The organism is Arthrobacter terricola (genome assembly GCF_004354015.1).
Classification (GTDB): Bacteria; Actinomycetota; Actinomycetes; order Actinomycetales; family Micrococcaceae; genus Arthrobacter; species Arthrobacter terricola.
The window spans coordinates 1-115,343 of record NZ_SMRU01000010.1 but is presented as its reverse complement, the minus strand read 5'-3'; the positions used below and the strand labels follow the sequence as shown (position 1 = coordinate 115,343).

92 protein-coding genes, 2 tRNA genes and 2 pseudogenes (1 of these 96 running past the window's edge) are annotated in these 115,343 nt (G+C 64.8%); 65 read left to right on the top strand and 31 right to left on the bottom strand.

The window, feature by feature from the left end; translation table 11 throughout:
* The 14 genes from eno to E1809_RS10210 all read left to right on the top strand — a co-directional run.
* On the top strand, positions 1 to 227 hold the final stretch of the coding sequence (eno, locus tag E1809_RS10275; RefSeq protein ID WP_133204133.1) for a phosphopyruvate hydratase. It extends 1,054 nt beyond the left edge of the window; 227 of the gene's 1,281 nt are visible here — the last part of the coding sequence; its start codon lies beyond the left edge, outside the window; the stop codon is at positions 225 to 227.
* Positions 228 to 382: 155 nt separating this feature from the next.
* On the top strand, positions 383 to 1,099 hold the full coding sequence (locus E1809_RS10270; protein WP_133204132.1) for an FtsB family cell division protein: 717 nt from the start codon (positions 383 to 385) through the stop codon (positions 1,097 to 1,099).
* Between the two features lie 69 nt (positions 1,100 to 1,168).
* The gene (locus E1809_RS10265) at positions 1,169 to 1,861 is read left to right on the top strand and encodes a DUF501 domain-containing protein (RefSeq protein WP_133204131.1); all 693 of its coding nucleotides are present in this window, start codon (positions 1,169 to 1,171) and stop codon (positions 1,859 to 1,861) included.
* Entirely contained in the window at positions 1,858 to 2,805 is a 948-nt protein-coding gene (locus tag E1809_RS10260; RefSeq protein WP_133204130.1) for a Ppx/GppA phosphatase family protein, read from the top strand. Before E1809_RS10265 ends, E1809_RS10260 begins: the two co-directional genes overlap by 4 nt.
* Positions 2,805 to 4,223, top strand: coding sequence for a S8 family serine peptidase (locus E1809_RS10255; RefSeq protein WP_133204129.1), 1,419 nt, complete (start codon positions 2,805 to 2,807; stop codon positions 4,221 to 4,223). The genes E1809_RS10260 and E1809_RS10255 overlap by 1 nt, the downstream gene beginning before the upstream one ends.
* Positions 4,224 to 4,295: 72 nt before the next feature.
* Complete coding sequence (locus E1809_RS10250) at positions 4,296 to 5,735, top strand: NAD(P)/FAD-dependent oxidoreductase (RefSeq protein WP_133204128.1); 1,440 nt, start codon at positions 4,296 to 4,298, stop codon at positions 5,733 to 5,735.
* A 148-nt stretch (positions 5,736 to 5,883) separates the two neighbouring features.
* Positions 5,884 to 6,804, top strand: a complete 921-nt coding sequence (locus tag E1809_RS10245) for an N-acetyltransferase (protein WP_133204127.1) — start codon at positions 5,884 to 5,886, stop codon at positions 6,802 to 6,804.
* Positions 6,805 to 6,848: 44 nt separating this feature from the next.
* Positions 6,849 to 6,922 (top strand) — tRNA-Leu (locus tag E1809_RS10240).
* Between the two features lie 183 nt (positions 6,923 to 7,105).
* Positions 7,106 to 8,335, top strand: coding sequence for a branched-chain amino acid ABC transporter substrate-binding protein (locus E1809_RS10235; RefSeq protein ID WP_133204126.1), 1,230 nt, complete (start codon positions 7,106 to 7,108; stop codon positions 8,333 to 8,335).
* Between the two features lie 79 nt (positions 8,336 to 8,414).
* Complete coding sequence (locus E1809_RS10230; RefSeq protein ID WP_133204125.1) at positions 8,415 to 9,434, top strand: branched-chain amino acid ABC transporter permease; 1,020 nt, start codon at positions 8,415 to 8,417, stop codon at positions 9,432 to 9,434.
* Complete coding sequence (locus E1809_RS10225) at positions 9,431 to 10,657, top strand: branched-chain amino acid ABC transporter permease (protein WP_133204124.1); 1,227 nt, start codon at positions 9,431 to 9,433, stop codon at positions 10,655 to 10,657. The genes E1809_RS10230 and E1809_RS10225 overlap by 4 nt, the downstream gene beginning before the upstream one ends.
* Entirely contained in the window at positions 10,650 to 11,537 is an 888-nt protein-coding gene (locus E1809_RS10220) for an ABC transporter ATP-binding protein (RefSeq protein ID WP_133204123.1), read from the top strand. Before E1809_RS10225 ends, E1809_RS10220 begins: the two co-directional genes overlap by 8 nt.
* A complete protein-coding gene (locus tag E1809_RS10215) occupies positions 11,524 to 12,237 on the top strand; it encodes an ABC transporter ATP-binding protein (RefSeq protein ID WP_133204122.1) in 714 nt (237 codons plus the stop codon). The genes E1809_RS10220 and E1809_RS10215 overlap by 14 nt, the downstream gene beginning before the upstream one ends.
* A gap of 133 nt (positions 12,238 to 12,370) precedes the next feature.
* Positions 12,371 to 13,294 (top strand): Bax inhibitor-1/YccA family protein, encoded by a 924-nt coding sequence (locus E1809_RS10210; RefSeq protein WP_133204121.1) that lies wholly within the window; start codon positions 12,371 to 12,373, stop codon positions 13,292 to 13,294.
* A gap of 14 nt (positions 13,295 to 13,308) precedes the next feature.
* Here the strand turns inward: E1809_RS10210 and E1809_RS10205 are convergent, their stop codons facing one another.
* The 3 genes from E1809_RS10205 to galT all read right to left on the bottom strand — a co-directional run bounded on the left by E1809_RS10205 (position 13,309) and on the right by galT (position 16,927).
* Positions 13,309 to 14,547 (bottom strand): acetyl-CoA C-acetyltransferase, encoded by a 1,239-nt coding sequence (locus E1809_RS10205; protein WP_133204120.1) that lies wholly within the window; start codon positions 14,545 to 14,547, stop codon positions 13,309 to 13,311.
* Positions 14,548 to 14,609: 62 nt separating this feature from the next.
* Positions 14,610 to 15,779 (bottom strand): galactokinase, encoded by a 1,170-nt coding sequence (galK, locus tag E1809_RS10200; protein ID WP_133204119.1) that lies wholly within the window; start codon positions 15,777 to 15,779, stop codon positions 14,610 to 14,612.
* A complete protein-coding gene (gene galT / locus E1809_RS10195) occupies positions 15,776 to 16,927 on the bottom strand; it encodes a galactose-1-phosphate uridylyltransferase (RefSeq protein ID WP_133204118.1) in 1,152 nt (383 codons plus the stop codon). The genes galK and galT overlap by 4 nt, the downstream gene beginning before the upstream one ends.
* 103 nt (positions 16,928 to 17,030) lie before the next feature.
* Between galT and E1809_RS10190 the strand changes: the two genes are divergently transcribed.
* The 4 genes from E1809_RS10190 to E1809_RS10175 are packed head-to-tail and all read left to right on the top strand — an operon-like array spanning position 17,031 to position 21,110.
* Positions 17,031 to 17,978: an aldose 1-epimerase family protein gene (locus E1809_RS10190; protein WP_235835541.1), complete on the top strand. Its 948-nt coding sequence runs from the start codon at positions 17,031 to 17,033 to the stop codon at positions 17,976 to 17,978.
* A gap of 41 nt (positions 17,979 to 18,019) precedes the next feature.
* A complete protein-coding gene (locus E1809_RS10185; RefSeq protein ID WP_133204117.1) occupies positions 18,020 to 19,234 on the top strand; it encodes an AI-2E family transporter in 1,215 nt (404 codons plus the stop codon).
* Positions 19,235 to 19,237: 3 nt separating this feature from the next.
* The gene (gene ilvA / locus E1809_RS10180) at positions 19,238 to 20,476 is read left to right on the top strand and encodes a threonine ammonia-lyase (protein ID WP_133204116.1); all 1,239 of its coding nucleotides are present in this window, start codon (positions 19,238 to 19,240) and stop codon (positions 20,474 to 20,476) included.
* Positions 20,477 to 20,489: 13 nt separating this feature from the next.
* Positions 20,490 to 21,110, top strand: a complete 621-nt coding sequence (locus tag E1809_RS10175; RefSeq protein WP_133204115.1) for a rhomboid family intramembrane serine protease — start codon at positions 20,490 to 20,492, stop codon at positions 21,108 to 21,110.
* Between the two features lie 117 nt (positions 21,111 to 21,227).
* On the opposite strand, the gene greA is transcribed toward E1809_RS10175, so the two are convergent.
* Positions 21,228 to 21,722, bottom strand: a complete 495-nt coding sequence (gene greA, locus E1809_RS10170) for a transcription elongation factor GreA (RefSeq protein ID WP_133204114.1) — start codon at positions 21,720 to 21,722, stop codon at positions 21,228 to 21,230.
* A gap of 152 nt (positions 21,723 to 21,874) precedes the next feature.
* A complete protein-coding gene (locus tag E1809_RS10165; RefSeq protein ID WP_133204113.1) occupies positions 21,875 to 22,327 on the bottom strand; it encodes a DUF4307 domain-containing protein in 453 nt (150 codons plus the stop codon).
* 128 nt (positions 22,328 to 22,455) lie between these two features.
* Here E1809_RS10165 and mca point away from each other — a divergent pair, with 128 nt between their 5' ends.
* The 3 genes and pseudogenes from mca to E1809_RS10150 all read left to right on the top strand — a co-directional run bounded on the left by mca (position 22,456) and on the right by E1809_RS10150 (position 25,925).
* Positions 22,456 to 23,361: a mycothiol conjugate amidase Mca gene (gene mca, locus E1809_RS10160; protein WP_133204112.1), complete on the top strand. Its 906-nt coding sequence runs from the start codon at positions 22,456 to 22,458 to the stop codon at positions 23,359 to 23,361.
* A gap of 80 nt (positions 23,362 to 23,441) precedes the next feature.
* Complete coding sequence (locus tag E1809_RS10155; RefSeq protein ID WP_133204111.1) at positions 23,442 to 23,720, top strand: hypothetical protein; 279 nt, start codon at positions 23,442 to 23,444, stop codon at positions 23,718 to 23,720.
* Positions 23,698 to 25,925 (top strand): annotated as a pseudogene (locus tag E1809_RS10150) (thioredoxin domain-containing protein). The gene E1809_RS10155 and the pseudogene E1809_RS10150 overlap by 23 nt, the downstream one beginning before the upstream one ends.
* Before the next feature lie 5 nt (positions 25,926 to 25,930).
* On the opposite strand, the gene trhA reads toward E1809_RS10150, so the two are convergent.
* Complete coding sequence (gene trhA / locus E1809_RS10145) at positions 25,931 to 26,584, bottom strand: PAQR family membrane homeostasis protein TrhA (protein ID WP_235835540.1); 654 nt, start codon at positions 26,582 to 26,584, stop codon at positions 25,931 to 25,933.
* A 232-nt stretch (positions 26,585 to 26,816) separates the two neighbouring features.
* On the opposite strand from trhA, the gene E1809_RS10140 reads away from it, so the two are divergent.
* A complete protein-coding gene (locus tag E1809_RS10140; RefSeq protein WP_133204181.1) occupies positions 26,817 to 27,578 on the top strand; it encodes an isoprenyl transferase in 762 nt (253 codons plus the stop codon).
* Positions 27,579 to 27,920: 342 nt separating this feature from the next.
* On the top strand, positions 27,921 to 29,234 hold the full coding sequence (locus E1809_RS10135; protein ID WP_374102690.1) for a PhoH family protein: 1,314 nt from the start codon (positions 27,921 to 27,923) through the stop codon (positions 29,232 to 29,234).
* Positions 29,235 to 29,316: 82 nt separating this feature from the next.
* On the opposite strand, the gene E1809_RS10130 is transcribed toward E1809_RS10135, so the two are convergent.
* Positions 29,317 to 30,087, bottom strand: a complete 771-nt coding sequence (locus E1809_RS10130) for a hypothetical protein (protein ID WP_133204108.1) — start codon at positions 30,085 to 30,087, stop codon at positions 29,317 to 29,319.
* Positions 30,088 to 30,146: 59 nt separating this feature from the next.
* Between E1809_RS10130 and E1809_RS10125 the strand changes: the two genes are divergently transcribed.
* Both E1809_RS10125 and E1809_RS10120 read left to right on the top strand, forming a co-directional pair.
* On the top strand, positions 30,147 to 30,680 hold the full coding sequence (locus tag E1809_RS10125; RefSeq protein WP_133204107.1) for a prepilin peptidase: 534 nt from the start codon (positions 30,147 to 30,149) through the stop codon (positions 30,678 to 30,680).
* A 91-nt stretch (positions 30,681 to 30,771) separates the two neighbouring features.
* Positions 30,772 to 31,245 carry an NUDIX hydrolase gene (locus tag E1809_RS10120; protein ID WP_133204106.1) on the top strand — a complete coding sequence of 158 codons (474 nt, stop codon included), beginning with the start codon at positions 30,772 to 30,774 and terminating at the stop codon, positions 31,243 to 31,245.
* Positions 31,246 to 31,398: 153 nt separating this feature from the next.
* Here the strand turns inward: E1809_RS10120 and E1809_RS10115 are convergent, their stop codons facing one another.
* The 3 genes from E1809_RS10115 to E1809_RS10105 all read right to left on the bottom strand — a co-directional run bounded on the left by E1809_RS10115 (position 31,399) and on the right by E1809_RS10105 (position 34,252).
* Positions 31,399 to 32,835, bottom strand: a complete 1,437-nt coding sequence (locus E1809_RS10115; RefSeq protein ID WP_133204105.1) for a class II fumarate hydratase — start codon at positions 32,833 to 32,835, stop codon at positions 31,399 to 31,401.
* Between the two features lie 97 nt (positions 32,836 to 32,932).
* Complete coding sequence (locus tag E1809_RS10110) at positions 32,933 to 33,547, bottom strand: carbonic anhydrase (RefSeq protein WP_133204104.1); 615 nt, start codon at positions 33,545 to 33,547, stop codon at positions 32,933 to 32,935.
* A 9-nt stretch (positions 33,548 to 33,556) separates the two neighbouring features.
* On the bottom strand, positions 33,557 to 34,252 hold the full coding sequence (locus E1809_RS10105; protein WP_133204103.1) for a DUF4245 domain-containing protein: 696 nt from the start codon (positions 34,250 to 34,252) through the stop codon (positions 33,557 to 33,559).
* A gap of 259 nt (positions 34,253 to 34,511) precedes the next feature.
* On the opposite strand from E1809_RS10105, the gene glpX reads away from it, so the two are divergent.
* On the top strand, positions 34,512 to 35,531 hold the full coding sequence (gene glpX, locus E1809_RS10100; RefSeq protein ID WP_374102689.1) for a class II fructose-bisphosphatase: 1,020 nt from the start codon (positions 34,512 to 34,514) through the stop codon (positions 35,529 to 35,531).
* 129 nt (positions 35,532 to 35,660) lie between these two features.
* Here glpX and E1809_RS10095 read toward each other — a convergent pair whose 3' ends face one another.
* From E1809_RS10095 to E1809_RS10080, 4 genes are all read right to left on the bottom strand, one after another.
* Complete coding sequence (locus E1809_RS10095; protein WP_133204101.1) at positions 35,661 to 36,596, bottom strand: lipid II:glycine glycyltransferase FemX; 936 nt, start codon at positions 36,594 to 36,596, stop codon at positions 35,661 to 35,663.
* Positions 36,597 to 36,598: 2 nt separating this feature from the next.
* Positions 36,599 to 37,849, bottom strand: a complete 1,251-nt coding sequence (manA, locus tag E1809_RS10090) for a mannose-6-phosphate isomerase, class I (protein WP_133204100.1) — start codon at positions 37,847 to 37,849, stop codon at positions 36,599 to 36,601.
* A gap of 135 nt (positions 37,850 to 37,984) precedes the next feature.
* On the bottom strand, positions 37,985 to 38,551 hold the full coding sequence (gene purE, locus E1809_RS10085) for a 5-(carboxyamino)imidazole ribonucleotide mutase (protein ID WP_133204099.1): 567 nt from the start codon (positions 38,549 to 38,551) through the stop codon (positions 37,985 to 37,987).
* On the bottom strand, positions 38,548 to 39,735 hold the full coding sequence (locus E1809_RS10080) for a 5-(carboxyamino)imidazole ribonucleotide synthase (RefSeq protein ID WP_133204098.1): 1,188 nt from the start codon (positions 39,733 to 39,735) through the stop codon (positions 38,548 to 38,550). Before E1809_RS10080 ends, purE begins: the two co-directional genes overlap by 4 nt.
* 176 nt (positions 39,736 to 39,911) lie before the next feature.
* Between E1809_RS10080 and E1809_RS10075 the strand changes: the two genes are divergently transcribed.
* The gene (locus E1809_RS10075) at positions 39,912 to 40,466 is read left to right on the top strand and encodes a GtrA family protein (protein ID WP_133204097.1); all 555 of its coding nucleotides are present in this window, start codon (positions 39,912 to 39,914) and stop codon (positions 40,464 to 40,466) included.
* On the opposite strand, the gene E1809_RS10070 is transcribed toward E1809_RS10075, so the two are convergent.
* The gene (locus tag E1809_RS10070; protein ID WP_133204096.1) at positions 40,453 to 41,151 is read right to left on the bottom strand and encodes a TIGR03089 family protein; all 699 of its coding nucleotides are present in this window, start codon (positions 41,149 to 41,151) and stop codon (positions 40,453 to 40,455) included. The two genes, E1809_RS10075 and E1809_RS10070, sit on opposite strands and share 14 nt — an antisense overlap.
* Before the next feature lie 365 nt (positions 41,152 to 41,516).
* On the opposite strand from E1809_RS10070, the gene E1809_RS27390 reads away from it, so the two are divergent.
* Genes E1809_RS27390 through E1809_RS10055 form a run of 3 tightly spaced genes read left to right on the top strand, consistent with a single transcriptional unit; the run spans position 41,517 to position 47,000 of the window.
* Complete coding sequence (locus tag E1809_RS27390) at positions 41,517 to 42,062, top strand: WhiB family transcriptional regulator (RefSeq protein WP_133204095.1); 546 nt, start codon at positions 41,517 to 41,519, stop codon at positions 42,060 to 42,062.
* Positions 42,062 to 45,418: a glycosyltransferase family 2 protein gene (locus E1809_RS10060; protein WP_133204094.1), complete on the top strand. Its 3,357-nt coding sequence runs from the start codon at positions 42,062 to 42,064 to the stop codon at positions 45,416 to 45,418. Before E1809_RS27390 ends, E1809_RS10060 begins: the two co-directional genes overlap by 1 nt.
* Positions 45,411 to 47,000, top strand: a complete 1,590-nt coding sequence (locus tag E1809_RS10055; protein ID WP_133204093.1) for a DUF5719 family protein — start codon at positions 45,411 to 45,413, stop codon at positions 46,998 to 47,000. Before E1809_RS10060 ends, E1809_RS10055 begins: the two co-directional genes overlap by 8 nt.
* A 9-nt stretch (positions 47,001 to 47,009) precedes the next feature.
* On the opposite strand, the gene E1809_RS10050 is transcribed toward E1809_RS10055, so the two are convergent.
* A complete protein-coding gene (locus tag E1809_RS10050) occupies positions 47,010 to 47,528 on the bottom strand; it encodes a metallopeptidase family protein (protein ID WP_133204092.1) in 519 nt (172 codons plus the stop codon).
* 97 nt (positions 47,529 to 47,625) lie between these two features.
* On the opposite strand from E1809_RS10050, the gene E1809_RS10045 reads away from it, so the two are divergent.
* The 5 genes from E1809_RS10045 (at position 47,626) to E1809_RS10025 (ending at position 52,364) form a co-directional block, all read left to right on the top strand.
* On the top strand, positions 47,626 to 48,006 hold the full coding sequence (locus tag E1809_RS10045) for a DUF3499 domain-containing protein (protein ID WP_205754154.1): 381 nt from the start codon (positions 47,626 to 47,628) through the stop codon (positions 48,004 to 48,006).
* Positions 48,007 to 48,122: 116 nt separating this feature from the next.
* Positions 48,123 to 48,326, top strand: coding sequence for a Trm112 family protein (locus tag E1809_RS10040; protein ID WP_133204090.1), 204 nt, complete (start codon positions 48,123 to 48,125; stop codon positions 48,324 to 48,326).
* Positions 48,327 to 48,367: 41 nt separating this feature from the next.
* Positions 48,368 to 49,849 (top strand): adenosylhomocysteinase, encoded by a 1,482-nt coding sequence (gene ahcY, locus E1809_RS10035; RefSeq protein WP_133204089.1) that lies wholly within the window; start codon positions 48,368 to 48,370, stop codon positions 49,847 to 49,849.
* Positions 49,850 to 49,946: 97 nt separating this feature from the next.
* Positions 49,947 to 51,278 carry a L,D-transpeptidase gene (locus tag E1809_RS10030; protein ID WP_133204088.1) on the top strand — a complete coding sequence of 444 codons (1,332 nt, stop codon included), beginning with the start codon at positions 49,947 to 49,949 and terminating at the stop codon, positions 51,276 to 51,278.
* Between the two features lie 123 nt (positions 51,279 to 51,401).
* Positions 51,402 to 52,364, top strand: a complete 963-nt coding sequence (locus E1809_RS10025) for a L,D-transpeptidase (protein WP_133204087.1) — start codon at positions 51,402 to 51,404, stop codon at positions 52,362 to 52,364.
* 7 nt (positions 52,365 to 52,371) lie between these two features.
* On the opposite strand, the gene E1809_RS10020 is transcribed toward E1809_RS10025, so the two are convergent.
* Positions 52,372 to 53,172, bottom strand: a complete 801-nt coding sequence (locus E1809_RS10020) for an RDD family protein (protein ID WP_133204086.1) — start codon at positions 53,170 to 53,172, stop codon at positions 52,372 to 52,374.
* 81 nt (positions 53,173 to 53,253) lie between these two features.
* Between E1809_RS10020 and E1809_RS10015 the strand changes: the two genes are divergently transcribed.
* Positions 53,254 to 54,246, top strand: coding sequence for a stage II sporulation protein M (locus E1809_RS10015; protein WP_205754153.1), 993 nt, complete (start codon positions 53,254 to 53,256; stop codon positions 54,244 to 54,246).
* Between the two features lie 141 nt (positions 54,247 to 54,387).
* On the top strand, positions 54,388 to 55,503 hold the full coding sequence (locus E1809_RS10010; RefSeq protein WP_235835537.1) for a TIGR01906 family membrane protein: 1,116 nt from the start codon (positions 54,388 to 54,390) through the stop codon (positions 55,501 to 55,503).
* Between the two features lie 4 nt (positions 55,504 to 55,507).
* Here E1809_RS10010 and E1809_RS10005 read toward each other — a convergent pair whose 3' ends face one another.
* A complete protein-coding gene (locus E1809_RS10005) occupies positions 55,508 to 57,193 on the bottom strand; it encodes a dolichyl-phosphate-mannose--protein mannosyltransferase (RefSeq protein ID WP_133204085.1) in 1,686 nt (561 codons plus the stop codon).
* Between the two features lie 148 nt (positions 57,194 to 57,341).
* Here E1809_RS10005 and rsmI point away from each other — a divergent pair, with 148 nt between their 5' ends.
* The gene (gene rsmI, locus E1809_RS10000; protein WP_133204178.1) at positions 57,342 to 58,196 is read left to right on the top strand and encodes a 16S rRNA (cytidine(1402)-2'-O)-methyltransferase; all 855 of its coding nucleotides are present in this window, start codon (positions 57,342 to 57,344) and stop codon (positions 58,194 to 58,196) included.
* Between the two features lie 173 nt (positions 58,197 to 58,369).
* The gene (locus E1809_RS09995; RefSeq protein WP_133204084.1) at positions 58,370 to 59,851 is read left to right on the top strand and encodes an NAD-dependent succinate-semialdehyde dehydrogenase; all 1,482 of its coding nucleotides are present in this window, start codon (positions 58,370 to 58,372) and stop codon (positions 59,849 to 59,851) included.
* Positions 59,852 to 59,926: 75 nt separating this feature from the next.
* On the opposite strand, the gene E1809_RS09990 is transcribed toward E1809_RS09995, so the two are convergent.
* The 3 genes from E1809_RS09990 to E1809_RS09980 are packed head-to-tail and all read right to left on the bottom strand — an operon-like array spanning position 59,927 to position 65,002.
* Positions 59,927 to 62,494, bottom strand: a complete 2,568-nt coding sequence (locus E1809_RS09990; RefSeq protein ID WP_133204083.1) for a transglutaminase TgpA family protein — start codon at positions 62,492 to 62,494, stop codon at positions 59,927 to 59,929.
* Positions 62,491 to 63,906 carry a DUF58 domain-containing protein gene (locus E1809_RS09985; protein ID WP_133204082.1) on the bottom strand — a complete coding sequence of 472 codons (1,416 nt, stop codon included), beginning with the start codon at positions 63,904 to 63,906 and terminating at the stop codon, positions 62,491 to 62,493. The genes E1809_RS09990 and E1809_RS09985 overlap by 4 nt, the downstream gene beginning before the upstream one ends.
* A 19-nt stretch (positions 63,907 to 63,925) precedes the next feature.
* Positions 63,926 to 65,002, bottom strand: a complete 1,077-nt coding sequence (locus E1809_RS09980) for an AAA family ATPase (protein WP_133204081.1) — start codon at positions 65,000 to 65,002, stop codon at positions 63,926 to 63,928.
* A 140-nt stretch (positions 65,003 to 65,142) separates the two neighbouring features.
* Here E1809_RS09980 and E1809_RS09975 point away from each other — a divergent pair, with 140 nt between their 5' ends.
* From E1809_RS09975 to E1809_RS09955, 5 genes are all read left to right on the top strand, one after another.
* Positions 65,143 to 66,045 (top strand): TatD family hydrolase, encoded by a 903-nt coding sequence (locus E1809_RS09975; protein WP_133204080.1) that lies wholly within the window; start codon positions 65,143 to 65,145, stop codon positions 66,043 to 66,045.
* Positions 66,046 to 66,322: 277 nt separating this feature from the next.
* Positions 66,323 to 67,468 (top strand): resuscitation-promoting factor, encoded by a 1,146-nt coding sequence (locus E1809_RS09970; RefSeq protein WP_133204079.1) that lies wholly within the window; start codon positions 66,323 to 66,325, stop codon positions 67,466 to 67,468.
* Positions 67,469 to 67,581: 113 nt separating this feature from the next.
* Positions 67,582 to 68,463 carry a 16S rRNA (adenine(1518)-N(6)/adenine(1519)-N(6))-dimethyltransferase RsmA gene (gene rsmA / locus E1809_RS09965; RefSeq protein WP_133204078.1) on the top strand — a complete coding sequence of 294 codons (882 nt, stop codon included), beginning with the start codon at positions 67,582 to 67,584 and terminating at the stop codon, positions 68,461 to 68,463.
* Entirely contained in the window at positions 68,460 to 69,437 is a 978-nt protein-coding gene (locus E1809_RS09960) for a 4-(cytidine 5'-diphospho)-2-C-methyl-D-erythritol kinase (protein WP_133204077.1), read from the top strand. The genes rsmA and E1809_RS09960 overlap by 4 nt, the downstream gene beginning before the upstream one ends.
* Positions 69,438 to 69,497: 60 nt before the next feature.
* Positions 69,498 to 71,318 (top strand): ABC-F family ATP-binding cassette domain-containing protein, encoded by a 1,821-nt coding sequence (locus tag E1809_RS09955; RefSeq protein ID WP_133204076.1) that lies wholly within the window; start codon positions 69,498 to 69,500, stop codon positions 71,316 to 71,318.
* 8 nt (positions 71,319 to 71,326) lie between these two features.
* On the opposite strand, the gene E1809_RS09950 is transcribed toward E1809_RS09955, so the two are convergent.
* Positions 71,327 to 71,926 (bottom strand): TetR/AcrR family transcriptional regulator, encoded by a 600-nt coding sequence (locus tag E1809_RS09950; RefSeq protein ID WP_133204177.1) that lies wholly within the window; start codon positions 71,924 to 71,926, stop codon positions 71,327 to 71,329.
* Positions 71,927 to 72,199: 273 nt separating this feature from the next.
* On the opposite strand from E1809_RS09950, the gene E1809_RS09945 reads away from it, so the two are divergent.
* The 12 genes from E1809_RS09945 (at position 72,200) to E1809_RS09890 (ending at position 91,540) form a co-directional block, all read left to right on the top strand.
* Positions 72,200 to 72,271: transfer RNA gene (locus E1809_RS09945), tRNA-Gln, on the top strand.
* A gap of 51 nt (positions 72,272 to 72,322) precedes the next feature.
* The gene (gene glmU, locus E1809_RS09940) at positions 72,323 to 73,816 is read left to right on the top strand and encodes a bifunctional UDP-N-acetylglucosamine diphosphorylase/glucosamine-1-phosphate N-acetyltransferase GlmU (RefSeq protein WP_133204075.1); all 1,494 of its coding nucleotides are present in this window, start codon (positions 72,323 to 72,325) and stop codon (positions 73,814 to 73,816) included.
* Positions 73,813 to 74,793 carry a ribose-phosphate diphosphokinase gene (locus tag E1809_RS09935; RefSeq protein WP_133204074.1) on the top strand — a complete coding sequence of 327 codons (981 nt, stop codon included), beginning with the start codon at positions 73,813 to 73,815 and terminating at the stop codon, positions 74,791 to 74,793. The genes glmU and E1809_RS09935 overlap by 4 nt, the downstream gene beginning before the upstream one ends.
* Before the next feature lie 228 nt (positions 74,794 to 75,021).
* Positions 75,022 to 75,630, top strand: a complete 609-nt coding sequence (locus tag E1809_RS09930) for a 50S ribosomal protein L25/general stress protein Ctc (protein ID WP_133204073.1) — start codon at positions 75,022 to 75,024, stop codon at positions 75,628 to 75,630.
* Between the two features lie 104 nt (positions 75,631 to 75,734).
* A complete protein-coding gene (pth, locus tag E1809_RS09925) occupies positions 75,735 to 76,319 on the top strand; it encodes an aminoacyl-tRNA hydrolase (protein ID WP_133204072.1) in 585 nt (194 codons plus the stop codon).
* Positions 76,320 to 76,604: 285 nt separating this feature from the next.
* Positions 76,605 to 79,211 carry a LuxR C-terminal-related transcriptional regulator gene (locus E1809_RS09920; protein ID WP_133204071.1) on the top strand — a complete coding sequence of 869 codons (2,607 nt, stop codon included), beginning with the start codon at positions 76,605 to 76,607 and terminating at the stop codon, positions 79,209 to 79,211.
* A complete protein-coding gene (locus E1809_RS09915; RefSeq protein WP_133204070.1) occupies positions 79,189 to 81,948 on the top strand; it encodes a LuxR C-terminal-related transcriptional regulator in 2,760 nt (919 codons plus the stop codon). Before E1809_RS09920 ends, E1809_RS09915 begins: the two co-directional genes overlap by 23 nt.
* A gap of 207 nt (positions 81,949 to 82,155) precedes the next feature.
* On the top strand, positions 82,156 to 84,966 hold the full coding sequence (locus E1809_RS09910; RefSeq protein ID WP_133204069.1) for a LuxR C-terminal-related transcriptional regulator: 2,811 nt from the start codon (positions 82,156 to 82,158) through the stop codon (positions 84,964 to 84,966).
* Positions 84,963 to 87,644 (top strand): helix-turn-helix transcriptional regulator, encoded by a 2,682-nt coding sequence (locus E1809_RS09905; RefSeq protein ID WP_133204068.1) that lies wholly within the window; start codon positions 84,963 to 84,965, stop codon positions 87,642 to 87,644. The genes E1809_RS09910 and E1809_RS09905 overlap by 4 nt, the downstream gene beginning before the upstream one ends.
* A gap of 567 nt (positions 87,645 to 88,211) precedes the next feature.
* Positions 88,212 to 89,582 carry a nucleotide sugar dehydrogenase gene (locus E1809_RS09900; RefSeq protein WP_133204067.1) on the top strand — a complete coding sequence of 457 codons (1,371 nt, stop codon included), beginning with the start codon at positions 88,212 to 88,214 and terminating at the stop codon, positions 89,580 to 89,582.
* 31 nt (positions 89,583 to 89,613) lie between these two features.
* A complete protein-coding gene (locus E1809_RS09895) occupies positions 89,614 to 90,618 on the top strand; it encodes a dTDP-glucose 4,6-dehydratase (RefSeq protein ID WP_133204066.1) in 1,005 nt (334 codons plus the stop codon).
* Positions 90,619 to 90,916: 298 nt separating this feature from the next.
* Positions 90,917 to 91,540 carry a hypothetical protein gene (locus E1809_RS09890; RefSeq protein WP_235835536.1) on the top strand — a complete coding sequence of 208 codons (624 nt, stop codon included), beginning with the start codon at positions 90,917 to 90,919 and terminating at the stop codon, positions 91,538 to 91,540.
* A gap of 142 nt (positions 91,541 to 91,682) precedes the next feature.
* On the opposite strand, the gene E1809_RS09885 is transcribed toward E1809_RS09890, so the two are convergent.
* Positions 91,683 to 92,837, bottom strand: a complete 1,155-nt coding sequence (locus tag E1809_RS09885) for a chitinase (protein ID WP_235835535.1) — start codon at positions 92,835 to 92,837, stop codon at positions 91,683 to 91,685.
* Between the two features lie 389 nt (positions 92,838 to 93,226).
* Between E1809_RS09885 and E1809_RS09880 the strand changes: the two genes are divergently transcribed.
* Entirely contained in the window at positions 93,227 to 94,633 is a 1,407-nt protein-coding gene (locus tag E1809_RS09880; protein ID WP_133204064.1) for a polysaccharide deacetylase family protein, read from the top strand.
* A complete protein-coding gene (locus E1809_RS09875) occupies positions 94,630 to 96,054 on the top strand; it encodes a glycosyltransferase family 2 protein (protein ID WP_133204063.1) in 1,425 nt (474 codons plus the stop codon). The genes E1809_RS09880 and E1809_RS09875 overlap by 4 nt, the downstream gene beginning before the upstream one ends.
* 79 nt (positions 96,055 to 96,133) lie before the next feature.
* On the opposite strand, the gene E1809_RS09870 is transcribed toward E1809_RS09875, so the two are convergent.
* Positions 96,134 to 97,207, bottom strand: a complete 1,074-nt coding sequence (locus E1809_RS09870) for a hypothetical protein (RefSeq protein ID WP_133204062.1) — start codon at positions 97,205 to 97,207, stop codon at positions 96,134 to 96,136.
* A 477-nt stretch (positions 97,208 to 97,684) separates the two neighbouring features.
* Between E1809_RS09870 and E1809_RS09865 the strand changes: the two genes are divergently transcribed.
* From E1809_RS09865 to E1809_RS26640, 4 genes are all read left to right on the top strand, one after another.
* Positions 97,685 to 100,339: a helix-turn-helix transcriptional regulator gene (locus E1809_RS09865; RefSeq protein ID WP_133204061.1), complete on the top strand. Its 2,655-nt coding sequence runs from the start codon at positions 97,685 to 97,687 to the stop codon at positions 100,337 to 100,339.
* Between the two features lie 145 nt (positions 100,340 to 100,484).
* On the top strand, positions 100,485 to 101,819 hold the full coding sequence (locus E1809_RS09860) for an aminotransferase class V-fold PLP-dependent enzyme (protein ID WP_133204060.1): 1,335 nt from the start codon (positions 100,485 to 100,487) through the stop codon (positions 101,817 to 101,819).
* Complete coding sequence (sufU, locus tag E1809_RS09855) at positions 101,816 to 102,298, top strand: Fe-S cluster assembly sulfur transfer protein SufU (protein WP_133204059.1); 483 nt, start codon at positions 101,816 to 101,818, stop codon at positions 102,296 to 102,298. Before E1809_RS09860 ends, sufU begins: the two co-directional genes overlap by 4 nt.
* A gap of 45 nt (positions 102,299 to 102,343) precedes the next feature.
* Positions 102,344 to 102,481 (top strand): hypothetical protein, encoded by a 138-nt coding sequence (locus E1809_RS26640; RefSeq protein WP_165962268.1) that lies wholly within the window; start codon positions 102,344 to 102,346, stop codon positions 102,479 to 102,481.
* Between the two features lie 336 nt (positions 102,482 to 102,817).
* Here the strand turns inward: E1809_RS26640 and nhaA are convergent, their stop codons facing one another.
* The 3 genes and pseudogenes from nhaA to E1809_RS09835 form a co-directional block, all read right to left on the bottom strand.
* Positions 102,818 to 104,098, bottom strand: a complete 1,281-nt coding sequence (nhaA, locus tag E1809_RS09850) for a Na+/H+ antiporter NhaA (protein WP_133204058.1) — start codon at positions 104,096 to 104,098, stop codon at positions 102,818 to 102,820.
* 162 nt (positions 104,099 to 104,260) lie between these two features.
* Positions 104,261 to 104,758, bottom strand: a complete 498-nt coding sequence (locus E1809_RS09845; RefSeq protein WP_133204057.1) for a DUF2505 domain-containing protein — start codon at positions 104,756 to 104,758, stop codon at positions 104,261 to 104,263.
* A gap of 288 nt (positions 104,759 to 105,046) precedes the next feature.
* Positions 105,047 to 105,280 (bottom strand): annotated as a pseudogene (locus tag E1809_RS09835) (NmrA family NAD(P)-binding protein); the annotation flags it as partial.
* 41 nt (positions 105,281 to 105,321) lie between these two features.
* Between E1809_RS09835 and mfd the strand changes: the two are divergent.
* Together mfd and E1809_RS09825 are read left to right on the top strand one after the other, a co-directional pair.
* Entirely contained in the window at positions 105,322 to 108,960 is a 3,639-nt protein-coding gene (gene mfd, locus E1809_RS09830; protein ID WP_133204055.1) for a transcription-repair coupling factor, read from the top strand.
* Between the two features lie 4 nt (positions 108,961 to 108,964).
* Positions 108,965 to 109,771 (top strand): metal-dependent hydrolase, encoded by an 807-nt coding sequence (locus tag E1809_RS09825; protein ID WP_133204054.1) that lies wholly within the window; start codon positions 108,965 to 108,967, stop codon positions 109,769 to 109,771.
* Positions 109,772 to 109,787: 16 nt separating this feature from the next.
* On the opposite strand, the gene E1809_RS09820 is transcribed toward E1809_RS09825, so the two are convergent.
* The 4 genes from E1809_RS09820 to E1809_RS09805 all read right to left on the bottom strand — a co-directional run bounded on the left by E1809_RS09820 (position 109,788) and on the right by E1809_RS09805 (position 113,196).
* Positions 109,788 to 111,311 carry an OmpL47-type beta-barrel domain-containing protein gene (locus tag E1809_RS09820; protein WP_133204053.1) on the bottom strand — a complete coding sequence of 508 codons (1,524 nt, stop codon included), beginning with the start codon at positions 111,309 to 111,311 and terminating at the stop codon, positions 109,788 to 109,790.
* Positions 111,308 to 111,814 (bottom strand): hypothetical protein, encoded by a 507-nt coding sequence (locus E1809_RS09815; RefSeq protein WP_235835534.1) that lies wholly within the window; start codon positions 111,812 to 111,814, stop codon positions 111,308 to 111,310. Before E1809_RS09815 ends, E1809_RS09820 begins: the two co-directional genes overlap by 4 nt.
* A gap of 1 nt (position 111,815) precedes the next feature.
* On the bottom strand, positions 111,816 to 112,652 hold the full coding sequence (locus E1809_RS09810; RefSeq protein WP_133204052.1) for a COG1470 family protein: 837 nt from the start codon (positions 112,650 to 112,652) through the stop codon (positions 111,816 to 111,818).
* 88 nt (positions 112,653 to 112,740) lie between these two features.
* Positions 112,741 to 113,196, bottom strand: a complete 456-nt coding sequence (locus E1809_RS09805) for a hypothetical protein (protein ID WP_133204051.1) — start codon at positions 113,194 to 113,196, stop codon at positions 112,741 to 112,743.
* Between the two features lie 1,314 nt (positions 113,197 to 114,510).
* Between E1809_RS09805 and E1809_RS09800 the strand changes: the two genes are divergently transcribed.
* A partial coding sequence (locus E1809_RS09800; RefSeq protein ID WP_235835533.1) for a DUF222 domain-containing protein occupies positions 114,511 to 115,343 on the top strand: 833 nt, incomplete at its 3' end.

Sequence of the window (115,343 nt, the reverse complement as noted above, 5' to 3'; positions counted from 1 at the left end):
CCCAGCGTTCCGGCTACACCACCATCACCTCGCACCGCTCCGGCGAAACCGAGGACACCACCATCGCTGACATCGCCGTTGCCACCAACGCGGGACAGATCAAGACCGGTGCCCCGGCCCGCTCCGAGCGCGTCGCGAAGTACAACCAGCTGCTGCGCATCGAAGAAGAACTCGACGACGCCGCACGCTACGCCGGCCGCAGCGCTTTCCCGCGTTTCAAGGGCTAGTGTCCGCGTAAACGCCTGACCGGTGGCTATGGTGGAAAGACCATAGCCACCGGTTCCGTTTAAGGAAGCGCGCTTGCACTTCGGCGAACCGCTGGCCCGAAGGCACGCGACGAGCAGCAACCCGCCAGGAAAACACCGGGCATTACAGGAGTGTCATGGCAACCCGCCGTCCCAAGGTCCCCCGGGCAGACGCCCTCGGAGGTGCGCCCCTAAAGAACCCCGACGGCGGCCACGTCATCCGTGCCGAATTCGGCGAGTCCCGCAAGGCGGCTACCGGCCAGCACGAGGCCCCGGCCTCAGCGGGAGCGAAGGGATCAGCCAGCGCCGCTTCCAAGAACGGAGGCGCGTCCAAGAACGGAGCCGCTTCCCACAGCGGAGCCACTGGGACATCCGCCGGGCGCGGCCGCACGGGAGATTCCGCAAGTTCCAAGGCTTCCCATAAACCGGCATCCTCCGGCGGGGACCCAGGCGCTGGCAGGCCGGTTCCCGCGAGGGCTTTTTCCGGCCGGATGCTCGCCCTGGCGGTGGTGATGATCGCGATCACCGTCATGCTCGCGCCCACGGTCAAGATCTGGCTCGAGCAGAAAGCGGAAATCTCGGGCCTCCAGGCCGATATCGCGAGTCAACAGGCGGAGCAGGCCGACCTGCGCAAGCAGATCACGCGCTGGCAGGATCCCAATTACGTGAAACAGCAGGCCCGGGACCGCATTAACATGGTTATGCCGGGTGAAGCCGGTTATTGGGTGTTCGGCGGCGACGATTCCGCCGGCACACCGGGTGGACGCACCGCCTCAGGCGCTTCGGGGACCCCTTCCAATCTGCCGTGGGTGGATGGGCTGTGGGATTCGATCGTACGCTCGGCAACAGACTAGACGCGGCGCCCGCCGCCGTCGCGCTTTGAACAGACGCGACCCAACAGGGCAGGAAGGACGGCAGCGCCAGTGGAAGAAAACCCGGCACTTGCCTCGCAGGAGTCCCGCAAGCCAACAGCCCACGATCTCGATGTCTTGAGCCGCCAGCTCGGCCGGCCCGTGCGTGACGTCGTCGAAATCCCGGCGCGTTGCGTGTGCGGCAATCCCTTGGTGGCGGCTACGGCACCGCGGTTGAGCAACGGCACCCCGTTTCCCACCACGTTCTACTTGACGCACCCCGTCATCACCTCTGCGGTCTCCCGTTTGGAAGCCGGCGGCCTCATGAATTACATGAACGACCGCTTGGCGGCGGACGAATCCTTGGCGGCCGCCTACCGTGACGCCCACGACGCCTACTTGCGGGCGCGCGACGAGATCGCTGCCCGCGTAGGGACCGGGGATGTTCCCGAGATCGCGGGCGTTTCCGCCGGCGGCATGCCCACCCGCGTCAAGTGCCTGCACGTCCTGGTGGGCCACTCACTGGCGGCGGGGCCGGGGGTGAACCCGCTCGGCGACGAAGCCATCGAAGCCATAAAGGAATGGTGGACCGTGGACCGCTGCTATTGCGAAGGCGCCTGGGACAGCGCGGGGGAGGCACCCTCGAAGGACCTCAGCCGCCACGGCCCGCAAGGCCTCCCGGACATCGTGGGCCGGCCGGCACCCGTCCGAAAATCGCAGCATGCCGTTGCCAACGGTACCGACACCCCGGAGCAGTACGCATGAACCGCGTAGCCGCCATCGATTGCGGTACCAACTCGATCCGCCTCCTCATCGCTGACGCAGACGACGCCGGCTCGCACGCGCCGCTTCGGGACATCGTGCGTGAAATGCGCGTCGTGCGCCTCGGCCAAGGTGTGGACGCCACTGGCGAATTGGCGCCCGGAGCCCTCGAACGCACCTTCGCGGCGGCCGGCGACTACGCCGACCTGATCCGCCACCACAGGGCCGGACGCATCCGTTTCGTGGCAACGTCCGCCAGCCGGGATGCCCGTAACAGGGACGTCTTCGTGGACGGGATCCGTTCGTTGCTTGGCGTCGAACCGGAGGTCATCTCCGGCGACGAAGAAGCGTCATTGTCCTTCGCCGGAGCAAGCAGCGTCCTCCCGCCGAGCGGCAACGACGCCGTGCTGGTGGTGGACCTTGGGGGAGGGAGCACCGAGTTCGTCCTCGGAGACGACGACGGCGTCATTGCGGCGAAGTCCGTCGACATCGGCTGCGTCCGGCTCACCGAACGGCACCTCCATAGCGACCCCCCGACGCCGGCGGAACTCGCCGCCGCGGAAGCCGACGTCGATGCCGCCATCGACCTGGCGAACCGCACCGTCCCGCTGAACCAGGCCACCGCCGTCGTGGGCGTTGCCGGGACCATCACTACCATCACAGCTCATGCGCTGGGACTGAGCGAATACGATCCCGCAGCGATCCACGGGGCGAGCCTCGACCTTGACACCATTTGCGACGCCGCTACGAGCCTGATCGAGATGACCCGCGAAGAGCGCGCGCGGTTGCCGTACATGCACCCGGGCCGCGTGGACGTCATCGGCGCCGGAGCGCTTGTGTGGCGCCGCATCCTCCAGCGACTGGCTGAGCTGAGCGATGGCGCGATCAGTGAAGCGACCTCAAGCGAGCACGACATCCTCGATGGCATCGCGCTGAGTATTCGCTGATGGCCCGCGGACTCCAGCGCGGCAACCGTCACCAGCCACGGAGCTGCCCTCGTCGGCGTTTCCGGGCGGCCGCGGCTGCGCTGGCTGCGGTCCTGGCCGGAGGGAGCCTGGCCGGGGGGTTGATCTTCGCGCCGTCCGCATTCGCCGACTCCTGGCGGGACAAGGAATACTGGCTCAACGAATACGGCATCTCCGCTGCCTGGCAAGTGTCCAAGGGCGCGGGCGTGAAAGTCGCCATCATCGACAGCGGCGTGGACGGCCAGCATCCGGACCTCAAAGGCGCAGTAGTCGGCGGAACCGACGCGTCAGGGGCCGGCAGCCCGGACGGGCAGAAGAGTATCGGTTCCAAGCCCGAGCACGGGACACTCGTTGCCACGCTCCTGGCCGGGCGCGGGCACACTCCGCCGAGCCCGTCAGGCGCTCCGGCATCGCCTTCTCCCGCAGCCGGCTCCATCGGGCCCGACGGCATTGTCGGCGTCGCGCCCGAAGCCCAGATTTTGTCGGTGTCGGCCTGGCTCGGTTCGCCGAATCCCGCTGGCAAGACGGACCAGGAACAGATTCCCGAGGCCGTGCGCTGGGCCGTGGACAACGGCGCCAAGGTCATCAATATTTCCTTGGGGAGCACCTCGCCGGAGTGGCCGCAAAGCTGGGATGCCGCCTTCCTCTACGCCGAGCAGAAGGACGTCGTGATTGTCGCTGCGGCCGGTAACCGAATCGCGGGCAACGTCCAGGTGGGCGCACCAGCGACCATTCCCGGCGTCCTGACCGTCGCGGGGCTTGACCGGAACCGTACCGCCAGCGTCGATGCCTCGTCGCAAGGGATAAGCATCGGGGTCTCGGCCCCATCGGAACAACTCGTGGGCGGTCTCCCCGGGGGCAGCTACGAAGACTGGGCGGGAACGTCCGGTTCGGCGCCGATCGTGTCCGGAGTCGCTGCCCTCATCCGTTCCAAATGGCCTACGATGAGCGCCAAGCAGGTCATCAACCGCATCGTGTCTACGGCCCAGGACGCCGGCGCTCCGGGCAGGGATCCCATTTACGGCTTCGGCATCCTGAACGCCGAAGCCGCGCTCAAGGCCGACGTACCGGAGACCCAGACGAATCCCTTGGGCTCGATAGCGGACTGGATCCGGGTCCATCGCCGGGGAGACCTAAGCACTCCCACACCGTTGCCGACCACCGAAGTAAGCAGTTCCATACCTCCTTTGCCCGACCCTACCGTACCTGTGGCGAAGGCGCCGTCCGAGGCGGATACTACGGTTCCGGCCGCCGTCGTCGTTGGTTTTGGAGCCCTGTTCATTGCGATCCTTGCCGGTGCGACGTTCCAATTGCGGCGGGCTTATCGGGCGCCCCCGAAGCCGGTGGAGGCGACGGAATCGGGCGAGGTGGAAGTCGTGGATCCGAGTCCGCCGAAATAGCGTTCGCGGCATTGGCGTGAGACTTGGGAATTAGCTAGTGAAGATTTTCACAAAGTGCTGTACCCTAGTGATATGACCACGCCTGAGCTTATTGACCGTCCCCGTGTCCTTGTTGTCGGCGGCGGGTACGTCGGCCTGTACGTAGCCCTCAAGCTGCAGAAGAAGATCGCCAACGCCGGCGGAATCGTCACCGTCGTTGACCCGCTTCCCTACATGACCTACCAGCCCTTCCTCCCCGAGGTGGCCGGCGGAAACATCGAGGCGCGCCACGCCGTTGTCTCCCACCGCCAGCACCTCAAGCAGACGGAGCTGATCCAGGGCCGCGTCACCAGCATCGACCACCAGAACCGCACCGCGGTTGTGGCTCCGGCTGACGGGGGCGAGCCTTTCGAGGTTCCGTACTTCGACGTCGTGGTTTCCGCGGGCGCCATCACCCGCACGTTCCCCATCAAGGGCCTCGCGGACGAAGGCATCGGCCTGAAGACCATCGAAGAAGCTGTGGCACTGCGCAACAAGGTCCTGGAGCGCATCGAGGTTGCCTCCACCATGACGGATCCTGCCGAACGCACCCGGGCGCTGACCTTCGTGGTTGTGGGCGGCGGTTTTGCCGGCATCGAGTGCATCACCGAAATGGAAGACCTGGCCCGCGCCGCCGTCAAGAACAACGCGCGCATCCGCCAGGAAGAAGTCCGCTTCGTCCTCGTCGAAGCCATGGGCCGCATCATGCCCGAGGTCACCGCACAGCAGGCCGAGTGGGTTGTGGGACACCTGCGCAGCCGTGGCATCGAGGTCCTGCTCAACACCTCGCTCGACAACGCCGAGGGCAGCCTCAAGCTCATCAACCTGCCGGACAAGACTCCTGCCCAGGAATTCGAAGCAGACACCCTCGTGTGGACTGCGGGCGTCCAGGCCAACCCGATGATCCGCTCCACCGACTTCCCGCTCGAACCGCGCGGCCGTGTCCGCGTCCTTCCGGACCTGCGCATCGCCGGTGACGAAGGCATCATCGACAACGCCTGGGCCGCTGGCGACATCGCCGCTGTTCCGGACCTCACGGGCAAGGGCCTGCCGGACGGTACCTGCGTTCCCAACGCCCAGCACGCCCTTCGCCAGGCCAAGCGCCTCGCGAAGAACCTGTGGGCATCCCGCTGGGACAAGCCGATGGCCGACTACAAGCACAAGAACCTCGGTGCTGTTGCCGGCTTCGGCGAGTGGAAGGGCGTTGCCAACATCAACCTCTTCGGCCGTATCGGCCTCAAGGGCGGCCTCGCCTGGCTGGCACACCGTGGTTACCACGGCCTGGCCATCCCCACGGGCGAGCGCAAGGTCCGCGTAATCTTCAACTGGCTTTTGGGCATGACCATGGGTCGCGACACCACCCAGTTGCTGGACCTGGACAACCCGCGCGGCGCCTTCGTCGCCGCTGCAACCCCGGCTCCCAAGCCGGCAGCAGCTCCGGCGCCCGCGCCGGCTGCCGAGTCCAAGGACCCGGTAGCGGCCAGCGCCAAGTAGCACCACCCAAAGCAGTCCCGACGACGGCGACCGTTCCCCTGAAGGGGCGGTCGCCGTCGTCGTCCCCGGAGTTTGTGTACAGATAACGCCCTTAAAACCTCTCCATAAGGGCGTTACGTGTACACAATCTCTGCCTAAACTTGGCACCATGGCAGGCGAAAGCGATCTGACGACCCTCCTCACGTCCATGCACCCGGCGCTTCGCGACGGCGACTACGTGTACGCCTTGTGGCCGCACGGCAAGCCCTTGGAAGGCCAAGTTGAGGCCGCCGTCCGGGAGGCAGAAGGCTTGACCGTGGTGCTGCATCGCGAAGAAGCCGAGAGACTGGGCGTGTCGTACGATTTCGTCGCGGCCTGGATCACCCTCCAAATCCACTCGGCACTGGACGCCGTCGGCCTGACCGCGGCTGTGAGTTCCGCGCTGACCGCCGCCGGTATCAGCTGCAATGTGCTGGCGGGATTCCACCACGACCATTTGCTGGTTCCGGCCGACCAGTCCGGACACGCGATGGCCGTCCTGGAACTCTTGGCGCAAGGCGTCGTGCTGCGGACGGAAAAGCCGTCCGACCGCGAGCACGTCCTGGCATTGACAGCCTCTGCCTTCTCGGTCAGCCCCGTTACTGGCCTGCCGGTGGAAGGGTCGCCCGAGGAGGTGAAGTTGTTGCGGGAGTTGTTCGACTCCGATGACTACCTTCCGGACTTCAGCATCGTGGCCGAGATCGGGGGCGACGTCGTAGGGCACGTCATCAGCACGCGGGGATGGATCGGCGAGCTCGGACTCTTGGGCCTGGGCCCCATCAGCGTGCAGCCACACTTGCAACGGCGCGGCATCGGATCCGCACTCTTGCGCGAGACGGCCCGCCGGGCCGACCGGGCGGGGGAGCCGGGCATCGCCCTGCTTGGCAGCACCGCTTACTACCCGCGCTTCGGCTACGTTCCCGCGGCGACGCTGGGGATCGAGGCTCCCGATCCCGCGTGGGGGGATCACTTTCAGTTGTTGCCGTTGAAAGCATGGCCCGACGGCGTGAAGGGCACCTTCCGCTATGCCCCGCCTTTCCACGCAGGCTGACGAGCAACACTCCCGGGGACAGGCTGGGTTACGATTGTCCGGGCGCCCCAGTAGCCCAATCGGCAGAGGCAGCGGACTTAAAATCCGCTCAGTCCGGGTTCGAGTCCCGGCTGGGGCACAAAATTTACCTGCGGTTCACACGGTGAATTCCCCCTGCCTCCTTTAGCCGACCGTTACACGATCCTGACCTGCAAATATGTGTTGTGGGACACATATTTGGTAGTACGCTCATGGAACATGTTCGAAGTGAAACCCGCTTCGGGCGAATGACCACGAATCACATGCGGCGCGGAGGTTATTTATGTACGGGAAGAAAGTCATTTCGGCGATAGCGACGACGGCCGCCCTCGGGATGTTGGTTGCTGGCTGCGCGAACCAGTCCGGTCCTAGCAATACGGAATCTTCGGGGAGCAGCAGCAGGGTCAACATTCCTTCGATTTCCAAGGTCGACGTTCCCGCCGATGCTGTACTACCCGCGGGCGACGGCAAGGGAACGTGCCCGTCAACCACCACCATTGCTTATGCCGGTGCCGAGACCGGACCCAACGCCCAGTTGGGCATCAACATCTTCAACGGCATCCAGTTGGCCATCAACCAGCACAACGCTGCCAACCCTGGCTGCCAGGTCCAATTCAAGAAGTTCGATACTGAAGGCGACCCGAACAAGGCCACGGGTCCGGTAACGCAGATCGTTTCCGAACCGGACATCATCGGCGTTGTGGGTTTGCCCTTCTCCGGTGAGTCCAAAGCGACCGGCAATATTTTCGAGCAGAAGGGCCTGGTGCACATCACGCCGTCGGCCACCAACCCGAGCCTGACCAAGAACGGCTGGACGACCTTCTTCCGAGCCCTCGGCAATGACGCCGTCCAGGGACCTGCGGCAGCCAAATTCCTCACGGACAAGCTGCAGGCCAAGAAGGTCTACCTGGTCCAGGATGATTCCGACTACGGCATCGGCCTGGGAACCACCACGTCCCAGGCACTCGGTTCCGCCATGGTCGGTTCGGACAAGGTAATCACCGGCCAGAAGGACTTCTCGGCCGTCATCTCCAAGATCATGAACGCGAAGGCAGACACCGTCTACTACGCCGGCTACTACGCAGAAGCCGCACCGTTCGACCAGCAGCTGGTTGGCAAGGGATTCACGGGATCGTTCGTTGGCCCTGACGGCGTGAAGGATGACCAGTTCATCAAGCAGGCAGGCGACGCGTCGTCGAACGCCTACTTCACCTGCCCCTGCATCCCGGGCGAGTTGATCCCGAGCTTCGAGTCCGAATACAAGAAGCTGGCCAACGCCGAGCCCGGAACCTACTCCATTGAAGGTTACGACGCTGTGACTGTCCTGCTCTCCGGCATCGACAAGGGCAAGCAGACTCGTCCCGACCTTCTGTCCTGGGTAAAGTCCTACGACGCGGACGGACTGTCAAAGCACTACAAGTGGGATTCCACCGGTGAACTGGCCACCCCGGATGTCTACGGCTACAAGGTCGAGAACGGCAAGATCGTCCCGATCGGCGTCATCGGCAAGTAGAGACATAGGCCGTCTGAATGCTGGGGGTTGGCATCCGTGCGGACCCCCAGCATTTTTTTGACTACATCAGGAAGTGCCCATGATTAGTGAAGTAATTCCCACCTTGCTCCATTCCGTGCCTATGGACGACACGTGGATCACCTTTGATGTCAACTCGTTCACCCAGAACTTTTGGAGCTCCACTTTTGACGGGTTCACCTTCGGCGCAATTTATGCCCTGGTGGCCCTTGGCTACACGCTTGTCTACGGTGTTTTGAACCTCATCAACTTCGCCCACTCCGAGGTGTTTATCACGGGTTGCTACGGCGTGTTCTTTACGCTGAGCGCCCTCAATTTCGGGCCATCCGCACCGCACCTTGCCTTTTGGGCGATCGTCGGAAACCTTATCCTCGCGCTCGTCGTCGCAATTATTGCTTCCGCATTGATGGCCGTGGTGGTTGAACGCGTTGCATACAAACCATTGAGAACCCGAAAAGCTCCCCGATTGGCCTTCTTGATTACGGCCATCGGGGTTTCCTTTGCCATTCAGTACACCATTTATTGGTGGCGCGGCCCCAGCCCCGAAGCGGCCTTGACAATGTTCCGGCCGATACCGATTTTCGATGTTTTCGGGACAATTGTCGATTCCCAGCAAGTGGTCATCGTCATCGCTGCCATCATTTTGATGATCGCCACCGACCAGTTCATCCGGCGCTCCCGCACGGGCCGCGGAATCCGCGCAGTGGCGCAGGATCCGGACACTGCCACGCTAATGGGGGTCAACAAGGAAAAGATCATTGTCACCACGTTCATTATCGGGGGAATCCTCGCAGGCGCGGCGGCATTGTTCTATGTCATGAAAATCCCGTCGGGCGTGCAGTACAACGGCGGCTTCATCCTCGGCGTCAAAGCCTTCGCGGCCGCGGTCCTTGGCGGCATCGGCAACGTCCGGGGCGCCTTGCTGGGCGGTCTGTTGATCGGACTGATCGGAAACTACGGCCAGGTCCTCCTGGGCAGTTCGCAATGGACGGACGTTGTCGCCTTCGTGGTTTTGGTTCTGGTTTTGATCGTTCGCCCCGAAGGTATCCTTGGCAGCTCGCTAGGAAAGAGCAAGGCATGAGCACAACAGACGGCCCCACACTTATGCCGGACGACGCCGCGGCCCAGGATATCGCGGACCGCGAAGCCAAAGGGCGGCAGCGCAAAGGCTGGTTCCCGGGCCTCGGCGACAAATGGAATGCGCTTCCGCGCCATATCCAATGGCTGATCCTGATCGTCGTGGTTGTCATTGCGTACTTGCTTCCGATCCTCAATCCGCCGTTGATCACCACGGATCCCGGCAACAACTGGCAAATCGCCTTGGCGCAAATGTCCGTGTACGCATTGGTTGCCGTGGGCCTGAATGTCGTGGTCGGTTATGCGGGCCTCCTGGACTTGGGGTATGTGGCATTCTTCGCCCTCGGTTCCTATACGGCGGCGATGTTCACGAGTCCCGACTCGCCCTACGTGCACATTCCCTACCTGTGGACACTGCCTTTGGCGATGGCGATCACGATGTTCTTCGGCGTACTCCTTGGTGTGCCTACCCTTCGCCTCCGCGGTGACTACCTGGCAATCGTCACGCTTGGGTTCGGCGAGATCGTGCGCATCCTCGCGACCATCATCCCGGCGATGAAGGGCCAGGTCGGCTTCCAAAACGTAGGCCACCCACCCGGAACGGACTCCAGCGGCCAGCCGATCTTCCTGAACTCGAACGGAACCCCGTGGTACTGGTTCACGCTGTCAGTGATCATCATTGTGCTCCTTGCCGCCGGAAACTTGGAGCGCAGCCGGGTTGGACGGGCATGGATCGCCATCCGCGAGGACGAGGACGCCGCCGAAATCATGGGCGTTCCCACCTTCAAATACAAGGTGTGGGCATTTGCCATCGGCGCATCCGTCGGTGGTTTGTCCGGCGCTTTGTTTGCCGGCCAGGTCGGGTTCGTGAACAACCAGAAATTCGATATCGCCACCTCCATCCTGTTCGTCGCCGCCGTCGTGATGGGGGGTACTGGAAATAAGGTGGGTGCGCTTCTTGGGGGTTCCCTCGTGGCCTACATTCCTCTCCGGTTCACGGCGATTGCAGAATTCAAGTATTTGATCTTCGGAGCGGCCTTGGTGCTGATCATGATCTTCCGCCCGGGGGGACTCCTGCCGGCTCGCCAGAGCCTCCTGGCGTATGGTCGCTTGGCGTACAACAAGGTCAAGGGTGCTTTGGGTGGTAATACCGTTCCCGGGCCGACCAAGACCCGGCCACCTGGACAAGTAGCCACCGAACCTGCGAAGGGAGCCGGCAATGAGTGAAGCAATCGAGCCGGAAATCGACGTCGACGCCCTCAAGGAGCAGGGTGTGGACCTTGAGGTCGCGGAAAAGGTTGCACCGGAGCGCGATATCGTCACCAAGGTAGGCGAGGCCCTGGTCCAAGTGCAGAACCTCACCATCAAGTTCGGCGGCCTGACAGCCCTGGACAATGTCACGTTCGATATCAACCGCGGTGAAATCCTTGGCCTGATCGGTCCCAACGGCGCCGGTAAGACCACGTGCTTCAACGCCATGACCGGGGTATACAAACCGACGGCAGGGAAAGTCCTGCTTGAGGGGAAGCTGCTCAACGGATTGCCGCAACACAAGATCACCAGGCGCGGCCTCGCCAGGACTTTCCAGAACATCCGGCTCTTCGGCGAGATGACGGCCTTGGAGAACGTCGTGGTTGGCTTGGACGCCCGGCACCGAACGAGTGTTGGAGGTGCCTTGTTTCGCCTGCCCAGCCATGTTCGGGAGGAAAAGACGGCCATTGAGCGGGGAATGGCATTGCTCGAATTCGTCGGGATCGCCGACCACGCGCATTTCCTGTCCCGGCACTTGCCCTATGGATACCAGCGCCGCCTGGAAATCGCCCGGGCGCTCGCAACGGACCCCAAGGTCCTTTGCCTGGACGAACCGGCGGCCGGCTTCAATCCTGCGGAAAAAGAGGAACTTATGTCCCTCATCCGAACAATTCGCGATGACGGATACACGGTTCTGCTCATTGAGCACGACATGAAGTTGGTCATGGGCGTCACGGACCGGATCGTGGTCCTGGAGTTCGGAAAGAAGATCGCCGACGACGTGCCCAAGGTTATTCGCGATGACCCCAAGGTCATTTCCGCCTATCTCGGGGAGCCTGAAGATGACGTTGCTTGAGCTGAAGAACGTTTCCGTCCACTACGGCCGGATCCAAGCCATTTCCAACATGTCCTTCAGTGTCGAAGAGGGCGAAATCGTCTCGCTCATCGGTGCCAACGGAGCGGGAAAGACAACCACCATGCGGACCATCTCGGGTTTGCTCCACCCGTCGTCGGGATCCATCACGTTCGGGGGCAAGGACATCACCCGCATGAAGGCGCATGTCCGCGTCATGCAGGGAATTTCCCAGGCTCCCGAGGGCCGCGGGATTTTCCCCGGCATGACCGTAATGGAGAACCTTGACATGGGCTCCTATGGCCGCAAGGACCGGACCAAGATATCGGAGGACCTCGAGCGGGTTTTCGATCTTTTTCCCCGGTTGAAGGAGCGCGCCCGGCAGTTCGGTGGAACCATGAGCGGTGGCGAGCAGCAAATGCTCGCAATTGGCAGGGCGTTGATGTCCAATCCGAAATTGCTGCTGTTGGATGAACCGTCCATGGGCCTTGCCCCGCAGTTCATCCGGCAGATCTTCAAGATCGTCAGCGAAATCAACAACCAGGGCACCACGGTGCTTTTGGTCGAACAAAATGCCAACCAGGCCCTGGCCCGGGCCAACCGGGCATTTGTCCTTGAGACCGGGTCGATCACGCATAGCGGCACCGGCAAGGAATTGCTTGCGAATCCGGTGATCAAGGAAGCCTACTTGGGCGTCGGATAAGAGACCGTGCCGGCGTCCCGGTCTCAATGTGGGGACGCCGGCACAGAACCGATGGAACTATTCGGGCGGTCCGAGCGTAGGAATTGGTAGCGTGAACTATCACTTCGCACCCAAACCAAGAAGGACATCCATCATGGCACTCGGCGGCAACCCGATCTTCAACGGAAAGAGTTTCCGTGGAGCCACACAGGCACCGCGTGTTCCCAGTTATCCTCAAAGCCAGCCCGGATACGGCCAGCCCCAGTACGGTCAACAGCAGTACGGTCAGCCCCAGTACGGTGAGCCGGCCTGGTCAACGCAGCAGATGAGCAGCGACCAGCTGCAGCAGATGTACAAGATGTACAACCGGCCTTCCGCCGGCCCGGCCGAGACAGGCCGGATGACTTTCGACGACGTCATCGTCAAGACGGCGGCTTGCCTCGCTGTCTTGCTGATCGGCGCGGCCATCAGCCTGTTCGTCGCACCTGGCACGTCCAGCCTTTTGATGGTGGTCGGTGCGTTGGGCGGCTTCGTTTTGGCCATGGTCAACACCTTCAAGAAGCAGCCGTCGCCGGCCTTGATCCTTGGCTACGCCGGGCTGGAGGGGTTGTTCCTCGGTGGCCTCACGCGGTTCCTGGACGCCTTGTACCCGGGCGTCGGCCTGCAGGCCGTGATCGGAACCCTCGCCGTCTTCGGCGTGACCCTTGCGCTTTTCAAGAGCGGTAAGGTGCGCGCCACGCCCAAGGCGATGCGGTTCTTCATGATTGCGATGCTCGGGTACCTCGTTTTCGCGGTGATCAACATGGTCATGGTGTGGACCGGCGTCGTGAATTCACCGTTCGGCCTGGGCACCAGCGTCCACATTTTCGGCATTCCGCTCGGTGTTTTCATCGGTCTCCTGGCCATCGGCCTGGCTGCCTTCTCCCTGGTCATGGACTTCACGAGCATTGAGCAGGGTGTCCTGCAGGGTGCTCCGGAACGGTACTCCTGGACGGCAGCGTTCGGCCTGACCGTCACGCTTGTGTGGCTGTATGTGGAGATCATCCGCCTGCTGGCGATCCTGCGAGGCGACGACTAACTCCGAAGGGCGGGCTAGGAAAGGCGCTCGAAGACCACAGCCATGCCTTGCCCGCCGCCGACGCACAGGGTCGCGAGTCCCAAGGTGCCGTCGCGTTCGCGCAAGCCGTTGAGCAAGGTGGTGGTCATGCGGGCTCCGGTCATCCCGAAGGGGTGGCCGAGGGCGATCGCGCCGCCGTGGACGTTAAGCTTCTCGGGATCGATGCCGAGTTCGCGGGCGCTCGCCACCACCTGCACGGCGAATGCCTCGTTGAGTTCAACGAGGTCGATATCGGCCATCGTCAGTCCGGCGGAGGCGAGCGCGCGGCGGGACGACTCTACCGGACCCATGCCCATGAGTTCGGGGGAGAGTGCGCTGACGCCGGTGGATACAATGCGGGCCAGGGGTTGCAGGCCAAGTTCCCGGGCACGGGAGTCGCTCATGACCACGACGGCGGCAGCCCCGTCGTTGAGCGGGCAGGCGTTCCCCGCGGTGACGGTCCCTTGGGGCCGGAAAACGGGCTGCAAGGCCGAGACCGCCTCAAGGGTGACGCCTGCCCGGGGCGAATCGTCGCGATCCATCACGGTGCCGTCCTTGCGTTCGTACGGCGTGATCTCCCGGGCATAGAAGCCTGAAGCAATGGCAGCTTCGGTGCGGTTCTGGCTGAGCACGGCCCACTCGTCCTGCTCTGCCCGGCTGATCCCCTTGCTTGTGGCAACGTTTTCCGCGGTCTGTCCCATCGCGATGTAGACGTCCGGCATCCTGCCGCCCCAGCGCGGATCGGTCCACGGCGTGTTGGAGGCGGCTCGGGCGGCGGTGCGTGCCCGGGCCGTGGCGAAGAGGGGATTATGGACGCTGGTATCGGTCTCGCCGGCGCCCACCCAGTTCTGGTAGCGCGAGACCGATTCGACCCCCGCTGCCACGAAGGCGTTGCCTTCCCCGGACTTGATCGCATGGAACGCCATCCGCAGGGTCTGGAGGCTCGACGCGCAGAACCGGTTGATGGTGGCCGCGGGGACGGTGTCCAGCCCGGCGAGGACAGTGACCACGCGGGCCATGTTCGATCCCGCCTCGCCGCTGGGTTCGGCGCATCCGAGGTAGAAGTCGTCCAGGCCGCGCCCGTCTGCCGCGCCGGGATCGAACGCCGGGATCCTGGCCAACGCGGCGGTCACCATGGCTACCGCGAGGTCGTCGGGGCGTTCGTCCTTGAGGGAGCCTTTGAACGCCCGGCCAATCGGGCTCCTGGCGGTTGACACGATGACGGCCTCAGTCATAGGCCCAGCTTACGCCCGGGACAGGTGGCCGCATCGCGCTGAATCGGCCGGCGGTGCGGCGCTCAGATCAGGCGTGTGGCGCCCGCTGCGGGGACCACCGTGAAGATGTCCGGCGTCGTGAATCCGGCCGCTTCAAAGGCGCGTACGACGGCGTCACGCACCTCCTGCTCGTGCCGTACCGGGGTGAGCGCGATGGCTGAGCCGCCGAAGCCCCCGCCGGTCATCCGGGCTCCGATGGCGCCGTGCGCGCGGGATGTGTCCACGGCAAGGTCCAGTTCCGGGCAGGAGATCTCGAAATCGTCCCGCATGGAGGCATGGCTCGCGTCGAGCAGCAGGCCGATATGACCGGGGCCGTCCGAGGTAAGGCGCTCAACCGTTTGGAGTACGCGGTCGTTCTCGGTTACTACGTGGCGGACGCGCCGGAACGTCGTCTCGTCAAGCAGTCCGCTGGCTTCCTCGAGGTCGCCGATGCCGACGTCGCGAAGCGATGAAACTCCCAGGACCTCGGCGCCCAATTCGCAGGATTCGCGCCTGGACGCGTAGCCGCCGTCGGCATGGGAATGGGAGACCTTGGTGTCGATGACGAGCAACACGAGCCCGGCGTCTTCAGCGTCGAACGGGACCAATTGGATGCTTTGGTCCCGGCAATCCAGGAAGACGGCATGACCGGCGGAGCCGCGGAGCGACGCGGACTGGTCCATGATTCCGGTGGGAGCGCCGACGAATTCGTTTTCGGCCCGCTGCGTTTCCAGCACCATGTCTTCTGCCCTGAGGCCGGCTTCCTTGAGCTCGTTGAGGGCCAGGATAACGGCGCTTTCAATGGCGTGGGAAGAGGAGAGCCCCGCACCGAGGGGCACGTCGGAGTCCAGGAGCAGGTCGAAGCCGGGGACCTCGATCCCGCGCTGTTGGAGGGCCCAGGCCACGCCGAGGGGGTATTTCGTCCAGCCTTTGGCGGAGCCTGGAACCAGCGCCGCGGCGTCTGCCTCGACGAGGCCTTGCGCGCCGAAGGTGGAAAGGAGCCGGATCTGCGAATCCCCGCGCAAGCGCAAGGCGACCTTCGCCGTCTTGTCGATCGCGAAAGGCAACACGAAACCCTCGTTGTAATCGGTGTGCTCACCGATCAGGTTGACTCGTCCGGGAGCCTGCCACACGCCGTCGGGCGCTGAACCGAAGGCGGCCTCGAACTGTTCGGAGAGCGCACTCACTGCGGGAGCGTCGGGAGTGGAGGTCATGCTGAGGCCCCTTCCGGGATTCCGGTGGTGGTCTTGCCGGCTCGCGTGGAGGCGCCGGCGACGGAGCGCAGGCGGGCGGCCACGGATTCGGGCGTGGTGTCGTTGATGAAGGCTCCCATGGCGGCCTCCGAGCCGGCAAGGTATTTGAGTTTGTCGGCCGCCCGGCGGGGGGAGGTCAACTGCAGGTGCAAGTGGCCGGACTCTCGCAACGCAGGGTCCAGCGGTGCCTGGTGCCAGGCGGAAATGTAGGGGGTCGGGGTTGGATAGAGGGCGTCCAGGCGCTTGAGCAGATCGAGGTAGACGTGGGCGAGTTCGTCGCGTTCGGCGCCGGTCAGAGCTGCCAGGTCCGGTACTTGGCGGTGGGGGACCAGATGCACCTCCAGGGGCCACCGCGCCGCGAACGGCACGTAAGCACTGAAGTGTTCCGCTTCGAGCACCATCCGCCTGCCGTCCTGCAGTTCCGCCTTGAGGATGGAGGACGTGAGCGATTCCCGGCCCCTGGAGTCGTCGAAGTGCTTGCCGGCTTCGGCCCCGAGGCTCGCCGCGCGAGGCGTCACGTACGGGTAGGCATAGATCTGCCCGTGGGGGTGGTGGAGCGTCACTCCGATTTCGGCGCCGCGGTTTTCGAACGGGAATACCTGCCGGACCCCGGGAAGGGCGCTTAGCGCTTCGGTCCGCTGTGCCCAGGCTTCAATGACTGTCCGAGCCCTGGTCTCGCCGAGTTCGGCAAAGGAACCGGTGTGCTTCGGTGTGAAAGAGACAACTTCGCAACGGCCGAAGGCCGGTCCCGAGGTTCCCCAGGCCGGGGCGTCCGGAGTGGATCCCACTGCCGGGCCCAAGGAGGGGAAGCGGTTCTCGAACACCACGACGTCGTAATCCGGCGCCGGGATTTCCGAAGGGTTCGCCGGGGTGGTGGGGCAGATGGGGCACTGGTCCGCGGGAGGGAGGTGCGTCCGGCTTTGGCGGTGGGCGGCGACAGCTACCCATTCGCCGCTGAGGGCGTCGTAACGCAACTCGCCCGGGTCAGCACGGGGTGGAAGGTCCCGGTGGTCCACCAAGGATCCGGGATCACGCTCCGGCGAGCCGGGGTCGTCGAAATAGATCAGTTCCCGACCGTCGGCGAGGCGTGTGCTGGTGAGGCGAGTCATGAAAATATGGTGCCACAGACCGCTCAAAAAGACAAAATATCTAACAAAATTGAACATTGGGCGCTTCTCGTCGCACCCCTCGACGATGCAGTACGGTGGTGCCATGCCTCCTACATCCCCGTCGACCGCCGTCGGCGACGCCGTTTCCCGCCGCTTCGCCACCGGCCGCCAATTCGAAATCCGCCGCGGTGACGCGCTCGCCGTCGTTACCGAACTTGCCGCCGGCCTCCGGTTGTTCAGCCGCAACGGTGTCCAATTCACGGAAAGCTACGGCGACGACCAAATTTCGCCGGGCGCCACCGGCATCACCTTGGCACCGTGGGCCAACCGGGTGGAAGACGGTGTCTGGTACCTCAACGGCAAGAAGCAGCAACTGGACGTCACCGAGGTCTCGCGCAACAACGCCAGCCACGGGCTCCTGCGCAACTCGTCCTATGCCCTCGTCGCGGAAGACGAATTCTCCGTGACCCTCGAGGCCGTGATCTTCCCGCAGCACGGCTACCCGTTCCTGGCCCGGCACCAGGTCCGCTACGAGATCGACGCCGAACTCGCCCTGCGGGTCTCGCAAACCTTCATCAACGATTCGGAGTCGCCCGCTCCATTCGTGTTGGGCGCCCACCCCTACTTCCGCATCGGAGACGTCCCGCCCGAGGAGACGGTCCTGACTGTCCACGCCCGCACGCGCCTCGTCACCGACGAGCGGCTCATCCCGCGTAGCGCGGTTCCCGTCGAGGGAGACTTCGATTTGAGCGGCGGCCGGAACGTCGGCAGCCTCGACCTCGACTCCGCGTACTTGGACCTTGCGTTCGACGACGGCGTTGCCCGCCACACGCTGTCCGCGCCCGACGGCAGGACTGTCACTTTGGAGCAGGACAGCAACTGTACGCACGTCCATGTCTTCGTCACCGACACGTTCCCGGGACGTTCGAAGGCGGTTGCGCTCGAGCCCATGACCGGACCGGCCAATGCCTTCAATTCCGACGAAGGGCCCCGGTGGGTCGAGCCACGGGAGGCCTTCACCATGAACTGGGGAATCGTCGCCGTGCCGTAGCCCGGTTTCCCATCCAGCGATCCCTGCGGAATTATGGGGTCATGACGCCAGCGCATGACGCCACTGCAGCAAGCGACCCCTCTCCGGGAAGGCTTGTGCCCCTCCCGGAGAACCGGATCGCGCAAGACATCCCGTACGGAATCCGGATCGCGGCCGCGTGGGCTTGGCGCGTGGGCCTCATCATGGTGGTTGTCGCCGCCCTCGTATGGTTGTTGGGCAGGATCAGCTTCCTGGTCATTCCCGTCATGGTGGCCGCGCTCCTCGCCGGTTTGCTCAACCCGGTCACAGCCTCGCTCAGGAGGCTCAAACTACCCCAAGGCCTGGCGGTCGCCGTCACCGTGCTCGGCTTCGTCGGCGTCATCGCGGGTGCTTTGGCGCTCGTGGGACGGCAACTGGCCGTGGGCTTCGGCGAGCTGTGGCAGGAAGCCCTCGTCGGAATCCAACAGATCCAGACCTGGCTCGCCGAAGGACCTTTGCGCCTGACCGCGGAACAAATCGACAAGTACGTCCAAGACGCCACGGCTGCCTTGCAGAACAACAGCAGCAGCATCCTGAGCGGCGCGTTGTCCTTCGGGAGCACGGCCGGGCACTTTGCCGCGGGAATGGTCCTGGCCCTCTTCATCCTCATCTTCTTCCTCCTGGAGGGGGCGCGGATCTGGCGGTTCATTGTGGGGCTCCTGCCGCGGACCGCGCGTGCGGCGGCCGACGGCGCAGGACGACGTGGTTGGTCGTCCATGGTCAGCTACGTCCGCATCCAGATGTTCGTGGCTTTCGTCGATGCGGTGGGAATCGGTGTCGGCGCAGCGATCATCCAAGTTCCACTGGCCTTGCCATTGGCGGTGCTGGTGTTCATCGGTTCATTCATCCCCGTCGTCGGAGCCCTGGTCACAGGTGCCGTTGCAGTCCTTCTTGCCTTGGTGGCCAACGGTCCCGTCAATGCGCTCGTCATGCTGGGCATCGTCCTCTTGGTGCAGCAGCTCGAAAGCCACATCCTCCAGCCGCTCGTCATGGGCAAGGCCGTCTCGCTCCACCCGGTCGCCGTAATCCTGACTGTCGCCGCCGGCTCCTACCTCGCCGGCATCCCTGGAGCGCTTTTCGCCGTTCCCCTGCTGGCCGTAGCAAACTCGGCGATTCGCTATATTGCCGCAAGGACGTGGGAACATGATGAAGGACCGGATGACGCCGCCGCTGCCGAAGCGCCCGCCGAACTGATCCCTTCCGGCAATGTCGCAGAAGAAACCAACAAAGGAGAATAACCCGTGAATACCCTCGACACCCTGCCCGTCACGCTGGACGATGTCCTTAAGGCGCGGGAGCTGCTCGAGGGCATTATTACCAAGACTCCCATCGAGTCCTCACGGGCCCTCGGCGCCATGGTTGGCGGCGAAGTCTTCTTCAAGTGCGAAAACCTTCAGCGCGCCGGCTCCTTCAAGGTCCGCGGCGCCTATGTGCGCATGGCCCGGCTGTCCGACGAGGAAAAGAAGCGGGGCGTCGTTGCTGCCTCCGCAGGCAACCACGCGCAAGGCGTTGCGGTTGCGGCGAAATCCCTGGGAATCAACGCACGCATCTACATGCCGCTCGGCGTCGCGCTGCCCAAGCTGTCCGCGACGCGCAGCCACGGTGCCGAAGTGGTCCTCCACGGCCACAACGTGGACGAAGCACTTGCCGAAGCCCAGCGCTACGCCAACGAAACCGGCGCTGTGTTCGTCCACCCCTTCGACAACGTGGACGTCGTAGCGGGCCAAGGCACCGTCGGCCTCGAAGTCCTGGACCAGGTCCCGAACGTCGACACCGTCCTGATGGGCGTGGGTGGCGGCGGCTTGCTCGCCGGAGTCGCCGTCGCAATCAAGTCGCGCGCTCGTGAACTCGGCCGCGAGATCCGGATCATCGGAGTGCAGGCGGAAAACGCCGCCGCCTACCCGCCGTCGCTCGCCGCAGACGCCCTGGTGCCGCTCAAGAAGGTTTCCACGATGGCGGACGGCATCGCGGTCGGACGGCCCGGCCAGTTGCCGTTCAGTATCATCCGCGAGCTCGTGGACGACGTCGTCACAGTGAGCGAGGATTCCCTGGCACGGGCGCTCATCTTCCTGCTCGAGCGGGCAAAGATGGTGGTGGAGCCAGCCGGCGCCGTGGGCGTCGCCGCGCTGATGGACGGCAAGATCGAGAATCCGGGCACCACCGCGGTGATCCTCTCGGGCGGCAATATCGACCCCATGTTGATGCTCAAGGTGATCCAGCGCGGCCTCTCCGCCGCCGGACGGTTCATGACCGTCCGCATGATGCTGGATGACCGGCCCGGTTCCTTGGCCACCATCGCCCGCATCATCGCCGAGAACGATGCCAACGTGACGGGCCTGGACCACACGAGGGTGGGCGGCGCGATCAGCATGGGCGACGTCTCCATCACGATCAACCTGGAAACGAAGGGCCACGAGCACAGTGAGCAAGTCCTCGCCGCTTTGAGGGCCGAGGGCTTCCACCCCATCGTGGTCCACTAAGCGGCAGACGGCCATGGCCCTTTACCCGAACGGTGACGCGCCCTCGCCAGGCAAGGATTCACTGGCGAGGCGCGCCCGCGGAGGACTGCTGTTCATGGTCGGCTTCGTCGCCCTGCTCGCGGTGATCGAAGTCCTCAACACCATGATGTTCGGCAGCCTCAACCGGACGTTCGGCCTGCGCCCGCGCCGCCTGGACGGAATCTTCGACATCCTGACTTTTCCGCTCCTGCACGCCAGCTTCGGCCACCTGCTCTCCAACGCGTTGCCGCTGATCATCTTCGGCTTCCTGGTGTTCCTGTCCGGATTGCGGGTGTTCCTGACGGCGCTGGCCTTCAGTTGGCTCGGTTCGGGCCTCGCAGTGTGGTTCTTCGGTACCGGCGGGGTGACCGTTGGCGCGTCAGGGCTGGTTTTCGGTCTCTTCGCCTTCCTTTTGGTGAGGGGATTCTTCAACCGCAGTTGGTGGCAGATCCTGCTCTCCGTGGTGTTGTTCCTCGCTTATGGCGGGATCTTGTTCGGAATGCTGCCCACAGTCATGGGCATCGTCTCGTGGCAAGCCCACCTAGGCGGCGCAATCGGGGGAGTCGTGGCCGCGGTACTCCTGCGCCCGCGGCGGCCCGAAGCGCCCACGGCGTAGCAAAGCCGCCGGTCACCAGACTCCGGAAAACGAAAGCGCCGGAAAACGAAAACGCCGGCCTTCCCGCGAACGGGAGGGCCGGCGTCGTGCTTTGAGGCTGCTAGGCAGGAAGGCAAGCTAGCCGGAGAACGGCTTGGCGGAAACGATCTCCACCGGGATTTCCTTGCCGTTCGGGGCGACGTAGCTCAGCTTCTCGCCTTCCTTGTGGCCGATGATGGCAACGCCGAGCGGCGACTTCTCGCTGAAGACGTTGAGATCGGAATCGCCGGCGATTTCGCGGGATCCGAGGAGGAACGTTTCTTCGTCGCCGGCGATACGTGCCACGACGAGCATGCCGGGCTCGACAATTCCGTCGTCGGCCGGAGCTTCGCCGACCTGGGCATCGCGCAAGAGCACGGTCAACTGGCGGATGCGGGCTTCGATCTTGCCCTGTTCTTCCTTCGCGGCGTGGTATCCGCCGTTTTCCTTGAGGTCGCCTTCCTGGCGGGCGGCTTCGATCTTCTGCACGATTTCGGCGCGGCCAGGGCCGGAAAGGTGGTCCAGCTCTGCCTTCAGGCGGTCAAATGCGTCCTGGGTAAGCCAAGCTGCAGGTGCGCTGTTGGTGGTCGACACGGACTTCTCCTTATGGATCCGACAAACAAAAACCCGCTGGTGTTGGCCACTCGTGGAACTCAGCAACAAACTCAGCGGGGTCGAGGTATTGATCCAGTGTAGTCAATCAAGTGGGCGAACCCAAGCTGACTGAGTCGCGGGTCACAGGTTTGTTATTTGCCGTCGATCCAGCAATTGTCCACGGAGGCGGAGACGGCCTGCGATTCGGTCCGCAGGACTGTCCTGTGGATAGTTGTCTGGCCCCCGTCGGCGCTGGCCTTGGGGTCGTTCGGGCCGATCACAACAATCTTCCAACCGACCACCCCGAACGTGGAATCCAGGGCCTTCACGGCGCACTTCGCCGTGGCGCCGGGATCCTTGGTGACCTGGAAGTCTGCTTCGGACTGGGTGGCATCCGTTGAGCTGTAACCCACGTCCTTGTAGGAAACGGAGGGCCCGGAGGGGGCCATGGTGATCCAGGCCAGGAGTCCGATGGCCACAAGGATGCCGGCAATCAAAATGTTGCGCCTGGTTTTACCCCCGAAGGCGCGCTTTTGGCCGCCGTAGCGATTGGCTAGGCTGGTAGTTGCCGGCAGCGCCGTGCCCGATGGGTCCTCCGAAGTCACCCACCTAGTTTAGTGGCCTTCCGGAGCCTCGGCGCACACGGCCGGAGATGGCGTTCCGGGGAGCCCGAAAACGTCCAGTGCATGAAGGCAACATGAAGGCAACACCGCAGAAAGAGGAACCGTTCCGGATGAGCACATCCACCAGCACCACCCCGCAGTTGAGGTTGCTCGCAGTCCACGCGCACCCGGACGACGAATCGAGCAAGGGCGCCGCGACCATGGCGATGTATGCCGCTTCCGGAGTCGACGTCATGGTGGCCACGTGCACGGACGGTTCCCGGGGAGACATCCAGAACCCTGCCATGGAGTCCGCGCCGCATCCGAAACGGGACATGGCCGGCGCCCGCCGCCTTGAGATGGATGCGGCGGCCGCGGTGCTGGGAGTCAAGCAGCGTTGGCTCGGTTTCGTGGACTCCGGCCTGCCGGAGGGTGAGCCGATGCCCCCGCTTCCGCCGGGTTGCTTCGCGCTCCAGCCGCTCCAGCGCGCCGCCGCGCCGTTGGTCCGCCTGGTCCGCACCTTCAAGCCGCACGTCATTGTGAGCTACGACGAAAACGGCGGCTACCCGCACCCGGACCACGTAATGGCCCACAAGGTCGCGGTTGAAGCATTCCACGCAGCCGGCGACCCAACGCGTTATCCGGGGACCGGCGAGAGTTGGGCACCGAGCAAGTTGTACTACGACCGTGCTTTTAGCCCTGAGCGGTTCCGCGCGTTGCACTTCGCCCTTGAGGAAGCGGGACTTCAATCGCCGTACGCCGAACGGCTTGCCGCCTGGCTCGAGGCGGACGCCGAAGGCCACACGCCGCCAAGAAACGCCAACCCGACAACCACCCAGGTTGAATGCGGTGACTTTTTCGAGGCCCGGGACGATGCCCTCCGGGCGCACCAAACCCAGATCGATCCGCTCGGCTTCTTTTTCGCGGTGTCGCCCGACATGCAGCGCAAGGCCTGGCCCTGGGAGGATTACACCCTGATCCACTCGAGCATTCCTCCGGAACTGCCGGAAAAGGACCTGTTCGCGGGGCTAAGATAGGAGGGCCGGCGTTTTCTATCCTACGTAGAATTCGCTCCTGGAACCCCCAAAGCCTGGAACTCCCACAGAAGGTTTGAACCGTGCAGCACTTTCTCATTGCCCTGGCCGCGACCCCGTCGCCTTCCCCGACGCCGTCGCTGCGCCCCGGCTTGTCGGAAGACCAGGTGACCCCGGGAACCTGGGGATTCGTCCTGACAGCCTTCATTGTTGTGCTGACCACCTTCCTGATTGTGGACATGGTCCGCCGTATCCGCCGGGTCCGGTACCGCGCCCAGGTTGAGGAAGCGCGCCTGGCCGCCGAAACGGGCGGCGTATCCGACGTGGAAAACGATGGCGATGCCGGCGCCGGAGCCCGCTGAGCAGGGCACAGCCAAGGAATGGCCGGGGGCTTCGAACGCCCTCGGTTCCGAACCGTCCGCCTACCTGCGCCAGCACGCGCACAATCCGGTGCATTGGCGCCCCTTCGGGGACGAAGCCTTCGCTTTTGCCACCGTGACGTCCCCGTCTTCCTCTCCATCGGCTACGCCGCGTGCCACTGGTGCCACGTCATGGCCCACGAGTCGTTCGAAGACCAGGAGACCGCGGACTACCTGAACGCCAACTTCGTGGCCATCAAGGTGGACCGCGAAGAACGGCCGGACGTGGACGCGATCTACATGGCGGCCACCCAGGCGATCAGCGGCGAGGGAGGCTGGCCGATGTCGGTCTTCCTGACTCCCGAAGGTCTCGCGTTCCACGCGGGCACTTACTTTCCGCCGAAGCCCCAGCCCGGCCGGCCGTCTTTCCTGCAAGTCCTCGAAGCGGTCCGGGAAGCGTGGCTGGAACGCCGGGACGCCGTCGAACAGAACGCGCGGGGGCTCGCGGCCGGCATGGCCGAGGCGCAGCTTTCCACCGCGGTTTCCGTGGACGGCCCCCCGCCCGCGGTGGACCGCAAGCTGCTCTCGGAGGCCGTGCGGCTCCTTGCCCGCTCTGAGGATCCCGACGGCGGTGGCTTCGGCAACGCTCCCAAGTTCCCGCCGTCGGCGGTTCTTGAGTTCCTGGTCCGCCACGCGGCGGTCCCTTCCGAGACTTCCGACGCCGCCCGGGACCTGGCGGGGCGGACACTCGCCGCGATGGCGCGCTCAGCTTTGTGCGACCAACTCGACGGCGGGTTCGCGCGGTATTCGGTCACGGCCGATTGGTCCGTACCGCATTTCGAGAAGATGCTGTACGACAATGCGCAGCTGCTCCGCGTCTACACGCACTGGGCTCGGCTGGAGGGCGACTGGGTCCTGCCCGCTGCGGAAGCCGCTGCGGTGGCGTCGCGGGTTGCCGACTGGATGCTCGACTCGCTCGGTGTGGGCGGGTCCGCAGCGCCGGGAGGGCTCGCGTCCTCGCTTGACGCCGACACTGTGGTGGATGGTGTGCACCATGAAGGGGCGTCGTACCTGTGGACCCCTGAAGGCCTCGAAGAGGCACTTGGGCCGGGCGACGGCGCGGCAGTGGCGCAGTTCATGAATGTCGGCCAGCGCGGCACGGTTTCGACCCTCGGTTCGCCGCTGCACCCGGGCAGGCACCTCTCGGGCTCGGAATCGCGGCTATGGAACCGTGTCCGGCCAGCCCTTCAGGCGGCCCGTTCCGTGCGCCCCCAGCCGGACCGCGACGACAAAGTGGTGGCCGGCTGGAACGGCTTGGCCATCGCCGGGCTCGCCGAGGCCGGAGCGGTCCTTGACCGGCCGGAGCTCGTCGCGGCCGCGGGAAACATCGCCGATTACTTGGTGCGAGTGCATTGGCGTCCGCCCGCGGCAGGCGGCGAGCCCGTGTTGATGCGGGTCTCGCACGACGGCGTCGCCCGGGGCATCGGCGGCTTGCTCGAAGACTATGCCTTTTGCGCGGAAGGATTCCTCGCCCTTTACGCCGTCACCGGGGAACGGCGTTGGTACCGCTTCGCGGAGACGTTGATCCGGGAAGCCTGCGCCCGTTTTGTCGTGGACGGCAGGCTGGCCGACTCCGTGGGCGAATCTGCCCAGGTCTTCAACGCCCAAGGGCAGCACACGGGGCTGGATCCTTTCGATAACGCGGCTCCGAGCGGGGCGTCTGCCTTCGCCGGCGTGCTCTTGGCTTACGCCGCATATTCGGGCTCGCACGAGCACCGGACGATGGCAGGCAACATCCTCTCCGTCCTGCCTCCGCTGGCCTCGCGCGCCCCGAGGGTGGCCGGATGGTTGCTCGCGACCGCCCAAGCGGCCGTCGCCGGCCCGGTCGAGGCAGCAGTGTCCGGTCCGTCCGGTCAGCGGCAGCGGGAGCTCCACCGCGCCCTCCTGTCGTCGCCGAGCCCCGGAATGGTCGTGGCCGTCCAGGCCGGTGAACCGGCCCAAGCAGACGACGACGGCGGCCTGCCGGGGACCGGGCGTCGGGAACCTGAGGTGCCGCTGCTGGAGTCGCGCTTGCCTGCCGCCGACGGCTCACCCCAGGTGTACTTGTGCCGCGGGATGGTCTGCGACCTGCCTGTTGGCTCCGTCGAGGAACTGGCGGCCCGCCTACAGGCCATGGCGGAAGATTCGGCGCCGGGCGGGACGGGTTAGGGTAGCTAACTCAGCACGGCCATCATGATCGCCACGAAGTGCGCTGCGAACGCCAGGACCGTGAAGGCGTGGAACAACTCGTGGAAGCCGAAATTCGCTGGACTGAAGTTGGGCCTCTTGATGCCGTAGAACACTGCTCCGGCGATGTAGAGTGCACCGCCGACGCAAATCAGGATCGAGGCGGCGGAGTTAGCTGCGAAGAATTCGGGCAAGAAGATGACGGCGCTGCAACCGAGGGCCACATAGATGGGCACGTAGAGCCAGCGGGGAGCACCCGTCCACAAAACCCGGAACAAGACCCCAAGCAACGCCCCTGACCAGATCATCCACAACACGAGCTCGGCCCTCGGCCGTGCCAGAAGCACCCAGGACAAAGGCGTGTAACTGCCCGCGATGACCAGCATGATGTTGGTGTGGTCCAGGCGCTTGAGGATCGCTTTGGTCCGCGGTTTCCATGTGCCGCGGTGGTACACGGCCGACACGCCGAAGAGGAGGGCGCCTGTGAGGGCGTAGATGGCCGAGACGATTTTCCGGTCCGTCGTCGGCGCGACGGCCACCAGCACAATGCCCGCGGCTATGGCGAAAGGCGTCGCGACGGCATGTATCCAACCGCGCCACGTCGGTTTGAGTGGCTCGAGGGTGGGCTGCTCCAACATCATTCAAGGGTACCCCTCAGCCGACCAAAGTTACCCGCGAGTAACGCCATTGGCCGTTTGACGCAAACCCCCGCATGCGCCGACCGGTCAGCTTGGGAAGGTAGCCTTGGTGGTGCACCTGCGGCACGGGTCCGTAGGTGGCGATAGCAGTTTGGCCGGGGCCACCAGCCCCACCGGCCCGCCGCCGTCGTAGTTTTCCGCTGTTCTGTGCCCAGGAAGTCAGGTGAGTGTCCGGATGGAGTTGCCCGGGTTCCTTTATGGCTTCTACGAGCGCAAATTGCTCCGTTCCCTGGAACAGGACAAGATTCCCCGCCACATCGGAGTCATGGTTGACGGCAATCGCCGGTGGGCCCGGCAATTCAACGCTCCCACCAGCGAAGGCCACCAAGCGGGCGCGGACAAGATCCACGAATTCCTCGGCTGGTGCCAGGAACTTGGCGTCAAAGTAGTCACGCTGTACATGCTCTCGACGGACAACATGAACCGTTCCGGGGAAGAGCTCGAACTCCTCATGGGGATCATCGCCAACACCCTCGACCGGCTCGACGAAGACGCCGATATTTCGGTCCACGCCATGGGTGCGCCGGAGCTCCTGCCCGACTACCTGGCCGAGCGCCTCAATAAACTCACCGCCCGCACGCCCGTGCGCGAGAAGGTCCACGTGAATGTCGCCGTCGGGTACGGGGGCCGCCGCGAGATCGTCGACGCCGTCCGCGAACTGCTGCACGACGCCGTCGCGCACGGCCGGGACATGTCCGCGGTCGCGGATGAACTCTCGGTGGACGACATCTCACGGTTCCTCTACACCCGCGGCCAGCCCGATCCCGACCTCGTGATCCGCACCTCCGGCGAGCAGCGACTGTCCGGGTTCCTCATGTGGCAAAGTGCCTACAGCGAGTTCTACTTTTGCGAGGCGCTCTGGCCCGCGTTCCGGAAGATCGATTTCCTGCGCGCATTGCGCGACTACGCAGGCCGCCAGCGCCGATACGGTACCTGACCACGGTGTCGCGGCGGTGACAACGGCGTGATCCCGCGTTCACGGGAAGTTCACACGCTGTCTACGCGAATCGCCGTTTGCGGTCACCGGAAATGTAATTGCCCCGGAATACGTTATTCCCATCAGCAGGCAAACCGCCCGCTGATCGGGGAGGCCAGTAGATGGAGCGAAGCATCGCACCAGTTACGTGGGGGGCCCGCCCGGCCTTCCGGCCGAGCCGCCTTACGAAGAAAAGCCGGGCTCGCGCCCGGGGCTGGAGTCGATGTGGCCATTTCTGAGCAGCTGCCCGTAGTCGTTTCCAACGGGGAAGGTTCAACTATCGCCCGCGCCAAGCAGGCCAAAATCGAGCGGACCGCGACGTCCGACGTACTGACTGGCCGAAGCTACGTAATTGACACCTCAGTCCTGCTTTCGGACCCGCACGCATTGCTGCGCTTCGCGGAACACGAAGTCATTGTGCCGATTGTGGTCATCACTGAATTGGAAGGAAAACGCCACGACCCCGAATTGGGTTATTTCGCCCGCAAAGCACTCAGGCTCCTTGACGACCTGCGCATCGAGCACGGCGGCCTGAACCAACCCATCCCGATCGGTACCGACGGCGGTACCTTGCGCGTCGAGATGAACCACGTCTCCACCGAAGTCCTTCCCGCCGGATTCCGGGGGGCCGACAACGACAGCCGCATTCTCGCCGTCGCGAAGAACCTCGCCAACGAAGGCCGCAACGTCACGGTGGTTTCCAAGGACCTCCCGATGCGCGTCAAGGCCTCCGCGATGGGGCTGCTCGCCGACGAATACCGGAATGAACTCGTCAAGGACTCCGGGTGGACCGGCGTCGCGGAGATCGAGGCCAGTGAGGACGAGATCAACACGCTGTACGGCCACGAACCGGTATTCATCCCGGCCGCGGCCGAAATGCCGGTCAACACGGGCCTGGTGCTGCTTTCGAACCGGGGATCTGCCTTGGGCCGCGTGGGGGCGGACAAGCAAGTACGCCTCGTCAAAGGTGACCGCGACGTCTTCGGACTGCACGGCCGCTCGGCGGAGCAGCGTTTGGCGATCGACCTGCTCATGGACCCGAGCGTGGGAATCGTCTCGATCGGCGGCCGGGCGGGCACCGGCAAGTCCGCGCTCGCGTTGTGTGCCGGCCTGGAAGCCGTCCTGGAGCGCCGCGAACACCGCAAGGTCATTGTCTTCCGGCCCCTCTTCGCGGTGGGCGGACAGGAACTTGGCTACCTTCCCGGCTCCGAGGCAGAGAAGATGAATCCGTGGGCACAGGCCGTCTTCGACACCCTCGGAGCGCTCGTTAGCCAGGAAGTGGTTGAGGAAGTCATGGACCGGGGCATGCTCGAAGTAATGCCGCTGACCCACATCCGCGGCCGTTCGCTCCACGACGCGTTCGTGATCGTGGACGAGGCCCAGTCCCTCGAAAAGAACGTGCTCCTCACGGTCATGAGCCGGATCGGACAGAACTCGAAGATCGTGCTGACCCACGATGTCGCCCAGCGCGACAACCTCCGGGTCGGCCGGCACGACGGTGTTGCGGCAGTGGTGGAGACCCTCAAGGGCCACCCGCTCTTCGGCCACATCACGTTGACCCGCTCCGAGCGCTCGCCGATCGCGGCACTCGTGACGGAATTGCTCGAGGGGGCTTAGCGCAGTGCGAAGGGCCGTGGCCGGGTTCGCCCGCCACGGCCCTTCGCTTGCCCGGACTCTTGCCTGGACTACCGACGCTCGCTCAAGCGCGCGGGCCGATGTCCCAACTGATGTGCTTCCGGACGTCCGTGAGGTTCATCGATTGGGCGAGGAAGAGGTCATCCAGCATGTATTCGTCCACCCCGAGGATCCGCATCCAATGGCCCTGGCCGGAGGTGTCGCCGTCGAGCGACTGGCTGGCGACGCACACGCCGGTTCCTGAGTCGACGCGCAACAAGGTACGCCCCGGGAAGCAAAGCGGCTGGGTGGCGTCCGAAGGGACATAGGTGCGTCCCGGCGTCGCGATGGTTTCCAAGGCCGGGCGGCCCTCATGTTCCACTTCGCGGATGGGGCCGAGCTCAAGCCGGTTGGATTCGGGAAACTCGATGGGGACCGGTGCGTTGCCGGAGAGCTCCACGGGATCCAGCGCTGCCGCCAAGCGTCCGTTGCCGAAGGACGGCTCCCCGTAGGCGGCCTCCGGGCGTCGGCGGACCAAGCCGACGGCGTCGTACACGGGAGTCACGAGGTGGGCGGGCAAGAGCCAGGACTTGCGCTTGGAACCGAGGTATAGGCCGTCGCGGGAATCGTTGATGCCTGTGGTGCTGTGGAGGAGTTTTCCGTCCTGCGTTTCGAGCCGGAGCGCCCCCGGCCGCCGAAGCCACGCCCGGACGATGTCGCTTTCGTTGCCGGGGCGGTCAAGGTATTCGAACCTCAAGCTGGTCCATTTCCAGGGGGAGGAACGGCAGAGGTTCCGGAAGATCGAGGGCATGTCGCTGGTTTCGTTTCCTTGGATTCCTGCACTGAATCGCCCCATATCCACAGTTTAGACGTGCGTGACCGGCGAACGTTTGCGAAACCCGATAGCATCCGAGGGTGATCCGACGACTCGGCGAATTGTGGGGGACGAGTTTCCCGGCCTTCTGGCTCTTGCTTGCGGCATGCGTGTACTTTGCGATCATGGCTGCGCGGCTGACAGTCATTGACGTGCGCCATCACTTGCTGCCCAACAGGATCGTGTTCCCGTCGTACGCGATCGCTGGGGTGCTCCTGCTGGGCGCCGCGATCGCCGCGGGGACGTCCGACGGCGGTGCTTCCTTCCTTGGCGTGCCGTACTTGGGGATCGTGGCCGGGGGAGCGGTGTTGTGGGTTTTCTACTTCATCCTGCGCCTCGTCTACCCGCCGGGGATGGGTTTCGGCGACGTCAAACTCGCCGGCGTTCTTGGCCTCTACCTTGGCTACCTGGGGTGGGCCCATGTTTTCGTTGGAACATTCGCCGCGTTCCTCTTTGGCGGGCTGTGGGGCCTGGCGGTGCTGGTATCCCGGCGCGGCACGCTGAAATCGTCCATCCCGTTCGGGCCGTTCATGCTGGCGGGGGCCGCCGCGGCCATGCTGGTGCTGCCGGCCTGAACGGTCCTGCCGCGGACAAGGGCTGTCCTTCGGTCGACGCCGTGGGATACTCGCCCTACTGGCGGTTCCCATCCGGAAATGGAGGCTTTGAGTGGCAGTCCCGGAATTCATCTTGAACATCCGCGAGAAGATCGGGCACGATCCCTTGTGGCTGCCGGGCGTCCGTGGAGTGGTCCTGGACGGCGAGAACAGGGTCCTCCTGTGCCAGCGGGCGGACAACGGCCGGTGGACCTTGATTACGGGGATGCTGGAGCCGGGAGAGCACCCGGCGCCCGGACTGATCCGCGAGATCTTCGAAGAGACCGCAGTGGTTGCTGAAACGGAGAGGATCCTGGCTGTTGGCGTGATCGGTCCGGTCACTTACCCCAACGGCGACGTCTGTGACTTCCTGGATATCGCCTTCAAATGCCGTTATGTTTCCGGCGAGGCGAGGGTCAACGACGACGAGTCGATCGCCGTCGGGTGGTTCGATATCGACAACCTGCCGGAGATCAGCGCCGGCCACCGCGAAACCATCCGGCTCGCACTCGCGCCGGGCACCGACGTCGTCTACCAGCGCGATTGAGTTTTGTGTACACCTATTGACCCTTAAACGGCCTTGAACGGCCGTTTAAGGGGTGTGACGTGTACACAAACTCGGGGAGTACGACGGCGGCCGGCGCGTTCCGTGGGGAAGGCGCCGGCCGCCGTCGGGCTGGCTGAGTGAACGGGCCGGAGGCTAGGCCTTGTGGGCCGGGCGTGTCATGGTGGTGACGTCGAGGGCCTTGTCGAGCTGCTCTTCCGTCAATTCGCCACGCTCGAGGTAACCGAGGGAAACCACGGCTTCACGGATGGTCAAGCCTTCGGCGACGGCCTTCTTGGCGATCTTCGCAGCGGCTTCGTAGCCGATGAACTTGTTCAGCGGGGTCACGATGGACGGGGAAGCCTCGGCCAGGAAGCGGGCGCGCTCCACGTTGGCGGTGATGCCGTCGATCATCTTGTCCGCCATGACGCGGCTGGTGTTGGCCAGCAGGCGGATGGATTCGAGCAGGTTGGCGGCCATCACCGGGATGCCGACGTTGAGCTCGAAGGCGCCGTTGGTGCCGGACCACGCAATTGCGGTGTCGTTACCGATGACCTGGGCGCAAACCATGATCGAGGCTTCGCAAATGACCGGGTTGACCTTGCCGGGCATGATCGACGAGCCCGGCTGCAGGTCAGGGATGGCGATTTCGCCGAGGCCCGTGTTGGGGCCGGAACCCATCCAGCGGAGGTCGTTGTTGATCTTCATGAAGGAGATCGCGATATTGCGCAGCTGGCTGGAGCCTTCGATGAGGCCGTCGCGGTTTGCCTGCGCTTCGAAGTGGTCGCGGGCCTCGGTGAGGGGCAGTCCCGTGTCGGCGGCGAGGAGTTCGATGACGCGCTCCGGGAAGCCTTCCGGGGTGTTGATGCCGGTACCCACGGCAGTGCCGCCGAGGGGGACCTCTGCGACCCGCGGGAGGGCGGCGTTGATGCGCTCGATGCCGTAGCGGACCTGTGCCGCGTAGCCGCCGAACTCCTGGCCCAGGGTCACCGGGGTGGCGTCCATGAGGTGGGTACGGCCGGACTTGACGACGTCCTTGAACTCCGCAGCCTTGCGGTCGAGCGAGGCAGCCAGGTATTCCAGGGCCGGGATGAGGTCGTTGATCAGCGCTGAGGTAGCGGCAACGTGGACGGACGTCGGGAAGACGTCGTTGGAGGACTGCGAGGCGTTGACGTGGTCGTTCGGGTGGACAACTTTGTCGCTACCCTTGGCGGCCAGTGCACGGGAGGCGAGCTCGGCGATGACCTCGTTGGTGTTCATGTTGGAGGACGTGCCGGAACCCGTCTGGAAGACGTCGATGGGGAAATCGCCGTCGTACTTTCCGGCAGCGACCTCATCCGCGGCGTTGGCAATTGCCCCGGCGAGCTCGCCGTCGAGCACCCCCAGTTCGGCGTTTGCCAGGGCCGCGGCCTTCTTGACTCGGGCCAGGGCCTCGATGTGTGCGCGCTCAAGCGTCTTGCCTGAGATCGGGAAGTTTTCCACGGCGCGCTGCGTCTGGGCGCGGTACAGGGCGTTCACGGGGACGCGAACTTCGCCCATCGTGTCATGTTCAATACGGAACTCGGCCGTGCTGGATTCTTGAGTGGAAGTCATGGGGCTAGCTTATGGCGAGCGGCCGCTTGACCGAAAACCCGCTCTCCAACGCTACGGTCCGGCTTACGGGCCTCCGGGGAGGCCCGTAAGCAGGCTTTTAAAGTTGGCCGATGCCGGAAACCAGCGCCGCGCGGCCTTCGTCGAGTTTGTAGGAGAGCCCGACGACGGCCACCCGGCCGTCGTCGATGGCGTCGGAAATCACACGCGAGCTGTCAGCGAGCCGGTGCGCGGTCTGCCTGACGTGTTCCACCACCATGTCGTTCACTTCGGTCTCGTCGTTGCGCTTCGCGGTCAGGACGGACGGCGTGATGCGCTCCACGAGGGACCGGATGAAGCCTGTGGGCATCTCACCGGTTTCCACCGCAGCCTTGGTCGCCGTCACCGCACCGCAGCTGTCGTGGCCAAGGATCACGATGAGCGGAACATGGAGTTGGCTGATGCTGTATTCGAGGGAACCGAGGACGGCGTCGTCGATCACTTGTCCGGCCGTGCGGATGACGAAGACATCGCCGAGGCCGAGGTCGAAGATGATCTCGGCGGCGAGCCGGGAATCCGAGCAGCCGAAGATTACCGCGAACGGGTGCTGGTCGTTGACGAGCGAGCTCCGCCGGGATGCATCCTGGTTGGGGTGCTGGGATTCCCCGGCAACGAAGCGTTCGTTTCCTTCGCGCAAACGGCGCCAAGCAAGGGCAGGAGTCAAGTAAGTAGCCACTCGGCTACTTTACGGCTTGGTGGTGGCAGGCTGCGAACCTGTGTCGCTGGCGGGCGAGCTCGCGTCCGGGGAGGCGACAGGCGCCGCGTCCATCGCTTTCACCACGGCCGTGGCCATCGTGTCGAACTCATCGAAACCGGCCGTGCCGCTGAGGATGACAGTGGTGCCGCGGTAGTTGAGGACCAGGCTGCGGCTTCCCTTGCCAGTGTCATGGAGTTCCCAGTCATGCCCGCCGGCGCTCCGGGTGCCGGTGACCGGAGCGTTGCCGGTTTCCTGGTAGACCCACGTCGGGTTGCCCTTGCGGGTCTGGATTATCCCGATGAAAGCCTGCTTGGGAGTGAGGTAGCCGACCTCCCAGGTGGGGACGCCATTGTTGGTCCCGGATTCCCAGCGCGCGTAGTTCGGACTGAATGTTTCGCCGGTATTGGGTGCAACAGGTGTGAATCCCGCCACATCTTTGGCGTTGGCCGAAGTCGCCGCCACATCCACGTCCGGCCGGAAGGTGGCGCTCTTCGGGGCCGGGTTCATCAGCACGATCGGCAGGAACGCCAGGACGCACAGGAGCAGCGCAATGATCATCCCGATCACGGAGGCATTGGCCCGCTTGGCTGCTTTCGCCGCGATAACGGGCTTAACGACGGGTTGACCGGCCGGGACCGGGTGGCTTGCTGCGGCGGTGCCTTCAGTCAGGGAAGTGCTGCCCATTGCTTTGTCCTGCGTTTCACTCACCATCCAATAGTCCCCTATCCGCGCGTCTAATACACATCGAAGGGTGTGCGCAAGGGCTACTCTTAGGGACGGTCATCCCATGACCGAGGCGCTCTTCCGCGACTATGATCGTCCTATAACGAGGAATCATCCAGGCCGCCAGCTTCAAAAAACGCCAGGTTCAAAAAGGCTTGGTGTGGCCATTCCTGGTCCCACGAATCGCATCGAAGAAGAGGTTCACGTGTCTCCAGCGTCAATTTCCCCGAATTATTCCACTCTCTCGCCCGCACTCGCAGTTGGGACCGACGAGCCGGACCGTAACCTGGCCCTCGAACTGGTGCGCGTTACCGAGGCAGCGGCAATTGCCGGTGGTCACTGGGTTGGCTTCGGCGACAAGAACAAGGCGGACGGCGCAGCCGTCGACGCGATGCGTTCATTCCTCCACACCGTCCACTTCAACGGCGTCGTTGTCATCGGTGAGGGTGAGAAGGACGAAGCTCCCATGCTCTTCAACGGTGAGCAGGTTGGAGACGGCACCGGACCGGAGTGCGACGTCGCCGTCGACCCCATCGACGGAACCCGCCTCACCGCCCTCGGCATCAACAACGCACTCGCCGTGCTCGCCGTCGCTGAGCGTGGCTCCATGTTCGACCCCTCCGCCGTGTTCTACATGGAAAAGCTCGTCACGGGTCCGGAAGCTGCCGACATGGTGGACTTGCGCTTGCCGGTGAAGCAGAACCTGCACCTGATCGCCAAGGCAAAGGGCGTCAAGGTCAACCAGCTCAACGTCATGATCCTGGACCGTGACCGCCACCGTCCCCTCGTGCAGGAAATCCGCGACGCCGGTGCCCGCACCAAGTTCATCATGGACGGCGACGTCGCAGGTGCCATCGCCGCTGCCCGGTCCGGTACCGGCGTCGACGCCCTCATGGGTATCGGCGGTACGCCGGAAGGCATCGTGGCTGCATGTGCCATCAAGTCCCTGGGCGGCGTGATCCAGGGCCGTCTCTGGCCCACGAGCGACGACGAGAAGCAGAAGGCCATCGACGCCGGCCACGACCTCGAGCGCGTGCTGTCCACGAACGACCTCGTTACGAGCGACAACTGCTACTTCGCGGCCACCGGCATTACCGACGGCGACCTCCTCAAGGGTGTCCGCTACTCCAAGGACAAGGTTCTGACCCAGTCCATCGTGATGCGCTCCAAGTCCGGCACCATCCGCTTCGTCGATGCAGAGCACCACGCGAACAAGTGGGAAACCTACGCCCGTAAGTAAGCTTCGTGTGCAAAAAGCGCCCCATTGCTCTGCGGCTATCTCCTCGTTCCTCGTCGATTTGATGCCGCTCCCGCAACAGGGCGCTTTTTGCTGTCCCAAGGCTTTCGTCGGGCTAATTGGAAGAAGGGATTAACGCAGCTTGTCCCGAAGCTTCCGTGCCAGTTGGTAAGCGCCATACCGGAGCTTGTTCACCGGGAGGTCCCACGTTCCGGGGTACGAGATCTCGCGGCCCCCGAAGGATTTCTTGAACGCGGTGAAGCCGGCCCACTTGTGGTCGGGTTCGTCTTCCGGAGCAACACCCCAGAGGTCCACATGCTGGAGCCCCTTCTCTTTGGCGTCGGCCATGAGGGTGACGAGCAAGGGGATCCCCGCACTGAGCTTGCGGTGCGTGTCATCGAGCGCCGCGTGGGCGTAAGTCCGGGTGTCGGCGGAGTCGTAGGCCAAGGCCGCAGCGATCGGCTCGCCTTCGAGTTCGGCAACAAAGAGGGTCCCGACGCCGGCGGGCATGAGTGAGCGGGCCACTGAACCCAGGTACTCATCGCTTTGGGGTTTGAAGCCGTTGCGTGCCGCAGTCATGTGCAGGAAGTTCAGCAGGATGGAAATTTCTTCGGGATCCTGCGACGAGCGGAACGTGACGCCCTTTTTGTGGATGTTGCGGTAGAGGTTCCGGTTGGTGGATTTCATGGCCGCGAGGACGTCCTTGAAATCTCCGGCGAGGTCTACCACCCAACTCAATTCCGGCTGCTGGTTGGACGGCGCAGGCTGCAGGCCGCGCGCCCTGAGCACGGCATCGCCGTCGTCCGCTCCGAACCCGGCGGTGACGGGCTCGATCCGGACGAATACAGCCCCCGCACGGCGCGCGATGGCCACCAGGGCGGCGAGGGCGGCGTCGAACGCTTCAAGCGATTCCGCCACCGGACCGTAAGGCGCGTAGAGCACCTTTCCCGCAGGGTTCTTCTCTTCGATGGCGAGGAATCGCCAGCCCGGTCCCGACTGCTCGTGGACGGTGCGGCCGAGCGACCGCTGGAAGGAAGCCCACGCAGGCGTTTGCAGGAAATACTCCACCGCTAGTTCTCCTGCCCGGTGGTGACGGCGAAGGCGATGCTCGGTGCTGTGCTGCCCATTGCCGGGTGAACCATGACGGGTTCTTCCGAAGCCGGGATGAAGGCGCTTCCGCCATGTGCGAGGCCGAGCTCGCTCTTGGGGGAGTCGAGCACGACGTCGCCGGACACGACGAGGACGACGGCGGGACCCGCCTGGGCGAGCGGCACCGGTTCCGCGCCGGGAGCCAGTTCGATGCGCTGGAGCTGGAATTCACGGAACGGCGGCACATACACGTCCTGGCCAAGGCCGGTTGTGCTGGGCCAGATGTGTGGCACGCCGAGGGATTCGAATTCGATGTTCTTCAGGAGTTCGGGCACATCGACGTGCTTCGGGGTGAGTCCGCCGCGAAGCACGTTGTCCGAAGCCGCCATAACCTCGACGCCAAAGCCCTTGAGGTAGGCGTGGACGTTCCCGCCAGGCAAATAGATGGCATCGCCCGGATCCAGGAAGACGAGGTTCAAAAGCAAGGAAATCAAGACGCCGGGGTCGCCGGGGAACTCGTTGTTGATGCTTTGCAGCGCGGTGAGTTCCGCGGTGTGCTGGCCCATCGGAGCGCCGGAACGCAGGACCGAAACCACTTCCTCAGTAGCGGCAGAGACGGCCTCTCCGCCGTCGATGAGCCGTGTGAAGGCAGCCCGGAGGGCGGTGGATTCGTCGGACATCGAGAGGTCGGCGACGACTCCGGAGATGATTTCCGGAACCTCGATGACGGCGAGGTCCAAGAGCTTCGCGAGGTGTTCGAAAACGCGCCGGGAGCGTGCGGCGGGACGGAATCCGCACAGGGCCTGGAACGGCGTGAGGGCGAGGATCATTTCCGGCTTGTGGTTGTCGTCGCGGTAATTGCGTTCCGGCGAGTCGGCGGCCAGGCCGGCCGCGTTCTCCCGGGCGTAGCCTTCCCTGGCCTGCTGCAGGCGCGGGTGGACTTGCAGCGACAGGGGTTTGTCCGCGGCAAGAAGCTTGGTGAGGAAGGGCAATCGGGGGCCGAATTCGGCCACGCTGGATTCGCCAAGGAAATGGGCCGGGTCCGTGCTGATCAGTTCGTCCAGGCCAACGAGGGAACCGTCGGGACGCGTGGCCACCGACGGCGAGTCAGGGTGCGCTCCGATCCACAGCTCAGCTTCCGGGCCGCCCGAGGCGGGCCTTCCCAGCAACGAGGAGATCGCCGTCGTCGATCCCCACGCATACGGGCGCAATACGTTCTCAAGCTGGTACACGGCAGGGAATCCTTGTCGTCACGGAACTGGCAAATAGGTGGAATGGACTCGCCCCTTGCGGAAGGCGCACGGGACCGGTCAGGCCGGTCCCGGAGTGATGGGGGCCGGCCTGGCTGCTGGACAAACCCGGCACTCCTAGCGGCCGCTCCGCGCGGAGACGTTGGCGGTGGAGAATACCTCGGCCACCTTGTCGCGCAACCGGGCTCCCTTTTCGCTGGCCGTGTTGTTGAGTTCCTGGGCAAAGGTGAGGAGCTCGCCGCGCAATCGCACCGCGAAGTCGTCGCTTCCGGACGCGAGCATCCGAACGGCGAGCAGCCCCGCGTTGCGTGCCCCGCCGATCGACACGGTGGCCACGGGAACACCTGCGGGCATCTGCACGATCGACAGAAGGGAGTCCATGCCGTCGAGGGTCTTCAGCGGCACAGGGACGCCGATGACGGGCAGGGGAGTGACTGAGGCAAGCATGCCGGGCAAGTGGGCCGCTCCGCCGGCGCCGGCGATAATGACACGGATGCCGCGTTCATGCGCGGTTTGGCCGTAGCGGATCATCTCGGTGGGCATGCGGTGTGCGGAGACGACGTCGGCTTCGAAAGGGATGCCGAACTCGGCCAGGGCGTCCGCCGCGGCCTCCATGACGGGCCAGTCGGAATCCGAGCCCATGACAAGGCCGACGATCGGGGCTGCGGTTTTCTCTGCGCTCATGCGGTCTCCTCGGTGGTTGTCTCTGCCGGCAGGCGGCCATCACGGATGGTTTCGGCCACTACCGTGGCGCGCTTGCGGATGGAATCGACGTCCGCGGCCGACGTGCCGACCAAGTTGACGTGGCCGATCTTGCGGCCCGCGCGCACGGACTTGCCGTAGCAGTGGACCTTCGCGGCCGGCTCGTAGGCGAGGGCCTTCGGATAGGCGCTGAAAAGGTCCTCGTTGCTGCCGCCGAGGAAGTTCTTCATGACCACTACCGCACCCAAAGCGTCCGTGGCACCCAGCGGGAGGTTGAGGACAGCGCGCAAGTGCTGTTCGAACTGGCTCGTGACCGAACCATCCTGCGTCCAGTGGCCCGTGTTGTGGGGGCGCATCGCGAGCTCGTTGATCAAGAAGCCGACGCCGACGCCGGGAGTTTCAAAAAGCTCAGCGGCCATGACGCCGGTAACGCCGAGTTCATTGGCGATGCGCAAGGCGGCTTCTTCGGCGGCTGCGGCAACTTCCACGGGAATGTCCTGGGCCGGGGCGATGACTTCGTCGCACACACCGTCCACCTGGATGGTGTGGACCACCGGCCAGGCGCGGGATTCGCCGTCGGGAGTCCTCGCCACGAGCGCCGAAAGCTCGCGGCTGAATTCGACCTTAGCTTCTGCGAGCAGCGGGCTCATGGATTCGAACCAGTCGCTGGAGGACCGGGCGTCCTCGGCGGAGTGCAGGATACGCACGCCTTTGCCGTCGTACCCGCCGCGCGGGGTCTTCAGGACGATCGGCCACCCGGTTTCGTCGCCGAAGGCTACGAGGTCTTCCACGCCGTGGACTGCTGCCCACGCCGGGTTGGGGAGGCCGAGCCTGTCGATCGCCGCGCGCATCACGAGCTTGTCCTGTGCGTTGACGAGGGCGTCAGGGCCCGGCTGCACGTTGACGCCGGCCTCGATGAGGGCACGCAGGTGTTCGGTGGGGACGTGCTCGTGGTCGAACGTCATGACGTCCAGGCCTTTGGAGAATTCGAGCAGGGCCGCCAAGTCCTTGTAGTCTCCGACGGGAGCCGTTGCCACTGCCTGGGCCGCCGAAACGTCCTCGCCTTCGGCCAGGACCCGGAGTTCAAAGCCGAGGGCTGTTGCTGCCGGAGCCATCATTCGGGCGAGCTGGCCGCCCCCCACCACACCAATTACTGGAAAAGTCACAAGGTTCAGCCTACCGAACCGGCGGCCGGATCCTTGATTCCTCGTCGGTTTTGAGACTAATCAGGGGTGCTTTGGCGGCCTTGGAGCCCGGATCCATTCGGCGGGCTCCAAGGAAACGGCGCTAAAATGGGGATTTCGGCCCATCGGCCCCCAAATAACCACGGCCATGGAGGGTCATGATCAATTCACTTGCAGATCGCATGCGCGGGCTTGCCTCGCTCTTTTGGCGCGAAGTAGCCAAGTTCGGCGCTGTCGGCGGTGTTGGGTTCGTCATAGACAACGGCCTCACCTACTATCTCATGCACGGTGCGATGTCGGACAGTGAAGCGAAGGCCCGTTTTGTCGGCGCTACCGCAGCCACGATCTTCTCGTGGGTTGCCAACCGGTTCTGGACCTTCCGGCACCGCCGCCAGGCAAACGTGGTCCGCGAATTCGTCATGTTCATCGTGATCAACGGCATCGGCATCGGCATTTCCACAGGCTTCACTGCCATCGCCAAGTACGGCATGCACATCGAGGACAAGAACATCCTGTTCGGCGCCGGCGTCGTGGGCATTTTGGTTGCGACGGTGGTGCGCTTCTTCGCCTACCGGTTCCTCGTGTTCAACCAGGAGCTGGACGAAGAGCCGGCCTTCTCGCACGACCACGAGCTTATTGAAGCCCGCCGGAGGGCGGGGAACCTCGAGGAGTCCGGTTCCGAAGAAGGCGAAGAGTCACTTAAGCGCCGCTGACGCGTTCGTTGTCCAGCAGGTGCTGGGTGACCTCGACGTCCGGATGCACCAGGACGACGGAGCCGTCTTTCGTCCACGCCCCCAGGGCGTGGGAAAGGGCGGCTTCCAGTCCGTCCCCTGCCCGGACCAGCAAGCGGACCCCCGATTCATGGTCGGAGGCGAAACCGTCAAGCAATTCACTGTGCGCGTGCGCGGCGTCCGCGCGGCGCAGCGCAGGCAGCGCGGCGTCCGGTTCGGCATGGGCCATGAACACGTCGCCGTGCGAACGGACTTCGGCCGCATAGTCGACGACGCCGATCGGCAGCTCTCCGGGCCAGCGCATCGCGAGTGCTGCGAGCGGAACGGCGACGACGGCGTCGAAGTCCGCGCCAGCGCCGGCGTCGGGGGTGTCCGTGACCAGGAGGTCCGCTCCGCCGCCGTCGAGCACCAGCTCCATTCCCACTTGCCAACCGGCCAGCGCCCATACGAGGGACTTCCAGTGGGCGGGCAGGTCAAGGCGCAGGCTCATGCCCGGTTCGGCGTCGAGTTCGTCCTGGAGCAGGTTGCTGGTCTTGGCCACCCAGTTATCAAGGACACGGCCTGAAAGCTCCACCCGTTCGGCGTCCGGCCCGTACCAGGTGAGCCGGGGTGACGTGGCATTTCCGGAGCGGAGGGATGCCATCAGGTTTGTCGCGGGGGTGCTCATGGCTACATCTTGCCACGCGGTCCGCCAGCAGTCGCCGGAGAAAGTGAATTGCGCCACATGGTCTAAGGCTGCAATGATGGCTTTGCCCGGTCGTTGATGGATGAAATTCGCGAAAATTCAAGAGAATTTCATCTCAATTGATGCGAGGCTACCGTTTCCCGCGGCGACACGCGGAACGCGCGGAAAAAATCCCGGGCGTGGCGCGGCCGGAATTCCTCCGGAATGTTGATTATTATCCCGGCGCAGCTTGACGGCCCGGTAGTTACACACGTGTAATTAGGTATCGAAAGCCGTTGCGGTTAGATCGGATACACCACCGAGTACCGAATGAGCACGGCAGCAGCTGCAACATCAGGAGGGGCGCCATGGGGCATGCGTTGCGTATCCAGGAAGATGCAGTCGTCGCAGACTACGCGGCGGTTAAATACCGTTCGCGGGAAGTTCCGGGGGACTGGTACGTCGACCCGGCAGATCCGGAAGCGGCGGACCGCTACATCGAGACAACCCGTGAAGCACTCGAAGACCAGGCAACAGCCTTCCTCGCCGCCCATGAGGTACTTGTAGGCGAGGCCGCGGCAGATCCGGAGGACGATCTCGACGATCCGCCCTTGGAACTGCTCAGTCCGCTCGACAACCCGGCGCAGCCGGTGTGGATCGGACTCCCCGGCCAGGGAGAGTTCGACGACGAGGGTGAACTTGGCTGGCAGACGGACGCTTTGTGCGCCCAGACGGATCCCGAGGCCTTCTTCCCCGAAAAGGGAGGCTCGACGCGGGATGCCAAGAAAGTGTGCGGGGCCTGCAACGTCCGTTCGCAGTGCCTTGAATACGCACTCGCCAACGACGAACGTTTTGGTATCTGGGGCGGGCTCTCCGAGCGTGAGCGCCGTAGGTTGAGGAAGCGAGCAGTCTGATTCTCAAAGCAGTACACGTTACCGCCGTCGTCGTCTCCCACGACGGCGGTAACTATCTCCCCAGAACATTGGCGGCTCTTCTGGACCAGACGCGTCCGGTAGATGCCGCCATTGGCATTGATACGGGCTCACGGGATAGCTCCCTGGCACTGTTGCAGAGGGCCTTCGGCGAGGCCAATGCCACCAACATCGGCGAGGCGAAGGGCGGGTTCGGCGCGGCCGTCATGGCCGGGTTACCCGCTGCCGTTGGTGGACCCGGTACCGCTGCTGAACCCGGCGCCCCCGGTGAATCCAGCCCGGTCGAGTGGATCTGGCTCCTTCACGACGACGCTGCCCCGGCGCGTGACGCGCTGGCCGAACTCCTCCAGGCCGTCGAACGTGCCCCCTCAGTCACCGTGGCCGGTTGCAAACAGCTGGCATGGGACGCCGAGCGCCGGCTGATCGACGCCGGTCTGTCCACGAGCCGCTGGGCCGAGCGCCTGACGCTCATCGAGGCAGATGAGCTCGACCAGGGCCAGTACGACGGACGAACCGATACTTTCGCCGTGAACTCGGCGGGCATGCTGATCCGCCGGGACGCCTGGGAGGAACTGCGGGGCTTTGACCCGGCGTTCCCCGGCGTGGGCGACGACGTCGACTTCTGCTGGCGAAACTGGCTCGCAGGCAACAGGGTGGTGCTGGTTCCCGCTGCGCGCATGTTCCATGTGGAGCACCGCCCGAACGGGCTCGCGACGCCCTCCGCGGCCCGCAAGAGCCAAGTCCATTTGAGGCTCACCCATACTGCGCCGTGGAAGGTACCGATCCACTGGATCGGTGCACTCCTCGGCAGCTTGCTGAGGTTCGTGGCGAGCGTCCTGGTCAAGGAACCCGGCTACGGGTTCTCCCAACTCGGCGCAACGCTGGCCGCTTTGTTCCGGCCCCGCGCGCTTTGGCGTTCCAGGCGGAACGCCCGCCGAACGCGCCGCGTTCGCCGTTCTGTCATCAGGGGCCTCCAGACGTCACGCCGCGAGGTGTGGGCCCACCGCCGCTCGCTCGTCGAAGCGATTGGCGGAGACGATTTTCCTGAGGCCCCCGACTCGCAGTCGTTGGAGCCGAGCGGCGATTCCGCCGACGATTTCGCCGACCTCGCCACCAATGAGCGAGGATGGATCGGCGCTGGCGCGGTGGCTGCCGGAATTATTGCCTTTATTGCATCCGCCGTCGGATTGCTGGGCCTCTGGGGTGCGGGCGGCGTCGTTGGTGGCGGGCTCTTGCCATTGGATGCTGCCAGCGACATTTGGCGTTCGGCGTCGAGTTGGTGGATTGGCCTGGGCGCCGGCCTGCCCGGACATGGCGACCCCTTCGGCTACGTACTATGGCTGGTGGCAATCCTGGGCGGGGGCGACTCCAACACGTCCGTTGTGTGGCTGCTGCTGCTCGCCATGCCATTGGCCGGTCTTGGCGCCTGGTTTGCGGCTGGCTCCATGACCACGCTGCGCCGGTACCGCTTCATCGCCGCGCTGGTGTGGGCCGCCGCCCCCGCCCTGCAAGTTGCCGTCAACCAGGGGAGGGCAGGAGCGCTTGTTGCCCACGTCGCCATGCCCTTTCTTTTCCTGGCGCTCATGCGGGCCACGGGATCGGCACCCGGCCGGGACACGTCGTCGGCGTCGCCGAAGGCATCCGCCCCGGTGGCGGTCCGGAAGGCTCCCGGCAAACCGGGGACCAACGGCACGCCGTCCTGGACGGCTGCAGCGGCGGCCGGGCTCGCGCTGGCCGTTGTGACCGCTTCAGCGCCGTCCTTGCTGCTTCCCTCGGCTGTCCTCATTGTCCTGTGCGGTGTCTTCCTCGGACGGCGCGGAAAGACCATGTGGTGGGCCCTGCTTCCGAGCGCCGCACTGTTCGCACCGTATGTGTTGTCCGTCCTCGAGCGGCCCCGCGCGCTGCTGGCGGATCCGGGATTGCCGCTGCAGTTTGATGCCGCTCCGCTGTGGCAGCAGTTCCTCGGCCAGCCGTTGAAGTTTGATATCAATGGCGGCCTGGCCGGGTTGTCGATCTTCGGTCCCTCCGGTGTGCCGTGGGCGCTGCTCCTCGCGGTGTTGGTCGGCGGGCCTGTGCTCCTGCTCGCGGTGGCCGGCCTGTTCGTTCCGGGACGCCGCTCGAACATCGCACGGCTCCTCTGGGCGGCCGCCCTCGTTTTCCTCGCCTGGGCCTGGCTCGCTGGACATGTGGCAAGCAGCGCCAATGGCAACCAGCTTGTTTCGACGTTCACGGGTCCGGCCGTCTCGGCTGCAGGCTTCGCGATCCTCGGAGCCGCGCTGATCGGCGCGGACAACCTTTTCCAAGTGGGTGCGAAGCCGGGGAACGGCCGTTTGGCCGGCCATGCCGCACAGCGGACTACCTCAGCCGTGGCTACGCTCCTCCTGGTCGCCGGTCCGTTGGCAAGCATGGGCGTGTGGGCAACCCAGAACGTGGTCGGAAGTACCGGAACGTCCTCCGCGGGAGCCCTCGGCGCTGCACGCCTGGTCCAGCCGGCGGCCCAGAACACGCTTCCCGCCACCGCCGTCGACCACGGCCTCGGGCCGGAACAGACCCGCACGCTGGTCATCACGGAAGATGACGACGGCGGCTACACCTCCTCGCTCATGCGGGGCTCCGGCACCACTTTGGACTCGCTTTCCACCATTGCCTCCGCCAACTCAATCGTCGGTGCGCCGGGACAGGAAAAACTCGTTGCCGACGACGACGCGACAGCGTCAATCAGGAACGCCGTGGCCACGATCGTCGCGGGAATCGGCGTGGACCCGCGTCCGGGCCTCGAAAAGCTCGGCGCCGGATTCGTGGTCCTCAAGGCTGACGACACCGTTGCTCCGCTGACCGCAAGCAGGATCGACTCGGTTCCCGGACTGGTGGCCGTCGGAAAGACTGACTCCGGATGGTTGTGGCGCGTGACACCGCTCAACCCGGCAGCCAATGCCGACGCGGAAACAGCGCACCGGGCGAGCGTCGTGGACGCCAAAGGCTCAGTTGTTGCGCTCCTGCCGTCGGACGGAAGCTCAGTTGAAGCCACAATTCCCGCGGGCGACGACGGCCGGCAGCTTGTGCTCGCTGAGCGGGCGGACGCCGGCTGGAGCGCGTGGCTGGATGGCCGCCAGCTAAGCCCGACGACGTCGGGATGGGCCCAGGCGTTCAGCTTGCCGACCACCGGCGGCAAGGTCGAAGTCCGCTACATCACCCCGTGGGAGCCGTGGCTCGGCGTCCTGCAGGTGGTCGTTATTGGACTGACTGTGTTGCTGGCTATCCCGATGCCCGCTCGGAGGCCGAAGGCGGGCGTCCTGAAGGAACAAAACTCCCTCCGTAAGGAATACAGCAGTGTCTAAGAAGAACCGCACTAAAAAGAATGCCGTGGTGGTCGGCGTGCTGTCTGCCGCGGTTCTTCTCGCGGCCGGTGCGGGCATGGTCTCGGCTGCGTCCATCGTTCCGGCACCCGCGGGCAGCAAATCGGTCGACCCCTCTTTCGCCAACGTTCCGGCCGGCCAGGCGACCGCCGTGTGCCCCGGGGCGCCCCGCCTCGCCGACGGTAGCGCGGAGGGCACAGACAACCAGTTCAGCCCTGTTTCGCGTTCGGCCAAGACGTTCCTCGACGCCCTGGTCTTGAGCGATGCCTCCGGTTCTGTACCTCGGAGCGGGCTCGCGGCGCTGAACGGTTCGCCGTTGGCCGAGATCGCCAAGGCTCCGGCGTCTGCGCCGGCTCCAGCACCCGGACCTCCCGTCCTCAAAGCCGGGGTTGTCGCCCAGAGGCCGATGGGGGACGTCACTGTGGTTGACGCCGATCCGGTCGGCGGCCAAAAAGCCGCAGTGGCCGGTTTGATGAGCTATTCGGCGAACGACGGCGATCTCCGCGGCCTCGCGGCCGCCCCTTGCCAGCAGCCCGGAAACGACGCGTGGCTTGTCGGCGCGAGCACGGCCCTTGGACGCACAGCGGTGTTGAACATCAGCAATCCTTCGGGAACGCCTGCCACGGTCAACCTCGACCTGTACGGCGCCCGCGGCCAGGTCCAGGCGTCCGACAGCCGTGGCTTGTTGGTCTCGCCTGGGAGCACCCGCTCCATCAACCTGGCCGGCCTGGCCCCCAACGAAGGCCAGCTCGCTGTGCATTTGCGCAGCAGTGGCGGCCCGGTTGCCGCGAGCATCCAGCAGAGCATCCTGCGCGGACTGACTGCCGGCGGCGTGGACATCATTACGCCCGGCGCTACAGCCGCGGATTCACAAGTCATGACGGGCGTCGACATCCAGGACCCCGGTGTCGTGAAGTCCCTCGCGGACAAGCCGGGCTTCGCCGACGTCGTCCCAACCTTGCAGATCGCCGTTCCGGGCTCCGTCGACGCGGTAGTTGACGTGCGCTTGTTCGGGCCGAACGGCCAGCGCGCGCTGCCGGGCGGGGGAGCGGTGACCGCGAAGGCAGGATCCGTTACCCAGGTGCCGCTGACCGGCGTTCCCGCCGGCATGTACACAGTGAGCGCGACGTCGGATGTCCCCTTCGCTGCGTCGACCCGGGTCACGCGCGGGCTCAAGGCGGACTCGCCGGTGGACTTCGCGTTGTCTCCCGCTGCGGTCCGCTTGGGCAGCCAGCATGTCGTTGCAGTTCCGCAGGACGGCACCCGGTTCTTGAGTTTCGGCGTGCCGGAGGGGCGGGCGACCGTCAGCTACACGCCGGTTACTTCCGACGGCAAAGTCCACAAGACCGAAACAGTCGATATTGCCGGGGGAACCACATCGGTGATCGAGGTCCCGGACAAGTCTGACGGCGCGGCTGTCTCGGGATTCATCGTCTCGGCCTCGGGCGATGCGGCCTACGGCGCGCTCGTGCTCGGCCAAAGCGACCAGCCGGGGATTTCCGTACTCGCCATCCAGGACGGCGCCGCAGGGCAGGAAAAGGTCCAGGTCACCCTGGGTTACTGACCGGCGGACTTACTGGTAACGACGGCGGTAGACGGGATCGAGGGTCTCCGGCGGCACGCCGAGCATCTCGGCCGTGTATTCGACCACGACGTCGTGGACCAGTTCTTGGAGTTCTTCGCGCCCGACGGTGGTGTGCTCGACGACCCGCCGATAGACGGTGATGACGGGCCCCGCGCCGTGGGCGGCCGGCGTATACGCGCCAAGCGGAGCAGGGGCACCTTGGGCGACCAATTGTTCGAGGTTCGGGGGGATTTCGTCGACGGCGAAGGAGACGCCGTCGAGCCGCTTGCCCCACATATCCTGCAGGCGTTCCGCCGAATCCAGGACGAGGTCGTCAAATCGCTCCGAGCGCGTCCGGTAACCGGGCAGATTCGGAAGCAGGATTTCGCCGCGCAGTCCGCGGCCGTGGCGGTTCCTCCGGCGTTGCCTGAAGCCGCGCTCGGAAGGGCCAGCCGTGGTGGTTTCCCCGCTGTCCGCGGATTCGGACAGATGGACTGTGAAGCCCGGAATGTCGTGCTCTGACTGCATATATCGACTCTAGACCCGTGTTTCGAGCAACGCGACATAATGCGCATCGGGAGGCAATACACGGCCCCACGGCAAAGTGCCGCTAATCTGGGATGTTGTGGGTGCCATTCGTCAGTGTTCCAGATCAGCCTGCCGCCAGTCCGCGGTAGCTACTTTGACGTACGTCTACGCCGAATCGACCGCCGTGCTGGGCCCGCTGGCCACGTACGCCGAGCCGCATTCCTACGACCTGTGCGCGCAGCACGCAGAGTCCCTTACCGTTCCGCGGGGCTGGGAGGTCATGCGGCTCGCCATGCCGTCCACCCGCCCTGAGCCCGGCCCGGACGACCTCCTCGCCTTGGCGAACGCTGTGCGGGAGGCTGCTTCCGCCCAAGCCGCTCCGGAGCCGCAGCAGCGGACGGTGCGCACCCCCTTCGACGGGCCCGCCGTCGTCGAAGGCGGAAGGCGGCACTTGCGGATCCTGCGGGACCCTTCCTGAGGCCTGGCGCAATACTGCCTTCGTGACAACGTCCGTTATCCTTGCGGGCTGTACTCTGGAAGCTGCAAATCAGTCCAAGCGGCGCCGCGGGTGGCGCCATCCAGGGAGCTTCAACCATGCCCAAGGTCAGTCCTGAATTGTTGTCCATCCTTCGTTGCCCGGTCACCGGTTCCGCGCTGGAGCAGGACGGCGAGGAACTTGTTTCGACGGCGGCAGCCGACTCGGGCGAGAAGGTCCGCTATGCGATCCAGGACGGGATCCCTTTGCTTCTTCCCCCGGAATTGCTAGCGGCCGCTCAGTCCGCCGCGCAGCCCGACTGAGCCCATCTGACGATTTTTAACCGGTACTTCTAAGGACTTCCATGACTTTCGACTACAAGGTTGCCGATATCTCCCTGGCCGAAGCCGGGCGCCACCAGATCCGCCTGGCGGAGCACGAAATGCCGGGCCTCATGTCCCTGCGTGCCGAGTTTGGCCCGAGCCAGCCGCTCAAAGGGGCGCGGATCGCCGGTTCCCTCCACATGACTGTGCAGACGGCGGTGCTCATCGAAACGCTGACCGCCCTTGGCGCCGAGGTCCGCTGGGCGTCGTGCAACATTTTCTCCACTCAGGACGAAGCCGCAGCGGCCGTCGTCGTGGGCAAGGGAACCGTCGAGGACCCCCAGGGCGTCCCGGTATTCGCGTGGAAGGGCGAGACCCTTGAGGAATACTGGTGGACGGCCGAGCAGATCCTGACGTGGCCCGGCGCGGACGCCGACCCCGAACTGGGCCCGAACATGATCCTCGACGACGGCGGCGACGCCACGTTGCTGGTCCACAAGGGCGTCGAATTCGAAGCCGCGGGCGCGGTGCCGCACGCCACGGACCAGGACCCGGAGGAATACGCCCTCATCCTCGACGTCCTTCGCAAGAGCCTTGCGGCCGACCCGAAGAAGTGGACCCGCATCGCAGCCGGGATCCGCGGCGTGAGCGAGGAAACCACCACGGGCGTCCACCGGCTCTACCAGCTCGCGGAACAGGGCACGCTCCTTTTCCCGGCGATCAACGTCAATGACTCCGTGACCAAGAGCAAGTTCGACAACAAGTACGGCATCCGCCACTCCCTGCCGGACGGCATCAACCGGGCCACCGACGTCCTCATGGGCGGCAAGGTCGCCGTCGTTTGCGGTTATGGCGACGTCGGCAAGGGCGCCGCGGAAGCGCTGCGCGGCCAGGGATCCCGCGTGATCGTGACCGAGATCGACCCCATTTGCGCGCTCCAGGCCGCGATGGACGGCTACCAGGTGGCCAAGCTCGAATCCGTACTGGAGCAGGGTGACATCTTCATCACGACCACGGGCAACAAGGACGTCATCATGGCCTCCGACATGGTCCGCATGAAGGACAAGGCCATCGTCGGCAACATTGGCCACTTCGACAACGAAATCGACATGGCGGGGCTCGCAAAGGTCCCGGGAACCCGCAAGGTCGAGATCAAGCCGCAGGTCCACGAATGGGTATTCAGCGCGGCAGATGGCCGGGGCGAACACTCGATCATCGTGCTGTCCGAAGGCCGGCTGCTGAACCTGGGCAACGCGACCGGGCACCCGTCGTTTGTCATGAGCAACTCCTTCGCGAACCAGACGATCGCCCAGATCGAGCTGTGGACGAAGAAGGACCAGCCTGAGGGCGAGCGCGAATACTCGAACCAGGTGTACGTGCTGCCGAAGATCCTCGACGAAAAGGTTGCGCGCCTGCACCTGGACGCCTTGGGCGTGGAGCTGACCGAGCTCAGCAAGGAGCAGGCCGAGTACCTGGACCTTGACGTAGCGGGTCCCTACAAGCCGGAACACTACCGGTACTAGAATGCCGGCTGGGAGCGCGCCGGCGTGCTCCCAGCCAATGCCAAGCCACGCCCCTTAGGATGCGGCTGTGGGGCGTGAGTTTCTGGAGAAAGCAAAAATGGGTCAACATCGTGGCGGTGAGCCGCTGGACGGCGGGGAAAATCTGGACAGCGGCGGTCAGTTGGACGGGGGCTTCGAATCCGTCGACGGCAGCGAAACGGCCGCTCCGGCGCCGAAGCGGAACAAGTTCCGGACGGCAGCCTGGATTGTGGTGGTGTGCGTCGTCGCTGCGCTGAGCGGCACCTTCGCCGCAATGGCCCCGCATGCGGCCAGCGCTGCGATCGAATCCGAAGGTTCCTCCGGGGAACGAAGCGCAGCGGGTGCTGTCATGCCCGTCGTGAAGCCGGTCTCGGTGGTGACGTCGCCCGCGAGCGGGGCAAAGCAGGTAAACCCCGCAGCCCCGGCGACGATCACGGTCACGGACGGCTCGCTGGAAAGGGTCTCACTTACCAGCACGAACGGGAAGGCCATTGACGGTGCATTGAGTCCGGACGGGCTCACGTGGACCGCCTCCACACCCCTTGAGTTCAACACCTCGTACACGTTCAGCTACACGTCCCAGGACGCTGCGGGCCGGGCGACATCCAAGACCCAGTCCTTCAGCACGGTGTCGACCCAGAACGAGGCAGATGCCGCGATGTACCCCTTGGACGGTACCAAGGTGGGCGTCGCCCAACCGCTGCAGATCACCTTCAGCGAACCCGTGGTCAACAAAGCCGCCGTCGAAGCAGCCATCAAGGTGTCCTCCACTTCCGGGCAGGTCGGAGCGTTCCACTGGTTCAGCGACACCATGGTGCGCTACCGGCCCGAGAACTTCTGGGCAGCCAACAGCACAGTCACCGTGCAACTCAACCTGTTCGGCGTGGACTTCGGCCATGGCCAGATCGGAAACTTCAACAAGACGAACTCGTTCAAGATCGGCGACAAGAAGGTGGCCGTGGCCGACGCGGTGGCGCACACCTTCACCGTCAGCATCAATGACCAGCAGGTGGGGACGTGGCCGGACACGATGGGCGACACCCGCTTCCCCTCGGCCCGCGGGTACCTCGTGCTGATGGAAAAGTACCGGGTGGAACACATGGATGCGTCCACCATCGGCCTCAAGCCGGGCGACCCCGCCTACTACGGGCAGCTCGACGTCAACTACGCCACGCGGTTGACTCCGAGCGGTGAGTTCATCCACCAGGCGACCGACTCCGCCTTGCCGTTCATCGGGGTCACCAACCTGTCCCACGGGTGTATCGGCCTGGGGCCGGACGGGGCGAAATGGGTCTACGACAACATGGGCGCGGGAGACGTCGTCCAAGTGGTCAATACCCAGGGCGACTACGCCAACTTCGATGACGGCTTCGGCGACTGGAACATTCCCTGGGCCCAATACGCCAATTAAACCCAGTACGCCAAACCCAGTACGCCAACTGAACCTGAACGCCGCGCCCCTGGGACACGCACCGGCTAGACTTGACCGGTCGGTCTTGGGGGTCGGCAATCTACTGGGGGATGTGGACGCGCTATGCCGTTGCAGGGAAAACGCAGGATCGGGAAGATTCTTGGAATCATCGGAATCTGTGCCGGAGTAGCAGCGGGAGGTATCGGCGTCAGCAGTGCGCCAAGCTGGCTTCGCATCGTCGTCGAATCGGAAGCGGGGACGCCGCAACGGACCGAAGCAGGGCTCGCCTCCGCCGTCGTGAAGGTCGTTGAACCCGGTATTACGCCGGTGGACGGCGCCTACGAGGCAACTGCCGTCATCTTTCCCCGCAATGGTTCATCAATGGGTTCGGGCCAGCCGATCGAGATTACCTTCAGCGAACCGGTGGCGGACAAAGCCGCCATGGAACGGGCCTTTATAATCAGCGTTTCGTCGGGCCAGGACGTGGCGTGGCGGTGGTACTCGGACCAGAAGGTACGCATCCGGCCGGAGAAGTTCTGGGCCTCCGGGACCGCGATCACGGTGGAGAACGGCATGATCGGAAACGCGACCATCAAGGCCTCGTTCACCACCGGCCCGCAGCGGGTTGCAGTGGTGGACGACCACACCAAGACAATGAGCGTGTATATCGACGGCGCCCTCGCCAAGACTGCCCCGGTGACCCTTGGGAGCGCGGACTGGCTTTCGCCCACCGGCTATGCCGTCATCATGGAACAGGAACGCTACTCGCAGTTCAATGCCGGAAGCATCGGCCTCAAACCCGGCGACAAAGGATACTACGAGCCGCTCGTCGTGGAACACGCGAACCGGCTCACCAACTCGGGCGTCTACGTGCACCAGGCGCTTCCGTCCGCTTACGGGGCCGTTGGCTCGTTCAACGTTTCGCATGGCTGTGTCGGCCTTCTCCCTGCGGACGCTGCCTGGTTCTTCAACACGATGGAAACCGGCGACCTCGTTCAGGTGCTCAATACCGGCGCTCCCGTGGTGGAACCGTTGGAAGGCTTCGGCGATTGGAACATCGCTTGGGCCGACTATGCCAAGCGCTGAAACTCGCCTAGCCGGTGAACGGAAGCTTGTTGAGCCGTTCTCCGACGGCGGCGCTCCGCTGTTCAGCGCGTCGCAGCCTGTCGAGGTCGCGGTTGCGCCTTTCGCACAAGACTGCCTGCAAATAGTCTTCCGGCGTTGTTCCGGGCGGCGGTGGCGGGGCGACGTACGACGCCAACTCGCTCGCAAGCGAAGCGGCCATGCGGATGCGTGATTCCGGTGCCATCCGGTACGCCTGCTGGGTGAATTGGGACGCCCGCCGTGCGGTGCCGTCCGGAACCCGGCCGATGTCCGCGAGGGCAACCCAGCCTTGAAGGTGCGGCGGAGTGTAAGGAAGGACCTTGCGCTCTGTGGGAACGCGCTGCCTGAGCGAATAGCAGCCCGCCACAACGTCTCCGAGCCGCTTCGCCTTGCCGTTGAACAAAGCCACGGCGATGGCGAGTCCACCGAACGTCGCGTAAATCTCCACGAATCCGATGAGGCCGCGGATCAGAGCGTGGCGGAAACGGATGGCTCCGCCGTCGTCGCGCACGATCCTGAGCCCCACAGCCAGCTTGCCGAGCGAACGTCCCCGGGTGAGCGTCTCAACCGCCACCGGAACCAGTACCAGGCACAGCACCACGAGGAACAAGCTCCAGGCCCGGACAGCGGCGTCGTCGAGATCGGGCGCCACTGCGCTGAGGAGCAACAACAGGCCGAACAACAGCACAACATGCACCAGGACATCGAGCATGAGCCCCAGGGCCCGCGCCCCGAACGAGGCGGGCCGCAGCTCAAGGACCACGGCCTCACCGGTAATAATCGAACTCAAGCCGCCCCCACGAACACCTTCGACGTGAGCGGGGCCGGACGGATCCCGCTGGATCGAGTGTAGCGGGGCTAGGGTAGTGCCGTGGACATCGATGCCTTCACGGTCGTGAACAGCCCCAAGTGGGCGCGTTTGCACGATCTCGCGCACAAACGACGCCTCGACGGCGGCGAAGCGGATGAACTCTTGCGCCTGTACCAGACGGCGTCGTCCCACTTGTCGCTGATCCGATCGGTGGATCCGGAGAGCGCCTTGTCCTCTTCGCTGTCCGCGGCGCTCGCCCAGGCGCGCACCCGGTTCACGGGAGCGCGCTCGAACTTCATGGAAGACCTCGCCCGCTTCTTCGTGGTGTCCCTACCGGCCGCGTTCTACAGATTGCGTTGGCTGACCGTGTGCTGCGGCGTTTTCTTCCTCCTGGTGGCTACGGCCTATGCCCTCTGGATCGGAACGTCGCCGGATGCGCTGCGTGCCCTCGGAAGCAGCAGCGCCGTGAAACGGTACGTGGACAGCGAGTTCGTTGACTACTACTCGGAGAACCCCGCGGCGTCCTTCGCCGGTGCTGTCTGGACGAACAATGCGTGGATCGGTGCGCAGTCCGTGGCGTTGGGCATCACTGGTTTTTGGGTGCCATACATGCTGTTCTCGAATGCGCAGGGCGTGGGAATTGCGGCCGGCGTGTTTGCCGCCTCCGGCAAGGCAGACGTGTTTTTCAGCTACATCCTCCCGCATGGCCTCATGGAATTGACGGCTGTGTTCATTGCGTCGGCCGCAGGCCTTCGGATTTTCTGGGCGTGGGTTTCACCGGGACCCCGCCGACGGACCCAGGCCGTGGCGGACGAGGGACGCTCTTTGATCACGGTGGCGTTGGGCCTGGTGCTTGTCCTGTTCGTCTCCGGCCTGGTCGAAGCCTTTATTACGCCCAGCCCCCTTCCCGTGTGGGCCAAGATCCTCATCGGCTCGATCGTCCTGGCGGCATATTGGACTTACGCCCTGGTACTGGGCGGGCGGGCGTACCGTGCCGGAGCCACGGGAGACCTGGACAGCAACGACGCCGGATACCGTGAGATCGCTGCCTAAGGGCACGGTCTGGTTGCAATCCGGCTTTCACCGGGCTGGATGCTCGTTCCGCGGAAGGGCTGACTGTAGGCTCGGTGGCAGAGAAGATTGCCGGCATACCGTTCTTGCCTGGCATGTGAATCCTACGGAAGTGAAGCTGAAGTGACCGAGAAGAGCCCGATTCCCAAAGAGCCGGACGCGGATTTCAATGACGACGGCGATGAGCCCGCCTTCGAATGGATGAAACCTTCCCCCAAGTCCGCGGGAGAAACGGCCGTACCGGTAGTTTCAGGCCCCGCTGCCCGGACAGGCGGCGGGCCGACCGTCTCCCGTCCGGTTTCCAGCGCCGCGGAGCCCGGGCAGCCGGAGACCCGCGCCGACCGCAAGGCCGCGGAAGCAGCCGAAGCCGGGGCCGAACCCGCCCTCTTCGCGGAGCCCTTGCCGACGTCGGCCCTCCAGGTCCGCCCGCCGGAATCGGAAGTTGAACGGCGGAACCACGAGCGCGAACAGGCAGCCAACGCCAAGCCGGTGGCCCCCCGTGTCTTTCAAGTCATCCTTGCCATCTTCTACCCGGTAGTCCTCCTGGTGCTTGCCATCCGCGCCGTCACCAGCCCGCTCTTCCTGTGGGTGGAGTACTACCGTCCCGGATTCCCGGGCGACGGTTATGGCTTCAACGCCGACGACCGGATGACTTACGGTTCCTATGCCGTGGACTACCTCAGCAACTGGGCGGGACCGCGCTACCTAGGCGGCCTCGTCAACCAGAACGGCGAGAAGCTGTTCAAGGACGGCGAAGTTGCCCACATGGCCGACGTCAAGACCGTGATGTTGTCCGCGTTTGGTGCGGGCACCCTCCTGGCGATCATCGGAATCATCGCGATGCTTTACCTGCGCAAGCGGAGCAAGGGTGGAATCCGCCGGGGCTTGTTTGCGGGATCGATCATTACGCTGGTGCTGATCCTGGGACTGGGCACGCTCGCGATGCTCGGCTGGCAGCAGTTCTTCACCGACTTCCACGAGATTTTCTTCGCCAACGGCACGTGGACCTTTGCCTTGGACGACACCTTGATCCGCTTGTTCCCCGGTCAGTTCTGGATGGACGCGGGCCTCGCGATCGGCGTCCTGGTCTTCCTCACGTCCTTGCTGACGCTGATCTTCACGTGGCCAACGCGTCGCCGCCGGGGACTGTCACCCAAGAAGAACGCTGCCGCGAAGACGGCCGAAGGCGAATCCACTGACGAGGAAGCCGAACTGGAAGCGGAACCGCTCGAGAAGTAGCCCGTCAGATCCAGGAAGGCATCCACATACGCATGCGCCAGTCCTGGTAGCTGATGGTCTCCGCCGTCCATATCGGATAGAAGAACGCGGACAAGAGCACAGCCACGACTACTACCAGGCCCACCAGGTACAGGCCGGAGCGGCGCCGCCACGGCGGATCGTCGCTCCGGCCGAGCACCAGGCCCAGTCCGTAGGCGAGGCCCAGGACCATGAACGGTTCGAAGGAAATCGCGTAGAAGTAGAACATTGTGCGTTCCGGATACATGAACCATGGGAGGTAGCCCGCGGCCATCCCTGAGAGGATCGCTCCGGCACGCCAGTCCCGCCGTCCCGCCCACCAGAAGAGGACCACGAAGAGCGCGATGGTGGCCCCCCACCAAATCACGGGATTGCCTACCGACAAGATCGCCGAGGTGCAGTTCGGCACCGTGCAGCCAGGAGTTCCTGGTTGGGGGGACTCGTAGTAGAACGACGTCGGCCGGCCCATTACCAGCCAGGTCCACGGACTCGATTGGTACGGGTGCGGCGCGCTGAGGCTCTGGTGGAAGTTGTACGCCTGCAGGTGGTAGTAAGCGAGCGACCGCAGCGGACCGGGAATCCAGCCCCAGGTTGCGGAAGGGTTGCTGTCAGCCCACGTCCGGTAATAGGCGTCCTTGGAGAGGAACCAGCCGGTCCAGGTGGACAAGTACACGGCGGCGGCCACCGGGATCATGGTGAAGAACGCCGGTATTCCGTCCTTGATGATCGCCGAGCTGGGCCAGCTCCGGATGCCCGCGATGCGTCGGGCGCTCATGTCCCAGAAAACGGTCATCAGGCCGAACACGGCGACGAAGAACAACGCCGACCATTTGGTGCCTACGGCCAAGCCGAGGCACACGCCGGCCGCCAAGCGCCACCAGCGGAAGCCGAGCCGCGGGCCTGAGGCGAGTTGGAATGGCGTGGGGCGGCCGTCTTTCGAGGCTCGCGCCAACGCGGCGAGCCGGGCAGCCAGCCGGCGCCGGCCGTCGTCGCGATCCATCAAGAGTGCACCGAACGCGGCGAGCAGCCAGAACATCAGGAAGATGTCCAGCAACGAGGTGCGCGACATCACCAAGTGGTGGCCGTCGATGGCGAGCAGGAGTCCCGAGAGGGCTCCCAGGATGTGGGACCGGAAGAGCTTCAGGGCAATCAGCGCGAGCATGAAGATGGAGAGGGTTCCAGTGAGCGCGGCCGAAAAACGCCAGCCGAACGAATTGTCCGAACCGAAGAGCCACATGCCGAACGCGATCATCCACTTTCCCACCGGAGGGTGGACCACGTATTCGGGGGAGTTGAGCAGGACGTTCGGATTGCCGGCGTTGAAGGCGTCGTTGGCTTTGTCCGGCCAGGCCCTCTCGTAGCCGCTGACCAGGTACGAGTAGGCGTCTTTGACGTAATAGGTTTCATCGAAGACGAGGCTGTGGGGGTCGCCGAGGCGCACAAACCGCAGGATTCCGCCGATGACGGTGGTGATGGTCGGGATCAACCAGAACCAGAGCCGTAAGGTGGGCGGATAGTCACGCCAGCTTTGGATGCTACCGATGAGCCGCGTGCGCAGGGCCTCGGCCGTGAAGGCATCCTGGGGCCGTACTATCCAAGGCCGTTTCAGCGAGGCCCCTGTGGACCTGGTGTGGGGAACGGGGCGCACGGAGGTATCGGTCACTCGGCCCATGCTACCTTTTGCCCCCGGCAGGTCCCTGAACGGGCAGCTCCCTGAACCGGTGGCTCCCTGAAACAGGAAACCCGCCACCGGCGCGGGGGACTAGGCTGGACGGGTGACTGATCAGCTGAGCTCCCGGGACGATTCCACCGAAGCACCCGTGCTTCCGGCGACGGGCGATGGGACTGGACGGATTGTCCTCGCCGCCACGCCCATCGGGAATGTGGGCGATGCGTCCGGCAGGCTCATCGAGTTGCTCCAGACAGCCGACATCGTTGCGGCCGAGGACACCCGGCGCCTGCATCGCTTGGTCCACTCCCTCGGCATCACCGTGGGAGGCCGTGTCATCAGCTACCACGAACACAACGAGGCCGCCAAGACCGAGGAACTCCTCGAGCAGGTCCGGGCGGGCAAGACCATTATCATGGTAAGCGACGCCGGTATGCCGGCAGTCTCGGACCCCGGCTTCCGCCTCGTGGAGGGAGCGGTGGCGGCCGGGCTCTCAGTGACGGCGTTTCCGGGCCCGTCGGCTGTCCTGACCGCGCTCGCGTTGTCCGGGCTGCCCACCGACCGCTTTTGCTTCGAGGGTTTCCTTCCACGCAAAGCCGGTGAACGCAGTTCCCGCCTCGCGGACCTTGCCGGGGAGCGCAGAACGATGGTGTTCTTCGAAGCGCCGCACCGGCTTGAACCGATGCTGCGGGCACTGCACGAGCGGTTCGGTCCGGATCGCCGGATCGCCGTGTGCCGCGAACTGACCAAGACCTACGAAGAAGTCCTGCGGGGAAGCGTCCGTGAACTGCTGGAATGGGCGGAGAACAACGAGGTACGCGGTGAAATTGCCGTAGTTGTGGCTGGTGCACCCGAACAGGCGCCGGGCGCTCCGGAGGACCACGTGGCCGCGGTCAACGCGCTTGTGGCGCAAGGCGTCAGGCTCAAGGAAGCTGTTGCGGCAGTGGCTGATGACGCCCGCGTCAGCAAGCGCGAGTTGTATTCCGCGGTCCTCGCCGCCCGCTGAGGACCGATCCCGGACGCCGTGTGCGCGGCTGTGCAAGTGCACAATCCGGCAAGGCCCCGGCAGTGCGCGAAGGCGTAGACACTGCTTCGCGGCGAGCAGTACCGTGGCAGTAATTCCACCCAACAAGGGTTGGTGCATCCCTCCAAAGAGCACTGACTGACGAAGGAGTCACTGTGACTGTTACCGCCGATCGCGAAAGCGAACTTCTCGCCTCCGTTCCCACGGGTCTGCTCATCAACGGCCAGTGGTTGCCTGCCGCGTCCGGGAAGACGTTCGACGTCGAGGATCCCGCCACGGGCAAGGTGCTCGTGAGCATTTCCGATGCCGGAACGGAAGACGGTGCCGCGGCCCTCGACGCCGCCGCCGCTGCCCAGGCGTCCTGGGCCCGTACCGCTCCCCGCGAACGCGGCGAGATCCTGCGCCGGGCGTTCGAGCTCGTCACGGCCCGCGCCGAAGACTTCGCGCTGCTCATGACCCTGGAAATGGGCAAGCCGTTGGCTGAAGCCCGCGGTGAGGTTGCCTACGGTGCCGAATTCCTTCGCTGGTTCTCCGAGGAAGCCGTGCGCGTCTCCGGCCGTTACTCCGCCGCTCCGGACGGCAAGAACCGCATTCTCGTGCAGAAGAAGCCCGTTGGTCCGTGCTTGCTGATCACTCCGTGGAACTTCCCGCTGGCCATGGCTACCCGCAAGATCGCTCCCGCTGTTGCCGCGGGCTGCACCATGGTGCTTAAGCCGGCCAACCTGACGCCGCTGACCAGCCTGCTGTTCGCCCAGGTCATGCAGGAAGCCGGCCTGCCCGCTGGTGTCCTGAACGTCATCCAGACCTCCACCGCGGGTGCTGTCACCGGGCCGCTCATCAAGGACGACCGCCTGCGGAAGATTTCCTTCACCGGTTCCACCCCTGTGGGCCAGGCCCTCATGCGTGAAGCCGCGGACAAGGTACTGCGCAGCTCCATGGAACTCGGCGGCAACGCCCCGTTCGTGGTCTTCGAAGACGCCGACCTGGACAAGGCCGTCGAAGGCGCTGTCGCGGCCAAGATGCGCAACATGGGCGAGGCCTGCACGGCGGCGAACCGCTTCATCGTGCACGACTCCATCGCGGATTCCTTCGCGGAGAAGTTCGCCGCGAAGATCGCTGCACTGAACCCGGCCCGCGGCACGGAGGCGGACTCTACGGTGGGTCCGCTGATCGACGGCAAGGCCCGCAACGGCGTGCATGCCCTCGTCTCCGACGCCGTTGCCAACGGCGCCGTCGCCGTCACCGGCGGCGCCCCGGTGGACGGCCCGGGCTACTTCTACCAGCCCACGGTCCTGAAGAACGTCTCGGCGGACGCCCGCATCCTCAAAGAAGAGATCTTCGGGCCGGTGGCTCCGATCGTGACCTTCAAGAGCGAAGACGAAGCCATCCAGCTGGCCAACAACACCGAGTACGGCCTGGTTGCCTACGTCTACACGAAGGACCTGAACCGCGGCCTGCGCGTCAGCGAACGGATCGAGACCGGCATGCTGGGCCTCAACGCGGGTGTTATCTCTAATGCGGCAGCCCCGTTCGGTGGCGTGAAGCAGTCCGGCCTGGGACGTGAAGGCGGCTTCGAGGGCATCGAGGAATACCTCACCACCCAGTACGTCGGCATCGCCGACCCCTACGCGGACTAACCGCTAACCGCTAAGCGCTAGCAAAGCAGGGCACCGGATCCATGGCTCCGGTGCCCTGCTTTTTGCGTGTCCCGCTTAGCGCTGCCGGCGAATCCCGGCACGCAGCATGCGCCCAAACCACGCCAGGCGGCGCCCCAGCGAAATCGAAACACCGCGGAGCAACCGGACGGGCGACAACGCCCGCCTTGACCAGGTGGACATCAACGACGGCGGGAACCAGTCCGCGCGGAAGCGTGCGAACCAGCCGGCGTTGTTCCGCAAAGCCACGTGGACAGCAGCGATCCGCTCGGCCGCCGTCGAGCGCTCCAGCAGGTCCCCGCCTTCGGTGCGGGATCCTTCCGGAGGGCCGTAGCGTTGCCGTTCGAAATCGCTCGTGAGCGATCCCACGGCGAGCTGCGCGTCGTCGTCGGTGCCCGACGGCGTCGCGTGGCCCGCCCTTCCCACTCCGAGCGCCGCCGAGGTGCTCAAGCGCGCGGCGAAATGCCGGGGAGTCTCGCTGGGCACCGGCGGCAGGCCGTAGTCGGTGGCGAGGTCTTGAAGTTCATCCCACGCGAGGATGGGCCCGTCGCCCGGCGGGGCGGGCCCGCCTCCGGTAGCCGTGGCGGCATGGACGGCGCGTGTCGACCGCGCCGGACGCAGGCGCCGCGTCCGGATTCCGGTGCGGATGAGCCGTGGGGATGCCAGGAGGACCGCCACCAGCAACGCTCCGGCGACGGCATAGAGGTCCACCACGGTGCGGGCGTTCGTTGCCGTGCCCTTGCCGGGAGCGGCGAGCTGCGGCCCGGCGGAAGTGCTTGGCTGGGAAGTCGCTCCGCCTGGAACCAGGTTCTCGTCGTGCAGGCTGGTGCTGGGGACGTTGGGCGCTGTCGCGTCGGAAGCGTAGGCGGGAACCACGCCGCGCGAAGGGGTCGGCTCAAAGGCGATCCAACCGTAGCCTTCGAAGTAGAGTTCGGGCCACGCGTGTGCGTCGCGGGCATCCACTTCGAATTCGGGCAGCGGTTCCTGCCCCGCAACAGCAACCGTGACGCCCGTGGAGTGGCCAGGAGCGTAACCGACGGCGATGCGGCTGGGAATCCCCTCAAGCCGCGCCATCACCGCCATGGCCGAAGCGAAATGGACGCAATAACCGCTCTTCTTCTGGAGGAAGTCCGCGAGCACTGACATTCCGTTGCCGTCGTAGCCGCCCTGGACCGGAGCCTGCAGCGAGTAGCTGAACTGGGAAGAGCGGAGGTAGTCCTGGATCGCCATCGCTTTGGCGTAGTTGCCGTTGGCACCGGCGGTGACTGTCTTGGCCGTATTGCGGACGATGGCGGGGACGTTGCTGGGCAACTGGGTGAAATCCTGCGAGATCGATGCCGGCTTGTCATTTGCCTGGCTCAATTCCACCGCGGTCACTGCCGGCAATGCCGAATACACGGTGTATTGCTGGTTCCGGCTAGTAGTGTCCTCGCCACGGATGCTCAGGGTTTCCGGATCCCAGGACCACCGCCCGCTCAAGCCGTTCACGGCCGTCGGGGCGTAGGGGACGGGCAGGTAGGGGCTCGTGAACTGGCCGGTGTCCACCACCGTCAATTGCCTCACGAGGTCGTCAGGAAGGGAATAATCCGGGGCGATGCGTCCCGCGCCGATGCGCCTCGCGGCTTCACGATCGTCCGGGGCCCAAGTGTCGCCGTCGAAGTGGTCAATCGTCACTGAACGCAAGTAAACGGGGGCCGTGGAGCTTGTGGCGTAGGTGATCCGCCCGCTGCCCGTGGGATTCCGCAGGCTGTTTCCCAAAGTGATCATGGGGTTCAGGCCGTTGGAGGTGCCCCAGGGGTTCAGTCGCGAGCCGACCGGGAACGTTCCGCGGTCGAAGCCCGGAATCGCGAAGGGGAGCAGCAAGCTCAGGGCGAGGGCCGCGGCGCCGATGGCGGCGGAACGTTTGAGTTGCCCTGCCCCGCGCGCCCTGTCGCTCTGGAGGCGCGGGTCCGGCGCGAACCATTGGCTGCACGCCAGGACCACAAGGTATCCGAGGGCGGCACCCAGATAGCCGAGAAGCCCGGAGCCTTGCGGCTTGATGGTCGCCGGGAAGACCAGGATGGCCAGCAGCCCCAGGCCGCTCGTTGCGGGCATGCCGAGCGGAACGGCCAAGGAATCCATGAGGACAACCACAAGGCCAAGGCTCGCGCAGGCCACGAAGACTATGCCGGCGTTGGGAGCGACGGGAGCCGTCTCGGAGACCACGGTGTCCCCGGCCCGCTTGAGGAACTGCCCCAGTTCATCAAGGGTCGCCTGGGACGGGATGAAGCCCGCGATGCTTTCGGGCCGGAAAAAGATGAAATCGAGGATGAACGCCAAGGACACCAGGCCGCCGAGGGCCACGAGCAGCGAAGGCGTCCGCAGGGCGCGAAGCACGGCAAGCGTCCCGGCCACGGTACACACCGTGGTAAATGCCGGCATGAACCAGATCCAGCCGCGGAACACCCCGTTGAGCGAAAGGGCCGTGCCGAGGACCGCGAAGGAGATGGCTGCGGCCATCGCCCACGGATATGCCCAGGGGCCGGGCTTCAGCCGCCGAAGGGGAAGATCTTGCAGGTCCGCGGGTTCGGCGGCATCTGCCGGCGGGGTCCGTTCCGGAGAATCGTGCCGTGACGTGGTGGTCATCGTGGCACCGCCGCCCCGCGCCTGACGTCCATGGCCGCGGCGGCAGCCGCGAGGATTTCGCCTTGGTCGAAACCGGCCCAGGCTGCGGGAAGATCGGTCCTTGGGCTCACGGCGACGGCACGCCAGCCTCCCAGCTTCAGCGCCTCGATGACGGGCTGGGCATGGCGCGGGTGGTCCGAGACCACGAGGGCGAAGGCGTTGGCGCCGTAGCCCGCCGCGGGGGCAAGTGCCCGGGCTTCGGCCACGGGCATGTTGCCGAGCAACGCGAGGACCGGCCCGCGCAGGCGGTGTGCCGCCAACTTGTCCATCAGGTGGTCATCGAAGGGTGCCTCCGTGGCGTCGACGACGGCGGACGCGTCCTTGTGGCGCTCGCCGTGCGCGTGCCTCGGACCGCTGAGCTGAATCGCGGCGAGGCTTTCGGCGATGGATTGCAATCCGCCCAGGCCGATATATTCCTCGGTTTCGGGGTCCGGCGCCGAGCGTGACCCGCGAAAAGCGGGATTTCCCGTGGCGTCGAGGAAGCGCAATGAATAATTGCGGTCGGCGAGATGGGAACTGATGGACATGGCGGCCGTCACCACCCACTCGAACGCCTCGCTGCTCAGCAATTCGACCGCGTCCTCGTGGGGGCCGAAGACCGCCCCGGATCCGGAGGCAAACGCGGAATACCGTTGGTCCAGGATGATCGTGGCCTCGGGTGTGGTCACGGATTCTTCCTGGCGCACCATGAGTTCCCCGTGCCGGGCGGTCGCGGCCCAATGCACGCGCCGCATGGGGTCGCCGTGCCGGTACTCGCGGGTCATCACGTCGTCGTCGCTTGGGTTGGCCCGGATCCGGGTGGCGGTCACGCCGTCGTTCCCGCGCGCTCCCGCGAGCCCCGTTGCGGGAAGCTCGACGGCGGCGGGCGTCACGGTGAGGATGTCGCCGTCGTCGATCGCGTGCCGGTGCAGCGACAGGCCGAACGGATCGCAGAACTCGGCCGTGACCGGTCCGATCCGGAACTGGCCGCGCTTGCCCGAGCGAAGGTGGTATTCATAGCGGCTGGTCCCGCCGGACGCCGAACGCGTCGGGAACCGGAACGCGGGAGGCTCACCGAAGCGCGGAGGCAACTGCTCCTCCATGATCACGGGACCTGTTGCCGCGCCTGTCCGCGCCACCGCCAGCCGGACCGTCGCCGTCGACGACGTTTCCACCGTGGAGGGATGGAACTCGCGGAACACTTGGAACCGGGGCTTGAGCACCCGGACGCCTGCCAGCGCCACCAAAGGCAACGCCACGAGCAGGATGCCAAGGGCCAGTAGATCGCGCCGGCCCATGACCTGGGCGAGCAGCAAGGACCCGACGCCGCTAGCCAGCAATCCCCAGCCCCGCGTGGTGAAGAGGTGCTTGGGAAGCCGATCCACCAAGGCCATGCCGGACCTCCTTTCGCGCCTAGCTGCCGCGGCGTTCGGCGCCGGATTCCTGGTTGACCGGGAGCGAAGCCAGGATGGAGCGGATGACGCTTTGCGGGGTGTCTCCGGAGCTGGCGGCCTTGCGGTCAAGGATGATCCGGTGTGCCAAAACGGACTCGGCCACCAGCATGACGTCATCCGGAAGAACGAAGTCCCTGCCGTCGAGGGCGGCGGTCGCCTTGGCTGCCCGCAGCAATTGCAGGAGGGAGCGGGGGCTGGCTCCGAGGCGCAGCCGCGCGCTGTCCCTCGTGGCCCGGCCCAGGCCCACCGTGTATTCCTTGACGGACTCGGAGACGAAGACGCGCTGCACCGTGTTGATCATGGCGGCGACGTCGGACGCCGTGACCACCGGGGTGATCTTGGACAGGGGAGAGACCGCTTGATGCGTCCCCAGCATTTCGATCTCCGAGAGCTTGTCCGGATAGCCCATGGAAATCCGTGCCATGAAGCGGTCGCGCTGCGCTTCCGGCAACGGGTACGTTCCCTCCATTTCGATGGGGTTCTGCGTTGCCACCACCATGAAGGGTTCAGCCAATTGGTAGGAGAACCCGTCCACAGTCACCTGGTGTTCCTCCATGCATTCGAGCAAGGCTGACTGGGTCTTCGCCGACGCGCGGTTGATTTCGTCGCCGATCACGATGTTGGCGAACACCGCGCCCATCCGGAACTCGAACTGCCGCGACGATTGGTTGTAGATGGAAACGCCCGTGACGTCCGAGGGCAGGAGGTCCGGGGTGAATTGGATGCGGCTGACCTTGCAGTCGATCGTCCGTGCGAGGGTCTTGGCGAGGAGGGTCTTTCCGACACCGGGCACATCCTCCACCAGGAGGTGCCCTTGGGCGAGCAGAACGGTCAATGCCAGCTTGGCGGCTTCGGCCTTGCCGTCGATCACCTGGTTGATGACGGCCAGGATCTTTTCGCTAGCCGTGTGGAACTGGGCAGGGTCCATGACCGCGGGCTTGTGGCCGTTGGGGGATTGGTGTTCCGGAGGCGCGACCGCAACAGCGTCGTCGCGCAGCCTGTCTTCGTCGAACGTTCCGTGACGCTTTGAATCCATGGACAGCCCCTCAGCCATGACAGCGTTCCCGCAGGGCCGCGGTGCCCTGGCAGGGAATTACCGCCTTCGTTACCAGACTACCCAGCCTAGGCCCACCGCAAACAGAGGGATATCACCTTGCGGAAAGATAGGGTGGAGGCATGTGCACCTCCCTCCCACCGGCTCCCTACCGCGCGCCCGAAACATCCCAGGAGGCCCAGGGCGGGAACTCACGCAAGGAATTCCCGCCGGCGCCTGAGCCGTTGCCCGTTCCGGTGATGGACAACCACACCCACCTCGACTTCCGGCACGGCTTGTTGGAAGTGGCTGTTGTGGATGCCCTGGATGCCGCCGAAAGCGTTGGTGTCCAGGGAGCCGTGCAAGTGGGTTGCGACCTTGAATCTTCGCGGTTCACTGTGCAGGCACTCGAGATGGACCAGCGGCTACTTGGCGCCGTGGCCATCCACCCCAACGACGCTCCCGTCTACGCGGGACGGGGCGAACTCGAATCCGCCCTGGCCGAGATCGAGGAGTTGGCGGCCCACCCCAGGGTCCGTGCCATCGGCGAAACCGGCCTTGACTTTTTCCGCACCCACGGAGAAGGACTGGTTGCCCAACGCCACTCGTTCCGCCGGCACATCGACATCGCGAAGAGGCTGGACCTCACCCTTCAGATCCACGACCGGGACGCCCACGACGACGTCGTCCAGGTCTTGCGCGAGGAAGGTGCTCCGGAACGGGTGGTGTTCCATTGCTTCTCGGGTGACGCTGAACTGGCCCGGATCTGCAACGACAATGGTTGGTACATGTCCTTCGCCGGCACCATGACATTCAAGAATGCGGGGGACCTGCGGGAAGCACTCGCCATCGCGGATCCCGAATTGCTGCTGGTGGAGACCGATTCCCCGTTCCTGACGCCGCATCCATTCAGGGGCAGGCCGAACGCCAGCTACATGGTGCCTTACACCGTTCGTTCGATGGCTCAAGTAACAAATCGAGATCTTTCCGAGATGTGCGGGCAGCTCGCCCGGAACACGCTTGCCACCTACGGTTCGTGGGACTGAAACCTGCATAGGAATGTGATCTGATGCATACCCGGTATGCAATTTTCTTGGCCCCTTTATAACGCTTCGGTTACAGTGGGTAACCAGTAGCCGGGGTCGGGGAAGGCCACCGGAACACTTACTCCGTTCGCAATTGGAATTTTTCAGTTGAATTGAGTGTGGCGGCGCCCAGCCCCGCCGCAGTCCTCCAGCACGGCTTCGGCCGGGTTGGGGCCGCGGCAGGTTACCCCTGTGCGCTTTTCCCCGTGCCCGGATGGTCCAAAAGTTACGGGCAAACATGGTTAAGTTCTTCACCACGGACGGCAAGTTCAGTTTCGTCAAAGTCGGTGCGCAGCTGCTGGTGCTTTCGGCGCTAGTGCTTGGAGTCGTTGCCTTCACAGGCAACAACAAATCGGTCACCCTCAATGTTGATGGCAAAGTGAGTTCCGTCCAGACCTTCGGCAATACCGTTGACCAAGTGGTCAAGGCGGCCAAGGTCGACCTGAAGCCGGAAGACCGGGTCTCCCCGGCTCTGGACAGTTCGGTGCAGAACGGTTCCATCATCAACGTCAACCTGGCCAAGGCCGTCACCGTGAGCCTTGACGGGGCGAAGCGTACGGTCAACACCACGGCGCCCAACGTCGGCGGCCTCGTCTCCGAACTCGGCGTAGCAAGCGCTTCGGCCGTGTCCGAGCCGAAGGACCAGCAACTGGAAGTTGCGGGATCGTACGTTTCGATCCTGACCCCTAAGTCGATCAGCCTGATCGTCGACGGCCAGAGCTCGGCGAAAACCACGACGGCGCCGGATGTCGCCACGGTACTGAGCGACGCAGGTGTTTCGCTCGGCGCCAACGATCGCGTGTCCCAGCCCAACTCGGCTCCGATCGTCCCCAACATGGTCATCAAAGTTTCCCGCGTGGACACCAGCAAAACGGCCACGGAGACAGAGAACGTACCGTTCGACACGGTCACCACCCAGGATCCCAACCAGTACACGGACCAGAAGACCGTGACCCAGGAAGGCGTCCTCGGATTGCTCACGAAGACGTTCAAGCTCGTCCTGGTGGACGGCCGCGAAGCGAACCGCACCCTCGTCTCGTCGGATGTGACCACCAACCCGGTCCCGGCGAAGGTCACGGTGGGAACCAAGGCACGCCCCGCGCCGGCAGCTGCTGCGGCATCCGGACCCACCGGCGCCCCGAACGAAGCCATGTGGGACAAGGTCGCCCAGTGCGAGTCCGGCGGAAACTGGGCCACCAACACCGGTAACGGTTACTACGGCGGCCTGCAGTTCGACGTCCAGACGTGGCTCGGTTCCGGCGGAGGAGCGTACGCTCCCAACGCGAGCCTCGCCAGCAAGGCCCAGCAGATCGACATCGCCAACCGCGTGTACGCGCAGCGCGGCCTGTCGCCGTGGGGCTGCGGCTGGGCGGCTTCGGCCTAAGCCAGTCAGCGTATGGCCAAAAGGGCCGGGTCCGGTTACGGACCCGGCCCTTTTCGCGCGCAAAACAGCCATCCGGAAGCAGTCGTTGCGCGGCCAGACGATACGATACCTAGGTGACTGAACCGAATCCCGAACACGCCGCCGTCGCGCCCCTCCTGGGAGCTGTGGACATCCGACGGCTCGCCGAGGAAATCGGTGTCCGCCCCACGAAAACGCTGGGGCAGAACTTTGTCATCGACGGCAACACGATCCGCAGGATCGTCTCGGCCGCCTCGATCGATCCCGGGGAAACGGTCCTCGAAGTCGGGCCCGGCCTCGGGTCCTTGACGCTTGGCCTCCTCGACGCCGCAAAGTCGGTTGTCGCCGTCGAAATCGATCCCGTGCTGGCCGCCAAGCTGCCGGAAACCGTCCGCGCGTGGCGGCCCGACGCCGTCGACGACTTCTACCTGGTCCTCTCGGACGCCATGAAAGTCACCGAACTTCCCGTGCAGCCCACGGCCCTCGTGGCCAACCTGCCGTACAACGTCGCGGTGCCGGTGGTACTGCACCTGCTCCAGCACTTCCCGAGCCTGCAACACGGCCTGGTCATGGTCCAGGACGAAGTGGCGGACCGGCTCGCCGCGGCGCCCGGCTCGAAGATCTACGGCGTGCCCTCCGTCAAGGCCGCGTGGTACGGGACCATGCGCAAGGCCGGCGTGATCGGCATGAACGTCTTTTGGCCCGCGCCCAAGATCCACTCGGGGCTCGTCGCATTCACCCGGAGCGCCCCGCCGGCCACGCACGCCACCCGTGAGCAGGTCTTCAGGGTGATCGATGCCGCTTTCGCGCAGCGCCGGAAGACGCTGCGCGCGGCTCTGGCCCACTGGGCCGGAAGCCCGGCCGAAGCCGAACGTTGCCTCGTGGCGGCCGGCGTCGACCCGAGCGCGCGGGGGGAGGTCCTCGACATCAACGCCTTTGTCCGCATCGCCGAGGCCCGCCACCCCATGGAAGCATGAGCCCGGGCATCAGCGCCGCGAGCCGCGGGCGCTTCGCGGCCCGGACCGTGCGGGTCCGCGCACCCGGCAAGGTGAACGTCTCCCTCAACGTGGGCCCTTTGCGGCCCGATGGCTACCATTCCGTCGCAAGCGTGTACCTCGCGGTGTCCCTCTACGAGGAAGTGGCCGCTACAAGCACCGAAGAACCCGGGATCACCGTCAGCATCAACGCGGCAAGCACGCTGGACCTTGATGGCGTGGACATTCCCCTCGACGAGCGCAACCTCGCCTACAAGGCCGCGGCCATCATGCGGGACGTCTCGGAGAAGGCCACTGGAGTCCACTTGGACATCACCAAGCGGGTGCCGGTAGCGGGAGGCATGGGTGGCGGCTCCGCCGACGCCGCGGCCACGCTCCTGGCGTGCGACGCGCTGTGGGACAGCGGATTGTCGCGCGAGGAACTTGCCCACCTCGCAGCCGAGTTGGGCGCAGACGTGCCGTTTTCGCTCCTCGGAGGCACCGCCGTCGGGCTTGGAGTCGGCGACGAATTGTCTCCGGCCCTTGCGAAAGCGCAAATGGACTGGGTCCTCGTTTGCGCCGACTACGGGCTCTCGACGCCGGATGTCTTCCGGACGCTGGACATGCTCCGCAATGCCGAGGGGCTCGAGGCGCCCGAACCGCTCGAAGTGGATGCGAAGATCCTCCAGGCCCTGCGCAACGGCGATCCCGATTCCTTGAGCAAGCTCCTCGTCAACGACCTCCAGCGTGCTTCGATCGAACTGGCGCCCGGATTGCGGGACACGATCGGCCTCGGCGAAGCGAACGGCGCGCTCGCCGGGATCGTCTCCGGTTCCGGCCCCACCGTGGCCCTGCTCGCGGACAGTTCCCTGGCCGCGGGCGAGCTCGCCGAGGAGCTGCGGCACCTGGGGCACAACGCGCTGGCCGTGCACGGTCCGGTTCCCGGTGCCCGGATCATCTCCGATACCCTCCTATGACAACCCGAGACAACCTGCCTTCGGCGGCTGTCCTGAATCCCCACCAGAAAGTAGTACCCATTGGCCCACCTCCTCGGCGGTGAAAACCTCACCGTTTCGTTCGCGACCCGTACCGTCCTCGACGGCGTCACCCTCGGTTTGGAGGACGGCGACAGGATTGGCATGGTGGGACGCAACGGTGACGGTAAATCCACCCTGATGCGTTTGCTGGCCTTGCGTTCGACGCCGGACTCCGGCCGCGTGACCAAGCGCGGCGACGTGAACATCGGCTACCTGGACCAGTCGGACGTGCTCGACGGCGACCTCACCGTGGGGGCGGCAATCGTCGGCGACCGTGCCGACCACGAATGGGCCGCCAACCCGAAAATCCGGGAAATCATGGGCGGGCTCGTGGGCGACGTCGACTGGCACGCCAACGTCCACGCCCTTTCCGGCGGGCAGAAGCGCCGTGTGGCCCTGGCCAAGCTGCTCATCGAAGACCACGACGTCATCATGCTCGACGAACCCACCAACCACCTCGACGTTGAAGGCGTCGCCTGGCTGGCCCGGCACTTGAAGACCAGGTGGCGCGCCAACCAGGGTGCGTTCCTGGTGGTTACGCACGACCGCTGGTTCCTGGACGAAGTCTGCAACCGGACCTGGGAAGTGCACGACGCCATGGTGGACCCGTTCGACGGCGGCTACGCGGCGTACGTGCTCGCCCGCGCCGAGCGTGACCGGATGGCGTCCGTCGTCGAGAGCAAGCGCCAGCAACTCGTGAAGAAGGAACTGGCGTGGCTGCGCCGCGGCGCCCCGGCCCGCACCTCGAAGCCCAAGTTCCGCATCGAGGCGGCCAACGAGCTGATCGAGGATGTCCCCGCCCCCCGCGACTCGGTGGCGCTGAGCAAGATGGCGACGGCCCGGCTCGGCAAGGACGTGCTGGACCTGGAGAACGTGTCGCTCGATTTCGACGGCCGGAAGCTCTTCGACAACGTGACGTTGCGTCTGGCACCGGGGGAACGGCTGGGCCTGGTCGGCGTCAACGGGGCCGGCAAATCGACCCTGTTGCGGCTGCTTAATGGCGAAATCGACCCCAGCCAGGGCCGGCTGAAACGGGGCAAGACGGTGGTCACCGCCGTGTTGTCGCAGGACGTGCAGGAACTCGACGAAGTTTCCGACCTGAGGGTCATCGAGGTGATCGAACGGGAGAAGCGTTCCTTCGCCGTCGGCGGCAGGGAAATGACCGCGGGGCAACTCGTCGAGCAATTGGGCTTCACGAAGCAGAAGCAATGGACGCCCGTCCCGGACCTTTCGGGCGGTGAGCGCCGGCGCCTGCAACTGCTCAGGCTCCTGGTGGGCGAACCCAACGTGCTGATGCTCGACGAACCCACCAACGACCTCGACACCGACACCCTTGCCGCCGTCGAAGACGTCCTGGACGGCTGGCCGGGCACGCTGATTGTGGTGAGCCACGACCGGTACCTCCTGGAGCGTGCCACCGACCACCAGATGGCCCTCCTCGGGGACGGTAAGCTGCGCGGCCTTCCGGGCGGCGTGGACCAGTACCTGGAGTTGCGCGAAGCCGCTTTGGCGAGCGGAACCGTCCCGGGCCCGGCCGCCGCCGGTGGGAGTCCGACGTCGGGCGCTGCTGCTGCGACGGCGACTTCGGGGGCGAGCGAGGCGGAGAAGCGCGAGGCGCGCAAGGACCTGAACCGGATCGACCGCCAACTGGGCAAGATCGCCCAGCAGGAGGAAAAACTCCACGCGCAGATGGCGGCAAAGTCCGAGTCGGGCGATTTCGACGCGCTCAGCGACTTGAACGCCAAGCTCCAGGAACTCCTCGACGAGAAGGAAGGCCTCGAACTCGAGTGGCTCGAGGCGGCCGAGGTCCTCGGCGAGTAGCGAGGGGGCTAGGCGTCCGAGGTGAGCTCCGGGTCTTTCTGGAGGCCCGTCAGGCCGTTCCATGCGAGGTTGACCAAGTGGGCCGCCACAGCCCTTTTGTCCGGCTGCCGGTGGTCAAGCCACCACTGGCCTGTCATGGCAACCATGCCCACGAGCATCTGGGCGTACATGGCACCGTCCGCCGCACTGAAACCGCGCCGGGAGAATTCGTCGGCGAGCAAGTCCTCCACTCGCTCGGCCACATGGGAGAGCAGCGTGGCGAACGCGCCTTCAGGTTGCGACGGCGGGGCGTCCCGCATGAGGATCCGGAACCCGTCGGTCCGCTCCTCGATATAGCCCAAGAGGGCGAGTGCGGCTTGCTCGACGAGAATCCGCGGTTTGGCCTCGGCGGCCAAGGCGTCGTTGATCGATTGCAGCAGGGCTTGGAATTCAAGCTCGACAACCTGGGTGTAGAGCCCTTCCTTCGAGCCGAAGTGTTCGTAGATGACCGGTTTCGACACCCCTGCTGCCGCGGCGATTTCGTCGATCGTGGTCGCATCGAGTCCGCGGGCGGCGAAGAGGCTCCGGCCAATCCCAATGAGCTGGGTACGGCGCTGGGAGGCCGTCATGCGGGAACGGGCCACCTGGCGTTCCGGCGCGTTGTTGATGACCGCGGAACCCGTGGAACGCTGGGGGATTCCTGTGCTCTTGCTCACGCATCTATCATGCCTCAGCTCAAGCACGAAGGGACTTCGTGGCCCCGAAACCGGACCCAATCCAGGACTCGGGGCCGCGCCAAGTCGCGAACACGCAGCGCACATGGCAAACTAGTTTCTTGTGTGTGCGACCCGGTCAAACGGGCGCCCCGCGGAAGCCGTTCCGCAGGGCGGGCGTGTGCACGGTCCGCTCTGGTGTAACGGCAGCACCCCGGCCTTTGGAGCCGTGGAGTATAGGTTCGAATCCTATGGGCGGAACTAGTCGGTCATCTGCCGGCTCGTCTCTGAACGATCAAGGAGAGCGACTTCGTGAACCCTGACACCACCGGCCCCGCCGCAGTCATCGTCCTCGCTGCCGGAGCCGGTACGCGCATGAAGTCCCGGACTCCCAAGATCCTGCACGAAATCGGCGGACGCTCCATGGTCGCCCACGCCATCCAGGCTGCGCGTTCCATCGACCCCCAGCGCCTGGCCTTGGTAGTGCGCCACGAGCGCGACCTCGTGGCCGCGCACATCGAAGAGGTCGATCCCGAGGCCGTCATCGTGGACCAGGACGAGGTGCCCGGCACCGGCCGCGCGGTCGAAGTCGCCCTCGATGCCTTGGACGAGAAGGAAGAAGTCCGCGGAACCGTCGTGGTCACTTACGGCGATGTCCCCTTGTTGACAGGTGCCCTTCTCACCGAGCTTGTTGCCACCCACGAATCCGAAGGCAACGCAGTAACCGTCCTGACCGCGATCCTCCACGACGCGCACGGCTACGGCCGGATCCTGCGCGCCGAGGACGGAACCGTCCTGGGCATCCGCGAGCACAAAGACGCCACCGAGGATGAGCGTGCTGTCCGCGAAATCAACTCGGGCATCTACGCCTTCGACGCCAGCGTGCTTCGCACCCAGTTGCGCAAGGTGACTACCGAGAACATCCAGCGCGAAAAATACCTCACCGACGTCCTCGAACTGGCGCGCGACGCCGGAGGCCGGGTTTCCGCCGTCGTCACCGATGACCGGTGGCAGGTGGAGGGCGCAAACGACCGCGTCCAACTCGCCGCCCTTGGCGCCGAACACAACCGCCGGATCGTCAAAGCCTGGATGCGCGCGGGCGTGACCGTGGTGGATCCCGCCACCACGTGGATCGACTCCACTGTTGTCCTCGACGAAGACGTGCGGATCCTTCCCAACACGCAGCTTCACGGCGCCACCACTGTGGCGCGTGACGCCGTCGTCGGGCCTGACACGACCCTCACCGACGTCTCGGTGGGCGAAGGCGCGAAGGTGACCCGCACGCACGGCTCCGGTTCGACGATCGGCGCCCACGCCAGCGTCGGCCCGTTCACCTACCTGCGGCCCGGCACGGTCCTCGGCGAGACCGGCAAGATCGGTGCCTTCTACGAGACTAAGAACGTGACGATCGGGCGCGGATCCAAGTTGTCCCACCTCGGCTATGCCGGTGACGCCGAAATCGGCGAAGACACCAACATCGGCTGCGGCAACATCACGGCAAACTACGACGGCGAGAAGAAGCACCGCACGGTGATCGGTTCCGGTGTGCGGACCGGGTCCAACACGGTCTTCGTGGCCCCCGTGACAGTCGGCGACGGCGCGTACAGCGGCGCCGGAGCCATCATCCGCAAGGACGTTCCCGCCGGAGCCCTGACGTTGAGCATCGCCCGGCAGCGCAATTCCGAAGGCTGGGTCATCGCCAACCGCCAGGGCAGCAACTCGGCCAAGCTGGCGCAGGCCGCGCAAGCCGCCGCCCCCGATTCTTCAAGTACTCCGGCAACCACAGAAGAGGGCACACAGGCATGAGCGAAATTACCGCAAACGGTGAGAAGAGACTGGTTCTCGCCGCCGGACGGGCACACCCCGAACTGGCGCAGGAAATCGCCAAGGAACTGGAAACGGAACTCCTGCCGGTTGACGCGTACGACTTCGCCAACGGTGAGATCTACGTCCGCGCCGGTGAGAGCGTCCGTGGAACCGATGCTTTCGTCATCCAGGCGCACCCCGCGCCCCTGAACAACTGGCTCATGGAGCAGTTGATCATGATCGACTCCCTCAAGCGCGCTTCGGCCAAGCGCATCACGGTGGTTTCGCCGTTCTACCCGTACTCGCGCCAGGACAAGAAGGGCCGCGGACGCGAGCCCATTTCCGCCCGCCTGGTGGCCGATCTGTACAAGACGGCCGGCGCCAACCGGATCATGTCCGTGGACCTGCACACCTCCCAGATCCAGGGCTTTTTCGACGGCCCCGTGGACCACCTCATGGCCATCCCGCTGCTTGCCGACTACATCCGTACCAAGGTCGCCGCGGACAACATCACTGTCGTGTCCCCGGACACGGGCCGCGTCCGGGTGGCAGAGCAGTGGGCCGAGCGACTCGGCGGCGCACCGCTGGCCTTCGTCCACAAGATGCGTGACCTGACCGTGCCGAACCAGGCGGTCTCCAAGACCGTCGTCGGGCAGATCGAAGGCCGCACGTGCGTCTTGATCGACGACATGATCGACACCGGCGGAACCATTTCCGGTGCTGTCCAGGTCCTCAAGAACGCCGGTGCCAAGGACGTCATCATCGCCTGCACCCACGCGATCTTCTCCGAACCCGCCTCCAAGCGGCTGGCGGAATCGGGCGCGCGCGAAGTGGTTGTCACCAACACGCTGCCGATTCCGGCGGAGAAGCGCTTCCCGCAGCTGACCGTGCTGTCCATCGCGCCGCTGATTGCGCGTGCCATCCGTGAAGTGTTCGACGACGGTTCCGTCACGAGCCTCTTCGACGGCCAGGCCTAGCCAGCTGCGTTTCGCTCCTGCGGGACGCGGCTGCTAAACTCGTGGGGATACCTTGGCGAGGGAGAGCGCATTGCGGTTCTCCGTTATCGACTGGGTCTGAAACTCCTTCACCGAAGGCGGACCGGCTGCGGCCGGGATCCCGTCGGGCGTAGAAGGTCGCTACAGACCTCCGCCCTTGCTGATCAGCTTGCCTGGCAACGTGCCGGCCACAGTAATCAAGGAGTACATATGTCCGAGCAGAAGCTCGCAGCAGAACTGCGCACCGAATTCGGCAAGGGCTTCGCCCGCCGCGCCCGCGCAGCCGGCCAGATCCCGGCTGTCATCTACGGCCACGGCGCCGAGCCCATCCACGTCAACCTCCCGGGCCGCGCCACCACGCTGGCCGTCCGCACCGCCAACGCCCTGCTGTCCCTGGACATCAACGGCGAGGACCACCTGGCCCTGGTCAAGGACATCCAGCGCGACCCGATCAAGCAGATCATCGAGCACATCGACCTCCTGACCGTCCGCAAGGGCGAGAAGGTCACCGTCGACGTTCCCGTCCACGTCACCGGTGAAGCTGCTCCGGGTGCTATCGCCAACCAGGAAGCCGTCACGGTTTCCCTCGAAGCCGAGGCAACCCACCTGCCCACCGCCGTCGAGGTCAGCATCGAAGGCCGCGAAGCGGGCGCCCACGTCCACGCTTCCGACCTCGCCCTGCCGGCAGGTGTCACCCTGCTGAGCGACCCCGAGACGCTGGTCGTCAACATCTCCGAAGCCGCTCCGGTTGCTGAGGAAGAAGAAGGCGAAGCTGCCCCTGCAGCTGCAGCAGCGGAAGAGGCTCCCGCGGCAGAGTAGTCACCATGACTGCTTGAGGCGCATGCCCTTTGCTTTGTGGCCGGGACCTTCGGGTCCCGGCCATTTCTTTTCGTTCCGCCCCTTCAAGTCCCTAGGATGGCTCCATGACAGACACTTGGCTGATCGTCGGCCTCGGCAATCCCGGCAGTGAATATGCCAACAATCGCCACAACGTAGGCCAAATGGTCCTCGACGAGCTCGCTTCGCGGATGGGCGGGACCTTCAAAGCCCACAAGGCCAGGGCGCAAGTAGTAGAGGGCCGGCTTGGGATCGGCGGACCGCGGGTTGTGCTGGCCAAACCCATGAGCTACATGAATGTTTCAGGGGGCCCGGTTTCGGGCCTGGCCTCGTTCTTCAATATTGCTCCGGACCACGTCATTGCGGTGCACGACGAAATTGATATTCCGTTCAACACGGTCAAGTTGAAGATCGGCGGGGGAGAAGGCGGCCACAATGGCTTGCGGGATATCTCCAAGGCCCTGGCGACCAAGGACTATTTGCGGGTCCGGGTTGGCGTTGGAAGGCCCCCGGGCCGTATGGATACGGCAGACTATGTGCTGCGGGATTTCGGCACCGTCGAAAAGAAGGACCTGCCGTTTCTCCTTGACGAGGCGGCCGACGCCGTGGAGATGTTGATGAGCGACGGCCTCCTGGCGGCACAGCAAAAATTTCATCCAGTCAAGGCCTAAGCTCCTCATTCCAGCTATTTAACAAGCACGCTGTTAGTTGACTGATTGACTAATTGATTCGCGTGGATCGCTATGATAATTTGCAAATCAATGCAGGGCTGAAGAAGAAGCAGGAAGAAACAACCGCTGTACGTCACGTCCGCCGGAGCGACGAAGGTAGCGTGATCTGATTTGCGAGCTATACCGGAATCTGTCAGGGTGCGGCTTCCTTCGGACCGCCAAGCCTTGGGGGCTGCAGAACGCCGAAAATGGTCGTCACTGATCCGTCAGGACCTTCAGAAAACGGTGGTTGACTCGCTCAGCACCCCCGACGTCTATGGCGTTGTGGTGGTCGGGGCGCCTGGCGCCGGCAAGGCGACGTTCGCACGATCAGTGGAAGCTCGGCTCAATTCGAAAGTCCATGTCCTCCACCTCCACGGCTCCGCTGATGCCGAAGCCCCTTTCGGTTCCATGGCGCATTTGCTCGCGCGGCTTCCCGCGGAGGTCGCGGATAACCCGGGAGCCGTCATCCACGGCATTTCCCACCTGATACATTCCGATGCCGCGGGCCGTGAAGTGCTGGTGGTCCTTTCGGAACTTCCCTCCTTGGACAGCATGAGCACGGCCGTCCTGGTCCAGTTGTTGATCAGCGGCGTAGCAAAGGTGCTCGTCACCGTCCGGCAAGTGACCGATATGCCGGAAGACCTCATCAGGTTGCTCAAAGACGGGCTCCTCGATGAGGTTGAACTGCAGGTCTTTTCCCGCTCGGAGGTCTCCAAGCTGCTCGGTGGGATCCTCGGCAACCGGGTCACGGCCACCGCTGCGAGTGCCCTTCACGCGGCAAGCGGGGGAAGCCCCTTGGTGCTCCAGGCCATCGTTACCGAACAGCTTCGCTCGGGCAACTTGCACCTGGCCGGGCAGGTCTGGGCGATGAAGGGCGAAATCCACCTGTCATCCGCCGAAGTCCTGACCGAACTGGTCCGCTCGCGCCTCGCGAAAGAGCGGCCGGCCGTCCAGGAAGCGCTTGAATTGATGGCCCTCATCCGCACGGCCCCGCTGGCGGTGTTGCTGGACGTCCTCGAGCCTTCCGCGGTTGCCGAAATGGAGTGGTCCGGGTACTTGCGCATTGAGTCTTCGGGACCCAGGCGCGTATCGCTGCGTGATGACTACATGGGCGAAGTCATGCGCGGATGGATGGACTTGCCGCGTCGGAACGAATTGCGCAGGCTTGCCGCAGGCGTGATTGGCAGCATTTGGCGGGACCTCGACGCCGAGGCTTTGCTCGGCTTTGCCGCGTCCACTTTGAATTGCCGCGAACCCCTGGAGCCCGCGGTGGCCTTGGCGGCGTCGACGGCGGCGAACCGGCAATTCGATCCCTGGTTCGCTTTGGAGTGCGCCCGGCAGATAACCCCGGATGACAAGGAATGGGTGGCAGCAGCGCAACAGCGGTGTGTTTCCCACGTGATGCTTGCCGAGCACGAGGCTGCCGTTGCGGCGTTGGAGGCGGTGGCCCCCGAACACCTTCAAAGCCTTTCCGCATATGAGTACGCCGATTACGTCCAGGAACTTTGCAGTGCGCTGTTGTGGGTCCCGGACGGGCACTTGCGTATCCCCGGAATCGTGGCCGAAGCTTTCGCGGACCTGGACGGGCGGGCCCAGGAAAGCGGCACGGACACGGCGGACATCTCCCGGGCGCGCGGCGTGCTCCGGCTCGCCAGCTTCGAACTCCAAGTCCACCAAGGCGAGTACGCAGAGGTTGCCGGGGCGTTGGAGGAAGAGTACCGGGACGGCACCGACCTTGAGCAAAGGCTCAATTGCGGCAGCCTCCTGATCATGGCGTGGGCCGTGCTTGGCCGCGAGATGGAAGCCGTTGAGCTCGCCCGCGAACTCAGGCACAAGCTGCAGCGCGCCAAAGCACAACCGCGCCTGCACAATTGGCTTTCCGAAGGCTTGTTCGCGGCCTTGCTGTGCAGCGGGCAATGGGAAGAGCTCGCCCGGATGCTTACGCAGACCCTCGACCAGCAGCCGAAGAACATCCACTACCTGGGCGGTGCCGCGGAGCTCGCCTTAGGCGTCGCCTACACCTATGCCGGCCGGGCCGCAGTTGCGATCGACACCTTGTTGGGGGCACAAGCGCAATTGGAAATCCGCCGCAATTACTATGGACCCTCATTGGCATATTCGGCCTTGGCCTTCGCCTACGCCCAAGCCGGTGACGTGAAGGAAGCCCGGACGTTCCTTGACTTGGCCGACAAGAGCCAGTCGGAAACCGCATGGTTTCCTGCGTGGATGGCCGAGTTTTGCGTCAGGATGGCGCGGCGCTGGCTGAAGGACCCGGGCGCCAAGCAGGGCCTCATGGAGTCCGCCGCCCGGGACCTTGCGAAGGGCCGCATGACCACGGCGTCCATCAGCCTTTTCGGGGCAACCGTCCACGGCACGGAAGAGGAGCTCCTGCTGTTGGAGGAAGTGTCCTCGAGGCGCCAAGGCAAGATGGCGGCGGTCAACCGGATGGTGGCAGAAGGCAGCCGGAAGAAAGAACCGAAGACCCTGCTCCTCGCAGCCTCAGTGGCCCAGGAATTGAAGTTGGACGCAGTGGAAGCGCGATGCGCCGTGCTGGCACTGGACACCGCGCGGGACGTGGGAGATTCGGCATCCGCGCGGCAGGCGCAACAGCGGCTCGACCGCCTGGTGGGCACTGTGCCTGTACTGCCGTTGACCCCGCACAGCTTCGGACCCGAGCTGACGGAGCGGGAGCGGCAGGTTGCAAAGATGGCGAGTCAGGGGTTGAGTAACAAAGAGGTGGCCACCCAACTGCAAGTATCCGTACGCACAGTTGAGGGCCACCTCTACCAGATCTTCACGAAAATGGGCATCTCATCGAGGAGCGAGCTTGAAGGAACCGCACAGCCGTGACACCGCTGCGTCGGTGCATGGTCTTGGGGGCGAAAGCGGTGCAAGACAGAGTGAACCGTGGCTGGACTTTGGACAGCTCCTGCCGGGGATTACCGGCGCCATCAGGGCGGATGACTGCACCGCCGTCTTCGTCGTGGGTGAAACCGGCCTCGGGGCGTCAACCCTCCTTGCCCAACTGGACAGCGCTTTCGGCGGCGACAGGGCAGTAGTCCATATCCACGGCAGCCCGTCACTCACAGCGGTTCCGTACGGGGTACTTGCCCCGTTCCTTGCCCAGCTGCCAATTGCCGATATCTCGTCCCGCGTGGCTGTGCTGCGTGCCTTGTGGGACCACTTGGAGGCTATCCGGACAGGTTCCGGACCGGCGTTGCTTTTGGTGGACGATACCCACTACCTGGATGACGCCACGTGCGAGATGCTCACGGAGCTCCTCCAAGCCGGTTGGGCAAAGATGGTTGCCGCGTTCGTCCCCTCTTCGGGCGTTCCCGAGCCGCTCTTGCGGTTGTGGCACGAGGGAACGGCCGAATGGTTCGAGCTTGAACCGTTGACCGCGGAGCAGGGCCATGAATTGTGCGAAGCGTTGCTGGGCGGCGTGGTCCTCAACACTACAAGCCGCGGATTTTGGACCCAGGCGGGCGGCAACACCTTGCTCCTGAAGACCCTCGTGCGGGAGGCCGAAGCATCGGGCGGCCTGGTCCAGCGGAACGGAGTGTGGCTCAAGACGGCCGCGGTGCCGGTGCACACCGTCAAGCTGGAAGCCGTCGTCGAACTGCAGCTCTTGGGGGTCTCACCCGAAGGCCGGGAGGCTTTGAGCCTGATCGCCCTCGCGGAACCCGTGGACCGCACGCTGATCAACGTCGTTGCCGGCGAAGACGCCGTCCAGGAATTGCTGGACCAGCGCTTGGTGGTGCCGGCGGGCAACGGTTTGCCGAGCATCCGGCTCGTGAACCCGATTTACGGCGAGCTCCTCCGGAACCTTGTGCCTGCCGCGCAGAGCCTCCAGTTGCACCGGCAAATCATTTCGCGCATGGACGTGTTGGAGGACAACCCGGACTCGCTCTTGAGGATGGTCACGTGGTCCTTGGACTGCGGAGCGGACGTGCCGGACCGGCTTTTGCTCCGTGCAGCGGTCCTCGCGGTCAAGTTCATGCAAAACGAGGCCGCATTGCGGATGGCCAACACCGTTCGTGGGATGCCCTTGCACGCCGTTGCCCAGGCGGTCATGGCCCGCTCGTATTTCAATCTTGGACGCCGCGATGAGGCAGCTGCCGTCCTGGCCCTGGATACGATCGACAGCGACGCCGGATCCGCCCGCGTGATCTTCGGCAGCCTGCTCCGTTCGGTCATCCGGGCCGGCGTCGGTCAAGACCCGTCCGTGATCCAAGCCGATGCCGGGCAGTTGAGGGAATGGGTCGGACAGCAACCGGCGCTGCAAGGCCAACAGACCCCGGACGCGAAAGCCGCCGTGCCGGTCGTGGCGGACCTCATGGATCTGCTCGTGGCATCTTTTGAGGGCACGTACGGAGCGATGGCGGAGGGCATGGAACGCGTGCTCCGCCAGCTCGACTCCGTGGATGTGACCTTGACCGTCCTGTTCAAGGCCTTGGCCTTCGCCCTGAAAGCGGAGATGTTGTGCGCCCTTGGCTTCGGCCGCCAAGGACGGCAGATGGCCCTGGAAGCCGCGGTCTTGGAACAGCCGCCGGACAACGATGTCTTCTTCCTCCCACAGTTCATTGCTTCGCGGCACGTGGTTTGCGCCTTGGCGTCCGGTGACTGGAGCGACGCCCAGAGCCTGGTGGACACCTATTACGAATCGTCGGGAATCGCCACGGCGTCGTTCGGCGGCGCCGCCTACGTGGTGCTGGGCTACGTAGCTGTCCGGCAGGGAAAAACCGCCGACGCCTTGCCCGTGTTGACCGCCGGCTTGGAAGCACTGCGGGACAGCGATCCGCAGAACCTCTTCGGGTTGTGCGCAGCCATGGCATTCTATGTTGCGGCCGGCGCAGGAGCACCAGAGGCGGAACGGTTCAGGGCGGACTACAAAACCTGGGGACAGCGCTGCATGTACTTGCTTTCTGCCCAAGCAAGTAGTTTTTTCAACGCCGGAATCGAACTCCTGGAACACGACGGGACCGGCATCAAGGGTCTGCGCCGGAACGCGGACGAAGCAGCAGGGGAATCGGCAACCTTCCTCGAACTGCACGCCTTGGAACTGGCGCTCGGGCTCGGAGACACCAGCAGGCTTGACAGGTTCTGCGAAGTAGCGGCCGCCACCGAGGGCGAGTGGGCGCAGGCCTTGGCCAAGTATGGCCACGCGCTCAAGGGCGGAAGCGCCGACGAGTACCTGGCCGCGGCGGAGCAACTCCATGCTGCGTCCGCCTTCCAGCTCGCCGCCAAGGCCTATGCCGCGGCGCTCGAAGACGCGAACAAGACACGGAGCAAGGAAGTGTCCGCGATTGCGCGGGCGGGGCTTGCGCGGTGCAACGAGGAACTGGGCAAGGGCAGCGAGGAATCGCCGCATGAGTCCGTTGTTCCGAAGCTGACACGGAGGGAATGGGACATTGTCAATCTCGCGGTTCAGGGCCTGAGCGACCGGCAGATCGCCGACGAACTGTTGATTTCGGTCCGCACCGTTGAAGGCCACTTGTACCGGTGCTACTCGAAGTTGGGCATCGCGAGCCGCGACGACCTCGCCCGGGCAGCGGACCTCGCGCGTGGCGCGGGCGGGAACGGCTGACCCGGAAAGCCCGCGGCGCGTGGATACTCTCCGGTTCCAGCGGGACGGTACTGCGGCCAACGAGTAGCTACCACGCATGGGAGGGGTACTCACGCCGCCATACGAGTACCTGCCCGGAGGAAAGTCGAGTACTCACTACTGGTGTAGGCCTGACGCCTAGCTGGTTAATTGGGGGGTGTCACCACTCGAACACTGGGGGTCTCGCTCATGTTGACAGCAGGCAGTGCATCAAAGGTCCACGCCATCAGGCCCGGGGGAGGAACCCGGTTCCAGGCGTTCGACCTGCCGTCGGCGCAAGTCTCGTCCGACGGCGTCGAAAGCAAGTCGGTCATCCCGACTGCTTGGCCACCGATCGCACCCCGGGCCGCTGTTGAGGACATAGGACTGGCCCTGGCCGCGTCGCGCGGCGGCATCCTGGTGACGGGCCCGTCGGGAAGCGGCAAGAGCTACTTGACCACCCGCGCAGTCAACGAGATCCGCGAAAGCTCCTTCGTCGTCGTGATCCGGGGGAGCGCGCCGCTCGCACGGTCGCCCTACGGTGCCCTGAACATCCTCCTGAGCGACCTCGACCCTGGGTACTTGGCCCATCCCGTCCTGGTGCTGTCCGCATTGTCGTCCCTGCTGCGTGAGCGGGCGGACGGCAAGCGGGTGTACCTCGTGATCGAGAATGCCTCCGAGCTGGACGAACTGGCCGCCATGACTGTCGCCCAACTGGCGCGAAACGGCACCGCGCAACTGATCCTGACCGCCACCGACCCTCAGCGGCTCTGCGGCGAGATCACGAGGCTTTGCGGCGACGGCTTCCTGGACCGGATCGACCTCAAGCCCTTGACCTTCCATGAGTCGCACGACTGGCTCGAGGCGGGGCTGGGCGCCAAGGTGTCGCCGTCGGCGGCCCATGCACTGTGGGCGGCAAGCGGCGGAAATCCGCACTACTTGAAGATGCTCGCGGCGGAGCTCGCCGAGTCCGGTGCGCTCCTGGTACACGACTCCGTGTGGGTACTTGCTTCACAGAGCGAAAACCACGGCCGCGCGATCACGGACCTCATCACCACGCGGCTCGGCCGCATGAACGGCGGCGAGCGCAAGGTCCTGGAGATACTCTCCCTGGCCAAGACCGTTCCTTTGGAGGCGTTGCTTTCGCTCGCGTCCTCCGACGACGTCGATTCACTCGAAAAGCGCAGCATCCTGGTGGTGGACGACTCGCTTCCGCGGATGGTCCGGCTGCAGAGCCAACTTGTCGGGGACGTTGTCCGGTCGAATGTCCCGCTGGGCCGCAGCAACGAATTGCGGAACATGATGGCCGGGACCGCGGACTACTTGCTCGGGCAACCGTCGACGACCCTTTCGATGGCCGCGTGGGCCCTTGACTGCGGGGCGAAGCTCGGGATCGACGAAACGCTTGCGGCTGCCGCGATCGCGAACCGGCAGCTTGATGCGCGGCTCGCCTTGCGGTTGGTCCGCTCGCTGCCGAACCACGCCGGGCTGCCGCTCGCAGTAGCTGAGGAAGCCCGCGCGTTGATGACGCTGGGTGAACTCACGGAGGCCCGGAACGTCCTGAAGCTCCACCTTGGCGGAAGCGATCAGGCTTTCGACGACGTGCCGCTGTCCGAGTGGGGCCGGCTCAAGCTGGCCGAAAGCACAGTCCTCCTGGCCCGGCCGGATACTACGGCGTTGGCGGCAGAAGTACTTGCCGGCGTCCGGCGCCGGCTGGAAGAGGCGACGGTCGTCGCGCTGCCGGATGAGGCAGGTACCGGTACTTCGACGGCGGAGCTGCGCGAGGCGCTGGTCCTGGCGGAGTCGCAAGCGGCGAGCTACACCGGTTCCTACGCAGAGATGGCAGTCCGGCTCGAAGAGGTGCTGCAGGACTTTGAATCCCACGGCGTGGAATTCCGGCTCCTCGCCGGAAGCTGGCTGTGCGAGGCCTGGGCACTGACGGGCCGGCAGTCCGAAGCAGCAGACCTGGCCGAGCAGTTGGTGGCCGATTGCCACGATCCGGCTGTTTCCCTCGCGGCGGCGCGGCGTGCCGCATCCCGGTTGAGGTTCGCTTTCGTCCTGGCCGGACACTGGGACGCGGCCGGAGACATGGTCCAGCCGGGCGATGCGGAAATGACGTCTTCGGCGGAGGCGCTTCCGACCGCGATCGACCTCCCCAAAGCGATTTTCCACTGCCTCCAAGGACGGGGGCAGGATGCTTTGGAAGCGCTCGTTCCCGTGATCAGCCAATTGCGGGTCCAGGACAACGAAGGCATGTTGGACATCGCGTGCACCGCGGCCGCGTACGCTTCGGTTTTGCAGGGCGAGCAGGAGCAGGCCGTTCTCTACCTGAAGGAAGCGGCTGCCGAGGTGCGTAGGCCGACGTGGCGGAAGGACCGGACCCAGAAGTACCTGAGGGCCCTCGCTGACGAGCACCTCACGGGCCCGGAAGCCGCCGTCGAGGAGCTTCTTCGGCAGGCCGACTCCGCCCGCGACGAAGGCGCCCCGGGTCACGAGATTTTCTGCCTCAGTTCGGCCGTGCGGCTCGGTCACGTGGCCGCCGCGCCCCAGCTGCTGGAAGCGGCATTGGCTTGCCAAGGCCAGTTCGCCGAGCTGTGCGCCCTGTACGGACGGGCCACCGTTTCCGGCAATGCGGAGATGCTCCTGGACGCGGCCCGGCTGGCCGAAAGCATGCAGAACGACCGGTTCGCGTTCGACATCGCCGAGAGCTTGCTGAACTCGGAACAGGTACAGATGGACCGCGGCGTGCTGAGGCAGGCGAGGCAACTCGCCGAGACGTGCCGGCAGCGCTTGCGGACTCCGCAGAGCGGGAACCAGGAAGGGCTGAAGCTGACGGCACGGGAGCTTGAGATCGCGAAGCTCGCCGCCAAGCGGGAAAGCAACAAGGGTATCGCGGCGAAGCTCCATGTTTCGGTACGGACGGTCGAAGGCCACCTCTACCAGATCTTCGGCAAGCTGAAGATCGTGGAGCGCTCGGAGCTTAGCTTCGCCCTCGGCAGCCTGGAAGGCGGCCTGTCATGACTGAGGTGGTGACCACGGAAACGTTGGTGGGGCGCTTCAGCGTCATGTCCGCCGTGGTCGATTGCCTCTTGGACGGCAACGGCCCGGGCGTCCTCCTTTTCGGTGATGCGGGGATCGGGAAAACCGCGCTGATCAATGAGGTGGTCAATGAATTGGGCCACCGCGTCCGCCCATTCCGGATCTTTGCCGGACCGACCCTCGCTTCGGTCCCGTTCGCAGCCTTGGCGCCCCTCCTGACGGGGCTGACGCCGGGGCAGATCAACGAGCCGTTGTCCGTCCTCAGGGCTGTGGTGGCGGCGCTGAATCCGGCCGGCCAGCCGCACCCTGCGCCGGCCGTCCTTATCGTCGAAGACGCGCACCACATTGATGACAGCAGCGTTGCTGTCCTGGCGCAGCTCGCCGCGGCGGAGGCAGCCAAGGTCGTCTTCCTGTGCCGCCCCTACCCGGCGCCGCCGGCGGAGGTCTTCTCCATGTGGTCCGAAGGGCTCGTGGACCGTTTCGACCTCCAGCCCCTCAGCGAGCCGGAAGTCAACAAACTGTGCGCACAGGCATTGGATGCGCCCGTGGTTCAAAGCACCAGCGCGGTCCTGGGCAAGTACTCCGGCGGAAATCCGATGTTCCTGCTCGAATTGATCGAGCATGCCAAGTCCCTCGGCCAGCTTGTCTGCCACAACGAGGCCTGGATGCTTTCGGGCGAGTTGCGGGGGACCAGCGTGCGGTTGATGGACCTCGTGCGGAACCAGATCCTCCACCTGGACGTCGCCCAGCGCGACACCTTGGAAACCGTTGCGCTCGCGGAACCTGTTCCGCTGGCGGTGGTCCAACAAGCGTGCAGCGCGGCGGCGGTGGATGAGCTGCAGGAACTGCATTTCATCGAGATCGACGACGACCCCGCCCGCCATGTCCGGCTCGCCCAGCCGTTGGTCGGCGAAGTCATCCGGCAACTGGTCCCTACTGCCCACAGCATGACCATTCGGCGGCGCATCCTCGACTTGATGCAGGATAAGCCGCAGACCATGGACGGTCTGCTGCGGTACGTTTCGTGGGGCTTGGAATCGGGCACGAAGGTTCCCGACGCCGACATCCTCGAGGCCGCGCAGCTGGCGAACCGCCTGTTCATTCCCAGCTACGTCGAACGCGTGGCGGGAGCCATCAAGGACCCCGCGTTGAAGCTGGCGGCCCAGGTGGAAGTGGCCCGTGCCAAGTGGTACCGCGGCGACGTCCGGGGATCGGTGTCCTCGCTCGCCGGCGTCGTCGACCGGACGAACGATCCGCGGACAGTCCGGCAGGCATCGATGCTCGCCGCCCAATTGTCCGGCCGCCAAGGCATTGGACCAAACGCCATCAAGCAAGCGGCTTACGAGTGGGAAGCCGCCCTCGCCCGCCTCGCCGAGTCACCGCGCGGAATCGACCCCCGCGATCTGGAACTCGGCAAGCTTGGCAGCCGGCTTTTGACCCTCGAAGGCCTCCAGTCGGAGCGCCACTATCTTGATACCGAGCGTGAACTGCGCCAGATCTGGAAAGAAACCGACGACGACGAGTCCCGGCTCGTCGCCGGCACCCTCCTGGCGGAAGCGATGGCAGTCACCGGACGGCCGGTTTCCGCGCTCCAGATCCTCATGGGGATCCAGGAAATGGTGACAACGAGCGGCGACTGGAGCCTCCAGTACGCCGGATTCGTGATGCGCAGCTACGTTTCGGCGCTGCAGCAGGCCGGCGAACTCGACGTCCTGGACTCGTTCCTGAAGAACCACGTATCGCGAGCGCCCAACTCGGTGATCTACGCGGGCGGCATGCTGCACCTGACCGCCGGCATGGTGGACTTGCGCAGGGGAGACCTCGGCGTCGCCCTGCCCCGCTTGCGCCAGGCGGTAAGCATGCTCCGCGTCTCGGACATGGGAAGCGACCTGCCCGACGCCGTTGCTGCCGCCGCCTACGCGGCGTCGATCCTCAAGCGCCGGGATACGGTCATGACGTACTCGGCCGAGTACGACGCCCTGGTCCGGGACGGCATGCATCCGAGCCTGCTCGCCCAGGGCCATGCGACCATCGCGAGGGCCGACCATATCGGAACGCAGGCAGCGATCGCCCGGCTCATGGCGCTCGCGGATTCCGCGGCCGCCGACGGTGCGATCGGCTCGGAAATCGACCTCCTCATGCTTGTCCTGAGGCTGGGCGATACGAGCGTGGCGCGCCGGCTGGTCGCGGTAGCGGAAGGAAGCGAAGGCAGGACCGCCGAATTCGCCTTGAGCGTCGGCCTGGCGCTCACACACAAGGACGCGGACCGGCTCATCGAACTAAGTGATTCGGCCGCGAAGGAAGGCATGGAACTCGCAGCCGCCGATTGCGCCGGTCACGCCCTCCGAATCCTGGAAAGCAGGGGGGACAAGGCCCGCCAGCTCGAAGGCCAGCGACTCCTGAAACGCCGCACGGCAGCCCTCGACAAGGCCGGTCCGGCGGTGGAGGGCAATTCGCCAGACCTCCAGAAACTGACCAGGCGGGAACAGGAAATCGCCGCATTGGTCCAGGCAGGATCGAGCAACAAGGATATTGCGATGAGCCTTGGACTGTCCTTGCGGACCGTTGAAGGCCACCTGTACCGGATGTTCGCCAAATTGGGAATCAGCCACCGCGAAGACCTGATTAACGGCACCCACGGATCGGACAATTTCGGCTAGCCGGACTGCTCCGTTTTCCACGGCGCCGCGGTGTCCGATTCCAGCGCGAGGCGGGTTGCCGCCGTCGTACGCTTTTTCCTTGCCTCGATTACTTGGTACCCCCGTATTCCCTCACGTGGGCCACAGCAATTCCCAGCAATTTCACAGCGCCAGTGTGCCAGAAATCAGGGGTAAAGCGGCCAACCAAGTACCTGCCCGAGTGGTTAAAAGTACCAGGGCGGGTAGTGGGGAGCATCGGGAAGGGTTTTGCATCGAAAGACGGGTAGATTCCACTCGCGCCCGGAGTTGGGCTTGGTTAATATCCTCATTCTTGATGGCAACCGCCACCAATTGGGGATAAGTGGGTCTCGAGATGAAACGCAGGAAGAATTCTTTGCTACAGGAAAGCCAGTCGGCATTCCGGCGAGAAGTCAGCTCCAATGCGACCGGTCTCCCGCGGTACGCGGGGTCCCCCACAAGCGAGCCGACGGCGGGCGGTGACGCGCCTTCTGAGACCAGGGCACACGCCGCTTCGCCGTCGGCTTTTTTTCACACTGGAGACAACAGGCAGCGGGAGGTCGACTGACCATGACACCGAACACGAGGGTAAAGACAGAGTTGAGCAGGGGTCCTCAGGCCCTTCACGCAGCACCAGGGTGGCCGGAGGAATCCCTCCTCACGACCGCCACGCAGGACCCGGCATTCACCTTCGACGTCGCGATCGTGGGCATGGGATACGTAGGGTTGCCGACGGCCCTAGCCCTCAATGCGTCCGGACGGCGGGTCCTGGGCCTGGACGTATCGGAGAACCGCCTGGCGGTTATCCGCGAGGAACGGGCTGACCTCCTGGACTCGGACAAAGCGCGGCTGAACAACGCGCTCCAGGATCCCACCTTCATGCTGAGCAGCGATTTGTCATTGCTCGCACGTGCGGCGGCGGTTGTGGTCTGCGTGCCCACCCCGGTGGACGAATACCTGGTGCCGGACCTCGGCATCCTTCGCGCAGCCTGCGCTTCGGTGGTCGAGTTCGCCACCGCGGGCCAACTGCTTATGCTGACGTCCACCACCTACGTGGGATCGACGCGCGACCTCCTGGCCCTGCCCCTGGCGGCGAGGGGACTCATTCCCGGACGGGACGTCTACGTCGCCTTCTCGCCCGAGCGCATCAACCCCGGCGTGGATTCGTTCTCGCATGAAGACGTTCCCCGGGTTGTGGGCGGCGTGACCCCTGCCTGCGGCGAAGTTGCCGAAAGGCTCTTGCTCGCCAGCACCAAACTGGTCCACCGTGTTCCGTCGGCGGACGTGGCCGAAATGACCAAATTGGTTGAAAACACTTTCCGTGCGGTGAATATCGCCCTGGCAAATGAATTCGCCGATATCTGCCATGAACTCAATATGGAGGTCATGGACGTTATTGACGCGGCTTCGACCAAGCCGTACGGCTTCATGCCATTCACGCCCGGCCCCGGCGTCGGCGGACACTGCATTCCGTGCGACCCGCACTATTTGTTGTGGCAATTGCGCAAGGCGCGCGTCACGGCCCCGGTCATCGAACAAGCAATGGCGGGAATTGCCGGCCGGCCCCATCAAGTGGTGGAAAAGGCGCGGCGGATCCTGTCCGACCGGAACCACGGAGTGGCCGGAGCCCGCGTCATGGTTTTGGGCGTCGCGTACAAGCCGGATGTCGAGGATCTTCGTGAATCCCCGGCCCTGGAAATCATCGCAGCACTCATTGCGGACGGCGCCGTGGTGGCTTACTCGGACCCGTGGTGCCAGACCGCTCCCGACGGCCACGGTGGCGTCCTCACCTCCGAGCAGTCACCCGCCGATTGGGGTGCCGACCTGGTGATCCTGCACACGCGGCACAGCAAGGCAGATCTCGAGTGGCTCGAGGGCGCCCCGGCAGTCCTGGACACCACCTATCGCCTGGCCAAGGCAGACAACGTAACCCGCCTCTAGATCCCCCGGATTTCCGACGGAAGCAGGAGTAATGAAAACAGCAATAACCGGCGGTGCCGGGTTCATTGGAAGCCACCTTGTCGAGCACCTCTTGGCGGCCGGGAATGAAGTCGCAGTCTTGGACAATTTGTCTACTGGTCGCCTCGAGAACCTCAAAGGGGTCATCGGCCACAGGAACTTCCACTTCGTCGAGGGCAGCATCCTTGACCGCGACGCAGTGGACAAGGTTGTGGCCGGTGCCGACAGGGTCTTCCATTTGGCAGCCGCGGTCGGCGTCAATTTGATCGTCGACCACCCGCTGGAGAGCCTACGCACGAACATCCACGGCACCGAAGTGGTCCTGGATTCGGTCCTCGAGTCGGGTGCGAGCCTCCTCCTGGCGTCCACGAGCGAGGTTTACGGCAAGAACACCTCGGACAGCCTCTCGGAAGAGGCAGACCGCATCCTGGGATCCGCGCTGAAGTCGAGGTGGACTTATGCGGCGGCGAAGGGCATCGACGAAGCATTCGCGCACGCGTACTGGCGGCAGTTCGGCCTTCCCGTGGCCATTGTGCGGCTCTTCAACACGGTGGGTCCGCGGCAGACGGGACGCTACGGCATGGTGGTTCCCCGGCTTGTCCGCCAAGCGATCGCAGGAGAGCCCCTGACGGTCTATGGAGACGGCCACCAGACCCGGTGCTTCTCCTACGTCGGCGACATCGTTCCGGCCATCACCCGGATTTCCGAAGAACCCCTTGCCTACGGACAAGCCTTCAACCTCGGCGGCAGCTACGAGATTTCCATCCTGACGCTGGCCAAGCGGATCGTGGAACTCGTGGGAAGCGACAGCCCCATCATTTTGGTGCCGTACGAGCAGGCATACTCCGAAGGATACGAGGACATGCGGCGCCGCGTTCCGGACAACAGCAAAGCCTACGGACTGGTGGGATTCGACCCGAAGACCACGCTGGACCAAATCATCATGAACGTCGCCAACGACTACAAGCCGGCGAAGGTCCTTGACCCCGCGGGTTGGAAGATCACCCTGGCGTCTTGAACAACGCGCAGGCCGGCCCCAGGCTGGCTCATCAATAGGGACAGGTGGCCGGAATCATGGCGGATTATCCGCTCACCGGCCGCCTGTTCCCGTGTCTCGCGGAACGGGTTGTCTCGCGGACGGTCCACAACACGCCGAGGAGCAGATTGTGAAGCACACAGTATCTGGGCGGAGACGCCACGGCCGCGGCGTAGTGTCCGGCCTTGTGGCACTGACGTTGCTTACCGCGGCGTGTGGCGGACCGAGCCCCAAACCGAGCCCCACGCAGAGCGGTCAATATCCCTGGCACACCGGAATCGTGGCCACCACCTTCTGGGTGGGCGAGATCTTCGATCCCAATGCCGCGGACGGAAGCCAAGTGATGTCCACCTACGATTCCCAATGGATGCAAAACTACGGAGGCTGTGACGGAGTCATGGTCGACAAAACATGCCAGACCGAGGCGAGGTCGCAAGCCAAGGGCTACGCTCCGACGAGCATGACACCCAAGCAGAACCCGTTCTACCTCGACCTGCCTTTCGACGACGTCAACGATCCGACCGCTTTCGCCGAGAGGGCATCGGTGATTCCCTGGGCGAACGATCCCGGCTTTGCCGGAAATGCCCAAAACACGAACTTCAGCTACATGAAGAACCAGTGGGTGCGGATCCGCAAGGACGGCCATGAATGCTACGGCCAGATCGAAGATGCCGGGCCCGGGCAGTACCACGACAAGGACTACGTGTTCGGTTCCAACGACGCGCGGCCCGCCAACAAGAAATTCAACGGGGCCGGCATGGACGTCTCACCGGCGCTCAACGGCTGCCTGGGCTTCTCCGACCTCAACGGCGAGTCGGACAAAGTCGACTGGCAATTCGTAACACGGGCCAACGTTCCCGCCGGTCCGTGGCTGAACATCGTCACAACAAGCCAAGTTCAGTAGAACCCGATAGCAACTGGAGGCATCCATGCATTGGCTCAAGAGGCTGTTCCGGCGCGGCAACGGCCGTCATCTTGCCCGCCCCGCCCAAGAGAAGGACCGGGACCGGACGGAACGCCCCGGCCTGGCCTAGGAAGCCTTCAACTCAAGGCAGCTTGCCTTGGAAACCCGCGCCCAGGATATCCGAGAAGCGCTGGCCTCCTTGGTCGATGCCGCTGCAAATGTGGCTGGCGGAATCGTCGGACGAGTCCGCCGGGCACGAGGTGTCCCGGTTGAGGGACCACATGGAAACCCGGGTGATGCCCTTGCTGTGCGCGAAGGCGTTCAACCCCCGGGCGGCGTCGATGTCGAACACTTCATCGGGGAGGTCGTTCCGGCCGATCATGGGGGTCAGCCCCATCTTCTTCCAGACTTGGTCGCTCTCGAGGGGCATCCCCGCCCGTTGGTAAATGATGCTGAGTTGCTCATGTGTCGACTGGGCGGCGGACAGGGAAGCGTCGAGCATGCTCTGGGACGGGCTCCTGCTCGAACCGTAGTTCATGGTCATGATGTTGACGCCTGACAGTTGTACGCCGGCAGCGAGCATCTCGTCGACGCCGGATGTTCCGGCGTCGGTCAATCCTTGCGGCGTTACCGGAAGCGTCAGCCAGACGGCCAAGGGTTTCCCCGCGTTGGCCCGTTCTTTTTGAAGGGCCGCGATGACCGTGGCCCGGCGCTGCCACGCGGCGGGGTCACTGAGGTTCGCGCCTTCGATGTCGAAGTCGATGGTCGCCGGGTTGTAGCGATCCAGGACGGCCTTGTAGGCCTTCTCCAAGGCAACCGTGTCCTGGCAGGAATCTGCGAGTTCGCTGTTGACCGAGCCGCCGAAGGACACGGCGATCGAACCCCAATTGGACCGGAGGCGCGCGACGCGTTCATCGAGGTTCAGCGAGGTCTTCGCGGCATCAAGGCCATAGGTGCTTCCCCAGCTCGGGGTGCAGGACTGTCCCGCCTGTGCAACGACGAAGGCGAGCATGACGTTCTTGGCGCTCGCGTCCACAGGGGTGTCGAACGGGTACTGGGGGACCACCGTGACATCGACGTAGCCGCCGAACCACGGCGCCGGCACCGCCGTCGCGTCGCTCACGCTTCGCCACACAAGGAACCCGCCAATCGCCAGCGCCACCAAAACTGCGGCGATTCCGGACCGCGCCATGACCGCGAACCCGCGGCGACCCTCCCTGGGACGCGGAGACGGGCGGACACGGGCCCCGTTTTCCTCAGCGGCAACGGACGTGCCAATTTCCTCGTTCTTGGACACGCTCTCCGCCATCCTCGGATAACCCCTTACTACCCTGACTCACCATTTGATCACGGCCCGGCCCGGAACGAGTAGGGGAGCCGCCCGCGGGTCACGTTTGAGTATAAAGACGGGTAGGCACCACTCGTGTCCGCCGATTGGTGAATTCATAACCTAGTGGTGTCAGTTGGTTGAGGGCAGCGGGGGAGAGCAGGTCTCACAATGGAATTGAACGCTCTGGTCCGAGCGGTAGCAGGCCAATCGCCGATTGACGAGGCTGCCGTACGGCAGCTTGCCCTCACAAAGAGGGCCCTTGAGCGGGGGCCGGTGGTGAATAAGCCTTTGAGACCGAGGCTTCCCCCAGTCGCCACCGGCCCCTTCAAGGACGCGCGCGGCAGCGGAGACCCACGATGAGTTCCCGAGGGGACTACGTAGATGGTCCCGTGCGCGCACCCCGGAAACGCGCGGGCCTGTGGGCCGTTTCGTGGGTGGCCGCGCTGGTCCTCTTCACCGGCGGCACATCGCTCTTGAACGGAAACGGGACACCGCTCGGCGAGCCCCAAGCCACTCCCACGGCGAAACCCGCCCCCTTGTCCTCGGTCAGCCTCACTTTCGATTCCGGCCGGGCAAGCCAAATGGTGGCAGCCGGCATCCTCAAGGCCAATGGTCTTCGGGGCACCTTCTTCATCAACTCGGGCTTCATTGGCTCCCCGGACTACATGACCGTGGACAACCTCCACACGCTGGCCGCGGACCAAAACGAAATCGGCGGCCACACGGTCACCTTGGCGGATGTGACCGCGGTGGAAACCGATGAGGCGTCCAGGCAGATCTGCAACGACCGGGCGACCCTCACCGACTGGGGATTCAAGGTCACCTCTTTCTCGTACCCCTTCGCCGCGTCGACCCCGCAGACGGAGAACCTTGTGGCGGCTTGCGGCTACAACAGCGCCCGGGGACTCAACGAAATACACACGCCCGTTGACTGCCCCAGTTGCGCCGCAGCGGAGACGGTCCGTCCGACGGACCCGTTCCGGACGCGCGCGACGTCGGAGGTCGGCTCGAGCTGGACGCTCGCGGACCTTGAAGCAACAGTCGAACAAGCCGAACAAGCCGGCGGATGGTTGCAGTTGACTTTCTACGACATCGACACGAGCGGTAGTCCGCGCTCCATCAGTCCGGCGTTGTTCGAACAGTTCGCGACGTGGCTCGCGGCCAGGTCGGAGCAAGGGACCATGGGGGTCCGGACCGTCCATGACGTGATCGGCGGCGTCGCGAAGCCCGTAGTCAACGGTCCGGTGGCTGCGCCCGCCGCTCCCGGGCAGAACGCACTGCGCAATCCAGGCTTGGAGACGCCCGGTAAGTACGGCTTGCCGCAGTGCTGGCAGGTTGCTTCCTACGGCTCGAACACGGCAATCCTCAGTACCTTGAATCCCGGCCACAGCGGCAACGTCGCCCGACGCCTGGATGTTTCGGATTATTCATCCGGGGACGCAAAGTTGCTCCCTGTGCTCGATTTGGGGGCATGCGCCCCGAGTGTCCAGGAAAACCATAGCTACTCACTCCGGGCGTGGTACCAATCCACGGCGAAGACGCAATTCGAGGTCTACTACCGCACCAAGCAGGGCACCTGGGTCTACTGGACGGCAAGTTCCTGGTTCCCGGCCAACACCGGTTACCAACAAGCCGTGTGGCAAACCCCGCCCGTTCCGGCAGGCGCGGAAGCCATCAGCTTCGGTCTGAACCTTTTCAGCGACGGCCAGCTGGCAACCGACGACTACGCAATGTACGACGCAGCGGGAGCTCCGGCACCGTGATACTTCTTTCAATAATCCTGGTGCTGGGAGTCAGCACAATCTTCTGGTCCTGCGCCGGGCTTATCCGCCTGGCCGCGGAGAACTCGTGGCGGGTCGAGGAAATCCGCGCCCGGTTCCGCGAATGGATCGGGTCCTTGACAGGTCGCCCGGCCGTGAGCCGGCGACACAAGCCGGCCCGCCACCGCTCCAAGGGAGTCCGGCTCTACCCCGTGAATGTTGCGGTCCTGATAGCGGCCCACAACGAAGAACTTGTCATCAACGAGACAATCCTCTCGGCCTCTGCACTGGTGCCGCGACGCAACATCCATGTTGTCTCGGACATGTCCACTGACAACACTGCCGCGATCGCGAGGACAGCCGGGGTGAAAGTCCTCGAACTCGAACCCAACCGGGGGAAGGCGGGGGCGCTCGCGGCGGGAATCGCGCACTTCGGCCTGTGCAAGCGCTTCAAAGTGGTCATGCTGTTGGACGCAGATACCAGGCCGACGCCGGACTACCTGGAGACCGGACTGCAGTTGTTCTCCGACCCCACGGTGGTAGCCGTCGCGGGACGCGCGAAATCGATCATGACCCCCCAGTCTCCGACAAAAATCGGACGCTTCCTGGTGGCGTACCGGGAACGCCTGTACATCGTGGTGCAGTTGATGCTCAAGTACGGCCAAGCGGCACGCGGAGCCAACGTGGTCTCGATCGTCCCCGGATTCGCCAGCATGTACAGGACCAACGCGCTCGCAGAGATCGAGGTCCTGGCACCGGGGCTCGTGATCGAAGACTTCAACATGACGTTCGAAATACATGCGAAGAAGCTGGGCCGGATTGCGTTCCATCCGGCCGCCGCTGTGGCCTACACCCAGGATCCGGACACCTTGAAGGACTACGTCAAGCAGGTGCGGCGGTGGATCCTTGGCTTCTGGCAAACTGTGCGGCGGCATCGGATGCATTTCGGCAAGTTCTGGTTTGTCCTGACTCTCTACATCATCGAGCTTGTGGCCAGTTGCATCTTCTTCGTGCTCCTGGTGCCGGCCTTGCTTTTGTCGACGGTCGCCGCAGCCGAAGTCTCGATCTTCGGCAACCGTTGGGAAGGCTTCTACGTGTTGTCCGGCGTGCTCCGCCCACAGGATGTCCTGATCGGAGTCTTCCTGCCGGACTTGCTGTTGACTGTGGTCGCGGCGATTTCGATGCGCAATCCGCGGTTCTTGCTCATGGCGCCGCTGTTTCCGTTCATGCGGATCCTGGATGCCATGATTTGCCTGCAGGTGTTGCCGAGGGCATTTTCGGCGAGTTCCTCCGGCGTTTGGGTGAGCCCTGTGCGCCGGATCCAGCAGCGGGTCGGTGAAGCCGGCCCGGCCAAAGGCAGCCAAGCCAAAGTACCAAGCGCCCAACCATCAGCCGCCCGCTCATCCGCGGCGCGGATCGGCTAGCATGGCGGTTCATCGGACGCCTTTAGAAAGCAAAACGTCCATGCCCCGGCCGGGAAGGCCGGGGCATGGACGTTCAATGCTAGTTCGTGACTCCAGCAGTGGTGACAACGGTCAACCACGGGCCGGCCGGCACGCTGGCACGGTCCACGAACCGCCACGAAACGTGGTCGGTGTCGCCGTCCAGGGATGCGAATCCGAGGCAGCCGTTCAGCGCCGGGGAAACGTCCATGCCTGCGCCCTGGCTGGGATCGCCCGAGAACTGCTTGTTGACGGGACGGGCGTTATTCGCACCGAACACGTAAGCGGAATCGTGGTACAGCGAACCGCTCGACGGGCCGGCGTCTTCGACCTGTCCGTAGCAAACGTTGCCGTTGGGTCCGGTGATCTGGACCCAGGCGTTCTTCATGTAGCTGTAGTTCGAGTCGGCACAATGGTTGACGCCCGTGGCGGCGTTGTCCGCTGCAGCCCACGGAATGACATTGCAGCGCTCGGCGAAGGCAACGCTGTCGTTGACGTCGTCGTAGGGCAGGTCGAGGTAGAACGGGTTCTGCAGGGGCTTGGGCTGGTGCAGCGGGAAGTATCCGTTGCTCGCTACGCGCTGTTCAGTTGCGCATTTGAAGTTCGAGCCGGAGCCGGAACTCACGCCGTCGCAACCGCCGTAGGGACTGCCCGGGCAACCACTCGCGCTGGACGGTGTGGTTCCGAGGTTGATGCCCGTGTGCTGCATGGCCCACTGGCCGTTGTAGGTGGAGCACACTTGCGAACCATCCGAGAGGTTCGCGTTGAAGATTTCGCCCACCCAGAAGGTGGTGCTCACGATGTTGGTGTGCAGCGGGTAGTTCCCGGTGACCGGCAAGGGTGCGGCGGTCGGCGTAGCGGCAGCGGTTACCGCGGGAGCCGGGGCCGGCGCTGCTGCCACGGGGGTGCTGGCCGGCGTCGTGGGCGCGGCCTGGGGCTGCGTCGGCGACTGGGTTGGTTTGGGAGTGACCTTCGGGGTGGAGGAAGCCGAAGGTGAAGGGCTCGAACGCCAGCTCGAAGAACTGCCGCCATCTCGCGCGGACGACTTGTGGGACGACTGGACGGCGGAAATTGTAGCGATTCCGCCGAAGGCCAGCAGGCACACGGCTATGAGTGCTGTGAACAGGTGTTTCATATTTTGGATGACATATCTGTTGGGGACATAGGCAACGAGACCGTGGCTGTGGATCCGACGAAGGGCAGGTAAAAATGCCGCATCGTCGAACACGGCCGATGGGTGTGTCGGGACAGAGCTGTTGCGGGAATCGGCTGCGCTTCAACTCCCCAGTAGTAGCCAGCCGGAACGTACTCTTGCGTGACCAGCTTACACAGTCAGATCACAGGACGGTAACAGCGGATACAAATCCGCCCCCGTGAAGAAGTAAGTGAAGAAGTAAGTGAAGAGGCAAGTGACAACCCCTGCACAGGCCCGGGAGCAGGCGCCCGGAAGCCGCGTGGAATGCCGTGAGTCCGGCGCAAACAGCCCCGAAAAACCAAGTAGTTACCACTCAATCCAGGCAAAGAACCCGCAGGTAACGTTTGGAAAAGACACCGGTCCGTGCCGCGGCCAACAGGCATATCTGTCCGGGCGGCCCAACGATGAGACAGGACCATGGACGATATCGAAGGGACCCATACCTCGCCCCCGATCATTCGGGCAGCCGAGCTCCAGGAGATTGTTGTTGCTCTGTCAGGGCCCGAACCTGCCGGCGTGATTCTCTCCGGGCCGGGCGGTTCGGGAATGACCACCCTGCTGGACGCCGCCGCGACCGTTTTGCGTGGATCGTTCAGTGTCATATCGCACTACGTCTCCGAGTCGTTCGCGGACATCCCGTTCGGCATAGCAATGGCCCTCGTTCCGGACCTGCCGGCCCGTGCCAAGGTGTGGCCGAGATCGATCGTGAGCGAGTGCCGGAAGGCAGTGCGCGCCGCGGCAACGCCGGGCTCGCCCGTCCTCTTGGTGCTGGACAATATCGACTTCCTCGATGACATGTCCTTGTGGCTTTTGAGCCAATTGCTGGTTGAACCGGACATCCGCATGATCGCGACCCACCGCTCGGACCGGCCGCTGAGGATGGAGCTTATGGAGTCCGTCGTCTCAAGGCAACTCTCGGTAGTGGCGCTTGAGGACCTGACCCAGGAGCAGGTACGCGAATTCATCGACGACCGCCTGGCCGGGCGTGCGGCAGGGAGCGTCGTCCGTGACATCCATGCGCTCACGGGCGGCAACCTGCAGACTGCGAAATTGATCCTGGACGAAGCCGCCGCGCGCGGCGAGATCGTGGAACAGGCCGACACCTGGACCTTGTCGCGACCCATCCGCGTCGACGGTTCCCAGGCGTTGGAGCTGACCAGACACCGCCTCGAAGCGTATTCGGTGCCGCAGCGTGAGGTAGTGGACATCCTGGCCGTCGCTGAACCGATCCCGTTGGCCGTGCTCGAGGAACTGGTCCAGGGCCGTGCCCTCGAAGCCCTCCGGAACGATGGGACCATCCGGGTCCAGCTGGACCATCAACACATGGTTTCGCTGGGCCATGCCGCTGAGGGGCGGCTGGCGCGTCAGCAGTTGGAGCCTTCCCGCCGGCTCGAGCTTCGCCGAAGCATTTACACCATGTTGGCATCCGTTCCTGACAGCTCGCTGTGGACGCTGTTCCGCCGGGTCGACCTGGAACTGGAAAGCGGACTGCCGGTCACCGACGCCGACCTCCTCGCCGTCGCGATCGCGGCGAACGACCTCCACGACAACAAGCGGGCGCGCAAGGCGGCCGAGGCCGTGCATGGTCCGGAGTTTGCCCTGCCCGCGGGCCTGGAATTGGCGCGGGCGCGCTACCACTCGAGGGATTTTCCAGGCGCGGTCAGGATCCTCAAGGGCCTCGTGGCGAACACGGGGGACGTCGCCACGGCGGATTTTGCCGGCGCTGTCTGGTTGCTGCTCCACGCCCTCTGGCCGACCTCTCCTGGACCAAACGTCCTGCAGACAGTCCTGGATGATGCCCGACGGCGGCTGGAAGCTGCCGCCGTCGACCTCCCGCCGGGGGAGTCAGGACCGGCCGACCCGACGGCCGTCCGCGACGAACTGGACGTCCTCCAGCTGTACCTCGACGCGCAAAACGGCAGCTGGCCGCCGCCGTCGGGCGAGCTGTTCCGGCGGCTGTGCCACGCGCAACTGGTCGACGCCGGGCTTGGACCGGAACGCCAGTTGCCGCCGCCAAGCCCGGCGGGAGTGCTCCTCATGGCGCTTGTCTCCCAAGGGTTGGCTGTGAGCGGGCGGTTCGCGGACGCCGTCGGACTCTCCACGGTGGCGCTCGAATCGTTGGACCGCTTGCCGCGGTGCCCGGTCGACTTCCACTCCACAGTGCTCACCATCCACGGATCCAACCTGATTTGGCGAGGGCAATGGGGCGGCTCGGAAATGTTCTGCGCCGGGAGCTCCAGCTACAGCAACCGCTTGAGTTACTTTGGCGGATCGGCACACCTGTACCGTGCATTGGTCCTCGCCAGGCAGGGCAGCCTGGAACTGGCGTGCGAACAATTCCGCCAAGCGAAGTCCAGGCTGGACGAAGCCGATCCGGACGGACTCCTGCCGCCAACGCTCGGCGGTCTGGCCGCCGCCTCGTGGCTGCTGGGCGACGTCAACCAGGTGCGCCGCGCTTTGGCGGCCTACGATGCCCGCAGGAGCGGCGGCAACTACCTGGCATCGCAACTCGCCGAGAGCTACGCATCGGCAGCCCGCTCCGTGTTGATCGGCGCGGAACATTCGCATCGGAAACTCCTCCAGCTGGCCGGATCGGCGGCAAAGAAGGGACACCGTGCCTTGGAAATGTTGAACCTCGGACTGGCAGCCCGCACCGGCAGCCGCGGTGCCCGCCAGCAAGGATTGGGCGTGGCGGAGCTGGCTTGGAGCGCCGAATCCGGCATCCCGTCCGGCGAAGGATTGCCGCAGGATTTCGGGCAAGGGCCGTGGAACGAAGCCGAGCCGGACAAGGGTTTCGACCTCGAGGAGGCGCCGGCACCCGAGGAAACGCACCCGGAAGGCCAGGAGCCGGGATCGGGTGCTTCGCCGGCCGTCGTCAAGCTTTCCCAACGCGAACGGGAAGTGACCGCCTTGGTGGCTTCCGGGCTAAGCAGCGCGGAGGTGGCCGCCCGGCTGGGCATCGCCGTGAACACGGTCAACGCCCACCTGCAACGGGTCTATGGAAAGCTCGGAGTCTCGCGAAGGCAGAAACTCTCCGAGCTGTGGGACGAGCTGGCGAAGCCTGAAGAGTAGGGGCGGCGGCCCTGTTTGCCGCCTGGAGGAAGGCGCCTACCCGGATTGGTGGGACAATTACTAGGTAACGCCGCCACACCCGGCGGCTGCCCGCGAGGATTGCCACCCGGTCCTCGAGAACGTCTTCCTCCAAGGAGCACTAGTTTTGACAACGGTTTCCACCCCTGTTTGGGGAGATTCCCGGATTTCCGCGCTCGACGATGATGAAGTCCGGCGAATCCGCACTGACTTCCCCGTCCTTGACCAGGAAATCAACGGCAAACCGCTGGTCTACCTGGACTCCAGTGCGACCTCCCAAAACCCCCGGAGCGTGCTGGAGGCGGAGCAGGAGTTCTACGAGCAGCGGAACGCGGCAGTCCACCGGGGAGCCCACCACCTCGCGGTGGAAGCGACGGATGCGTTCGAGGACGCCCGTGCCACGGTGGCGCGCTTTGTGGGCGTGGCGGACGATGAACTGATCTGGACGGCCAACGCCACGGCCGGGCTGAACCTGCTCGCCTATTCGTTCTCGAATGCCAGCGCCGGCAACGTGGGCGGTGGGGCGGAGCGGTTCGCCCTGAAGCCGGGTGACGAGGTGCTCGTCACGGAAATGGAACACCACGCCAACTTGATCCCGTGGCAGGAGCTCTGCCGGCGGACGGGCGCGACGCTCCGGTTCATTCCCATCGACGACGCCGGTGCGTTGCGGCTTGAGGAGGCCGCGAAGCTGGTCTCGGGCCGCACGAAGATCCTGGCCTTCACTCACACCTCGAACGTCCTGGGCAACATCAATCCAGTGGACGTCCTGGTCCGGATGGCCCGTGAAGTAGGGGCCTTGGTGGTCCTGGACGCTTGCCAGTCGGTTCCGCATCTTCCCGTGGACTTCAAGGCGTTGGACGTGGATTTCGCGGTCTTCTCGGGCCACAAGATGCTTGGCCCAACGGGGATCGGCGCGGTCTTCGGGCGCAGCGAATTGCTGAACGCCATGCCGCCTTTCCTGACGGGCGGGTCGATGATCACCAAGGTGACCATGGAACAGGCCGAGTACCTGCCTTCTCCGCAACGTTTCGAGGCCGGTACCCAGGCCATTTCCCAGGCGGTGGCACTCGCTTCTGCCGCGAACTACCTGAGCGAAACCGGCATGGAACGGGTGGCCCTCCGCGAGGCGGAGCTCGGGCAGCGGCTTGTCACGGGCCTCACGGCCATCGACGGCGTCCGCGTGCTTGGACCCGCGGCGGGCGAGGAACGGACGGGCCTGGCGGCGTTCGACGTCGCCGGGGTCCACGCGCACGACGTCGGCCAGTACCTTGACGAATTGGGCATCGCCGTCCGGGTGGGCCACCACTGCGCCCAGCCACTGCACCGCAGGCTCGGCCTGACGGCGTCAACGAGGGCGAGCACCTACCTCTACACCACTACGGACGAGGTCGACGTGCTGCTTGAGGCCGTTGCGCAGATCCGGCCCTACTTCGGCGTAACGGCCACGGGAGGCAAGGCATGAGCGGCTTGGACTCCTTGTATCAACAGCTCATCCTCGAGCACTCGAAAGCGCGGACCGGCGGGGACCTGGCGGGCCTTCCTGCGCTCGCGTCGGGAACGGCCGGTACAGGGGAGAGTCACCAGCTCAATCCCGTCTGCGGAGATGAAATCACGCTCCGGCTCAGCGTCGGCGTGAATGCGGACGGGCAGGCCGTCAGCGAAATCCATTGGCACGGTGACGGCTGCGCCATCTCGATGGCTTCCGCGTCGATCCTGAGCGAAATCGCGCCCGGCATGCCCACGGGCCCCTTCCACCACACCATCGACCACTTCCGTGAATTGATGCGTTCCAGGGGCAAGCTCGAGGCCGATGAGGAGCTCCTGCAGGATGCCGCGGCCTTGGCGGGAGTCGCGAAGTACCCCGCGCGCGTGAAATGCGCCATGCTCGCATGGGTAGCCGCGGAAGATGCACTCCGTCAAGCGGAGTCCGGAGTCGAGTAGCGTCCACTCTATTGGGAGGCCGAGGCACTGCCTTAGCCTCGGATCATGATCATCTTGGAGAGCAGGCGCGAGTGGCGCCGGAGCCAGCACAGGGTCCGGCGTGCCGAGTTTGTGGTCGTGGGCATGCTCGTGGCCCTCGTCTTCGTGACGGTCCTTGCCGCGGTCACGGGTTTTGTGCGCTGATGCGTTTTCAGCGCCGTTCTCATTGGAAATTCAACATGGCATAGAAAAGCTCGGACCCGTTTTACCGGCCCGAGCTTTTTTGAACTGTTATAACGTTGGCTTGTTCACCGCATCATTTGGGTACTGCTGCGATGAGAACCGAAATCGACATGAGCCCGAGAACTGCCCAAACAAAGAACAAGGACCAGTTCTTTGGCTGCGCCTTCCTGTGGCTCCCGTGCCACACCCGTTCCATACTATTCGCGTCCATAGCAGCAAGATATTCCTGCCGAAACAGCGCAAACAGCGTGCCCACCACTCCACTTCGAGTGTTCACCACTCGATTTAGTAATTGCACTACTCGCCCTCCGAAGGCGTTATTTCTGCCCGAAAAACACCACCTACCTCACCGCCGTCGTCATAGCCATTTTCACCATGCGCCACGCGCCGGTAGTGCCTGTTGCGGCTTTTGAGGACGACGGCGGCGAGGAGCGCCGCGATGAGAGAACCCGTGAGGATGGCGACTTTCGCGTGGTCGTCGTGCGGGGAACCGGTACCGAAGCCGAGTTCGGCGATCAACAACGAAACCGTGAAGCCGACGCCGGCCAACAGGGACAGGCCAGCGACGTCCACCCAGGCGAGGTCATCGTCCAACCGGGCATGGGTCGTCTTGGCAACAAGGAACGTGGTGCCGAAAACCCCCACGGCCTTGCCCGCTACGAGAGCCACGACTATGCCGATCGCCACCGGGTCGGCGAGGGCCGCGCCGAGCCCGGGGACGCCGCCAAGGGAAACCCCGGCGGAGAAGAACGCGAAAACGGGCACGGCAAAGCCTGACGAAAACGGCCGGATCCGGTGTTCAAAAGTCTGTGCGAGGCTCACGGGTACCGCGAATCCAAGCAATACCCCTGCCACGGTGGCATGGATGCCCGAGGCATGGACAAATGCCCAGGTGGTGGCGGCGAGGGGGAGCAGCAGATACCAACTGCGGACCTGCTTCCGGACCAGCAGGGTGAACAGCCCCAAAGGCACTACGGCGGCCAATAGCATGACCGGCTCGAGTCCGTGTGAGTAGAAGAAGGCAATGATGCCGATGGCGATCAGGTCGTCAACGACCGCGAGGGTCAGGAGGAAAACCCGCAATGCTGCCGGCAGGTGGGTGTTGATGACCGCCAGGACCGCCAGGGCGAACGCGATGTCCGTTGCTGTCGGGATCGCCCAGCCCTGGAGCGTTGGCGCACCTATGCCGGAATTGCCTGCGCCGAGGTTGACGAAGACATAGATGAGGGCGGGAAGTGCGACGCCTCCCGCGGCTGCTGCTACGGGCACGATCGCCTTTGCGGGATTCCGCAATTCCCCGGCCACGAATTCTCGCTTCAATTCAAGGCCTGCGAGGAAGAAGAAGATGGCGAGGAGGCCATCTGCGGCCCAATTGCCCAGGCTCAATTCGAGATGCCAGGGCGCGTACCCGAGCTTTAGCTCGCGGAGCGCGAAATAGGCACCGGCAAAAGGGGAATTCGCCCAGGCGAGTGCAAGGACGGTTGCGGCGAGCAACAGGGCTCCGCCGACCGTTTCGGTGCGGAGGATTGCGAGGACTGGGTTTGCGGCAGGGGACGTGGTGCGCGGGCGGCGTGCCAATCGGTACTCCTTGAGGGGTCGGCAATATTGTTGCCGACCAGACTTCCCGGCGCACCTTGTTCTATTTTATTTGTCCTATTTTATCCAACGGAAGCGCAGTGGGTGCCGTCGCGAAATGTCAGGCGTCACCCACTGCGCTTCAGATAGCGCTAGCTACGTGGACTAGTGGCTTTCGAGCCAGGACTCGGCCTGCTGCGCCTGGATCTTGAGCGCCTTGCCCACCATCGGCTCTGCGGCGTCGGCAATCTTGCCCCCGAGGAACGGCACGGACGAAGAAACCGTGCCCTCGAGCTCAACGCGGGTGTTGCCGTCTTCGGCCACGAGGCGCTGTACCGCGGTGACGTCCAGCGGGGCGCCGGAGACCTTCAGCGCGATGTGGCTGGTGCGGGAGCCGTCGGCCGTGGGAGCGTCCCACTTTTCCGTCTGGGTCACGGTGAGGCTTTCGCCCACGAACTTCCGTGCGATTTCAGGAAGCCGGGTGGTGGGCAGCGTCCGCACGGTGGTAGTGGTGAAAGCGCCGGCAACATCGCCATCGATCGTGAAGGACTCCAAGGTGCCGCCGACGTATTCGCTGGTGTGGCGAAGGAAATCCTCGTCGATGAACGTCGCGGTGACGCGGCCTACGGCGTAGGGCAGGGTGGTGGATGCGGTCAGGGCCATGGGGTCCTCCGTGTATATCTCGCTGGGGAGTACGTTCGTTTGGGAGCGGTTGGGCTCCCGAAACATCCTACGGGGAAGCTGCATCGCTCGCTTGCAAGTCTGCCGCCGCACGAGCGATGTTCCGCGACATCGCGGGTAAAATCAGGCACTCCGGGTCGCTCGGAAGGGGATCGGCATCGGCGCCGGCGTTCGCCCTAGTGGTCTCCACCTGACCGTCCCGTTCCTTGCCAAGCGCCAAGGCGACGGCGCGGCGATAACCCGTGAGCCCGCCGTCGGGCCGGGGGACGATTCCACGTCGTCCCGCCAAGGAACGCTGGCGATTTTCTGCGGCGATCGGACGAGGACCTTGACCCTGTAGTCGGCTTCCAGGAGCCGGGGTACCAAGCGCCCGCCGATGTAGCCGGTGGCCCCGGTCACCAGGACAGTTCGCCGGGGCTGGTGTGCGTCGTTCACTGCGGACTCCTCCGTGCCGGGGGCGGGGTAGTCTGGAATGACCCGGGATCCGTCAGGAATTCCGGGCATTTGTGTTGCCTGCCCCAGAACCCACCCTAGGAGTTCCAGCGATGAGCCTCAACGGTCTGCGCCGCGCACTGGCCGAGGACGCGAGTTTTGCGCGTATCAGCAACCAAGCCGCGCGAAGCTTCGACGGACGCAGCAACGACTACCAGATCAGTGCGCCCGCGGGCCTCAGGGCGGCGCTCCTGGCCGAGATGGCCGACGGCCTCGCCACGCAGGACTCCAGTGCCGCCGTCGTGCTGGCCGTGACCGCCACCGGCCGCGAGGCGGAGGACCTGGCCGAGGCACTTGGGGCGTACCTCCCCGCGGATTCCGTCGCTGTTTTCCCGAGTTGGGAGACCTTGCCGCATGAGCGGCTCTCGCCCCGATCGGACACTGTGGGCCGCCGGCTCTCGGTGCTTCGCAGGCTAGCGCACCCGGAAAGTTCGACGGCGGGACCCCTGCGGGTGGTCGTGGCGCCGGTTCGCGCCGTGGTCCAGCCTGTCGTGGCCGGGTTGGGTGAGCTGGTCCCCGTGACGCTGCGGGTAGGCCAGGAAATTCCCTTCACCGAGCTCGTGCGCAAGCTTGCCGACGCCGCCTACTCGCGTGTGGACATGGTGACCCACCGTGGTGAGTTTGCCGTGAGGGGCGGGATTCTGGACGTCTTCCCGCCCACCGAAGACCACCCCATCCGGGTGGAGTTCTTCGGGGACGAAGTGGACCAGATGCGCTGGTTCGCGGTGGCCGACCAGCGCTCGCTGTCCGGTCCCGCGCTGCACCACCCCACCGAATTGCACGCCCCGCCTTGCCGGGAAATCCTCATCACGCCGTCGGTGATGTCCCGCGCCGCCAAGCTCAAGGCCGAAATGCCTGCCGCGGCGGACATGCTTGAGAAGATCGCCGGCGGAATCGCGGTAGAGGGCATGGAATCCCTCGCGCCCGTGCTGGTGGACGCCATGGTGCCGTTCGTCGAGCAGTTGCCGGCCGGTTCCCTTTCCGTGGTGATCGAACCCGAAAAGGTCCGCACGCGCGCCCATGACCTCGCCGCCACGAACGAAGAGTTCCTGGAGGCCGCTTGGTCCACGGCGTCCGACGGCGGTGCCGCTCCTTTGGACCTGGCCTCGCACGCGGCGGCCACGCTTCATGAAGCAAGCTTCCGGTCGCTGACCGAGACGCGCAGTGCGGCCCTCGCCCACGAGGTTTCCTGGTGGTCCATCACTTCGCTCGCGACGGACGAAGAACTCGTCCTCGACATCGACGTCCTGAACCTGCACGCCCGGGAACCGCGCGGGTACCAAGGTGACGTCGCCGAAATGCTTGAATTCATCGGGTCCCATGTTCGCGAGCAATGGCGCATCGTGGTAGCCACCGACGGCCCCGGTCCTGCCCAGCGCCTTGCCGAACTGTTCCATGACGCCGACATCCCGTGTTCCCGCGTCGACTCGCTGGCCGAGGAACCCCAGGCGGGCATCATCGAGGTGACCACTGCCGCCGTCGGACGCGGTTTTGTCCTGGACGGACTCAAGCTGGCGCTCCTGACGGAAGCCGACCTCCTGGGCCGGTCTTCCGCGGCCTCCACGAAGGACATGCGGCGCATGCCCTCCAAGCGGCGCAACGCCGTCGACCCCCTCCAATTGCACGCGGGCGACTTCGTGGTCCACGAACAGCACGGAATCGGGAAATTCGTCGAACTGATCCAGCGCAAGGTGGCGGGTTCCGCCCCCGGCGACGCCGGTCTCCGCGAGTACCTCGTGCTTGAGTACGCGGCCTCCAAACGCGGCGCGCCGGGCGACCGTCTGTTCGTGCCGACCGACCAACTGGACCAAGTGACCCGATACGTCGGGGGAGACACGCCGACCCTGAGCAAGATGGGCGGCGCGGACTGGGCCAGCACCAAGTCCAAGGCGCGCAAGGCCGTCAAGGAGATCGCCGGGGAACTGATCCGGCTGTATTCCGCGCGCATGGCCTCCCGGGGGCACGCCTTCGCCCCGGACACGCCATGGCAGCGGGAACTTGAGGAAGCCTTCCCGTACGTCGAGACCCCGGACCAGTTGACCACCATCAACGAGGTCAAGGCGGACATGGAACGGGAGATCCCCATGGACCGCCTCGTCTCGGGCGACGTCGGCTACGGCAAGACCGAGATCGCCGTACGTGCCGCGTTCAAGGCGGTGCAGGACGGCAAGCAGGTCGCGGTGCTCGTTCCCACCACCCTGCTCGCTCAGCAGCACTACGAGACCTTCACCGAGCGCTTTTCCGGCTTCCCCCTGCGCGTCCGGCCGCTATCACGTTTCCAGAATTCCAAGGAAGCCAAGGAGACGTCCGACGGGGTCAAGAACGGCTCGGTGGACGTCGTCATCGGCACGCACCGCCTGTTATCCAAGGATTTCGAGTTCAAGGACCTCGGACTGGTGATCGTCGACGAGGAGCAGCGTTTCGGCGTCGAGCACAAGGAAGCGCTCAAGAAGATGCGCACCAACGTGGACGTCCTCGCCATGAGCGCCACGCCCATCCCGCGTACGTTGGAAATGTCCCTGACAGGCATCCGTGAAACGTCCACCTTGGCCACCCCGCCGGAAGAGCGGCACCCCGTACTGACCTACGTGGGGCCGTTTACCAACAAGCAGACCTCGGCCGCGATCCGGCGCGAACTCATGCGCGAAGGGCAAGTGTTCTTCGTCCACAACCGGGTGTCTTCGATTGAGCGCATCGCGGCCCAGATCCGCGAACTCGTTCCCGAAGCCCGGGTGGAGGTAGCCCACGGGCAAATGTCCGAGAGCCGGCTGGAAAAGATCATCGTGGACTTCTGGGAAAAGCGCTTTGACGTCCTGGTCTGCACCACGATCATCGAAACGGGCCTGGACATCTCCAACGCCAACACCCTGATCGTGGACGGGGCGGACAAGTACGGCTTGTCCCAGCTGCACCAGTTGCGCGGCCGCGTGGGCCGTGGCCGCGAACGCGCCTACGCTTATTTCCTGTACCCCTCGGAGAAGCCCCTGGGCGAAGTCGCACTGGAGCGGCTGAAGGCAGTGGCGGCCCACAATGAGCTCGGTGCCGGCATGCAGTTGGCCATGAAGGACCTTGAGATCCGTGGCGCGGGCAACCTGTTAGGCGGGGAACAGTCCGGACACATCCAAGGGGTCGGCTTCGACTTGTACATCCGGCTTGTTGGCGAAGCCGTGGCCGAGTACCGCGGCGACGCCGAGGAGAAGGCTGCCGAGATGAAGATCGAATTGCCGGTCAACGCCCATTTGCCGCATGACTACGTGCCCGGTGAGCGCTTGCGCCTCGAGGCGTATCGGAAACTGGCGGCGGCCATGACGAACGAGGCGATCGACGAAGTCCTCGCCGAACTCGTGGACCGCTACGGCGAGCCCCCGCTCCCGGCGAAGAACTTGATCGACGTCGCCCGCTTCCGGGTCGGCGCGCGCGAAGCCGGCCTGTCCGACGTCGCGCTCCAAGGCAACTTCATCCGCTTCTCGCCCGCCCAACTCCCCGAATCGAAAGTGATGCGCCTCAACCGTATGTACCCGGGTTCACAGGTCAAGCCCGCCCTCGACGCAGTGCTGATTCCCAAGCCGAAGACCGCGCGGATCGGCGGCCGCGACCTCCAGGACGCCGAAATCCTAGAGTGGGCCAAGAACGTGATCGACGCTGTCTTCGCCGCCGCGCCAGCCGCAACCGCACCGCAGACGGCAGGCTAAGCCGATGATGGGAGGACATCACGCCGCGTCCGGGGCCGCGGCGTGGATAGCTATCGCGTCCACCGGCCCGTACACGCTCGGCTGGTACCCGCTCGACGCCACAGGCGTCCTGATTGGGGCGATGACGACGGCGGGAACCGCCTTGGTGTGCGACTGGGACCACCGTTCGAGCACCATCGCGCATTCGCTGCCGCCGTTGTCGAACGTGATCGCCGTCGGCATCGAGAAAGCCAGCGGAGGTCACCGCCAAGGAACCCACTCCCTCTTGGGAGCTTCGGCTTTCGTAGTCCTCGCCGCGATGGCCGCGCAGTTCCAGCTGGACACCCCGGTTGGGCGTTTGTCGGTCGGAGCGGGCCTGCTGTGCATGTTCATGATCAACCTGGCCGCCAAGGCGCTCAAGCTGTTCCCGAACTCGGGGTGGATCGTGAATTGGATCTTCGCCCTTGCCATGGCGGGATTGGTGACCTGGTTCGCCCCGCACCAGTGGTCCTGGCTCCCGTTGTCCATGTTGACCGGCGTCCTCATCCACATCGTGGGGGACATGATCACCACCGGGGGCGTGCCCCTGCTGTGGCCCATCGTCATCAAGCCGCCGAAGTTCTGGCGCAAGCTGCCCCTCGTGAGCGGGATCTGGAGGGCCAATGGCGCTTTCAGCATCCCCTTGCTCGGCAAAGCGGGTTCCCGACGGGAATGGCTGGTCCTGATTCCCGTGGGCGGCTACGCCATGGTCGGCCTCGGCGTAGCCGCGTGGTCCCTTGTCCGTCACCAGTGGCCGGTGGTCCAGGCCTTCCTGCTGACCTTGGGCGGTTAGCAGGAAGGCCTGGATCCTAGAATCCTGATGCTGTGGCGGCGGTGAAGGTACCGGCAAGGGGATTGCCCGCGATGTCTGCCGCGCCGGCTGCCGGGCTGTAGACCGGGGAGCTGGCAGATACGTTGCTTCCGCGTGTGCCGTTCGCACCGTTGTCGCCCAGGGCGATCACGAGCGTCCCGGTGGCCTTCGTCCAAGTGATCGTGGCCGCGAAGGTCCGAGCTTGGCTGGCGGAGCTGTTGTAGCCTCCGTTGAGTGCCACGCTCCCGATCATCGGGGCAGTACAGCTTCCGCTTGTCACCGTCAGGATGTTGTCGTTGGCACTGATGCTGACTGTTCCCGTCGCTGTCTGCGAAGCCGTCGTATTGCTCCAACTGCTGCAGAGGGTATTGGCGGCCATATCCGTGGAGTAGACGATGGTGAGGGTGTCTCCCTTATCGGCGACGCCCGAGGATTTGCCGTTGGCCATGGTGATGGACGTAACCGTTGGTGCCACCGTGTCCTTCGTTGAGGTGGCGTTGGCGGCCGGGCTGGCATTTCCTGCCGCATCCCTGGCGACCACGCTGTACGTGACCGTGCCGTCGCTGAGTCCGGAGAGATCAAAACCGCTGGTGTTCCATGCCCCGGTTCCGCTTGCCGTGACGGTCTGGGTGGACGTGTGGGCCGAACCTGCGTCGCTCGCGGTGACCGTGACGGAAGCGAATGCTTCTGCCGTGCCGACCACCGGAATGTTGGCTTTGTTCGTGCTGTTCACGTAACTCGGCACTGAGACCGTGGGCGTGCTCGGCGCGATTGTATCGATCTTGATCGTTTGGATTTGCGGCGAGCTCGAATTTCCCGCGACATCCGTGGCGAAGTAGGAAAGGGTGTGCGTGCCGTCGCCCTTGACGCTCACAGCGGCAGTGGCCGCATTGACCGTCACCGTACTGCCGCCGTCGAGCGCGTACTTAATTGACGCGACGCCGGAACCGCCCGGGTTGTCCACGGCGCTGAGGTTCACGGTTACCGGACTGCTGTTGTTGTAACCCGCCGAGTTCGGCGTCGGTGAGATGGAGGCTACGCTGACGGTAGGCGCGGTCGTATCAACCAGGACACCAGCTCCTCGGGTGCTTTCGGTGCCGGTCCACAATGAGATGACGGGCGTCACCGCGTAATACCAGGTTCCATCGGGAACGTTTTGTTCTGTGCATCGCAGGGTAGTCACAGTTCCCGCGCACCCTCCTCCGGCGGCGACTTTCGTTCCTCCTGTGGAGGACGAGTATCGGGCGACGGTATAGCCGGTCACGGCGTTGCCGCGCGGAGTAGCGACGGCGGCCCAGCTGACCGTGGCGCTCGTCCCGTTCAAGGACACGGCAGGGGTGCTCCCTTGGGGCACCGTGTCCGCTTTGGCCGCTCCGAAGTTGCTGTTGCTGAGCGACTGCCAATAGGCGTTTGCACCCGGGCCCCCCCAGGCGATGAAGAGGACTGCCAACGTCGCCCAGGCGGCACGACGGCGGATCACGCGCTTGTTCTTGCGGTTTGCCGGGTTCTGGGCCTTGTTCATTTGCGTACCGCCATCGTCACTGGAAGCTGGAATACGGAGCCCTGGCATGCGGATTGTGATGTGGCCGACATCGACGCGGCGCCGGGAAGCGTGATCAAGGTCGAGGATCCCGCGGGGATGGTCACCGTGGGGGTGAATGGAGTCGCCGGCACGTTGAACGTCACACCTGTGGTGGTGCACAAGGGGTGTGAGGCGTCCGCTGTCGCGGCACCGCTGGAAGTGAAGCTGTAAACCTGCACCGGGAAGGCGTTCGGGTTGCTCGCGCGAACGATCACGTCGGCGCTGCCTCCAGGAACCAAAGTGGTTGCGGGGGTGTCGCCGGCAACCAAGGCATCCACGGTCACCGTCTGCATCCCGGAGTTGGCAGCCGAACCGCTGCCGACACCGATCGTGGACCAGTACGCGTAGGCCGTTCCGACGCCGAGGACCAACGTGAGGACCGCAACTGCCACAGCTGCTTTGATGGCCCTCAGGGAGTTGCTTTTCATCATTTTCGCGTTCATGTCAGTTGCCCTGCGCCGTTCCGGAATAGCTGAGCTGAAGCGTTGCGCCTTTGCAACCGTCCTGGTTGGCGGAACTGTTCAGCATTTGTATTTGGGGCCATTGGCTTGAGGGGATGCGCAAGGCCGAGAGCGAAGAGTTCCCAAGTGGTGCGGTGAACGGGTAGCTGCCGCTGAATTGGACGATCGCGTAATCCGTCGGGTTGCACGGCCGATTGTTCGCCACCGCCTGGGCGGTCCGGGTAATGCCAGCAATGGAGACCGTGAGTCCTGTAATGCTGAGGTTCGAATTGCCCGGGTTGGCCAGTTGGAGGTCAATTGGTGCGCCGTAGCCGGGTGCCAGGACGCCGGCGGGACTGCCCGAGATCGAGAACTGCTGGTGTTGACCGGCCGTCACCGTCAGGGAGATGTCGACGGCGGACTGGACTGTTCCGCTGGTGCCCTTCAGGGTCACGGTGAACGTGCCAAGAGGCGTCGCGGAGGTGGTGGAAAGGTTCAGCGCCACGTTTCCCGAACCGGGCCCGACGGCGACGGTCGCCGGTGAGAACGATGCGACAGTTCCCGCAGGCAATCCGGATGCCGCGAGGGAGACACTTCCGGTAAATCCGCCACTCGGCTGCACTACGACGTTGTAGCTTGCCGAGGTCCCTTGCGTGGCGGATTTACTGGCCGGTGCCACTTGCAGCGGGATGCCCTTTTGGATGCCGCTTTGGCCGCTGCTTCCGGCGGCGACCACGACGCCGGCGGTCAGGACCACCAGGAAGAGGCCGGCCAGTAGCGCTTTGGCGCCCGCGCGAACAGAGCGGATCTTCGAGCGGTAGGGCTCATCGATGCTCGGCACCGGGCCTCCTTGGGATGTGTAGTGCGAGTTTGTTGCAGGATGGCGTGACCAGCTGGTGGGCCGCTGAGGTGGCCCACCAGCTGGGGATCTACTTGCTTGTGACAGACACAGTGATGGTTGCGCTCTTGCAGCTGTCCTGGTTGGCGGCGTTGTTGGCGAAGGCCAGCGTTCCGCTGCCAACCGACGTGCCGGTGGAGTTGCCCAGGACCGTGGAATTCGAGGTAACCGCGGTGACCGTGAACCACGAGGCGAGGCAGTTCGTGGGGTCGCTCGTGGAAACGGTGGCGGAAAGTGCGCCTACCACCGTGTCGGTGTTGCTGGAATTATCGGCGGTGTATGCGACCGCGGTTGAGTTGCCGGGTGCGAGCCCGGCGCCGAAGCTTGCGTGAAGCACAACGGTGCCGCCGCCCGCCGAGTTCGCCGCGCCGCCGGAACCGGTGCCGGTGGTGGTCCAGTATGCGTAGGCAGCGCCGCTGCCCGCCGCCACGAGGGCAATGGATGCTGCAGCTGCGTATATTTTTCCTCGCTTGCTCAATGTGCGCATGAGTGACTCCTTTTGAATTGGTATTCCCAGAAAATTGCGAAAATGGGCAAAGTATTCGAATTTACCAATCCCGGGGGATTGCCCATTCGTCGATGGACAAATGCTGGCATGCGCGATGATTAACTATCTACGAGTGGAAATACCTGTTTCTGGTTAACCAAAGCGAGTGGTCCTACTTGTTCGAGTTTTGTGCGCGTGCCGGTCGGTGTATCCGGGTGGTGCCTTATGGCTGTGTGTCGCAGTGTTGGGTGGGTTGTTGCGTTGGCCAATGGGCAACCGGGCGTGGGGTTTTATCTCGTGTTTTGCTTGTGTTTCCGGGCGTCTAGTTCGTGGTGGTTTGCTGCCCAGGGCGGGGCTCAGTAGCGCTGGGTGCTCTTCGGCGATGGTTAACGCCGTACCGGCGTGCAACGTTGGGGGATCGGTTTTGCGGACGGGGGAGCACGGGATCAGCGGGCCTTGAGGGGATGCTTCGACCCGACGAGAGTCGATGATGGCGGCCGCGATCCCTTCGCTTGGTGCTCCGGGATTTCAAACAATTACCGCTGTGGGGGTCGGGCATGGCCCTTTTATGGCGCGCCTTCAGGATGGTTCGACCCGACGCAGGTCGACGACGCCGGCGATCCAGTCGCTTTGAAGCGCCGGAATTTCAAACAAAGACTGCCCCGGGTGGGGACTTCACTTTAAGGCCGGGGTGTTCTGTGAGGCTTTGACTATGGACGGCATTGGGAGGGAACGGACTTGCCGACACGGCAGCTTCCGACGGACACGTCTTCGGGTGGTGGTTCGAACAGCTCAGGTCGACGATGCCGGGCCCGATCCCGTCGTTTGATGGGCCGGAATGTCGAGCGAGAACGGCCGTGGGTAGAGATGGCTCTTCAGTGTCGGGGCCCCTGTGCGGCTTCGGGTTGTGGATGGGATCGGGGAACGGCTTTCCGGACGCGGCAGCCTGGAATCGGCGCGCCTTCGGGTGGTGGTCAATCGATGCGCGTCAACGACGCCGGTGGCGATCCCGTCGCTTGAAGCTCCGGAATGTCGAACAAGAACTGCCGCGGTGGTGCGGGTCCTCTAATTGTCGGAGCCTTCTGGATGGCTTTGAGCATGGACGGGACTGGGAGGGAACGGCTTTGCCGACACGGCAGCTTCAGACGGGCACGTCTTCGGTTGATGGCTCGCCCAACGTAAGAGTCGGCGACGCCGGTCGCGATCCCGTCGCTTGATGGGCCGGAAGGGACAACGAGAGCCGGTTTTTCAAACAAGAACCGTAACGGGTCGGGCGGGGCTTATTTTGTCGGGGGTCCGTGGAAGGCTTTGGTTATGGACGGGATTGGGGGATCGGTTTTGCCGACGCGGCAGCTTCGGGCGGACATGCCTTCGGGTGATGGTCCGCGTGATGCTGCCGTTCCTGGTGCAGATCCGTTCGCGTTGATCGAGGCGGCGATCGCTGCGGTGGTTGCGTTCCGCCCCGGCACCCACGCCGATTTGGCCGATACCACTGAAATCGCCGCCACCAGCACCAGTGAGCCCGGCACCACCGCCACCACCGACTCAAGCGCGGGGGCGGGTGGGGAGTTGATTGCTCAGTTGCGCCTGTTGGAGGATTTGAAGTCCGCGATCGCCGGGGCGCAGGCCAGGATCACCGTCGCGTTCGACACCGCCCGGCGCCGCGCCCACGCGAACCAGGGGGTTCCTGCCGCGGAGCAAGGCAAAGGCGTCGCCGCGCAGGTCGCGCTGGCGAGGCGGGAATCCCCGGCCAAAGGCGCCCGCCTCCTGGGCCTGGCCAGGGCGTTGGTGGTGGAGATGCCCCGGACCCTGGCCGCCCTGGAGACCGGACAACTCAACGAATGGCGCGCGACGCTGCTGGTGAAGGAAACCGCCTGCCTCACTGCCGTGGACCGCGCCGGTGTCGACGCCGAACTGGCCCCCGACACCGGAACCCTCAACGGTGCCGGAGACCGTGCGGTCATCGCCGCCGCCCGGGCGGCCGCGTACCGACGTGACCCGGCCTCCGTCACCCGCCGCGCCGCCCGCGCCGTGACCGAACGGCACGTCAGCCTGCGCCCGGCCCCGGACACCATGACCTATTTGACAGCGCTGCTGCCCGTGGCCCAGGGCGTGGCCGTGCACGCCGCCCTGTCCCGCCACGCAGA

Bases quoted from the DNA above. Each gene is read 5' to 3' on its own strand.
- E1809_RS10270 (WP_133204132.1), top strand. From the start codon at position 383: ATGGCAACCCGCCGTCCCAAGGTCCCCCGGGCAGACGCCCTCGGAGGT.
- E1809_RS10260 (WP_133204130.1), top strand. From the start codon at position 1,858: ATGAACCGCGTAGCCGCCATCGATTGCGGTACCAACTCGATCCGCCTC.
- E1809_RS10255 (WP_133204129.1), top strand. From the start codon at position 2,805: ATGGCCCGCGGACTCCAGCGCGGCAACCGTCACCAGCCACGGAGCTGC.
- E1809_RS10250 (WP_133204128.1), top strand. From the start codon at position 4,296: ATGACCACGCCTGAGCTTATTGACCGTCCCCGTGTCCTTGTTGTCGGC.
- E1809_RS10245 (WP_133204127.1), top strand. From the start codon at position 5,884: ATGGCAGGCGAAAGCGATCTGACGACCCTCCTCACGTCCATGCACCCG.
- E1809_RS10235 (WP_133204126.1), top strand. From the start codon at position 7,106: ATGTACGGGAAGAAAGTCATTTCGGCGATAGCGACGACGGCCGCCCTC.
- E1809_RS10230 (WP_133204125.1), top strand. From the start codon at position 8,415: ATGATTAGTGAAGTAATTCCCACCTTGCTCCATTCCGTGCCTATGGAC.
- E1809_RS10225 (WP_133204124.1), top strand. From the start codon at position 9,431: ATGAGCACAACAGACGGCCCCACACTTATGCCGGACGACGCCGCGGCC.
- E1809_RS10220 (WP_133204123.1), top strand. From the start codon at position 10,650: ATGAGTGAAGCAATCGAGCCGGAAATCGACGTCGACGCCCTCAAGGAG.
- E1809_RS10215 (WP_133204122.1), top strand. From the start codon at position 11,524: ATGACGTTGCTTGAGCTGAAGAACGTTTCCGTCCACTACGGCCGGATC.
- E1809_RS10210 (WP_133204121.1), top strand. From the start codon at position 12,371: ATGGCACTCGGCGGCAACCCGATCTTCAACGGAAAGAGTTTCCGTGGA.
- E1809_RS10205 (WP_133204120.1), bottom strand. From the start codon at position 14,547: ATGACTGAGGCCGTCATCGTGTCAACCGCCAGGAGCCCGATTGGCCGG.
- galK (WP_133204119.1), bottom strand. From the start codon at position 15,779: ATGACCTCCACTCCCGACGCTCCCGCAGTGAGTGCGCTCTCCGAACAG.
- galT (WP_133204118.1), bottom strand. From the start codon at position 16,927: ATGACTCGCCTCACCAGCACACGCCTCGCCGACGGTCGGGAACTGATC.
- E1809_RS10190 (WP_235835541.1), top strand. From the start codon at position 17,031: ATGCCTCCTACATCCCCGTCGACCGCCGTCGGCGACGCCGTTTCCCGC.
- E1809_RS10185 (WP_133204117.1), top strand. From the start codon at position 18,020: ATGACGCCAGCGCATGACGCCACTGCAGCAAGCGACCCCTCTCCGGGA.
- E1809_RS10175 (WP_133204115.1), top strand. From the start codon at position 20,490: ATGGCCCTTTACCCGAACGGTGACGCGCCCTCGCCAGGCAAGGATTCA.
- mca (WP_133204112.1), top strand. From the start codon at position 22,456: ATGAGCACATCCACCAGCACCACCCCGCAGTTGAGGTTGCTCGCAGTC.
- trhA (WP_235835540.1), bottom strand. From the start codon at position 26,584: ATGATGTTGGAGCAGCCCACCCTCGAGCCACTCAAACCGACGTGGCGC.
- E1809_RS10140 (WP_133204181.1), top strand. From the start codon at position 26,817: ATGGAGTTGCCCGGGTTCCTTTATGGCTTCTACGAGCGCAAATTGCTC.
- E1809_RS10130 (WP_133204108.1), bottom strand. From the start codon at position 30,087: ATGGGGCGATTCAGTGCAGGAATCCAAGGAAACGAAACCAGCGACATG.
- E1809_RS10115 (WP_133204105.1), bottom strand. From the start codon at position 32,835: ATGACTTCCACTCAAGAATCCAGCACGGCCGAGTTCCGTATTGAACAT.
- E1809_RS10105 (WP_133204103.1), bottom strand. From the start codon at position 34,252: ATGGGCAGCACTTCCCTGACTGAAGGCACCGCCGCAGCAAGCCACCCG.
- purE (WP_133204099.1), bottom strand. From the start codon at position 38,551: ATGAGCGCAGAGAAAACCGCAGCCCCGATCGTCGGCCTTGTCATGGGC.
- E1809_RS10075 (WP_133204097.1), top strand. From the start codon at position 39,912: ATGATCAATTCACTTGCAGATCGCATGCGCGGGCTTGCCTCGCTCTTT.
- E1809_RS10070 (WP_133204096.1), bottom strand. From the start codon at position 41,151: ATGAGCACCCCCGCGACAAACCTGATGGCATCCCTCCGCTCCGGAAAT.
- E1809_RS27390 (WP_133204095.1), top strand. From the start codon at position 41,517: ATGGGGCATGCGTTGCGTATCCAGGAAGATGCAGTCGTCGCAGACTAC.
- E1809_RS10050 (WP_133204092.1), bottom strand. From the start codon at position 47,528: ATGCAGTCAGAGCACGACATTCCGGGCTTCACAGTCCATCTGTCCGAA.
- E1809_RS10040 (WP_133204090.1), top strand. From the start codon at position 48,123: ATGCCCAAGGTCAGTCCTGAATTGTTGTCCATCCTTCGTTGCCCGGTC.
- ahcY (WP_133204089.1), top strand. From the start codon at position 48,368: ATGACTTTCGACTACAAGGTTGCCGATATCTCCCTGGCCGAAGCCGGG.
- E1809_RS10030 (WP_133204088.1), top strand. From the start codon at position 49,947: ATGGGTCAACATCGTGGCGGTGAGCCGCTGGACGGCGGGGAAAATCTG.
- E1809_RS10025 (WP_133204087.1), top strand. From the start codon at position 51,402: ATGCCGTTGCAGGGAAAACGCAGGATCGGGAAGATTCTTGGAATCATC.
- E1809_RS10005 (WP_133204085.1), bottom strand. From the start codon at position 57,193: ATGGGCCGAGTGACCGATACCTCCGTGCGCCCCGTTCCCCACACCAGG.
- E1809_RS09990 (WP_133204083.1), bottom strand. From the start codon at position 62,494: ATGACCACCACGTCACGGCACGATTCTCCGGAACGGACCCCGCCGGCA.
- E1809_RS09985 (WP_133204082.1), bottom strand. From the start codon at position 63,906: ATGGCCTTGGTGGATCGGCTTCCCAAGCACCTCTTCACCACGCGGGGC.
- E1809_RS09980 (WP_133204081.1), bottom strand. From the start codon at position 65,002: ATGGATTCAAAGCGTCACGGAACGTTCGACGAAGACAGGCTGCGCGAC.
- E1809_RS09975 (WP_133204080.1), top strand. From the start codon at position 65,143: ATGTGCACCTCCCTCCCACCGGCTCCCTACCGCGCGCCCGAAACATCC.
- E1809_RS09970 (WP_133204079.1), top strand. From the start codon at position 66,323: ATGGTTAAGTTCTTCACCACGGACGGCAAGTTCAGTTTCGTCAAAGTC.
- E1809_RS09960 (WP_133204077.1), top strand. From the start codon at position 68,460: ATGAGCCCGGGCATCAGCGCCGCGAGCCGCGGGCGCTTCGCGGCCCGG.
- E1809_RS09950 (WP_133204177.1), bottom strand. From the start codon at position 71,926: ATGACGGCCTCCCAGCGCCGTACCCAGCTCATTGGGATTGGCCGGAGC.
- E1809_RS09935 (WP_133204074.1), top strand. From the start codon at position 73,813: ATGAGCGAAATTACCGCAAACGGTGAGAAGAGACTGGTTCTCGCCGCC.
- E1809_RS09930 (WP_133204073.1), top strand. From the start codon at position 75,022: ATGTCCGAGCAGAAGCTCGCAGCAGAACTGCGCACCGAATTCGGCAAG.
- pth (WP_133204072.1), top strand. From the start codon at position 75,735: ATGACAGACACTTGGCTGATCGTCGGCCTCGGCAATCCCGGCAGTGAA.
- E1809_RS09910 (WP_133204069.1), top strand. From the start codon at position 82,156: ATGTTGACAGCAGGCAGTGCATCAAAGGTCCACGCCATCAGGCCCGGG.
- E1809_RS09905 (WP_133204068.1), top strand. From the start codon at position 84,963: ATGACTGAGGTGGTGACCACGGAAACGTTGGTGGGGCGCTTCAGCGTC.
- E1809_RS09900 (WP_133204067.1), top strand. From the start codon at position 88,212: ATGACACCGAACACGAGGGTAAAGACAGAGTTGAGCAGGGGTCCTCAG.
- E1809_RS09895 (WP_133204066.1), top strand. From the start codon at position 89,614: ATGAAAACAGCAATAACCGGCGGTGCCGGGTTCATTGGAAGCCACCTT.
- E1809_RS09880 (WP_133204064.1), top strand. From the start codon at position 93,227: ATGAGTTCCCGAGGGGACTACGTAGATGGTCCCGTGCGCGCACCCCGG.
- E1809_RS09870 (WP_133204062.1), bottom strand. From the start codon at position 97,207: ATGAAACACCTGTTCACAGCACTCATAGCCGTGTGCCTGCTGGCCTTC.
- E1809_RS09865 (WP_133204061.1), top strand. From the start codon at position 97,685: ATGGACGATATCGAAGGGACCCATACCTCGCCCCCGATCATTCGGGCA.
- sufU (WP_133204059.1), top strand. From the start codon at position 101,816: ATGAGCGGCTTGGACTCCTTGTATCAACAGCTCATCCTCGAGCACTCG.
- E1809_RS26640 (WP_165962268.1), top strand. From the start codon at position 102,344: ATGATCATCTTGGAGAGCAGGCGCGAGTGGCGCCGGAGCCAGCACAGG.
- E1809_RS09845 (WP_133204057.1), bottom strand. From the start codon at position 104,758: ATGGCCCTGACCGCATCCACCACCCTGCCCTACGCCGTAGGCCGCGTC.
- mfd (WP_133204055.1), top strand. From the start codon at position 105,322: ATGAGCCTCAACGGTCTGCGCCGCGCACTGGCCGAGGACGCGAGTTTT.
- E1809_RS09825 (WP_133204054.1), top strand. From the start codon at position 108,965: ATGATGGGAGGACATCACGCCGCGTCCGGGGCCGCGGCGTGGATAGCT.
- E1809_RS09820 (WP_133204053.1), bottom strand. From the start codon at position 111,311: ATGAACAAGGCCCAGAACCCGGCAAACCGCAAGAACAAGCGCGTGATC.
- E1809_RS09815 (WP_235835534.1), bottom strand. From the start codon at position 111,814: ATGAACGCGAAAATGATGAAAAGCAACTCCCTGAGGGCCATCAAAGCA.
- E1809_RS09805 (WP_133204051.1), bottom strand. From the start codon at position 113,196: ATGCGCACATTGAGCAAGCGAGGAAAAATATACGCAGCTGCAGCATCC.